This window comes from Duganella sp. Root1480D1, assembly GCF_001427305.1.
GTDB lineage: Bacteria > Pseudomonadota > Gammaproteobacteria > Burkholderiales > Burkholderiaceae_D > Rugamonas.
Window position 1 is genome coordinate 57,672 of record NZ_LMFZ01000045.1, and the last position, 115,343, is coordinate 173,014.

The following is a 115,343-nucleotide window of genomic DNA, read 5'->3' on the forward strand; positions in this document are numbered from 1 at the left end:
CATGCCGAAGGCGCGCCGATCTTGGCGATGTGCCACTCGCTGCCCAGGTACGGATCGTTCAGCGTTGCCGCAACAGGAACGCGCACGTCCAGTTCGGCAAACTTGAAATGGGGGTTGTGCTTGAGCTTGTTGGCGATGGCCTTTTCGGAACCATGCGGCACATCGATCACGTGGATATTACTCTGGCCGAGTTTCTGGGCTTTGCCTGCGCCAAACGATTTCAGGCTTTTCTCGAACTCATCGGCAGTGATGCCAGCCTGCGGTTCGACGATGATGCGGCCCTCGGCGTAATCGGCTTCAAAATCTGCTGGGGCTGCCACAGCCAGGGGAGCGGATGCGGCGAGGAGGAGGGAGAGAATGGTGTTTAGTTTCTTCATCAGGCGAGTCCTGTTTTCGAAGTTTCAGAAAATGGGACTGCCGCTGCCCTTTCGGGCAGTTTGAGAGCACACCGGGGACTTCAGTGTCACCTGTGTATCTGGCAGTCCAGCCGTCGTCGACGCCGGGGGCGTCATTAGACCGTTGACTTTGCGTCCCATGCTTTCGCATGGTTTGCCTTTGTCAGACTTCAGGTTCAATAGTAACTCGAGTTTTACCGTGCGGCAAATGAATTTGCCCTCGATTTACATCCTGAAACAAATCAATCTGATTAATTATGCAAAGTTGGCTTGCAAGATTGTAGCGAATAATATTATTCAGTCAAATCAATGAGTTAACTAATGGCGCGCGGAAATGTTTATTAACTCAATTTCATTTGGCGCGGTATTAACTGATATTTCCGAGCCATAATAAAAAAAAGCCCGGCCTAAGCCGGGCTCAAACAGGGTTCAGTATTAATTAGCGGGTCACTTGCACGCTGGTGGYGGTGGTGTTGCCGGCTGCATCCTTGGCTACTGCCTGGACGGTGTGGGCGCCCGARGCGATCTTGCGGGTGTTCCAGCTATAGGACAGCGAAGARCCGGCGCCCGAGGCTTTCAGTTGACCGTCGATGTACACGCTCATGTTGATGCCGGCGGCGCCGCTGTTGTCCGAAGCGTTGAGGGTGACGTTCACGGTGCCGCTGACGGTGCCGGAGGTCGGGTTGGTGATGGCCAGCACAGGTGCGGTGGTGTCGGCAACCGGCGCAGCGACGGCGTTCGAAACGTTCACCTGCACGGTGCTGGAAGAAGCCACGTTGCCTGCTGCGTCATAAGCGACGGCCACCAGGTTGTTCATGCCGTTGGCGACACCGGTCGAATCCCAGGAGAAGCCGTAAGGGCCGGCCACGTCGGAGGCGACCACGGTGCCGTTGACCTTCAGGTCGACGCGGCTCACGCCCACGTTATCCGCAGCGTTCACGCTGACCGAAACCAGGCCGGACACGGTGCTGCTGCCCAGCGGAGCGGCGATCGACACAGTCGGTGCCATGGTGTCGGCAGCCGGCATGGACTTGGCGGCAGCCACGGCGGCGGCGGCATTGACACGGCCGTAGCCGAAGTAGATGTCGCGGCCGGCGGTGCCCAGGTCGACTGCGGTGCTGAACAGGATGTTCTGTACCTGGTCGGCGGTCAGCGATGGGTTGGCCGACATCACCAGCGCTGCGGCGCCTGCCGCCACTGGCGAGGAGAAGGAAGTGCCGTTCCAGCCGCCGTAGCTGCCACCCTTGTTGGTGGTGTAGATGTTCGAGCCAGGCGCTGCCAGGGACACGAASGCGCCATAGCTGGAGAAGCTGGAGCGGTTGTCGGCGCTGTCGGTAGACGAGACGGCGATCAGGGCGGTGCTGGGGGTGAAGCCTTCGTCGCGGTTGTTGTTGTTCGCGGAGACGAACAGCAGGCCGCCTTTGCTCTTCAGGTAGTTACCGGCGCTCTGCACAGCGGTGCTGCTGGCGGCGTTGGAGAACGATACGTTGACGACTTTCGCGCCGTGGTCGGCAGCGTAGGTCACGCCGCTGGCGATGGTGGAAGCGTAGGCATAGCACAGGCCGTCAGTGGTGTTCTTGTACGCGATACGCAGCGGCATGATTTTCGACTGGCCCGACACGCCGGCGACGCCGGTGGCGTTGTTGCCGGCAGCAGCAGCGGAGCCGGCGACGGCGGTGCCGTGGCCGCACAGGTCGGAAGAGTCGGCAGTGTTGCCGTACATGTCCCAGCCGGCCACCATGCGCGGTGCCAGGTCAGGGTGGGTGCCGTCCACGCCGGTATCCAGGATGGCGATGGTGACGCCAGAGCCCTGGGCGCTATCCCAGGCAGCCGGGGCGCCGATCTTGGCGATGTGCCATTCGCTGCCCAGGTATGGGTCGTTCAGTGCCGCAGCGACTGGCACGCGGGTGTCCAGTTCGGCGAACTTGAAGTGCGGGTTGTTCTTCAGCTTGGCAACCACCGACTTTTCCGAGCCGTGTGCCACGTCGATCAGGTGGATGTTGCTCTGGCCCAGCTTGCGCGCATTGCCGGCGCCGTTTGCTTTCAGGAGCTTGCCGAATTCAGCCACGGTCAGGCCAGCTTTCGGTTCCACGATGATGCGGCCTTGGGCGAAGTCTTCAGATTGAGCGGCGAAGGCTGGTGCAGCCAGGGTAGCGATGGCGGTAGCGATTGCGGCGGAGAAGGTGGTGATGGTTTTCATGGTGCGAGTCCCTGTTTTCAAAAAATAAAAAACGAGGACTGCCCGCCGGTCTAAAAGCCGGTAGAAGACTGCATCACACAACCGGCACAGGCGTATCAACGCCCATGCATGTGGGGATACTTTTGTCTGGCAGTCCTGCCGTCATGGGGCCGAAGCCCTTTAGACCGATGACTTTGCGTCCCGCAGTTTCCCGCGGTTTGCCCTTATCAGATCTTGCTGTACGGAACTATATGCGGCCAATTGCCGCATGGCAAGCAGAATTTTAAAACTTTTTTTGAATGTCGCAATTAAGTCTGGAATTAAAGAAACTTTAGTTAATTCAATGGCTTGNGCGGCCAATTGCCGCATGGCAAGCAGAATTTTAAAACTTTTTTTGAATGTCGCAATTAAGTCTGGAATTAAAGAAACTTTAGTTAATTCAATGGCTTGCAATATTTCTTTATGTTACTTGTCATTTCGTAGTAACAATAATACTTTTAAATAAAAACGGCTGGCAAATCGAATGAAAATTTATTTGGGCGCATTGGCGACATTCACTTGTACGGCGCTGGAAGTAGTCACGTTTCCAGCAGCATCGTAGGCGAGGGCGACCAGGGTGTTGATGCCATTGGCAACGGTGGTGGAATCCCAGCTGAAGCCGAAGGGGACGGAGCTGTCGGAAGCGACCAGGCTGCCGTTTACCTTCAGGTCGACACGCGACACGCCCACGTTATCGGATGCCGTCACGTCAAACACCACGAGGCCCGAAACGCTGCTGCTGCCACCAGGCGTGGCGATGGAGACGCTGGGTGGCGACGTGTCGGGCACCGGCACAGGCTTGGCGGCGGCAACCGCTGCGGCGGCATTGACTCGGCCGTAACCGAAATAGATGTCGCGTCCTGCCGTCCCGAGGTCGACCGCAGTATTGAATAAGATGTTTTGCACCTGGTCAGCAGTCAGGGCCGGATTTACCGACATAACGAGGGCGCCGACGGCAGCCGCGATCGGGCTGGAAAACGAGGTGCCGTTCACGCCGCCGTAGCCGCCGCCTTTGACGGTGGTGTAAATGCCCGACCCGGGAGCCGACAGCGCGACAAAGGCGCCATAACTGGAGAAACTCGAGCGTGCGTCGTTCGGGTCAGTCGAGGACACCGGAATCATACTTGTGGTCGGGATAAAGCCTTCGTCACGGTTGTAGTTGCCGGCTGAAACGAAGAGCAGACCGCCCTTGCTGCGCAGGTAATTGGCAGCGCTCTGCACCGCCTGGCTGGACGGGACGCTGGCGTAGCTGATATTCGCAATCCTGGCGCCGTGGTCGGCTGCCCACGTGAGCCCGCTGGCCATGGTGGAGAAATACGCGTAGCAGGAGCCGGAACTGACAAAGGCAATGCGGACGGGCATGATCTTGGCCCGGCCGGCGACACCCGCAACTCCCAGTGCGTTATTGGTCACGGCAGCGGCGGAACCGGCAACCTTGGTGCCGTGGCCGCACACGTCGGCTGTGTTGGTATTGTTGTCGTAGCTGTTATATCCCGCGACCATATTCGCAGCCAGGTCGGCATGGGCCGAATCGACCCCGGAGTCGAGGATGGCAATGGTAATGCCCGAACCTTGGGCAGAATCCCAGGCGGTATTGGCAGCAATCTTATTGATATGCCACTCACTGCCGAGGTAAGGGTCATTGGCTGTGGCTGCGACTGGCACCATCTGGTCCAATTCGGCGAACTTGAAATGCGGGTTGTTTTTTAGCCTGTTGACCATGGCCCGTTCGGAGCCTTTGGTTAGTTCAATAATATGAATATTACTTTGTCCTAGCTTCCTGAGCTTTCCAAACCCGCCCGGGGCGAGAAACTGTGACATTGCGTCGACGGTAAGGCCCGCTCTCGGCTCCACCAGGATGCGGCCCGGTGCAAACAATTCTGGCTGGGAGGCGAGGGCTGGGGCCGCAAAGGCGGCGAGGGCGACTACGGTGATAGATTTCATGGTGCGAGTCCTTATGCTTGAACACGTATCAGAATCCAGAAGTCGATATTAGGCGCCGATTTGTTGCGTAGCAAGCGCTATCAGCGGTTTCTTTTGTAAAATCAGATACTTACAATATTCAAGTAATGAAGAACTGCGCACGACCGTTCTATTTCTGGGGTATAGTATCTGCTCGGCACCACCATCAAACCAAGAAGGAAGAGACAATCCATGAGCGCAGACTACGCAGTCCACGGTTCCATCGCCGTCATTTCGCTGAATAATCCTCCGGTCAACGGCCTTGGCCTGGCCACGCGTGCCGCGGCGGTCGAAGGAATTCGCAAAGCCGAGGAAGACAGTGCCGTTAAGGCTGTGGTGTTGACTGGCGCAGGCAAGGCATTTTCCGGCGGCGCGGATATCAAGGAATTCAATTCTCCCAAAGCGTTGACCGAGCCGACCCTGCACAGCCTGATCCGCGCGGTCGAGGGTTGCAGCAAGCCGGTGGTGGCCGCCATCCATTCGGTTGCCATGGGTGGTGGGCTGGAACTGGCATTGGGGTGCCATTACCGTGTAGCGTTGCCTGGCGCCCAGATCGCTTTGCCGGAAGTGAAACTTGGCTTGCTGCCGGGTGCCGGCGGCACCCAGCGCCTGCCGCGCGTGCTCGGCCTGGAGATGGCGCTGAACATGGTTGTCTCCGGCACGCCTGTACTGTCCGAGAAACTGGCTGGTACCGCTTTGTTCGACAAGCTGCTGCCAGCCGGGGCCGACCTGCTTGCCGAGGCAAAGGGTTTTGCCGAAAGCATTGCCGATGTTCGCCCATTGCCGAAAGTACGCGACCGGAAAGTCGATTACCCGAATCATGAAGCATTCCTGCAGTTCAGCCGAAACACCGTCAAAGCGGTCGCCGGTCCGTTCCCGGCTCCGCTGGAATGCCTGGAAACCGTGGCGGCCTCGGTTACCATGGAGTTCGAGGCCGGGCTGAAGTTCGAGCGCGAGCGCTTCCTGCACCTGATGCAGACTACCGAATGCAAATCCCTGCGCCATGCATTTATCGCGGAGCGTGCTGCAAGCAAGATTCCCGATGTCACGGCCGATACCCCCGTTCGCGAGATCCGCAAGGCAGCCGTGATCGGCGCCGGCACCATGGGCGGCGGCATTGCGATGAACTTTGCCAATGCGGGTATTCCGGTCATGCTGCTCGAGACCAGGCAGGAAGCGCTGGACAAGGGTTTGGCAACCATCCGCAAGAACTATGAAAACACCCTGAAGAAGGGCAAGCTGACGCAGGATAAATTCGACCAGCGCGTGGCCTTGATCGGCGGCACCCTGGATTACGCGGCGATTGCCGATGCCGATATCGTCATCGAAGCGGTGTTCGAGGAGATGGGCGTCAAGGAGGCCGTATTCCGCAAGCTGGACGAGGTTATGAAGCCGGGGGCGATCCTGGCCTCCAACACCTCGACGCTGGACCTGGACAAGATTGCCGCTTTCACCAGCCGTCCGCAGGATGTGATCGGAACGCACTTCTTCAGTCCTGCTAACGTGATGAAATTGCTCGAGGTGGTACGCGGCAAGGCAAGCGGCAAAGACGTGCTGGCCACCACCATGGCGTTATCGAAGAAGTTGAAAAAGACCGGTGTGGTGTCGGGTGTTTGCGATGGCTTTATCGGCAACCGCATGATCGAACAGTACTTCCGCCAGGCTGGCTTCCTGCTGGAGGAAGGCGCGTTGCCGGAGCAGGTGGATAAGGCGATTGAAAAATTCGGCTTCCCAATGGGGCCTTTCCGCATGAGCGACCTGGCAGGCAATGACATTGGCTGGTACATCCGCAAGCGCCGGTACGTCGAGAAGCCGGACGTGGTGTACTCCAGGACCGCCGACCTGCTGTGCGAGATGGGCCGTTTTGGGCAGAAAACCAGCGGCGGCTGGTATGACTATAAAGAAGGCGACCGTAAGGCATACCCAAGCGCGGTGGTGAACGAGATGATCGTCAAGCACTCGGCCGATATTGGCGTTGAGCGCCGCCAGATCGGCGAGCAGGAAATTGTTGAGCGACTGATTTATGCGCTGGTGAATGAAGGCGCCTTGATCCTGGAAGAGGGCATTGCCTTACGCGCTTCCGACATCGACATGGTCTACCTGACCGGCTACGGCTTCCCCTTGTACCGTGGCGGCCCGATGTTCTATGCCGACACGGTTGGCCTGGTGAATGTGCTGGGCAGCATCGAGAAGTTCGCCAAGGGTCGCCATAGCGAAGCATGGAAACCGGCCCCGCTGCTGGCCAAGCTGGCAGCGGAAGGCAAGGGTTTCAATAGTTGAAACGGAGCCGCCCGCGTCCGCAGCAAGCCCAGTGTCCCGGCACTGGAAGGTAATCAGGCAATGCGTTTGCGCATGCGCGTCAACGGTACCGAGACGTTGCCGGGCAGCGCAATCGCGAAGTCCTCTACCGATTCAAAGCCGCAGGCAGCATAGAGCGGCACGCCAGGCATGGTGGCCGCAAGTTCCATTGCCAGGAAACCGGCTGCGGCGGCCTCGCGTTCGCAGTGTTCCATCAGCATGCGCCCCAGGCCCTGGCGCGGCGCCGCCGGATCGACAAAGAAAGCCCGGATGCGGGCGGGCTGGGTCGCTTGATCGAGCAGTGGATCTGGTCCCGATTTGTGCCGGTCCCCGCCGAACAGGGTGGCGCGCTTGCTCCAGCCGCCACAGGCCCGCAGTTCGCCATCGCGTTCGATGACGAAGTAAGTTCCATCCTCCACCAGTTGCGTATCGACGCCGAAGACATGGCGCGTCACGGCGGCGGCCTGTTCGTCGGTATAGAAACCCTTGCTGAGCTGGATTCCCGAGCGCCGGATCAGGGCCTCCATGGCCGGGATATCGGCTGTTGTGGCGATGCGCAGTGTGGCTGGATTTGTCATTCGGAAATGCTATCATAGGGTGGCACCCAGGGAGAAACCATGCGCAAATTTGCTGCTGCAATCTTCGCCTTGCTTTGCTGCCTTCCGGCGGCCGCCCGCGACCTGCTGGTGATCGGAACCCATTTCGAACGCGTGTACGAGCGCGGCCAGGAAGGCGAGATCGTCGGCCTGGGACCGGAGGTGGTGCGCCTCATCGCCCAACGCCTGGGGCATCGCGCAGTCTTTGAACTTTACCCATGGGCGCGTGCCCAGGCCCTGGTCGCACAGGGCAAGGCCGATATCCTTGTCGGTCCCTACAAGACATTCGAGCGCCAGCAGCTCATGTCGTTTTCGAAGCTGCCGTTCTACCAGGACCAGATGGTGTTTTACGTCCGTAAAGGCGCGATGCAGGACTGGGATGGGGATTATGCTTCCTTGTCCGAACAGCGCATCGCTATCGTCAATGGCTGGTCTTATGGTGCGGGATTCGACAAGGCCCGTCCGCAGCTAAGGCTGGACGTGGTGAATAGCGTCGACAGCGGGCTGAAAATGCTGGCGGCACAACATGCGCAAATGTTTGCCAGTAATCGCCGCAATACGGAGCCGGTGCTGGGCAGGCTGGGCTTGTCCGGCCAGTTGGCCATGCTGCCGCGCGTAATCGAGGTGCAGGAGGGATACTTCGCATTCCCGAAGCGTCCCGCCGGAGACGCGTTGCGCAAGGAATTCGATGCTGAATTCCAGCGCCTGGTCGATAGCGGGGAGCTGAAGCGCCTCGGCCTGCGGCACGAAGTGAATGTGCCTTAGCGGCGCTCCGGCGTGAGCACGGTCGGCAGCGCCTTCGGCAACGTGGCTGGATAGTCCCGGCTGAAATGCAGGCCGCGGCTTTCCCGCCGCTGCAGGGCGCTGTTGACGATCAGCGAGGCGACCTCCACCAGGTTGCGCAGTTCCAGCAAGTCGCTGGTGATGCGGAAATGGCGGTAGTACTCGTCGATTTCCTCCTTCAGCAGGGCGATGCGGTGTTGAGCACGCTCCAGGCGCTTGGTGGTGCGGACAATGCCCACGTAGTTCCACATGAAGCGGCGCAGTTCGTCCCAGTTGTGGGCAATGACCACTTCTTCGTCGGCATCGGTCACGCGGCTTTCATCCCAATCGGGCAGGTATGGCGTGCTTTCCTTATCCTTGGCGAGGATGTCCTGGGCGCAGGCACGGCCGATCACCACGCATTCGAGCAGGGAGTTGCTGGCGAGGCGGTTGGCGCCATGCAGGCCGGTGCAGGCGGTTTCACCCACGGCATACAAGCCTGGAAGATCGGTGCGGCCGAACAGGTCGGTCACCACGCCGCCGCAGGTGTAATGTGCGGCCGGCACGATCGGAATCGGTTGCCTGGTGATGTCGATGCCCAGTTCCAGGCAGCGGGCATAAATGGTCGGGAAGTGCTCGATCAGGAAGTCGGCAGGCTTGTGGCTGATGTCCAGGTGTACGTAATCTAGGCCGCGCTTCTTGATCTCGAAGTCGATGGCGCGCGCCACGACGTCGCGCGGCGCCAGTTCGGCGCGTTCGTCGTGGGCCAGCATGAAGCGCTGGCCGGCGGCGGCACCGGCTTCCGGCGGCAGTTTGAGCAGCCCCCCTTCGCCGCGGATCGCTTCCGTAATCAGGAAGGACTTGGCGTAGGGGTGGTACAGGCAGGTCGGGTGGAACTGGATGAACTCCATGTTCGATACGCGGCAACCGGCGCGCCAGGCCATCGCAATGCCGTCGCCGCTGGCGGTGTCGGGATTGGTGGTGTACAGGTAGACCTTGCCGGCGCCGCCGGTCGCCATCACCGTATGTTCGGCGGTGACAGTGTGCACCCGGCCGGTTGTCACGTCTTGCACATACAGGCCGTGGCAGCGTGGCTGCGAGCTGGCCGGGCGCGGCCCCAGCTTGTCGGTGGTGATCAGGTCAATTGCGCAATGCTGCTCGAACAGGCTGATATTCGGATGCGCACGCACTTTTTCTTCCAACGTGACCTGCACGGCGTGGCCGGTGGCGTCGGCCGCATGGATGATGCGGCGCTGGCTATGGCCGCCTTCGCGGGTAAGGTGGAAGCCCAGTTCGGCGCTTTCGTCGCGGGTGAAAGGAACGCCGAGGCCAATCAGCCATTCGATGGCCTCGCGTCCATGCTCGACGATGAAACGGGTGGCGCCTTCATCGCACAAGCCGCCGCCGGCCACCAGCGTGTCGGCAATATGCTGTTCGTGGCTGTCGCCAGAATCGAGCACGGCGGCAATGCCGCCCTGGGCCCAGTTGCTGGCGCCATCGAGCAGCGCGCGTTTGGAAATGATGGCTACTTTGCGGCTTTCCGCCAGGTGGAGTGCAACAGAGAGGCCGGCCAGGCCGCTGCCGACAATCACAACGTCGAATTTCATGGGGTTTCGGATTGTTTTTTCGCGTAATAAGCAACAATATAAACTATTTGCCGTTGCGCTGCCTCAAAAGCCCCACTGACGGCATGCTGCATCATGGGCTCATGACCAAGAAAAAGCTGCTCGTGGTGGAGGACGACGTCGGCCTGCAAAAGCAGTTGCGCTGGGCCCTGGACGCGTATGAAGTGGTATTTGCGGGCAACCGCGATGCCGCCCTCGGCCAGTTGCGCCGTCATCAGCCTGCGGTGGTTACCATGGACCTGGGCCTGCCTCCGGAGCCCGACAGCGCGTGCGAAGGCTTGCTGTTGCTGCAGCAGATGCTGGCAATTGCGGCCGATACCAAAGTGATCGTCCTGTCGGGCAACCAGGACCGGGAAAATGTGCTGAAAGCGATGGCGCTTGGCGCCTACGACTTCCACCAGAAGCCCCTGGATGGCGACATGCTGCGCCTGATGGCGGAGCGCGCATTCTTCCTGCACGCCGTCCAGCAGGATAACCGCCGCATGCTGCAGACCGAGACTGACTCTCCATTGGCGGGCTTGGTGACGCGCGATCCCGGCATGCTGCGGGTGTGCCGCAGCATCGAAAAGGTCGCTCCCAGTACCGCCACCGTGATGTTGATGGGGGCTTCCGGTTGCGGCAAGGAAGTGCTGGCGCGCGGCCTGCACGAGCTGAGCGCGCGGCATGATCGGCGCATGGTGGCCATCAATTGCGCTGCCATCCCCGAACACCTGCTTGAAAGCGAGCTGTTTGGCTATGAGAAAGGGGCTTTTACCGGCGCCGAACGGCAGACGCTGGGAAAGATCGAACTGGCGGCAGGCGGTACCTTCTTCCTTGACGAAATTGGCGACATGGCGCTGCCGCTGCAGGCAAAGATGCTGCGTTTCCTGCAGGAGCGCGTGATCGAACGGCTCGGTGGGCGCAGCGAGATTGCGGTCGACGTGCGCATCGTTTGTGCCACGCATCGCAACCTGAAGGTCATGGTCGATGAAGGCCGTTTTCGGGAAGACCTGTTTTATCGCCTGAGCGAGATTGTGCTGATTGTGCCACCGCTGCGCGAACGGATCGGCGATGCAGTGCTGCTGGCGCAGCATTTCCGGCACCGCTTCCTGCAAACCGAGGGCCGTCCCGCGCTGCCATTCCATCCGGACGCACTGGCTGCCATTGAAGCGTATGGCTGGCCGGGCAATGTGCGGGAGATCGAGAATTGCATCAAGCGCGCAGTGATCATGAGTGAAGGCCCGCACATCACGCTTGACGACCTGGGCCTGCCGCCTGGCGCCCCCCAGGCCGAGAATATCGACTTGCGCGATGCGCGCAATGCCGCCGAATACCGTGTCATGGTGAAGGCGCTGGCGCGAACCGGCGGCAATATCGCGCGTGCTTCCGAACTGCTTGGGGTGAGCCGCCCCACGTTGTACGACTTAATGAGCCACCACGGGATCAAGTGACTCGGCTTCGCGCCACTCGCGGGCCGCTTTCAATTGCTGCCGCAGGCCGGGGAGGGGGAAGCCGAGCCCATAAGCTTTATGGGCAGCTTCCAATGCGGCCGGCCATTCCTTTTGCCGTACTTTGGCCAATCCAAGGTTATACCAGGCAGCAGCATTGCCCGGCTGCACCTGTAGGGCCGCCTGCAGTTGCTCGATCGCGTCAGCGTCGCGCCGTAGCGACAAGAGATAAGCTCCGAACAGGGCCCGCGCAGCCCCGTCTTTTGGCACGAAATCGATGGCGCGCTGGAAATAGCATTCGACGCTGTGCCGGGCGCCTGGCGCCTGGTCCTTCTTGATCCGCAACCCAAGCCGTGCCATCGCGGAAAGGGCGCGGGGATGATTGGGGAAGTGCTCCAGCGTATAGCCGATATCGCCGCCTATCGATCCGGACATCCCCCGCTGCAGGGCTTCCACCTGCGGGCCGAAATGGAAAGTCTCGACAACGTTTAGTCCTTTCGCGTCTTCCAGGTCGTAATAGTCGCCGCCGGTGGCGCCTTTGCTGTAAGGCGGACAATCGCTTGCCAGGGCAACAAGCAGGATCAGGTAGGCTGGCATTGCTGTTCTCCATGTTCAAGCGGGCGTGTATCGAATACGAGCTGCGGCCGCGAGCCGGGGCCTGTGGACAGGTGGATGAATGGCGCACGGCTCGCGAACATCAGCTGCCAGCGCCCAAGTGCAAAGAATGTGGCGCTGCCCAGGGGGATTGCGCCGAGCCGCCGGTGCGCGCGCAGCGAACCCGGGTTGAAGGCGGAAATCCTGCTGCAGGTCCATTGAATGCCGCGCGCGTGCATGCACCGGTGCGCCTCATCCCAAAGCCGGCAAAAGGCAGTTCCGAGGCGCAGGTGCGGCTGCACAAAAACGTCATAGTCCCAGCAGGAACCGGGCGATGGCAGGTAATAGCGTGCACGGACTTCGTCTTCTTCGTAGGCGCCGAGCTGGTACCACAGTATTGCCGCGAGCTCCTTGCCCTTCCAGGCCGCGATGCTGTTGCCGCCCTGGCGAAAGCGCGCCGCGACAACTTCACGAGGACGGGGATATTCCGACGGTAAATCGGATAGGCTCGAGATGGTGGAAATCACGAGCTTTCCAGGCACGCTTCGCATCGCGCTGGACGCTACGCGCTGCGCGACGAAATGGTAGCGCCACACGTGCAAGCCGAGAAAACGCAAGGCGCGCGCGGCGGCGTACCAGGTCGCATTGGCGGCGCCCAGTTCCGAAACGGTGTGCAGGAAATGCGTGGACATGGAACCATTACAGCAAAGCTTCGCGCGGGCTCTTTGAGCTAACGCAAGCGGTTTGGCCGGCGCCTTGCATAGACTGGGACCTCCAGGGAGGAATCATCATGCTGACTGTGCTGATGGCCACGTTCAATGGTGTGCGTACTTTGCCGCAGGTGCTTGATGCCTACACGCAGTTGCATAGTCCCGAAGAAGGCTGGCGCCTGCTGGTGGTCGACAACGGCAGCGACGACGGCACGCGTGAACTGCTGATGTCCTACACCAGCAGGCTTCCGCTGCACTATGCCTACGAGCCTCGGCGCGGCAAGAACGCTGCGCTGAACCATGGGCTTGCGCTGGCGATGAAAGGGCCCGAGACGCGCCTGTTCGTATTTACCGACGACGACGCCACGCCGGACCGGGACTGGCTTGTGCGCTACGCGGATGCGGCCACGGAGCGACAGGGCTTTGCGATTTTCGGCGGCAGCATCGTGCCGGATTGGAGCGAGACGCCGCCGGAATGGCTGCTGCGCCTCGTTCCCTGCGGCTTGACCTATGGCCTGACCGACCCGAAACTGCCGGAAGGTCCCGTCTATCCGGGGCTGGTCTGGGGCGCCAATATGGCGGTGCGCGGGGAAGTATTCCGCCACGGGTATCGCTTTGATGAATCGATCGGGCCAGCGGCGGGTGAGTATGCGATGGGCGGCGAGGTCAGCTTCACCCGTTTGCTGGAGGGCGCTGGATTCCAGTCCTGGTTTTGTCCCGCCGCCCGTGTTGCCCACCACATCCGTCCAGTGCAGTTGACGCCAGCCTGGGTGATGGCCCGTGCCCGGCGCTATGGTCGCGGCGCTTGCCGCCTGACCAAGCCTGGCCAGTTTCCCGAACTGTTTGGTGCGCCGCGCTGGATGCTGCGCAAATACGTGGAAGAACTGGGCGGTCTGGCTGCCGCCACGCTGCTGCGGCAACCGGAACGCATCTTCCAGCGCCGCTGGGAACTTGCGTACCTTGGCGGTTATATCGCGGAAGCGTCGGCCGCTACCAAACGCCCGGCCAGCCGGCGCATCGTGCTGACCAGTTTCTCGGGCGAACTCGGTGGGATGGAACTGCGCATGCTTGACGAAGCGCGCTTCCTGAAGGGCGTCGGTTACGACTGCGTTCTGGCGCCGCCGCGTTTTGTTGGCGATGAACGCTGGCGGCAGTCGGCACAGGATGAGTGTGTCGAGATCGCCGACTTGAATGTGGCGCCGATGCTGGAAGAATGGACATGGCGCCACCTCAATCGCTTGCGCGTGATGGCGTTCAGTGCCCCGGCATTGCGAAGGCTGCGGCCGGACCTGGTGCATGTGGCGTTTTGCTGGACCACCTATGGCGCCAGCGCTTTGTGGCTTGCACAGCATTGCGGTGTGCCGGCGGTAATCAGTGTCCACAACGCGTTTCCACATACCGAATTCAACGAATGGCAGCGCAGCATGCTGCAGCGCGCGATGGCGGGAGTGAAGGGCGTCTACGCGGTGTCGGATTCTGCGATGAAGTATTTCCTGGCGCTGTACCGGCAATGGCTCCCGGTCGACGTGAGGCTGGCGGTGATTCCGAACTGCGTCGACATGCGGCGCTTCCAGGCTTCGCCCCGGCGCCGGTCGGCAGCGCGGCGCCAATGGGGAATTGCCGACAATGACGAGGTGATAGGCAGTGTTGGCCGTCTGTCGGCGCAAAAACGTCCGGAAGAATTGCTGGCGATCTTCGCCCTTCTGGCTAAATCACGACCCCGTTTAAAGCTCCTGCTGGTCGGGACCGGCCCGCTGGAATCTTCGCTGCGCGACCTGGTTCGTCGCCAGCGATTGACACGGCGCGTTATTTTTACGGGCTTCCAGGCCAAGGTCGAGTCCATTATCCCCGCCATGGACTTGCACCTGCTGGTCAGCCGCCGCGAGGGCTTCGGGATTGCGACCATCGAGGCGATGGCTTGTGGTGTGCCCGCCCTGGCCACGCGGGTGCCGGGCAGCGAGGACATCCTCGAAGGCAGCGCAGGCGGCTTGCTGATCGCTCCTGGCGATATCGACAATGCTGTCGCCACGATTACCGCCCTGCTCGACGATCCTGCGCGCCGGGCTGAAATGGGCCGCCGGGGCAGGGCCGAAGTGGAAGCGCGTTATGCGGCCCCTGTGATCAGCGCGCAAGTGGAAGCGTTCTACGCTGGGTTGACGTGAAATGCGCGGGATAGCGCGCAATTTCGCGTTCGGTTTCGCTGAAAAGTATCTGCAGGCAGTACTGGCGTTCATTTCTTCGATAGCGCTTGCCCGGTTGCTTTCGCCGTCGGAGATCGGGGTCTATTCGATAGCCGCAGTGCTGACCGGACTGGCGCAGGTATTCCGGGACCTGGGTACCGGCCAGTTGCTGGTGGCGCGGCGCGAGCTGTCGACTGTTGAACAGCGCGCCCTGCTGACAATTTCGATTGGGATGGGATGGTGCCTCGCGCTGCTGCTTGCCGGCCTGGCCGATTCCCTGGCTGCATTCTATCGCCAGCCTGAACTGGCGAGAGTGCTGCGCATCCTGTCGTTGAATTTCGTGCTGGTCCCATTCTCATCGCAGGTGACGGCCGTATTGCGGCGCGAGATGCATGCCGCTGCACTATTGCGGGTTTCAGCGAGCTACAGCGTGACGCAATTCGCAGCCACCATCGCTTTGGCCGCAAGCGGTTTCGGGACAAGTGCGCTGGCTTGGGGAAGCTTTGCTGCGACGGCCATTGGCTTCCTGGCCGCGCTCGTCCAGCAGCCGGCCGGCATGGCCTGGCGCCCGGGATTGCAGGGCGTATGCGCAATGATTCGGCCCGGAGGACTGGCCGTCGCGGGAAATGTCATCGACGAAGTGGGCGTCGTGGCGCCCGACCTGATCGCCGGAAAGCTGCTCGGTGCGGAGGAGGTGGCATTGCTTGGCAAAGCGCAGTCGGTGCTGTCCCTTTTTAACCAGGCGGTGACCAGCGCTGTGTCGCCAGTTGTCTTTCCCTTGTTCGCGAAGCACGCGCGGGAAGGCGGCGATCCCCTGCAGGCATACATCTCGGCAGCCGCTTGTATTACAGCGTTGTCCTGGCCGTTCTTCCTGTTCGCGGGCCTGTTTGCGGGGCCGCTGGTCACGCTGTTGTACGGGCAGCAGTGGCAAGCATGCGTACCTTTGATACGGATCATGTGTGGTGCTGCCGCGCTGTATAGCATGTTCAATATGGGGCGCTACCTGTTGGTCGCCACGGGGCATATCGGGGCACAGGCGAGAATCGACGCAATAGCAGTGTTGGGGCGTCTGGCCATGCTGCTGCCAGCCGGCCTTGCGGGCCTCAGTTGGCTGGCGGTAGCCGTTGCCCTTAGCCTGGTTTTCCGCAGTTGGCTGGTATTGCGATGCCTGCGCGAATTGTATGGGCTGGAGCTTGCGATGTTGCTGCGGGCTCTGCGCAAGAGTGCTTGCGCTACCGGCGCGGCTGTTGCCCCAGCTTGCCTGGTGCTCGTCGCAGCCCCCGGCGGGGAAATGGGCATCGTGCATCTGGCAGGCGGAGCCAGCGCCGGAGCGCTGGGTTGGGGTCTGGCGATTTGGTTGCAGGGACACCCGCTTGCCGGCTTCCTGCGGCGCGCTGGTTGGCAGCAATGACGGAGGTCCTATGCGTATCGGAATCCTGTCCTATCCCATGTTGTTCCAGCGTGAAGGCGGCCTGCAGGTGCAGGTGCGGGAGACTGTTGCAGCGCTAAACCATCTGGATGCGTCGATGTCGGCAGAACTGGTCGATCCGGCACGCCAGAAGCTGAGCGACTTTGACGTCATTCACGTGTTTTCTGCATTCAACGGCAACTTCCGCGTCGTCGAATCCGCCGTGGAACTCGGTCTTCCCGTCGTTCTTTCACCGTTGGTGTCACCGACCTGGAATCGCAATGCCGGCTTCCGGGCGCGGGTGGCGGACCGACTGGCAGGACGCATTTGTTCGTACAACCTGCAGACCAGCTATGCGCAGACCAAGCGCGCACTGCAGCTAGCCGACCTGGTGATTGCCCTTGGCGAGGCGGAGCGGGAAGCGATCATCAATGGATTCCTGACCGATCGCGCCAAGATCCGCGTTTTCCCGAATGGCATCAGCCGGCAATTCTTCACCGCGAAAGGCGAATTATTCCGGCACCGGACCGGTATTGTCGGCCCATTCGTGTTGGCGGTCGGCGCGGTCTCGTCATACAAGAACCAGCTCGGGCTGGCCCGGGCCTTGGAGGGCAGCGAGCTGCCGCTGGTGATGATTGGCCCGGTCGCCCGCGAAGAGCATGACTATCTGCAAAGCATCTTGAAATCGCCGTGGGCGCGCTGGCTGGGTGCCCTGGACCATGAAGATCCCTTGCTGGCCAGCGCGTATGCCGCCGCCTCAGTGGTGGCGTTGCCGAGCCAGGGGGAAATCTTCCCCTTGTCGGTGCTTGAAGCTTTGGCGGCCGGCACACCAGTCGTCATGACCCAGGACAGCGCACTGCAACTCGAGGGTTCGGAAACCATGCTGCGCAAAGTCGCCTGGAATGACCAGGCCGGACAGCGCGATGCGATCGTCGGCCTGGCGTCCCGGCCGCCGGAACGAACCAGCGTCCAGTCGATGGTAGAGCAATTTACCTGGCAGCGCGTGGCTTCCCAGGTTGCCGCCTGTTACCGGGAACTGGTGCCGGCCAAAGCTGCCTGATATTCAGATCCGCGGCCGGTAACGCAGCATCGCGGCGCCTTTTTCGCATGGCAGCGAACTGATTTCGAGTTCCGGAAATTCAGCAGCCCAACGCTGCAAGGCCGTGCGTTCACCGGGGCGCATTGCGTCATCGAGGAAGATCGCTGCCCCGGGGGCCATGCGTGGGAAGAGGATGGGGCCGGCCGGATAGCGCGCGGCATCGCTGATCGCTTGTGGCGGGCCGTCAATCACAACCATTTCGATTGGCTGGACGGTGGACAAGCCGCTGCAGTCATACCATGGCTGCTGGCGGTCGCCGAATGTTTGGGTCAGTAGAGGGGCGTCAATCACTGTCGCCCAGTCCGCGAGGCCGTGCAATTCGAGTTGGCGCCGGGTGCGCCGGGCATAGGCGGGATCATGCTCCAGGCTATACACCTTGCCGCCGCCGTTGATCTGCATGCAGCGCGCCAGGACCAGCGTTGAGGTCCCGCTGCTGCATTCAACGACGCATAAGGGCTTTTCGTCGAGTGCGTAAGCCGCCAGTTCCTGCAGGAAGTCGGGCGACGCGGCCCAGCCACGCGTCAGCGGCAATGCGCGCTGCAAGCCCAGGCTGATGTACAGCCCTTGCAAGGCTTCGAGCTGCCTGAAAAGCGATGCGTGCTCTTGCCGCGAGTCGTCTTTCATTGCATGCACCAGCAGGTGCATATTCCGCACCTTGTGCAGGATATAGGCGCACAGAAGCAGCACGCCGATGGCTGCGGCATCGATCATTCGTAGTACCCGTAATATTGGGCGCCGGGGAAGGCGCGGGATTTGTTGTAGACCAGGTTCACGTGCCGGCAATGTTCGATACGCTGCAGGGCTGCCTGTACTGCCGATTGCGTCGTGGTCTCGGCTTCGACCACCATGACCACCTGTCCCATCTGGGAAACCAGTACGCTGGCTTCCGTGGTCAGAAGCAGGGGCGGCGAATCGAAGACGATGATGCGGTCGGGGTAGCGGCTGGCCAGTTCTTCCAGCAGGCGGCTCATGTTGCGGCTGGCGAGGAGCTCGGTGGCGTTGCGGCTAGCTGGCCCCGATGGCAGCAGGCTCAGCGAAGGCACGTTGGTGCGCAGGATGACGTCTGACAACTCGACGCTGCCATCCAGCAGGACATCCATCAGGCCACGGTCGGCCTGGAGCCCCAAGACCTTCAATACCGAAGGGCGGGCAACATCGGCATCGACCAGCAAGGCGCGAGCGTCCTTTTCCATCGAGATACTCATGGCCAGGTTGACGGCGCAATAGGTCTTGCCTTCCCCTGGCAAAGCGCTGGTGACGACAATCAGGTTGCCGTGCGGGATAGCGCTGGCGCCGCTCAAGCGCGCATCATTCAGCAAGTGCCGCTTGACGATGCGAAAGTCCTCCGCAACCGAGGTGCGGCCACTTTCGTGCGTCACCATTCCCCGTTGGCGCATTCGCACCAGGTTGATGTCGGCATAACCTAGCTCGACCGGCGGTACTACTTCCAGCAAACTGGGCGGTAATTGCATGGAACCTCCATCTATTGGTAGAAAAGGGTGAGTACCATGACGCCGCTATAGCCCAGCAAGAGCAGGGCACTGCCGGCACCCAAGCCCAGCCGATCGCGGGCATGCCGGCGCTTTTCGTCGTCCGTCCAGTTCATGCCGATGGTGCCCAGGACCCGCAAACCGGTCGCCGCGCGCAGTTCCGCTGGACCCAGGAAAGTCGGGCGCAATTCAGACAGGCCCAGTGCCGCGGCCGTGCCGCCGAGCAGGCCGGCCACGAGAACGACGCTGTAGTACATGGGCCGGTTCGGGCCGGTTGGGCGCTGGGGCATGGTGGGCGGATCGATGATCTTGAAGCTCATCATCTCGGTAGTCGTTGTCAATTCTCCCGACAGCTTGGCCGCCTCGCGACGCGCAATGAGCTTCTCGTAATTTTCTTTGTTGACCTGGTAGTCGCGGGTCAGTTGCCCAAGCTGGGACTCCAGCTCAGGCACGGCGTTGCGCTGTTCCTGCAATTGCAACTGCCGCTTCTGCATGGCCTCAACGCGCGCCCGCAAGGCGGCAACGCGGGCTTCCGACTCAGCCAGGGCCACTTTCATTTGTTGGAACAAGGGGCTGTATTGGCGTGCCGCATCGCCGGGGTCCGCCTGCTTCTGGCGCTCCTGCTGCCGCTTCTCTTCGAGTTGCGCGACCAGCCGCAGGGCTGCGACCACGTCCGGATGCTGGTCGGTGTACTGCATGCGCAGGACATCGAGGTTCTTGTTCAAGGCGCTGATGCGGGCATCGAGTTCGGAGACTTCGCCCGGCGTGCCGATTGCGGCCAGCAGCGGTTCGTCGCCGCCGAACTGCGCTTCGATTGCCTTGCGTGCCTGCTCGGCTTCGGCCAGCTCGAGCTGGGCAGTGGCCAGCGATTCGCTTGCACTCAGGAGTTTGCCGCCATAGTCCTGGCCCTCGCGCGGCAGGAGGTAGTTGTGCTTCAGGCGAAATTCCTTGACCAAATTTTCCGCCGCGAGCAAGCGCTCTTCGTAGTTCCTGATCTGCTCGTCGATGAATTGCACGGCCTTTTCGGAGTCGCCTTTTTTCCCCTTGAAGCTGCCCTCCACGAAGATTGACAGCAGCGCCTGCACCACATCGCGTACCTGGCGCGGATCGGAATGTGTGTAATTGATCGTGTAAATGTCGTAAGTGCCGGTACCGTTGATGTGGATACGCTTCAGCATGTCGTCGACCATTGCGTCGTGCTCGCGCGCCGACACCGTGCGCACGTCAAGGTCCACCATGCGCAGCACGCGGTCGATGTTCGGGCGACTGAGCAGGGTCCGGCTCATGATTGCCACTTGCTGTTCGACGTTGGGCGTGGTGGTCATGCCGACCATCAGCGGCTTCAGGATGCTTTGCGTGTCGACGAATACCCGTGCCGTGCTCTGGTATTCGTTTGGCAGGGAATAGACCTTGGCCCAGCCTGCCAGCACGATCAGCCAGGTGATGCTGAATCCTGCCCAGCGATGTTTCCAGATGCCTTTCAGGCTGGACAGCAGTTGGCTGAAGAGATGCTCCATGCTGCGCTCCCTGGTGTTACGCCGTGGTCCTCTGGATTATATGGGCGGGTTTCCAGTATGGCTGGCGAACCCGTCCGAACTTTGAGGCCTGTCAAGAACCGATCAGGATTTGCGGCGGCGCAGGGCTGCCGACATGGCCAGCATGCCTGCAGCGAGCACTGCCAGTGAAGCGGGTTCTGGCAGTTCCTGTTGCAGGGCGTTGGCCAGGGTGTTGTGCTGGATCGTGATCTGGTAACTGGTGCCTGCCGTCAGCAAAGGCGACACCATGGACAGCGGCGTCCCGGGAACCGTTGCAAAGTTGTATGTCAGGAGGCCCGGCATGCCGTCGGTGCGGCTGCGCACGCTGAGCGCGTTTAATTGGGGCGGTGCGAAGGCAAAGACCGTACCCTGGGTAGTCAGGTCGATGATGTTGATGGACCACGACAAGCGCGCATTAGCATTGGCGTCCGGCCCCGATCCGTTCGACACAAACGCCTGGGTGTATGCCGCAGCGTCGAACGACACGGTCATGGTGTCCGCAGCGCCGAGGGTGAACCTGAAGGTGGTCGAGGTCCCGACGTCGGAATTACCCGAAGCAATTGCGTTCAAGGCGGTCGAGGCATCGGCGCGCGTGCGGGCATGGGCCCCGGCGGGGTTGCCGTTGATGCTGATCGAGGCACCGGTCAGGTCCTGGTCGGCATAGCCGAAGGTGCCGGGAACGGGCGGCGGATTGGCAAACTTGGTGAAGTCGTTGTCGGCCAGACCGGGACATGGGGCGCCCTGGCATTGATGCAGCACGTTTGGTGTGCCGATCAGGATGGGGATCGACGACGTTCCGTTGGCAAAGACCTGGTTCAGCGACGCCGTTGCGTGCGCGTCGTTGGTGCCCTGGAGGATCGTGAAGTCCGCCGTGCTGTAGGCGGTACCGCTCGAATGAAGCAGCCGGAAGTTGTTGATATCGAGGATGGCCGAGGCGAACGTCGAGGCCTGGGCCGGTGCGCTGGCAATGCCTGCCGCCAACAGGGCTGCAGTTGCCAGTAAAGATTTGCGGAAGGTAATCATAGCGTGGATCTCCCGATTGGATTGCGGCAGGGTTGCCGGCATGGTCGTATCAGCAGCATCCATGCCAGGCACCGGTGCCCCGCCGGCCGAGCGCCGTGAAAAGAAATCCGACGCGAGCGGAACCTTATGCCAGGCCCGGCGTCCAAGCCGTATTCCGATAGGAGGACGCACCGTGGACGACGACACCATTGTTTCCCTGTTGATAGACGAAAACGCGACCAGTGAGCAGCCGCTGCAGGCGATAGACCAGCAACTATTCCATATCCGGCTTGCCAACTCGGCCGGCAAGCGTGAGGCGGCCAGTGTGCTGCTGCAAAAGATGTATGGCTGGCGCGGCTATGAGGTGGACCCCAACGCGCCTCACCAACCGAACCGCATCACACTGGCCGCCGACAGCCTGGGCGAAACTGTCGCCACCATGTCGCTGTGCCTGGACGACCCCGTCATTGGGCTGCCGGCTGATGAAAACTTTAGCGACATCTTGTCTGCCCTGCGTGCCCAAGGGCGTCAGCTGTGCGAGCCGGCGCGCCTGGCGATCGACCGCAATGTCAATATGCGGGTGTTTGCGGCGCTGATTCACATTTCATACGTGTATGCCCACAACCTGCATGGGTGCACTGATTACGTTATCGAAGTCAATCCGCGCCACGTCAGGTTTTACAAGCGCATGCTGGGCTTCCACGATGCGGCTCCCGAACGGCATTGCAGCCGCGTTGGAGCGCCCGCCGTCCTGCTGCGGCTCGACCTGTCGCACATGACAGAGCAGATCCGGCTGTATGGCGGGCGCATGGAAACGGTACCGAACGAACGTTCCTTCTATCCCTTCTTTTTCTCGCCGCAAGACGAGGTCGGCATCACGGTGCGCTTGCGCGAGGGGAGGGACTGAGATGGCCAAGTTCGAAGCTGCATTACAGGCCTGGCGCTTGTTGCTTGGCCCCGCCCGCGTACTGACCGCGCCCGACCAGCTCGCAGCGTACATGGCCAGCACTGCGGCCAGTCCTGTGGCGCCGCTGGCGGTACTGCGCCCGCTCTCGCATGGGGAAGTAGTGGCGGTGGTACGCAGTGCCGGCGAATTTGACATTCCGCTGTATCCGCTAAGTACCGGCCGCAACTGGGGCTATGGCGACGCCAACCCATGCGGCCCGGGCCAGGTCATCGTGGACCTGGGCGGAATGAATCGCATCCTCCATCTCGAGCGGGACCTTGCCTATGCCGTCATCGAGCCTGGCGTCACGCAGGCCCAGCTTGCGGGCCACCTGGCCGAGAAGCAGCTGCCCTTGTGGATGGATTGCACTGGCGCAGGGCCGGACACCAGCCTGGTCGGAAATATCCTGGAGCGCGGTTTCGGGCATACGCCGTATGGCAACCGCATGCTGCACATCGCCGGCATGCGCATTGTGTTGGCCAACGGCGATACGCTGGAGACCGGATTCGCCCATTTCGCCCACGCCAGCGCGGCCCACCTTTACCCCTATGGCGTCGGGCCCTGGCTGGACGGCTTGTTTACGCAATCGAACTTCGGCATCGTTACCAGCCTCGGCTTCTGGTTGATGCCACAAACTGAAGTGGTAAGCCACATGGTTGCGAGCGTCGCCACTTTCGATGGCATCGCAGCGGTGGTGGATGCGCTCAGGCCGCTACGCATGGATGGCACCTTGTCCAGTGTGGTGCATATCGGGAATGACTTGCGGGTCCTGTCGGGCGGGATGGTGTTCCCATCTGCACTGGCGCCGCAGGGACCGCCGTTGCCGCCCCATTTGCGCGCCGAGCTTTGCCGCAATGCTGGGATCGGCGCCTGGACTGTGTCTGCCGCGCTTTACGGCCGTCCGGCCCAGGTCGCCGACGCCCGCCGCGCCATGCGTGCGGCAATCGGACGCCTTGCCACGCTGCGCTTTATCGACGAACGGGGGCTGGCTCTTGGCAGCCTGGCCGCCCGCCTGATGGGGCAAGGCAGGCTTGGAGCAAGGCTGTCCGCGCAAGTTGAGCTCGGCCGCTCCTTGCTGAACATGAATCGGGGCATTCCCGACGGCCGCTTCCTTGCGGGTGCCTACTGGCGCCGGCGCGGTGGTTTGCCACCGGGCTTCCCTCGCGGCGCCAACCCGGCGCGTGATGGCTGTGGAATGATGTGGCTGGCACCGGTGCTGCCGATGCGCGGCGCCGACCTGCTGCAGGTGCACGCGCTGGTGGAGCCGGTGTTTGCCACACATGGCTTCGACCTGTTCGAAACCTTCAGCATGATCAACGAGCGTGCGCTGGGAGGCGTGCTGACCATCTGCTTTGACCAGGAGGATGCAGCAGAAGTCGCCCGCGCCAGGCTCTGTTACGACGCCGCGTTCGCCCGGCTCATGGCCGCAGGCTACATTCCCTACCGCGTGGGCCCGCAATCGATGAAGGCGCTGGACAGCGGCCACGATAGCTACTGGAGTACAGTGGCCCGCATCAAGGCCGCACTCGATCCGCAGCACATCATCGCACCGGGCCGCTATCAGCCCCGTTGACGGCGCCGACGCATCCAGAGCAGCATCGCCGCGCCGATCGGCAGCAGCATGCCGGTGCCAGGCTGGCCCAGCGATACCTGGGCGATGACGGGGTCCGACAGGCGGGCGGCCCAGCCATTTTGCCCGATGGCGGTCAGGGCCAGGATGCTGGTCATCGTATTGGTGCCGTAGAAATCGGCGCCCGCCTGTTGCATCCCGTTGCTGAAATAGCCGCAAGCGGGACCTCCAGCACAACGCGCCAGGTAGCTGCCAAAGCCTGAGGATGGCGAAGTGACGCCGCTCAGTTGCTGGTAGAACGTAGCCGGTGTTCCGCCTGGTGAGGCGGCCGCCAGCCCGGGCACGAATTCCCAGCGCATCAACAGGGCGCCATCGGTAATGCCGCCGAGGCGGTTGAAGCCCTGGCGTTGCGAAGCCTTGAGGCCGCCAATGCCAAAGCCGGGATTGGTTCCGCCGTTTAGCTTATCGAGATAGAAATCGAGGTGGATTTTGCCGTCGCATCCAAAAGCGAGATGCGTGCAGCCCGTACCGACTACCTGGTGCGCCGATGCGCCGGCCACGGGGAGCACTGCGGCGTCGGCTGCGCCGTACATCATGAAGGAAATACTCTGGTTGTCCTGCCCGCTGCGCCACAGCTGGTTGGCGGGGTTGCCCAGTTCGTGGATGCTGGTCATATAGCCAGCGCCGAAACTTGCTTCGCGCAGGCCTGGCGCGCCACTGGTATCGCCGCTGCGGGCCAGGTAGCCACTGAACTTGATTTCAACGGCGCCGCCCGAATGCAGCGCAAATGGTGCGAGCGGGGTTGCCGCGGCCGGTGCGGCGATTGCCATGGCGCAAAGCCAGGCGACGCCCTTGTTAAGTACGCTCTTGAACATGGTGTGCTCCCAATGGTGGATATGGCCCATGTTGCAAGGAGCGCGCCAGCGCCGGCGCAGGGGCCGGCCGGCAGTTGCGTAAAGGGGGCCGACACTCTAGAGCTTGGCCAGCAAGCCTTCGACCTCGGCACGGCGCGCAAAACCTTGCACGGCCAGCAGCTGTTCACATTGGCTGCGTGCAGCCCGCTTGTCGCCGCTGCGGAACAGTGCATGGGCATAATGCAGGCGAATATCGGCTGCCGCAGGGGCGGTTTCCAGCGCCTTCTTCAACAAGGGCAGGGCACGTGCCGGCTTGCCGTTCTCGGCCAGGATCCAGGCCAGCGTATCGGCCACGGCCGGGTTGCCAGGCGCCAGCCGATAGGCGCGCTCGGCCGGCCGCAACGCGTCGCCGTCCCTGCTTTGCAACAGCGCCCACGCCAGGTCGTTCAAGGCCAGCACATTGTCGGGATCCCCCTGCAGGATGGCCTCGTATTCGCGCCGGGCAGCGGCAAATTTAGCTTGCTGCAGCAAGTGGCTCGCGTAGTACAGCCTGGTAGGCTGGTCGGAGGGATGCTCACCCAGCCAGTCGCGCACGCGCTGGTCGGCCGCCTCGGCCTTGCCAGCTGCAAGCAGGGCACGGTGCAGGGCAATCAATACCGGGCCGCTGTGTTGCAGGCCATATGCCCGTTCATACTGCGCCACGGCGTCGGCTGCCTTGCCTTCCTCCAGCAGGGCATCGCCTTCGAGCTTGAAGCCGATGGCGGCAGCAGGCCGGCGCTGCTGCACCGTGCGCGCCAGCTTGCGGGCATCGTCGAAGGCGCGGCCATCCAGCAACAGCGCGCTGGCAAGCACCAGGGCGTCTTCCCGACCGGGGTCGAGCGTGATGGCCTTGCGCGCCGCCTGCAAGGCGGGGACCGTCTGGTTCAGCGTGAGCGCCGTTCGCGCAATGCGCAGCTGGACATCGGGCTCAAGAGGCAGGAGCACCGCCAGCTTCTGCAAGCTGTCGAGGGCCAGGGCATGTTGGCCAACGGCCGATGCGGCCTGCGCCAGCAAGTCCATGGTGGCTGGCTCATTCGGGCGCACCGCTTGCAGGCGCTGCGCTTGCTGAAGTGCCTTGCCGGCCTGGCCATTACGCAAATAGAGCGCCGTAAGCGATTGCACGGGAGCGATCGCATCCGGCGCCGCAACGGCAGCCCGTTCCAGCCAGCCGATCGCAGCCGGGATGTTGCCTTGCCTCCCTTCCAGTTTGGCCAGCGCCATCATCAATGGCAGGCTGCCGCGCTTGCGCTCCAGCGCGCCCTGGTAGCGTTGGCGTGCTTGCGGCACCTTCTTTTCCAGCCAATCCAGTTCGGCCAGGTTGTCGAGCGCAGGCATGTGGCTCGGATCGAGTTCCAGCGCGCGCGAAAAGGCTTGGCGTGCGCCGGCCAGGTCTCCGCTTGCCAGGAGTACGCCGCCCTTGAGGTTTTGCACCGAGGGGTTATCCCCCAGCGCTTCCATTTGCCGCACCTGTTGCATGGCCTTGCTGAAGTTGCGGTTGCGCAGGTAGGTCATCACCAGCAAGGAGCCGGCACGGGACGCTGCCGCACCTTCCTTCTTTGTGGCCCGTTCCAGGGCCTCGACCGCACGTGCATCCTCGCCCTGGCTAAGCAAACCCAGGCCATTGGCGGCCAGCAGGCTGCCCGACTCGGGAGCCAGGCTGCTGGCCTTGCCGAACCATCGGGCGGCCAGTTCATGTTTCCCGGCGCGCATTGCCGCTTCTCCACCCAGTGCCAGCAAGTCGATTTCCTGCGGATTTTCTGCAATGGCGGGTTCCAGCAGCAGCAAGGCATCCTGCGGCTTTCCTTCGCGCAGGTCGCATTGCGCCTGCAGCCGCAGCGCAAAAGGTTCTTTCGGCTGCGACTGGCGATAGCGCAGGATATGGGCGCGGGCCTGCGAAGTGGCACCCGTATCGAGCTCTACGGAGGCGGCCAACAGCAAGCTGGGAAGATGCTCCGGTGCAGCGCGCAACACCATTTGGGCACGTTCGAGGGCTGCTTTCTGTTTGCCTTCGGCCAGGTCCAGCAAGCCTTGGGCATACTGGATGACCAGGCTGGAGGGCTGGATCCTGCGCGCGGCCTCGAGCTGCTGCCTGGCCATTTCCGGTTTGCCTTCCAGCAGGTGAACGGCCGCAATGTCGGCATACGCTTGCACATTGCTTTTCTCCTGCCCGAGGATGGCGCGGTAAGCGGCAAGTGCCCCGTCCAGGTCGCCACGAAGGCGCAGCAGGTCGCCCCTGAAGCGCAGGGTATCGGTATTGTGCGGCTGGGCCGCCAGGGCCTGTTCCACCGACTCGGCGGCGGCGCTGGGATCGTTGCGCAACAAGGCAAGCCGCGCTTGGCCCAGGTGCGCTTCGACCAGCCTGGCGTCCTGCTGCAGCGCCTGCGTGTAAAGCTGGCCGGCGGCCTCCACCTTCCCAAGTCCGAGCATGGCATGGCCGCGCCAGGCGAGAATGGTTGGGTTTAACGGCTCCGCATGCAGTTCGTCCAGGACGCCCTGGTAGGAGGCTTGGGCCAGCATGGCTTTGACCAGCCGCGGCAGCAGTTCCTGCCGCGGCTGGCCGAGGGCCAGTGCACGGCGCAGCTCTTTTTCAGCCGAGACTGCATCGCCCAGTGCCAGGTGCAGCTCGCCGAGCATGCGCCGCGCGGCGGCATGGCCCGGTTCCTGTTGCAACAGATTCTTGAGATGGATGACGGCAGCCCGGTCCTCGCCGCTATTGTGAGCGTTTCGCGCATCGGCCAGCACGTCCGCCACTGGCTTGATGCGCTGGCAGGCGACCAGGGCGGCCAGAGTCATTCCTGCTGCAATGGTAATCAGACGAGACATGACAAACTCCCAGGCTGGTGGAGTTACCAGCGTAGGGAGCTCTCAAATCTGCTTGTTGATCGCGCTCAAGAAAGAGTGCGATCCCGGGTGGGGTTTATTTGGCGCGCGGCTGGTGGGTGAGCTGAACGTAAAGCGGCCAGCTTTGCGTGCCGTCGGCATTGGCCATGGTCGCGCTGGATCGATAACGGGTAGACAGGTAGTCAACCGACACGGCATCGCCGGCGAGGGCGGCCTTTTCCAGCAGGCGCATGGCCTCCTTGTGCTTTGCAGCATCCTGGCTGTACAGCAGGCCCAATTCACGGGCTGCAACAGGGGAACCCTGCTCGGCCCATTCGCGCAGCCGGCGCTCGGCGGCCGCGCCACCATGCTCGGCCAGTTTCTTTGCCACAGCTTCGACAACGGGGGCCGGCGGCTCGACCTCGTCCTTGACTTGGCAGGCAATTAACATGCCGACCATGACAAGGGTGGATGTCACAATAACTCCCGCCTTGTTGAATAGTTCCATATTTCTTGTTTATCCCCGAACGGATGGCATTATATCAATTAATTGCCCTACGTCAAGTTACGGGCAACTTTCAGGATTTTATGAAATGCGAGACGAAACAGGCGCACGCCTCGCAAGAGTGCCAAACTTATAAGTGTTTCCGATCATAACATGCGGGTATTGCGCCGCACAAAAAAGGCTGGGGTAACAGATGTAACTAAATGCTAGCGGACGGCTGCGCGCCCGGAATGCTGGTCGAGCCATGCCCCCGCATGGTCATGCACAAGCTTCAGTTCACCCTCGAGCGCGGTGAAAAGTAGTGGGATTTCAACAATCCGGCCTTCTTGCAAGGCCAGCTCAAGTGCGAGTGAGGCGGCAACAAAGCGTTTTGCCCCCAGATTGCCAATCGAACCACGCAGGTTGTGCAGGATGCGGCGCGCTTCCATGAATTTGGCGTCGCGAATCGCTTCCCCGGCCAGGTTGAGCGGCTCCACCCCGGGTCCAATGCCATCGCGGACGATCTTGACCACCGTTTTCAGGGCTTTTTCATCCTGTCCCATGTATTGCAGCAGTTTGTCGACACAAAAGACTGCCTCATCCGGCGCACTTGCATAAGTCATAAACGAAGTCTCCGTTATACGCGGAACGTCCAATGGCGTCCCATCGCACTTTCGACCGCCTGCAAGCCGAAGCGTTCGGCGGCCCTGGTATGTTTCTGGATCAGGTAGTACATATCGCTCAAAGCCGAGCGCTGCTCGGCAAAATACGTGTGGCCGATGAAGCCGGTATCTACCGTGCTGGCGTCAATTGTTTCGACGCCCTTCGCCACCAGCAGACCGGGCCCGCTTTCGCCGGCACGGGCATAGCCGTGAACGGCTTTGGAAGCATGCAGGGCGCTGTCCTCGGACGAAGCATACAAAGTCAGCGGGTTGGGCACGGCCGCCAAGGCCGGCAACAACTGCTGGCGGAACACATCTGAATCGATATCAGGTGCTGCCAATATTACTTCCCGGATGCGGCTTGCCAGGTCTGGCCGGGCGGCGACGACACTGGCCGTGGCCTGGGCCAGCGCCCGGTTGCCCATGCTGTGGGCGAGCAGGTAGACGTTGTCGGCGTCCGACTGCTGCAGGACGTCGGCCAGGAAAGCAGCAAGGTCGGCCTGGGTCCATTCGACATTGGCTTCATCCAATATATATCCTGAAAGCTTGCCTTGCGAGGGCCAACTATAAAAAATTGGGGCGCCGTGGAAGCCCAGATCGTAAGCCAGCTGGCCGGTGCGGCGGGCCGCATCCTCGAACGTGGTGCGGTAGCCGTGAATGAAAAGCAGGGCGCTGCGTGTGCCGCCGGCAGCGATCGACTGCCGCAGGTCGGCAAAGTAGCTGTCGCGCTCAGTCAAGTCGGCGGAAAGCAACACGACATGCTGTTCAGGATCCTGGCGGAACTCCATGCGCAGCAATGAGGGCGATTCCATTTCGCCCATGCGATGGTCGCGCGGGATGCTGACTTCGCAGCTTCCGTAACGCAACTGTCCGCGCGTGCTGCCAAACAGCCGGGCAGGGTGGCGGTCGCCGCTCATTTCGCGGTCGGTGGCGAAATACACTTTCATGACCGCGTGGTCCGGGGCGCCATCCAGCTTGGCAGTAACCGAGGTATGGGCGCTGCGACGGCGCTCGACCTCATCGATGAGGTTGCGCGCCGCGGCACGCAAATAGCGGTCCCCGGCCAGGCCGGCCGAAGCCAGGGCATCGCTCAATGCAAACTGGCGCGATCGCGAACCGGGATCTTCTTCTACATCGGCAATGGCATCGGCGACCGAAGGGGACTGGGCCGCCAGGCGCGACTTCAGCATCTGATAGGCAGCACTGATGCCGCCTTCGCCGGCACCTGCCGTCACTGCTGTCGTAATGACGTCCATGCACTTCTCCTGGCTGATTAATGCATATCTGACCACACACACAAGGCCAAGTCCAGCGCCGCGTGAAGCTAGCGCTCGGGGGCCAGTTCAAGCCGGTTGATGCGGGCCGCCTTGTTGAAATCGACGGCGATACGCAGTGCTTGCGGCTGGCATTTCGCACGGTACACGTAAAGCCGGTCCTCCCCATTTACGTTTCGCGAAAGCAGTTCAAGCGCGAAGGGGCGGCTGCAGCCTTTCATCAGGGCAGGCAATCCCGGCACGGCAAGGTAACTCGTGCCGCGCTCTGTGAAGCGCTCGGGCGCCGGCTTGCCATCGGCAACGCCTTCCAGCACTTCGATCACCTGGGCCGTGACATCGGGCTCGACGTCGGGAATGGCGGCAGCCGACCCGATACAGCAGAGGCTTGAGAAAAATAACAAAGTGTTCAATTTCACTGACGACTCCTTCTAACGTTGCGTGCGCGGTCTTGACTCAATTCTTTTGCGCTTTTAATCAGAATTCCCTTTAAAACAGCGAACTTTTAGTAGTTATACTCGCCGATCACGCTGTTGAGTGCCAAGCCCGGCGGGGCTCGTTGTTCATCCAAAAAAATACATCTATAACTGCTTCAGGAGAGAATTACAACATGCGCTACACAACCCGTACCACCATTGCTTCCATGGTCATGCTGGCATGCGCCGGCCTGGCCCAAGCCGGCGAAAAAACCGTCGACAACCTGACCGTCTTCACCAATACCAAGGCCGCTTCCGCAGAAGGCGTGCTGAAGGTTAACGCTGCCCGCTTCGGCCTGCCTGCGAACCTGAACAACCTGGTGCTGGTGGACGTCAAGGAATCCCTGACCGGCAAGCACTATTACTATCAGCAAATGCTGCGCGGCCTGCCAGTAGATCGCGCCCTGATCATCGTTTCGATCGGCAAGAACGGTGACCTGCAGAAGATCTTCAACGAAACCCGCCACATCTCGGCCAAAGCCGATGCGGATGCAGTGAACCAACTGTACAACAAAGCCCAGATCAGCGACGACGAAGCGCTGGACAAAGGCTGGAAGAACATGAAGGTCCAGCACAACCTGGTGAACGTGCCTTCTTCCACCCTGGTTTGGGTACCGACCAAGAATGGCGTGCAATTGGCGCGCAAGGTCAATATCGAAGCGGAAATGCCAACCGGCGGTTTCGTGCAATACCTGAATGCCCACGACGGCAGCCTGATCGATTCCTATACCACCTCGCTGCCACGCACCAACAAGGGTGGCGAACGCAGCCTGGCAGCACGCGCTGCAGCGCCTGGCCAGACCCTGGACCGCAAGGCCGCTACCGAAGCCGCCAAAGCCAGCTCCAGCGTAACCTCCCTGAAGGCGAGCACCACGCCGACCGTGATGGCAGCTTCCGGCATCAACGGCAGCGGCTACGCTTTCGATCCTGATCCACGCACCGTGCTGAACACCGATGCGCTGACCGACACCTCGGCCGCTTCCGCCTTCGACGCTGCGTATTCGACCAAAACCCTGCGCGACCTGACCGTGACCGGCGGCGTCTATTCGCTGACCGGCCCTTACGTCAACATCAAGAACATCGAGTCCCCGAATACTGCGCCAAGCACCACCACCAACGGCGTATGGACTGCCAAGCGCGGCAATAACGCCTTCGACGACACCAACGTCTACTTCCACCTCGACCAGAGCCAGCGCTACATGCAGTCGCTGGGCTTCACCGGCACCAAGTCCATCCTGAATCGTTCGATGGACGTGGATACCGACGGCGTCAATGGCGACGACAACTCGCACTTCAGCGGCACCGGCGCCAGCGGCTACCTGGCCTTCGGCCATGGCTGCGTGAACGACAGCGAAGACGCCGACGTGATCCTGCACGAATACGGCCACGGCATCCAGGCCAGCATCAATTCCAGCTGGTCGGGTGGCGACACTGGCGCCATGGGTGAAGGTTTTGGCGACTACTGGGCGGCTTCGTACTCCTACAGCACCCCGAACGGCCAGGTGTACCATCCTGAGTGGGCCTTCAGCTGGGACGGCCACGGTTCGTGCTGGGCTGGCCGCATGCTGAACCGCACCGACGCCAAGTACAACAGCAGCAAGAGCTACGGCGCCCACACCTCGGTCACTGAAAACGGCGTAAGCTTCCAGTCCGACGAACTGTGGTCGGCACCGCTGTACTCTTCGATGGTGTCCCTGATCGCTGCCGGCAAGCCACGCGCCAACATCGACAAGATCATCCTGGAAGCGCACTTCGGCCTCGGCTCGAACATCAAGATGCCAGCCATGGCAACTGCCATCGTGAACGCTGCCAAGACCCTGTTCCCATCGGACCTGACCTACGCCAACACCTTCCAGGCCAAGTTCGAAGCGCAGAACATCCTGAGCGGTGGCGCCTGCACGCCAGTGAACATCTCTGAAACGGAAAGCAATAACACCATTGCTACCGCCAACCCGATCACGGCATCGTGCACCACGGCCAGCGCCAACATGAGCGCCAGCACCGACGCTGACTACTTCGCGATCACCGTTCCAGCAGGCAAGACCCTGACCGCCACCATGACCCCGAATGCCACCTCGGACTACGACCTGAAGCTGTACAGCAGCGCAGGTACCGAACTGGCATCGAGCGTGAAAGGCACCGGCCAGGCCGATGTCGTAACGCGCGCCAACACGGGCTCGACTGCTGTAACGTGGTATGCCAAGGTGTACTACTACTCGGGTGGCACTGGCTCGACCAGCGGCACCTACACCTTGAAAGCCTCCTGGTAATTTAAAGAGCGCTCCCCCGCGCTAACACCGCCTGGCCCGCAAGGGCCGGCGGTTTTTTTTCGTTTGGATCGCTTACAATTGGTTTCGCTGAGTCCGTTAAGAGACCAACCATGCAAACTGATCTGGGCAAGTTCATCCTTGAAGAGGCTCCCGGCGGAATCATTGCCACGGACGGCCACGATACCGTGATCTTCTGGACCAAGGGCGCAACGGAAATCTATGGCTACAGTGCGGAAGAGGCCCGCGGCCACCGCCTGGCGGAACTGATCGGCATGCCGGGCCACCCGGTGCGGCAGGAATTCGGCGCCGACTTCGAGTACCTGCGCCGCCGCAAGGATGGCCAGGCCGTGTATGTCGGGGCTGCCTGCAAGGCGGTTTTCACCGCGCAGGGCGAAGTCGAGTACATCATCCACAGCCAGAACGACATTACCGACGCCAAAGCCTTGCGCGATGCGCGGCAGGTCGAGTCGCGCTACCGCGGCCTGCTCGAATCAATGCCCGACGCCATCGTGATGGCCAACTCCACTGGCCGCATTGTGCTCGTGAATAGCCAGGCCGAACGCCTGTTCGGCTTCGAGCCGCGCGAACTGCTGGGAAAACCGGTCGAAGTATTGCTGCCGGATCGCTTCCGCGGCGGCCATGTTTCCCACCGTGCCCAATATTTCGCGCAACCGCGCACCCGTACCATGGGGGCAGGCCTGGAGTTGTATGGCTTGCGCAAGGACGGGCTGGAATTCCCCGTCGAAATCAGCCTTAGCATGATCCAGATGGAAGAGGGCGCTATCGTGATGAGCGCGATCCGCGATATCGGCGACCGCAAGAAAGCCGAGCAGAAGTTCCGCGGCTTGCTGGAATCGGCACCCGACCCGATGGTAATTGTCAATGCGCGCGGCGAGATCGTGCTGGTCAATACCCAGACCGAGCAACTGTTCGGCTACCAGCGCCAGGAGTTGCTGGGCAAACCGATTGAAATCCTGATCCCGGCCCGCTTTGCCGGGCGCCATCCTGCGGCGCGCAGCAGTTTTTTCGACAAGGCCCAACCGCGCGCCATGGGCGCCGGGACCGATCTCTACGCAATGCGGCGCGATGGCTCGGAATTCCCGGTGGAGATCAGCCTCAGCCCATTGAAAACCGAGGACGAGTTACTGGTTTCGAGCGCCATCCGCGACATCAGCGGGCGGCGCCAGATCGAACGCAAGCTGCTGGAGCAAAAGCTTGAGCTCGAGCAAGCCAGCAAGGCCAAGGACCGTTTCCTCGCCAGCATGTCGCATGAATTGCGCACCCCGCTGAATGCCATCCTCGGCTTTGGCCAGTTGCTGCATAACGAAAAACTGCCGCTGTCGCAACAGCAGCGCTACGCCTTTGCCGGCAATATCGTGCAGGCGGGCCAGCACCTGCTGCACCTGATCAATGAAACGCTGGACCTGGCCAAGATCGAGGTTGGCGCCGTCACGCTCTCGCTTGAGCCGGTGGCGCTGGACGACCTGCTCCATGAGGCCAGAAAGATGATCGAGGCGATGGCCGACGCGCGCCAAGTCACCGTCTACCTGTCCGAACCGCGTGGCCTTTGCGTGAAGGCTGACCGCATCCGCTTGCGGCAAATCGTGCTGAACTTGCTGACCAATGCAGTCAAGTACAACAGCAAAGGCGGGCACGTCTGGGTGGCGTCCGGACAGGCCGATGCAGGGCGCGCCTGGCTGGCGGTGCGCGATGACGGGCCTGGGCTCAGCGGAGAACAGATGGCCGGCCTGTTCCAGCCCTTTAACCGGCTGGGCCAGGAGGGCGGCTCGGAAGAAGGCAGCGGCATCGGCCTCGTGCTCAGCAAGCGTTTGGCCGAGTTGATGAACGCGACTATCAGCGTCACCAGTTCGGTCGGGCAGGGCAGTACCTTTTCGGTCGAGCTGGATGCGACGGAACCGCAACGGTTGCCGCGTCTGGATGGCCAGGAGGGTTTGCCGCCGCCGGCAGGGGCGCGCGACCATCACAACAAGCCCTTGCTGCTGTATGTCGAGGACAATCCCGCCAACTTGAAGCTGGTGGAAGAAATCGTCAAGCTGCACCTCGACCTTGAGCTATTGTCGGCAACCGACGGCAACACCGGAGTCGCCATGGCGCGCGAATACCTGCCAAATGTGATATTGATGGACATGAACCTGCCCGGCATCAGCGGCCGTGAGGCCCAGCGCCGCCTGCGCCAGGATGTGGCAACGCGCGAGATCCCGATCATTGCGCTGTCCGCCAATGCCATGCCACTTGATGTAGAGGCCGCGCTGGAGGCCGGCTTCTTCCGCTACCTGACCAAGCCGTTGGACATCAACGACTTCCTGCAAGTGGTAGGCGAAGCGCTGGAACAGTTGCGTTAGAAACAGGTTTCACGTGTAACGAGGTCTGGAGTGAAAATCAATATTGCAGCCTTGCTAGCAGTCGGCGCGCTGTCAGGGGAACCGAAAATGCTGGAAGTGACATTCACCGTCAAGGAAGCGGCCGGGCATCCCGTGTTGCACATCGTCCTGGCCAACCATACAGCCCACGCCGTGAAGGTGTTGCACGCACTGGCGACTGAGGAGGAGATGTACGGCAAGCTGTTCGAGTTGCGCGATGCAGCCACGGGCGAGCTCCTCGAGTATCAGGGCATCATGGTCAAGCGCGGCCCCCTGACCGAAGAGGATTACCTGGCCATGAAACCGGGCGCGCAGCGCAGCAACAAGATCGACCTGGCGCCCGCTTACGGCTTCAGGCAAGGCCGTCACGCGTATACCATCAGCTACGCCGGGCACTACCTCATGGATGGGAAAGAAATACCGCTCACCGTTGGACCGGTACGCTTCGAGCATACCGGCAGGTGAGCGGCAAGGGGTAGCTTATGGCAGGGCCGGGGTGTTCTCGCCGAAATATTCGTGCGAGTCGGCGTTGTCGATTGCCTTGCTCGGATCGCTGATCGCCAGGCTGGCGGCGCCGGATTGGCCATAGACCCAGTCATCAGTGCCCGCCACCACATTGAAGTGGCTCATTTCGTGCACCAGGGTGCCGCCTTTGGAGTCGGTGCCGGACATTGGGGCGCTCCAGAAAGCCTTGCAGACATAGATCTTGTAAGGCTGGGTTGGATAGACATAGGCGTAGTAGGTCTTCTTGCAGCCGCAGTCCACGGTGATCGGCTTGGTAGCAAAGGCATCTTTCAGCGCCACGAAGTGCGATTTCACGGTGGAGTATCGGCCGGAATTGTAGCTGCCGAACCATTTGGTGTAGCGGGTGCCCGTCTTGTTGGCGCCGAGATAGGCGTCACCGTCGTTCGCCATGCCCTGTGCCGTCGACACGGCAGTGGTGATGTCGGCCTGTTGCGAAGTCGTGCACTTGCTGAAGGACAGGCCAGCCGCGCTAGGGAATGGCTGTTCCGGTGCCTTGGCGACGGTGCCGCGCGGCAAGGTGCCTTCGATCGACACGCTCAGGGCCGGCGACTCCAGGGTATCCGGCTGTTTTTTGTCGACCGCTTTGCCGACCGGATCCACGTTGCTGAACAGCTTAGCCGACTTGGTGCTGTAGCGGATGCTGTAGTCGCCCGAGATGCTCATGTTGTACATCTGGGACAATTCGACGGTGACCTTGTGCGATTTGCCTGGCTGGATCACGTAATAGTCCGCCGCAGTTGGCGCCGGGCGCTTGACGTGCATGCCTTCATACGGCACCTTGGCGCCATCGCGGGTCACGTCAAACAGGGATTCTTCGATTTCGCCGAACGGGGTATGCCACTTCAGGACGTATTGCGACACCGATGAAGTATTGGTCAGGGTGACGTGAACCACCACGTCGTCGCGCGGGCCCAGTGCGCGCTTGTCCATGCTGATGCTGGCTGTCAGGCCATCGGCCGCGTAGGCGCCCAGGCTGAAGGAAGCTGCGAGTGCGAAAGCGCCAAGGTGTTTCAAGTTCATTCGTCTCTCCGTCCGGTTGTGGTTGGGGTGTCCCAATCTTGACGGGGAGAGTGCGGCAATTCAATCGAAATCATTAACGTGTCGCTATTTCAACAACGGTTCCGTTACAGCCTGAACAAGCGACTCGGAAATTGTCCAATCCGGGACAGTTGTAACAGGCTCACACCTGGCTTTGCCGCCGGATGGCCATCAGGATGCCGCACCCGATGCCCAGCGTGACCAGTGCCGTGCCACCATAACTGAAGAAGGGAAGCGGCACCCCGACCACCGGCACCACACCGCTCACCATGCCAATATTGATGAAGGCATAGGTGAACAAGATCATGGTGATGGCGCCACCCAGCAAGCGCGAGAACGGCGTCACCGCGCCAGCGGAAATCTGCAGCCCGCGCCAGATCAGCAAGGTGTACATCACCAGCAGCGCGATGCCGCCGAACAGGCCGAATTCTTCGGCGAACACCGAGAAAATGAAATCGGTGGAGCGCTCGGGAATGAAGCCGAGGTGGCCCTGTGTGCCGTCCATCCAGCCGCGCCCCGCCATGCCCCCGGAACCGATGGCAATCTTGGCCTGGGTGATCTGGAAGCCTTTGCCTGCAGGGTCGGCGTCAGGATTGAGGAAGGTCAGCACACGCTGCCGCTGGAAGTCATGCAGCAGTTGCCACACTAGCGGCACCGCGGCCAATCCGCTTGCCGCCAATGCAGCCAGCGCTTTCCAAGACAAGCCAGCCAGTACGATGACATAAAAGCCCGCTGCCAGCACCAGCATCGCGGTGCCGAAATCGGGCTGCTTGGCAATCAGGCCGACTGGGATCGCCAACAGCACCGCAGCTGCAAGGAAGACCTGCCAGCCCTTGGCGCCATCGAAGCGATGGAAGTACCAGGCCAGCATCATCGGCATCGCAATTTTCATCATCTCCGAAGGCTGGAAGTCGTGCCCGAGATTGAGCCAGCGCGTCGAGCCTTTCTTGGTCACGCCGAACAGGAACACTGCGACCAGCAATGCCACGCCTATCGAATACAGCGTCAATGCATGCCGCATCAGCATGGGCGGCGGAATGTTCGCAACGGTCCACATCAGGCCCAAGGCCATCAGCACGTTGCGCAGTTGCAGCTCGAAGCGGCCAGGGAAGTCGGCCGAAGCGGAGTACAAGGTGACCAAGCCTGTCGCCAGCAACAGGGCGAGGATGGCAGCCAATGGCGCGTCGACAGCCAGCACCGGCCGCAGGCGGCGCCACAGCGGGGTAGCAGAATTCATTGGAAAGCCTGCAGCCAGATCATGCGGCCTGCGAGGACGGCAAAGCCTAAGAGGGAGATCGCGCCAAGCGTCGCAAGCCGGCGGCGGAATTGTTTTTGATTATTGTTCATGGCCGAAATTATAAGGCCAGGGCTAGCGCTCCCGCACGTAATTTCCGGGTGCTTCGCATAACCACGGATAGTCGGGATGCGCTTCCTTGGCCGGGCTGCGCCACTCCCCGCAGCGGCTGTGCAGCCAGGCGGTCCAGTCCTGCCACCAGGAGCCGGGGTGCGGCGTTTGCACCGCCAGCCAGTCCTTGGGATCGCGGCCTGCAATCAGGGGCGCCGACCAGAATTGCTGTTTGGCGTTGGCGCCAGGTGGATTGATGATGCCCAGTATATGGCCGGAGGCCGTCAGCACATAGTGCACGGGCGCGCCCACCAGCGCTGCGCTGCGATAGGTGCTGCGCCATGGCGTGATATGGTCAGCCACCGCGCCGACAGCATACAAGGGTTGGCGGATGCGGCCCAGGTCAAGCTTCTGGCCGCGGATCTCGAGCGCATCGGCCTGTGCCAGCTTGTTAGCCTGGTAAAGTTCCCGCAAGCAGAAGCTGTGGGTGGCGCGCGGCTGGCGCGTGCCGTCCGCGTTCCAGGCCAGGGGCGCCAGGGCAGGTGCCGGTTCTCCGAGCAGGTACTTGTGCACCACGTAGCGCCAGATCTGCGTATTCGGGCGCAGCATGCGGAAACTCCAGCCGATTTGCTGCGAATCGAGAAAGCCCTGGCGCGCCATCAGGTTGTCCAGTAATGCCACGCTTTCGTCATTGATGAAGCTGGCAATGTCGCCGGGCTTGGAAAAATCCGTGAGCGTCGCCAGCAAGGTCCAGTGTGCGACCGGGATATCGCGCGCCGCGCGGTGGCGGCGGTTCAACCATGCCATCAGCGCCGACAGGGCGGTGCCGCCGATGCAGTATCCGACCGCATGCACTTGCGGCGCCCCGGCGATGGTACGCGCAGCTTCAATTGCCGCCAGGATGCCTTCGAACAGGTGATCCTCGAAGCTGACGTCCTGCATATTCGCGCGCGGGTTCTTCCAGCTGATGACAAAGACGTCAAAACCCTGCTCCACCAGGTGCCGTACCATGCTTTGTTGGGCGGTGAGGTCGAGGATATAGTATTTGTTGATCCAGGGCGGCACCAGGACCAGGGGCATCGCGCGTATTTCGACCCGCACCGGGGTGTACTGGATCAGCTCCATCAACTGGTTGCGCATCACCACGCGGCCGGGAGTCGCCGCCAGGTCGCGACCTAGCTGGAACTGGGCCGGATCCACCATGCGCAGGTCGCCGGCCAGCAGGTCGCGCAGCCATTCCTCGAAGCCATGCTTCAGGCTTGCGCCGCCGCTGTCGAAGGCGCGGCGCAAGACTTGCGGATTGGTCAGGGCGAAGTTGCTGGGCGCAATGGCGTTGCACCAGTGGCGCAACCAGAAAGCGGCGCTATGGGCCTGGCTTTCTTCCACACCTGGCGTGTCGTAGACCTGGCGCTCGAGCGTGCGCGTGAAGCCCAGGTATTGCTGCATCAAGCCGTGAAAGAAAGGGTTGTCGCGCCAGGCCTCGTCGCTGAAGCGGTCATCGCCTTCGGCGGCTTCCGCCAGGGGCGCAGGCATGCCGGTGGCCCAGGCGACCGTGGCAAGTTCCTGCCACGCCCGGGCCATCTCCAAGGGATGTGCCAGCCATGCGGCGGCGACATTGGAAAACGGATTTGGCATGCCGGCCAGTATAGACCTAATGGGCCATCAGGACAGGAAGCGTCATGCTTTGCAATACGGTGCGCGAGGTCCCGCCCAGCATGATTTCGCGGAAGCGGCTATGACCGTAGCAGCCCATGACCAGCAAATCGGCATCGGTATCGGCAGCGAAAGAGAGCAGGGCGGAGCCAACGTCGATCGAAGTCACTTGCGAGGAAACTTCAACCTTGATGCCATGGCGCGCAAGGTACAGCGCCATATCGGCGCCTGGTTCGCTGCCGTGCCTGTCCGGTTCGCGCCCGGCATTGAACACCGCCAGTGTCACCCTGGCAGCGTGCTCCATCAGCGGAATGGCAGCCGTCACGGCGCGGGTGGCCTCCATGCTGCCGTCCCAGGCCACCAGCACGCGCTGGAAGGGCGCCTCATAGTGGCCGGCATAGGGCACCACCAGGACCGGCCGCGCGCTGTTCATCGCGACATATTCCGGTGTTTCTTCTTCCAACGGCGAAACCGGACCGTCAGGATTCACTTGTCCCAGCACGACCAGGTCGCCGTAGCGCGATTGCAGTACCAGGCCATCTGCCGCCTGGTCATCGAGCAGGCGCGATTCGAAAGAGGGCAGGTCAAGCATCTGGCATTGGGTTTCAAACCGCCGCAAGTTGGCGCGGGCGTTCTCGCGTGCTTCGTCGATGCATTGGGCAGCCATGCTGACGCCCATTGTCGTGGCGTGGTCGGCATACAGGAGGCGGGAAATGCCGCTCATTGCAGCCCCCACCAGGCGGCCCTTCGACATGCGCACGATCTGCGCCGCGAGCCGCACCCGGCGCTCGGTTTCGGCAGAACTATTGACGTGCACTACGACAGTCTTGAACCCCATGGCAGCCTCCAAGGTGGATAGATGGGAAAAAGTCTAGGCTTTGGCGCAATCCAGCGGCATGATCTGGGTCAATTTCAATCTAATCCAGTAACTTGCATTAGCAAGTGTTGACAATTAGATGAGAATGGTTATCATTTGCGTTTTCATGTAAAAGCCAGCTCGTCGCCAGCTAATAATCGTTTATTTAGCTGAGGTAGCGATGGATAAGAAGAAGTTGGTGGTTCTGCTCGGGTTGGCATTTCCCTTGGCGGCGTTAGCGGAAGAAGCTGCGCTGATGCCGCAAATTCAGGTCACCGCGCAAAAACTGGATTCCTATACGACAGACCGCAGCCGCACCGCGACGCCGCTGAACATGTCGCTGCGCGACACGCCGCAATCGGTGTCCGTGGTGACCCAGCAGCGGATTGAAGACCAGGCGCTCCAGACCGTGACTGACGTCGTCAACAATGTGACCGGAATCTCGGTCAACCAGTACGAGACCCATCGCGCCGGCTTTACCGCCCGCGGCTTCGATATCGACAACCTGCAGATCGACGGCGTGCCGACCACCTGGGACCAGCCCTGGAGTTCCGGTGAAGTAGTTGGCAGCCTGGCTATTTACGACCGTGTGGAAGTGGTACGCGGCGCCACCGGCCTGATGACTGGCGCCGGCAATCCATCGGCCGCCATCAACCTGGTGCGCAAGCGCGCGGCCAGCAAGCAATGGACCGGCAGCGCGGAGATCGGCATCGGCCGCTGGAATGAGCGCCGCGGCATGGTGGATGTTTCGACCGGCGTGAATGCCAGCGGTAGCGTGCGTGCCCGCGTGGTCGGAGAGGTCCAGCGCTCCGATAGCTGGGTCGACCTCCTGAAAAGCAAGAGCCAGACTTTCTACGGCACCGTGGAAGCGGACCTGGCGCCAGGCACCGTGCTATCGGCAGGCTACAGCCGCCAGAAAAACGATCCGGAAGGGCCTATGTGGGGGGGCTTGCCATACTGGTACACGGACGGCAGCAAAACCAACTGGGATGTATCGAAGACCTCCGCTGCCGGCTGGACCCGCTGGGAGACTGAATACGAAAACGCCTTCGCCAACCTTGAACATGGCTTCGACAACGGATGGAAATTGCGCGCCAGCTTGAGCCAGGGCGACCGCAAGGCCGATTCCGCGCTGCTTTACCTGTCCGGCGTGCCTGACCGCGCGACTGGCCTGGGCGTCGGCGCTTTCGCCGGCTCTTACATCACCCACACCAGGCAGGACGACTTCAGCCTGCACGCCAGCGGCCCATTCGAATTCGCGGGCCGCAAGCACGAAGCGGCAATCGGCTATATGCACTCGAAGCAGAAGTTCAATGCTGACAGCCGCGCCGCCGATTACGCTGGTGGCTATCCGCTCGTGGGCGACTTCAACCACTGGAACGGTGCCACCTATCCCGAGCCGGCATGGGGCGCTCCGACGTTTTACGAAAGCAGCGTGACCAAACAGGAGGCGCTGTACGGCGCTGCGCGCTTCTCGCTGAGCGGCCCTTTGAAAGCAATTATCGGCGCACGCCTCACCAACTACGACAAGACCGGCGTCGGCGCCTGGAGCCCGGCCTACCAGTTGAAGCACGATCACGAACTGACGCCATATGCCGGCGTGGTGTATGACATCAGCGAAAACCTGTCGGCCTACGCCAGCTACACCGATATCTTCCAGCCTCAAAACCGCAAGGACCTGGCGGGGAATATCCTCGACCCGGTAGTCGGCAAGAGCTACGAAACTGGCGTCAAAGGGGAATTCCTGGACGGCCGCGTGAATGCCTCGCTTGCCGTCTTCAAGCTCAAGCAGGACAAGCTCGCGCAGGAAGCAGGGCTGGTTGACCGTGACGGCACCGGTCCACTGGCACCGGAAGCCTACTATCGCGCAGCAAATGGGGCCAAGAGCGATGGCTTTGAGTTCGAGCTCTCGGGCGAACTGGCACGCGGGTGGAACGCCACCGCCGGTTATTCGCAATTCAAGGCGAGGGACGCTTCCGGCGCCGACATCAATAGCGTCTACCCACGCAAGCTGTTCCGCGTCTTCACCACGTATCGCCTGGATGCGCTGACCGTTGGCGGCGGTGTGAACTGGGAAAGCCGCACTTACACGCTGGACCCGGCCGCGCCGGCCGGCACCACTGGCCTGATCGAACAGGACTCCTTCGCCTTGGCCAGCCTGATGGCGCGCTACGAGATCACCAGGCAGCTGTCGGCACAGGTCAACGTGAACAACCTGTTCGACAAGAAGCACTTTGGCATGTTCGCGGCCTATGGCGCTATTACCTATGCGGCACCGCGCAGCATATCGGCAAACTTGAAGTACCGTTTCTGATTCGAGGCCGACATGCGCGCAACCTGGACTCTGGTCCACCGCTACCTTGGCCTGCTCACGGCGGGCTTCCTGTTCATCAGTGGCCTGACTGGCGCTGTGATCTCATGGGATCATGAACTGGATGACCTGCTTAACCCGCACCTGATGGAAGCGCATACGCCTGGCCAGCCGCAGGCGCCGCTGGAGCTGGCGCGCCAGATCGGGCAACGTCATCCTGAAGCAACAGTTTCCTACATCCCACTGCATGCCGGGACGGGGAAAGCGCTCGGTTTCGGCGTGGATGCAACGGGCTTCAACCAGGTATTTGTCGATCCGGTCAGCGGCGCTGAACTGGGCAAGCGTGAGTGGGGCGCCGTCTGGCCGATCAGCAAGGAGACCCTGGTGTCCTTCCTCTATCGGTTGCATTACTCGCTGCATATCCCCGAAATGTGGGGCATAGACCGCTGGGGCATCTGGCTGATGGGCGTGATCGCCGTGATATGGATGGTGGACAGCTTCGTCGGCTTCTACCTGACGTTACCGGTGCGTGCTCGCGCGCCCGCAGCACGTAGTTGGTGGCAGCGTTGGAAGCCAGCCTGGAAAGTGCGCTGGGGTGGCGGCAGCGCCAAGCTCAATTTCGACTTGCATCGGGCCTTCAGCCTGTGGACGTGGGGACTCCTGTTCATCCTGGCATTCACCGCGTTTTCGCTCAACTTGTACCGCGAAGTCTTTTATCCGGTCATGACGGCGGTCTCGAAAGTGACGCCTACGCCTTTCGATACCCGCGTGCCAAGGGACTTGGGAAATCCTATTCTGGCGCAGGTAGGTTTTGAAAAAGTGCTTCAGCAGGCCGCTCGGGAAGCTCAGCGCCGTGATTGGAAGGAGCCGGCTGGAAGTGTCTTCTATTCGCAGGCCTACGGCATTTATGGCGTGAGCTTCTTCAAGCCGGGCGATGATCATGGCGCCGGCGGCGTCGGGCCGGCGGTATTGTATTTTGACGGCATCGACGGCCGCCTGCTGGGCGACCGCCAGCCCTGGAAAGGTACAGCAGCCGATATTTTCGTGCAGGCGCAATTCCCGCTGCATTCCGGCCGCATCCTGGGGCTGCCAGGCCGCATCCTGATTTCAGTGATGGGAATCGTGGTCGCGATGCTGAGCGTCACCGGCGTGGTGATCTGGTGGCGAAAACGCTCTTCGAGGGAAAGGGCGGCGGCAACGCAAAGGACTGCGGTGCAGCCGGCCCTGTGAGCAGGTCAGTGCCGCCGGGTTCGGCGGCGCATGGTGGCCAGCGCCAACAAGCCTAGCCCGAATACAGCAATGCTTGCCGGCTCCGGCACGACCTGTATCGCACCGCCGGTGGCCGCGAACAGGTAATCCAGGTAGCTGTGCAGGACGATGCCGCCGAAGTAGGTGCCAAAAGCCCCGCCAACCAGGCCGTCCGGTGTGCCGCCAAAGGTGTTGGTCGCGATCAGCATCAACTCGCCATATTGTTCGATGAAGGACGGACCGCCCGAATCGCCTCCGCCAATGCCCGATTCGCGGTTGTTCGGCAATTGTGCCGAGCATGCGAGACCCCATTCGCAGAACGTATCATGTCCGTTGCCGTCGAAATCGGCATACCAGACTTCTTTGTCGCCGGTGAAGCCTTTTTCGTCATCGGCATCGAGCAGGTCGACGATGTTTTCGCCAGTGCGCTTGACGCGGAAATCGGGGCTGATTGTATAACCGTTGATGCCGTCGCCGGAAGTGCCGTAGCCTGCCATGATGATGCGGGTGTTCGATTGCAACTGCTGGCCAGCCAGTTTGTAAATCTTGGCGGAGGCCGGTGCGTCTTGCCCCAGGGTGATCACGGCCAGGTCATCATTCACGCAGAAGCCCGCAACGCCAGCCGGGCAATTGCCGAAGCCAGCATAATTCGGGTTCATCTGTACATTGCTTGCCGTGACGACGGCGCGGCCCGGATCGCCCGGGGTGGACGAGGCATTGAATACGACGCGCACGTCGTTGCCCGGTTTGTTGAGGTCGATCAGGCTGCCTTTCCCGTTGGTGTCCACGCAATGGCCAGCCGATACCACCTGGCGTTTGCCGACCAGTGCACCGGAACAGATGTAACTCAGCCCGTCATAGCGGATATTGATGCTGACCACCCCAGAGAAGGGAGATGCGGCATTATTCGGATCCACATGGGCCGCAGGCGTATCGGGCAGGGCGCCCGAGGTTATCAATGGTGTGATGGTGCCATTCGGTACCGCCTGCGCCGTCCCGCTGATGGCAGCGATTGCCAGCACCATGCCGAGCAGTCGTTTCGCAATGTGTTGTTGCACGTCATTTCCTCCCGAGATTATTGCTCAGTGAATCAATACGTCGGGAAAACGTTTAGCAATAAACGGGCCCGTAAAGCAAGCTGCTTTACTTTCAGTCACTTGCCGTGCAGGCTCATCATCGCATTTGAGGAAATGTAAAGCTTTCCGACATTGCATTGCAAATTGATACACAGGGGGGGGGGAATCACTGGCGTGCAGCCAGCCGGCGCCTGGCTGCCACCAGTGCATCGGTGATGGAGCCGATGCTGAACGGCTTGACGATGAAACCCATGGCTCCGCGCGTGACGGCCGACTGGACCACGCTTTGGTCATTATGTCCCGATACCACAATGATGAAAGCATCCGGAGAGTGGGCCTTGATTTGGGAAAGGAGTTCCAGGCCGTCGCCATCCGGCAGGCCGAGGTCCAGCAGCACGATGTCGGGCGACAGCTGCATGCAGCGTGCCAGCCCCGCCTGTGCGGTAGCGGCCTCGCCCAGTACCGCCAATTCAGCTTCGCTCGCCCCCAGTCGCATCATCGACCGCATCATTGCGTTGTCGTCGATGATGAAGACACTCTTCGGCTGTTGCTTGTGAAACGGAGCGATGGTAGCGGAATGCATGGTGCGCCCTCTGTGCCTTAACTGTTGGCACGGGCAGGCTAACACCATACTGCGCCGGGCGGCGCGCGTATCCGGTATTCAGAAGCGGTAGCCCAGGTTAAGCCATACCATCGGCTGACTGTTGTGCGGTTCGGAACGAGGATCGCCACCGTGGGTGCGCCATGCCGCAAGCAACGAGGCGTTGAATGCCCGATTGTCATAGCGCAGGCCTAAACCGGCACCGGAAAGCGTGCGGTGGTTGCTGTCGCTGGTCCAGGGATCCTGGTTCGCCGTAATGCGGCCGGTGTCGTAGAACAGGTAGGGCATGAATGCGCCGGCAGCGTAGCGCAGTTCGAGCTGCAACAGGGCGCCGGCATCGCCATAACCTTCACCACCGGGATAGGCGCGCACGCCGTTGCGGCCGCCCAGCCCGAACTTCTGGGACGAGTCAAGATTCTTGCTGGCCCATTGCGCCGACACCCTTCCATAGACATCGACGTGTTCGGCCACCGACTGGATGCGAGCCAGGTCGAGGTTCAGCTTCGAGAAGTGGCCGGCGCTGCGGGCTGTCGTTGCGTCTGACACCAGCAAGGCCCCATCGAGATTGAGGCGGCCCGGCGTCCAGGAGACCGCCCCGTATGTCACACCGCCACGCAGCAGGTTGTCCCGCACGTCGAAGTTCAAGGCGATCGGCACACTGTTGCTGGATTTATCGCTGCTGCTTTCGGTGGCGCCTTGCTGGTCGCGCAGGCGTTTGTGTTCGAACGTTGCCGACAGGGTGATGTTGCGGCGCTGCGAGCGCACCAGCGGGTAACTCAAACCAGCACTGCTGACGTTTGCGGTGCCGGTTGCATTGAGGGCGGCGAAGCTGTCTGCCAGCGCATAGTAGGAACGGCTGTAACCGATGCGGCCGCGCAAGCCGGTCGCGCCGAGCGGCAAGGCGTATCCGGCCGAGCCAAACCACATTTGCTCGTTGGTGTACATGCCCTGGAGCGAGATCTGGTCGCCGAGCGTAAACGGGCTGTCGATATCCAGGCTGGCATGGGCGCGCGTGCGGCCGGTGTAGCGGGTACCGTTGTTATCAAGCCCGATCTCGCCCGCATAACGATGATCGCGCTGGACTTCGATCGCCAGGTCGCCGGTGCCTACCTCTTTGCCTGGCCGGACCACGGGGATACTGCGCACGCCCGGCTGGTCGTCAAGGATCAGGGTGACGCGCTCGAGCTCGTGGCTTTCGATGACGCTTCCGGGTTTCAATGGCGACAGGAAGCGCTGGGCTGCAGGGCTCAGGGACTTGTCGCCGTTCGTTGTGATTGAGCCATAGCGGCCCTCCAGGACTTCGATGCGCAGGACGCCCTGCTGCATGTCTTGCTGGGGCAGGTAGGCACGGGCAAACGGATAACCCGCTGCGCGATAGTAAGCAGAAAGCTTGTCTGCCAAGGCGCTCAAGCCTGCAAAGTCGAAAGTCTTGCCGATTACCGGACCGAGTTGGCGCAGGAGTTCATCCTGTGGAATCAGGGAATTGCCCGTGACAGTTAGCTGTTTCAGGGACACTGTCAGACCGCCTGGCGGAATGGTAGCGGGTGGAGGAGGCGGCGGTAGCGGGAGCGGCGGCGCCGGAGTTGGTTCCCGCAGCGCCCGCTGCCCGTTTTCCTGTAGCGATTGCGCGCCTTGCTGTGCAAGGGCTGCTTCGGCGAAGGCGTAAAAGATGGCGATAGTCAGAATGGTGTTAGCTGGTCTCATGTCGGCTTTCAACGCTGTCTGATTGGCAACACCATTCTATCGTTACTTTTGGTCGTTTGTCGCCGCTCCCTGGTTGCTTGCAGTAGTGGATGGCATCTGGATGCCGCCAGATACCACAAACACGCTCAGGAATTTCACGTCGCGGCCCGCGGTGAGGCTTTGCGTGGCTGGCATGTTGTCGCGGTTTCCGGAGCCGGACTGCACGGTGTTCGAGTCACTTACATCCGTGTAGTTCAGGCCGCCCACGCCCAGCGACGGCATGGTTGGAGTTGCGCCGCCGATGATCACCGGGCTCGCGGCTTGCGCGGCGATGGCGATTGGGGTTGGGGTTGGGGTTGGGGTCGGCGCAGGCACCGGCGTAACGGCAGGCACAGTTTCAGGCGGCACGACTGCGGCAGGTGCTGGCGTCGGGACGATCGTTGCGACTGGGACCGCGGCCGGGGTGGCTACGGGCGCCGGTTCAGGCAGCGCGACTGGAGCAGGTGCTGCTACCACTACTGGTGCCGGTGCCGGTGCGGGCGTCGCGACTGGGGCAGGGGTCGGCACGACAATTGGCTCAGGCGCCGCTGTCGCTATTGGAGTCGGAACTGGTGCGGGCGCCGCAGCAGGAGTCGGCACGGGAGTCGGCTCAGGCGCCGGGACCGGCGTCGGCATCGGTTCCGGCGTTGGGACGGGCATTGGCGTCGGGGTCGGCTCGGGCACTGGTACCGAAGTCGGGATCGATACTGGCGTTTGCACCGCAGCCGTGATGCTCGCAGTCGTTGCGCCGCTGCCGGTGAAGGCGTAGTTGGCAGCATCGTTGCCTGTGAGCGTGAGTCCCGCGACGCTGACGTTCAGTGCGGAACCAGGGGTCGCCTGCGCGAAGTGCGCAGTCGCTGCGCTGCTGTCAATGTGGACGTCATCACCGCTTTCGACACCGGCCAGCGCACCGCTGGAAGTCAAGGCAGCCACTGTGTTGCCGTCTTCGACTTTATCTGCCGCGCCCAAAGCACCTACAGTCAACACTTTCGGCAAGATCGAAGCCGTCATGCCGCTAGGCAGCGTCAACTGATAGTTCGAAGCCAGGCCGGTGCCATCAGCCAGCACGATGCCGGTGACGGAAACAGCTTTGCTATTGCCCGCGTTGCGATCGGCAAAGGTACCGGTTTGTCCGGAGAAGCCGAGGGTCTCCGAACCGACCAGCCCACTCAACGAGCCGCCGACCAGGGTGGCGCCAGTCGTCGCATCATAAGTCTTGTCCGCAGCCGACATGCCAACGATCGTCAAGGCCTTGCGTGCAATTGACGCACTTGTGCTGGCCTGGTTCGTGATGACATAGTTCCCAGCATAGTCGCCGCCATAGCTGCTGCTGATGTTCACCACCTTTCCGCTGCCTGCATTCGCATCAGCGAAAGTGCCGGTCGCCGTCAGGCTGATCGCCTCGCCCGAAACCAGGTTGGAGAAGATGGCGTTGCTGGTATCAAGCTGTGCAGCAGTCCTGCCGTCATACGTCTTGCCGGCAGCGGTAATACCCGATACCGTCGTTGCGCGTGGAGTGATGGAAGCCGTTAATCCGGCGGGATTGGTAATGGTGTAGTTCGAAGCCAGGCCAGTACCGTCACCCAGCGTAATGCCGCTCACTGAAACCGACTTGGCGCTGCCGGCATTGCGGTCTGCGAACACGCCGTTCTGCCCGGAGAAACTCAAGGTCTCAGCGCCAACCAGGCCGCTCAGGGAGCCGCCTACCAGCGTCGCGCCAGTACTTGCGTCATAGGTCTTGTCCGCAGCCGACATGCCAACAACCGTGAGAGCCTTGCGTGCGATAGAGGCGGCGGTGCTCGCCTGGTCGGTGATGACGTAGTTGCTTGCGTAGGAACCGCCATAGCTGCTGGTGATGTTCACCGCTTTGCCATTGCCGGCATTTGCATCGACAAACGCGCCGGAGCTTGACAGGCTGATTGCTTCGCCGCCTACCAGGTTGGAGAATGCTGCATTGCTGGTATCGAGTTGTGCTGCAGTGGTGCCGTCATAAGTCTTACCTGCAGCGGTAACGCCCGACACGGTGGTAGCGCGCGGGGTGATGGCGGCCGTTACGCCAACGGGATTGGCAACGGTGTAGTTCGAAGCCAGGCCAGTGCCATCGGACAGTGTCAGGCCGCCAACCGCCACCGATTTGGCAGCGCCGGCATTCTTGTCGGCGAAAACGCCAGTCAGGCCACTGATATTCAAGGTCTCGGCACCAACCAGGCCGCTCAGTATGCCGCCGTTAAGCGTTGCCGACGTGTTGCCATCGTAGACTTTGTCGGCGGCAGCAAGCCCGGTGAGGCTCAAAGCCTTCGCCGCGACCGATGCGCTGTTTGCAACGCCGGCTGACGCCAGGCCAGGCAAGGTGTAGTTGGAAGCCAGGCCATTGCTGCCGTCCGTCAGCGTGATCGCATTCAGGAAGCTTGCGCCATTTACATTGGCGCTATTTGCCGTCGCACCTGTGTAGTTCAGGTTTTCCCCGGACACCAGGTTACCCAGCGTGACATAACCGTTCATGCTGCTGCTGCCGTCATAAGTCTTGGCGGCCATCACCGTTACGGCGCGCGGCGTGATGCTGGCGGAGGCACTGGCCGAAGTATTGGCCAGCGAATAGTTGCCGGCGTCCGCGCCGCTGAGGGTGATGTTGCTGATGTCGACGGTATAGCTGCCGACGTTTTTGCTGCCAAAGGCGCCGGTGCCGTTCAAGGTCACGGCATCACCAGCAACGACGCCCGTCGCGGAGACCGCCGCCGCCGTGGTCCCGTCATACACCTTGCTGGAAGCAGTCGGCGTCAAAGCCTTAGGCGTAATCGTATAGCTGCCGGTGTTGAAATAGCCCACGGCATAGGTGGTTCCGCCACTGGTGTAGCTGGTCGGATTGCCCGCGTCTGCGTTCAGGTTGACGTAAGAACCGGCGTTCTTGCTGCTGGTGGTGTACGCCACCGCTGGCGTGAGGGAGGATACGGAGAACCCGTTCGGACCGCCCATCGTCGTGAAGGAGAGGCCCGTGGCAATGTTGTTGCCGTCGTAGGTCTTGGTGCCCGCGGCGTTCTGGATCACATAGATAGGCTGGGTCGACATGCTGACTGCCTGGTAGGTCGCGTACAGGTAGCTGTTATTAGAGCCCGGAATCACCAGCGTGCCGCAGTTTGGATAAGGCGAAGCGCAGCTTGAGAGCTGTGGCGACTGGGTGTAGGCGGACAGTTGCGGGGCGCCGTTGACGAACACCAGCCAACTGGCAACCGAGTTGCCCTGGAATGCCACGCGAGCGCGATTGCCGTAAGAAACCAGCCCGATGGCGCCCTGGTCCAGAACTGCCTGGGTATTGCCAGCGGTGGTGTTGACGGCGTTCAGCAACATGCCGCCGCCAGCCGAATTGCCGATCGTGGTGACAGTGTTCGAATTACCTTCGAAAGCAACGCCGAAAGTCTTGTTGCCGGCGGTGCTGACGCCGGTGATGAACAGGTTGCCGGCGCCGGAGTTGATGGTGGCGCTCGACATGATGTACACGCCCCCGGTGACGCCCGAATAGCTGCCGTTGTTCGAGCCAACCAGGGACTTGCCGTTGATGACGATATTGCCGCCCTCCGACAAGATCGACCTGGAACGTTCCACCACGACTGCAGCAGTGGCGGAGCTCGAATTCAGCGCATAGCCAAAACCATTGACCTGGGTGCCGGCATTGCTGCCGACCATGATATTGCCACCGTTGGTCTTGATGTTCGCATTGATGTCGACGCCGCCCAGCGTGGCACTCGCGGCATTGGCGGCACTCAAGGTCACGCCAAGTTTGCCTGCGGTGGAGCTGATGTCGCTGTTCACGGCGATATTGCGGTCGGCACGCAGCGTGAGGGTCGCATCGCCGCCGCTGGTCTTGCCGATGGCGCTGGCGACGGTAATGTCGCCGCTGCCCAAGCCGGTACTGCCATAGTTCGAGAGATTGGACTGGGTGGTGACGGTCACGCTGGTGCCCAGGTTCAGGGCGCCGACGATATTGCTGGCCGCGCTGGCGTCAATCGTATAGTTGTACGGGTCGATCAGCCAGTGGCCGCCCTGGCCATGAGCAGCGCTGGCATCGATTTGGACCGCACGCGCGGTAGCCACGTCCGCTGCCGAGGTTTCGATGAAGCCGCCATTGCCGCCCTCTGGTGCGCTGGCATCCAGCTTGCCGGCGATATCGATGCGGCCGTTCTGCATGTCGCCCAGCAGCAGGATCTGGCCTTGTTCGCCAGTCGCCAGCGTGCGTGCCTGTACCAGGCCGCTATTGTTGATGACAGTGCTCACCAGGTCACCGGCGGCCTTTGCCGTCATCAGCACGTTGCCGCCATCGGCCCGGATGGCGCCGCCGTTTTCAACCAATGCGTCAATCGCGCCTTGCTGGATTTGCAGCTTGATTGGGCCGCCCAGGTCCAGCAGTACTTGGCTGCCGGCACCGAGCAGCACGTTCCCGCGTTCCGCGGAAATCTCGCCGATATTGCCGACGCGTGCGGCAACCAGGGCTACGGTACCGCCGTTGAAAGCCTTGATGTTACCTTGGTTGATGACGGCATTCGCACTGGCGCCTTGCAGTTTGTAGTGGCCGGACATGAAATCCTGGTTGCTCATGTTCAGGGTCGATGCCAGCAGGCCGCCGACGTTCACCTGGGCGGTCGGCGAGAAGAGTACTCCGTTTGGATTCAACAGGAACACCTGGCCATTCGCCTTCAGTGCGCCCTGGATCTGCGATACATCGGTACCGGTGACGCGGTTGAGGGCGACAGCAGAAGAGGAGGGCTGTACGAAGTTGACGGTATTCCCTTTGCCGATGGAGAACGAATTCCAGTCGATCGCCATTTTGGCGCCGCCCTGGTTGATCGTCATCGCGCTTCCTTGCTGGCTGATCTGGCCCTGGCCCGCGACGACCACGCCGCCAGTCGGCAAGTCGGCTGCCAATGCGGCACCGCCAACCAGCGACAGGCTCGCTGCAGCCAAGGCGCGGCGCGCGGCACGGGAGCGCCTTGCTTTGCCATGGGCGCCACCCAGTTCGGAGCGCACTTGCCACATGCCCATGCCAGCGTTCCACACAACTCGGAAAATCCTGTTCATAACGCTACCTCAAACGTTGAAATGAGACGGATCGGGCCATCGCGTTTGTTTAAACGGAGCCAGACTCGGACAGCAGGATTCAGGGCTGTGGGATTGGTCCGCCTGGGACGGCGGTTTGGTGCGCGGAGGTAGGGCGTCACCAGGAAGATGCGAATTTCTGTACGGCAATGACGATCTTACACAGCTTTAACTAATTTTCACACGGCAACATCGAAAAATAGTTTTGCCGTTGGTGTTTCGCGTCACCTTTCAAATGGGTAGTGATTGCGCGTCGAGGGAGCGCTCAAGCAGCCAGGCCATGCGAACGCGCCATTGGAGGCGGAGGTGCCGGGTAGTCTCCAGGCAGCGTCACTTTCTTCTCGCGAGCTTTTTCGAAATTTGGGGGGCGCCTGCGTTCAAATCTGGGTGCCAGCACCAATTCGGAGTGCGCTCCATCCCCCTAAAGTGCTCGACATGCAGCAGCGCCACACTGCGTCGCCAGCATGCTCCCAGCACTTTCATGTATCCGCAATCCAAACAAGGAGTTTCGCAAATGGATGCCCAAAACAATGCTTCCGCCATGCAATCGAACCAGTCGTTTCCTGCACTGCCCGATGCGATCGAAATGCCGTCGCCACAATCCGCTGCCGACATTCACCCCCACATCACTGGCCCCGGCGAGATAGTGAACCCAGAGCTCTTCCGGATCAAAAGTGTGCGTCCAGGCTGCTACTTGCTGAATTACACCCCGAGCGGAATCCACATGGTGACCTATGACGGAACGATGCGCGTCGAAAAGCATGCCGACGGCCGCACTGCGAGCGGCGACCTGTATCAGCGACCGGTTCTGTTTCTGCCCCTGAAAAGCGCGCTTCCTGCCGATCTGACGCGGCCATTGTTCTTCCCTGGCCCCAATCCTGCCAGCGGCATTCCGGTCCTGGCACGCAACCGCTATCGCTATTACCTGCGAGTGACCAAGATCCTTGAGAACTTCACCTTCGGCAATAGCTTCACGCTGGGATTCGAAATGTGGCGCTTTACCAAGAACCCCGGTGCATGGAATACCGGCGGCACCTGGAGCAAGGAAGAGATGACGGCGCAGATGACCTGGCAGCCTGCGCCATCCGGCTTCCCTGCACCAAGCCATTACCTGGCCGGCGATGCGAAAAACGCCTCGAATGTCATCGTCGGCCGGCTGACGATGGGCTGGGTCTCCGACTTCCTGCGCAAGGCCACCATTGAGGTGGACCGCGTCAGCCAGTCCGAAGCTGTGGTCAATAACGGTGCCGGTACCGACTGGATGGCCGTAGGCAAGAGCGTTGACTGGGACATCACTCCCATCCAAAGCAATTCGAATGTTGCGGAACCGAGCGGCTTCTCCTGGTCCAACGGCGAAGCCCACGCTGCCATGTTGGCCAAGCGCGATTCTTCCAACCTCGATGCGGAATGGCGCTACCACGTGCTGGCAATCCGTCGCCTGGACGAAACCGAGCGCGGCATTATGTATGACAACGGCGGCACGGACTCCAACAACGTGCCGCGGGAAGGCTGCGCCATTTCCTCGCACTGGACCATGCCGAACACGGCGGAATGGGGCACTGTTGCGGGCCAACGTTTCGGAACCGCCGCCGCGCCATACTTCCGCACCGCCGTGCATGAAATTGGCCACGCCATGGGTCTCTACCACAACACTGCGGACAACGGCTACCTGTGCACAACGGACGTGATCGCATCGCGTTCGCTCAATCCGGGCAGCCTGCAATTCCCGGCCAATATCCAGTGGTCCTACAACCCGGACGACGCCAAGCGCTTGCGCCATATGCCCGATATCTATGTGCGTCCAGGCGGCCTGCCATTCGGTACCTCTTACGGCTCCACGCCAATCAGTCCGACCGACATGGAACTGGAAATTGAAGGTCTCAGCATGTTCGTGACACCTGTCGCCAGCGCGGTTCCAATAGGTGCCCCTGTCCGGGTCAACATCACGATGCAGAACCAGACCAGCGCGCCGATCGCCGCGCCAAACACATTGAGCATGAAGAGCGGCATCGTGCGCGGCAAAGTTATCGATCCTTGCGGCACCGTCCGCACGTTCGCACCGATTGTCATCTGCGTGGAAGATGACCAGGTTGAACCGCTGCCCGCGCAGGAGACCGTCGAGCATTCGCTGACCCTGCTGCGCGGCGGCCAGGGCGCGTTGTTCCCGATGCCTGGCGCTTACCGGATCATGGTGGAAGCACGCTGGGATAATGGCGGCCTGGAATGCACCTGCACCGGCGAAAATACGGTGATGGTCACTTCCGCAGTCGACCAGGCACACGCCGAGGCGGCACTCAAAGTACTGTCAACGCCGGACACCCTGTTGTCACTGGCGATCGGCGGCGACCACCTGCACGAAGGCATGGCGGCCATCGACGCTGCAATTGGCAACCCTGTGCTACGCCCTCACTTCGCATACATCGAAGCCAAACGCATGGCCACGCGCTTCCGTCAACGCAAGGCCGACTTCGGTGCGGCTGCCAAGCTGATCGACAGCAGCACCATCATGAGCCCGGCTGAACTGAAACGCGCCGCGGCGTGGGTCAAGGATGCTGGGCCGAGCACGGCGCCGGGCAAGCAGTTGGCCAAGGAGCTCGCTAACAAAGCCAAGGGGCTGAAAATCAAGGATGGACTGAAAGATCTTGTCGAACCGGCTTAATGCAGGGAAGGGGGCTTTGCCCCCTTTTCCAGCGCAAAACAAAGCCCGAACCATGTCATGTCAGAAATCGAGGGAGCAATCGTGAGCAAATTTACTTCGGGAAGCCTGAGCGCGCTTTTGGTCGCGCTGTTTGCTTACCTTGTTCTGGATTTTGCCTTCTATGAAATCGATACGAAGGATGTCTCCAGCCTTGTCGGAATGGCGGCGGTCATTGGAGCCATTGCAGGTGCATGGTTCAGCGATGAAGACCAGCCGGAAACCTGACCGTGCAAGAAATCGCCGGAAGAAAATCCAATCATACGCCGAACTTCCCGTGATCAAGTGATAATGCGGCCTCAATTAATTATGCCGCATGGCAATAAAAAAGATAATGAGTAAAATGACAACTGCGTCCCCGGTGGCGCGAGTTCTGGTCGCTGCTTTAACTTTGATGGTGGCGGGTTGCGGCGGAGGCGGTTCCGAGTCGTCCAAAACGCCTGTGCAATCGCCTACGACACCAACAACACCGACAACACCAACCACGCCAACAACGCCAACAACTCCGACTACACCGACTACACCGCCAGTTGCAGGTGGAATCGCAGCAATCAACGTCAATAGCAGGGCGGAAGTACTCGCTTTCTACAACTCCACCATGCTGCCGGCTTTTTCGGTCCCGATGCAGTGGACGGGCTCAACCCAGAGCTGCGTGGCTGGCAGCACTTCTGCCGAATATAAGGCGGCTGTCCTTAATACTGTGAACAGCTTCCGGGTCCTGGCAGGATTGCCTGGAAATGTCACACTGAATCTCACGCATTCGGCAATGGCGCAGCAAGCAGCCTTGATGATGGACGCAAATTCCCAGCTAAGCCATTCGCCACCAGCCTCGTGGAATTGCTACACGACGGATGGTGCGACAGCAGCAAGCAGCTCCAATCTGGCACTGGGCAACGCAGGACCAAATGCTGTGCGCGCGTACATTGCCGACAGCGGCACCTCCAGTCTTGGTCATCGCCGCTGGGTTCTCTATTCTCGCCTGGGCGAGGTCGGCACTGGCGACACAACGCGGGCCAACTCTTTGTGGGTATTTGGCGGCACCGTAACTGCACCCGCTGGACTCACGGAGACGGGGATTGCCTGGCCAGCACGCGGCTATGTGCCATGGACTTCCAAAGTAGCCGACCCGAGCCACCCATGGAGTTTCTCTTTGCCTGGCGCCGACTTCAGTGGCGCGAGCGTAGCGATGAGTAATGACCAGGGCAAAGTGCTCTCCGTCGGCAATGTCGGCCCATTACCCGACGGTTATGGTGATAACACCATGAGCTGGAATCTGACTTCGGCTACGAGCGAGTGGTCGCGTTCACCGGCTGACACAAAGCTCAATGTGCTGATCAGCAATGTAAAGGTTGGCGGGCAAGCCAAGTCGTTCCAGTACAGCGTTACGTTCTTTGTGCCTTAAACCTGAGGTTTGCTAGCAAAGTAGGGGATGATTTGTGTTGGCCCGCGCCACTAGGTTCGCGTTCGGGCAAAAGACACCGAAACTAAACTCCACTTAGCAATTCCTGGCCGCCTAGAGCGGCCTTTTTATTGGCAAGTCGCAATGCTTATCACGCGGGCGCACTAAAGGATGTAGCGGTGGCCCGTTGTAAGCGGTGATAATGCAAACGTCATTTGACATAATATAGATTATGCGAACTCTGTGTACTTTACTACGTGTTGCATTATTCTTTAAATGATACGCAACAGTCCTGTAAGTTTTATGTAGTACCATGTTGCGTATCATGCTGATCAAAGTCCCGCACTTTGGCTATGTGCTTACAGATGGCCAGAATCTTCCCCGGTTCTGGGCGGCGGCCTGGGCATTGCTCATTGGCGGGACACTAGCACCATCTACCCTTAAGGTGCGTTTGCAACACATCGAGGGGTTCTACAGGCACACTGAAGATGGTCATCCCCAAGGCATGCTTGATGATGCCATTGCCGATCAGGATTTGCCGCTGCTGGAAGAACTTCTCGAATCCTACTTTATTACACTGAGAAACGTTCCCGACGTCAGTTCTGGGACTGAACAACGATGGCGCGATGCAGTCGAATTCGTTCGCACGATCTCCGAGCGGCTTCTGAGGACACCCGATATGAGCGCCAGACTCGCGGATATCACTCTGCGGCTCGAGCGACTGGATCGACTGTATGGTCAGCTGAGGGTTGGCAAGAAAAGCGCTCCTCATTTCGTTCGTGCGCTGCCCGCAGCGGTGTTGTCCGAGTTGTTCGATTTGGTTGTGCCTGGTGCCGAGACTAATCCGTTTAAGTCGCCGGCCACACAGTGGCGGGCATACTGCACGTTCCTGCTTTTACTTAATGCAGGTCTACGGCGTGGCGAAGCGTTGACATTACGGGCAGACTTCGTGAAATCAGAGAATTGTTCCTCTGGCCGACAATTTTGGCTTAACGTCCAAACCAACGATGATGAACATGAAGATCCACGACATTCGAGCCCGAGCATCAAAACGGTGTCTTCAATTCGCCAGATTCCCGTGAGCCCAATTGTGGCGGAGGCCTTTTACACCTACTCTGAAAACTATCGCGGGCGCCAAAAACATCCGTACTTCTTGAGCAGTATGCGCGGGCAACCGCTGTCCGCCGAGGGAGTGAATCATTTCTTCAAGATCCTGACAGCATCCCTTTCATCAAGCGCACTAAAGATTTTGCAGGACCGAACAGGGATGTCGTCGATATCACCCCACGACTTGCGCCATACTGCGGCGGTGATAAGGATGAAGCAGCTGCTGACTCGCGGCGATTCGATGCCCGAAGTAATGCAGAAGATGCGCAGCTATTTTGGCTGGTCGGCAGTCTCGTCAATGCCGCTACTTTATGCAAAGGCGGCTTTTGAAGAGCGATTGAGCGCTGTCTGGAGCGATCAGTTCGATGATCGCGTTGCTATGCTTCTGGAGTTACCACAATGACCCAGCATCTTTCTAGAGCGGCAGTCAACCCAGATGTACACACCCTTTGGGTTAGCATCCCTGCTCTCCCTTCCGTGGTCCGCTACATTGATGACTACACTGACGAGGATCACAGTATTACGGATTTGACGGCCGAGCGATGGCTCGTTTCAATCAGCGGTCGAAAGCAGCGGCTGCGGTTCGATCGGTACTCGTCAGTCCCGCCATTGCAGCGCCTACTTCAAGCGTATGCCGCTGACCGCCTAACGCGTGGCGCAGCAGCTACCGCTCGACTCAATTTCAGCAGCCTCGTTCATGTCGAGCTTAACGACATGGTTGATCTTATCCAATGCAATCCGGCAGCTGCCAGGCCACTCTGGGATAATTTACGGGCCAAGATTCCCTATGCCGAGGTGTTCTCGGGCCTTAAATCTTTATTGGTATTTCTGGCCGAACGAAGGGTCGGCGAATGGACCCCGAATTATCTGACCTTCATTTCCTCGGCACTCCCCCTTCCGCCAGCTGACAAATTTGCTGGTGTCCGCAGGAGGGACGTTTTCATATCGATAGAGGACGAGGCGCGTCTGGTTCGGTGGGTCGAAGAACGTGCGGTTGCAGCGAAAGATATGTCCCTAGCATCCCTGATCGACACCGCGCTCATAATTTGCAGCTACCAATTTGCGATGCGCCCGAAACAAATTGGGGTACTTCGACGCCGCGATTGTCGAATTATTTCGCCACCAAGTGGGAATTCCTCTGTTCATTTGACCTTTCGGATGATTAAGCAGCGTGATGATTCGATGAAGCGGATGCCACTGGTACGGCGGATCAAGCGAGAATGGGCGATTATTTTTAGCGAGATCTTTGCTAGAACTATGCACCGCCCGGGAAGTGCCCATTTTCTAGACTACACAGACGCGGCCTCCATTTCTGTTCGTATTCGAGAGTTGCTGCTGGACGTGACCGGCGCCGCGTGGTCCGCAAGAGATCTACGACACTCTGGTGCCATGCGAATGGTCGATGCCGGTGCCAGCGCAGAAGAACTCGCCGAATACATGGGGCACTCCAGCTTAGAGTCAGGTCAGGTGTACTACGCCACATCGGCCACGCAGGCTGAGCGAGTTAATCAAGCGCTGGGCATCTCAGATACATATCGCCAAGTGGCAAGCATGGGTACTACGGGCTTTATTCACCCTGAGGAATTGAAAAAGCTGAAGGGAGATCAGCAAGTCGCGGGCGTTCCGCACGGCATACCAATCGCAGGCATCGGCGCGTGCACTACGGGGCAGCCTTCCTGCCCATTCAATCCGGTGACCGCATGCTACGGTTGTCCGAAATTTCTTCCGGTCTCCGATGAGTCAATACATCAAGAAGTACTGCGTGGCTTCCGAGAGGTCGTGAACTTCTTCTACTCGACCTCTCGCGCCGAAACGGAATCTCCGGCCTTTCTTCAGTTGAAGCGAACAATATCTGAAGTCCAAGCTGTTATCAGCGGCTTAGGAGAAGGCCATGCAGACTGAAAACCAATTTGTTAGCGTGCCCCCTGCCTCATTCTCCCGCTTCATTGATGATGGAAAAAAGATAGCCGCACGAGAGTTGATCGAATGGGAAATTCGTCTTGACCATAGTGGTGTGGCCATTGATGGCTCGGCCTGGGATCTTAGGAAGCTCTCGAAAGACGGAAATCCTACGAGTTCAAAACTGCGCCAGTTCGGCACCCTGCCTCAAGTGGCCATTGAAATGCGCGAACGAGGGCTGCCCTGCCAGGTGGCTGCTGACCAGGAGCCTTTGCCGGTTTCAGTGCATTGGCAGGAACTGATCAAATCCTACGTGCTGCATCAGGTCATCGAGGCTGGTCGAAGCCTATCGCATGTTACAGCAACCTGCAATGCGATGCGCCTAATCGCTACCGCCATAAACGACAAGGCGCCGTGGCAATTAGTTGCGGACGACATTGATCTTTGCCTTTCCATTGCGCTTGCGGTGCAACCTTCCGGACAGTCAGCGATTGTCATCCGATCCTTTGTCAAGACTGTCCTCGATGCACATCACCTTGTCGATGCCGCGCCACTGATGCCGCTTATTGGGACGGAGCGCCTCCGAATTCCAGGGAAGGTACACCAGGCAAAGTATGTCAAGAAATCTTCAGAACTAAAGGCGGCACTGCAAGTGCGAAAGTCGGAAGAGAAGCTGCCAGAAATGCGCGCCTTCTGGGAATTCATGCGGATAGTTTTCACCGAAAGGCCAAAGACTTTTTCGGACGCGATCCGATTTGCACAGGGAAAGCTAGTTACGATAACTGGACTACGGATTGGTGAGATCGCCCTGCTCCCGTTGGATTGGAAAAGAACGCATGAGTACCAAGATCAATTCGGCGCCTCCGCTGCAAAGCATGGCGGGGTTTCCCGGGCCTTGCTTCTAAGGCACTACTCGGAAAAGCAAGGTAGCAGTCGAAAGCAAGGCGGAACTCTTTGGGAAGAGTCGCAGTACATTCCGGCGATGTTTGAACAGATCGCGTGCGACACCTTGGAGGAAGTGGACCGCCTGACTGCTCCGCTACGTCGAACTCTTAAGGCGCAATGCGAAACGGGCCGCCTGCTGCCAATGTACGAACCGGATGCCCTACTCCCGATTGTCGATCTCTATGTACACCTGACCGGGATGGTCTTGACGACGGAGATGGAAGAAGCCGCTGCGCAACCGTTCTTCGATAGCTATCGCGCCAGTTATGACCCGATCGAGTTGGACCGATTGATCGATTTGCAGCGCCGTGGGTCGCTTAAGCCGCGAATGGCACTTTATCAGTTTGCCATCCGGTTAAGGAAAAGCGGAATGGTACTTCGTGACCAGAAAGGAAACCCGCACGACGGCCGAGGCGCTTTAAATGCCTTCGTGCGAGTCAGCGAGGCAGAAGAATATATTCGCGAACAGACGCCGACCAAGCTTTCCGATCTTACCCCTTTCCAATTGGACGGCGGTAGGCTTGTGCAGCCATGGGAAATGCTCTTCTTGCAGCCAAAACGCGCCCTTGCAGAGGCGCGAGACAATATTCCTTGCCACGTTGGCCGAGTAGTTGGCGTTGGCATCGCCACCCAAGAAGTTCTCAGACTCGGCCTTTCTTCAGACGAGAGCAACTCCCCTACTCTCTTTGAGATTTACGGGGAGACCGAAGAAGACCGGCGCTTGTCGCTGTTGCCTCACTCGCTAAGGCACCTACAGAACACTGAGCTCTTTCGGCTGGGTGTTGCAGACACGATTATTACCAAGCGCTTTAACAGGCGTTCAGTTGTCCAGAGCTATGAGTACGACCACCGTAGCCTCCAGGAGGAACTGGATCAAATATCGCTCCCGGACGAATGGGACGCATATCTTGGCGGCAAAGCAGGAAGCGTCGCCAAGATGATCAGGGTGGGCCGCGCAAATGGTCCTATCGTCAAGGAATTCAAGCGTATTCAGGCCGACGAGGGGGATGAGGCTGCCTACACATTTTTGAAAGCCGAGGCGGACGGTTTTCATGCGACACCTTACGGTCACTGCCTGAATTCCTTCACCGTTGATCCGTGCCCTGCGCACTTGGAGTGTTTTAATGGTTGCATGCACCTTTCTGCCACGGATCTCCCTGAAAATCGGAGAAATCTAATAGTCTTACAGGGTAAGCTGAAAGATGCGCTGGATCTCGCTCGGGCAAAAGAAACAACCGCTATCGGGCGTGAGAACCAAATTCGGCACGCCGAAGTTCGCCTGGCCAACATTGCTCGTCTAATTCAGACCGCGCCTGGCGAGCAGGTCTTTCCCGATGGAGAGGATCTTTCTCGGAAAGCGAAAGGAAGGAGCGTTCTCGATGCCTCGTAAGTTACAAGACCAAGACAACAGGGAGCTCGAGCAAGTTCTGCAGATGTTACTTGATGCAGATATAGATATTTCGGCCAGAGAGGTGGCCAGGCGCCATAGCACGCTTTCGAGCGCCTCGACAATTACGAGGCACCCTGGCCGGCGCCAACTTGTCGAAGACTTTCAAACAAAGCAGCAAGACATGCGTGAATGGCAAAAGCGGCTCCGCAAACGCTCGAAAGGCCAGACTGCAGAACTGGTTTCCACTCAGGAGGCAAGGATCGACCAACTCGACCAATCCGTTCGAGTGCTAATCGCAGGTCATCTTTCATTGATAGCTGCAGTGGCACAGGTCGGCGGCATGGGTAAGCTGGTTAAATTCTATGAACGATTCCGGGAAGTTCGAGATCAATTGGCAAATCTGAAGGCGATACCGGACGGCTTAGAAAATGACGAAGCCACGCCAATCCGCGACCGTAAGTAGACTGGAAGATCTAAAACTAAGGAACAATTTACTTAATGTTTTGCCATCATTATTTGGCTCACCAGTCTTTTTGATGATACAGTACGCCCTTTGCGATTCTTTCCGACTTTATGCCACTGATCCTTGAGATGTTTGGAATTATTCTATGAGTGAATCGTGGATTTCTGTCGAACAGATCGCCGAGCACTTGGGCGTCACAAGAGACTCGATCTATCGCTGGATCGACCGTAAAGGCTTGCCGGCGCACCGCGTCGGGCGTTTGTGGAAATTTCAACGCGCCGAAGTCGATGAATGGGTGCGTACTGGCGGAGCCGATGAAAACATCGAACGCAGGCACGAGGAAAAGTGAATGCAAACAAAAAAGCGCATGTGCTTGACCTGCGCGAGCCTTTTTGTGCCTTGGGGAGCAATAACCGATGACCAAATCTGAGGCACAAACCAGGTCTGAATTAATCGACAAACAGCTGTACCAGGCGGGGTGGAATGTCAAAGATCCTACTCAAGTTGTCGAAGAATTTGACATCCTCACGTCTCTAGGAGACGGCGTGGCCGAACCGCGCACGCCCTACGAGGGCCGCCAGTTCAGTGACTACGTCCTACTCGGCAAAGACCGCAGGCCGCTGGCGGTGATCGAGGCCAAAAAGACCAGCCGCGATGCCGCCATTGGCCGTGAGCAAGCGAAGCAGTACTGCTACAACATCCAGAAGCAATTGGGCGGCGAACTGCCGTTCTGCTTCTATACCAACGGCCATGAGCTCTATTTCTGGGACTTGGAGAACGTGCCGCCACGCAAGGTTATCGGTTTTCCCACGCGCGACGATCTGGAACGCTTTGCCTACATCCGCCGCAATCGCAAGCCGCTAACGCAGGAGTTCATCAACACCTCGATCGCCGGCCGTGATTATCAAATCCGCGCGATTCGCTCGGTGCTCGAAGGCATAGAGAAAAAGCAGCGTGATTTCCTGCTGGTGATGGCCACCGGCACGGGCAAAACCCGCACCTGCATTGCAATGGTCGATGCGCTGATGCGTGCTGGCCGCGCCGAGAAGGTGCTGTTCTTGGTTGACCGGATTGCGTTGCGCGAGCAAGCGCTGGCCGCCTTCAAGGAGCACATGCCCAATGAGCCGCGTTGGCCCAATGTCGGCGAAAAGCTGATTGCCACGGATCGCCGTGTGTACGTCGCCACCTACCCAACGATGCTGAACATCATCCGGGACGAGGCTCAGCACCTGTCACCGCACTTTTTCGACTTTATCGTCGTCGATGAGAGCCATCGCTCCATCTACAACACCTTCGGCGAGGTGCTCAACTACTTCAAGGCCATCACGCTGGGCCTAACGGCCACGCCGACCGACATCATCGACCACAACACTTTCCAGCTTTTCCATTGCGAAGACGGCATTCCCACGTTTGCCTACACCTATGAAGAAGCCGTGAACAACGTGCCACCTTACCTCTGCAACTTCCAGGTCATGAAGATTCAGACCAAGTTCCAGATGGAAGGTATCAGCAAGCGCACCATTTCGCTGGAAGACCAGAAGAAGCTGATCTTGCAGGGCAAGGAGGTTGAAGACATCAACTTCGAGGGCACCCAACTTGAAAAGCAGGTGATCAACAAGGGCACCAACACATTGATCGTCCGCGAATTCATGGAGGAAGCCATCAAGGACGCCAACGGCGTGCTGCCGGGCAAGTCCATCTTCTTTTGCGCCACCAAGGCCCACGCCCGGCGTATGGAAGAGATCTTCGACAAGCTCTATCCGCAGTACCACGGTGAACTCGCCAAGGTACTGGTTTCGGACGACCCGCGCGTCTACGGCAAAGGCGGCCTGCTCGATCAGTTCACCAACAACGACATGCCACGCATTGCCATCAGCGTGGACATGCTCGACACCGGCATCGACGTGCGTGAGATCGTGAATCTCGTCTTCGCGAAGCCGGTCTATTCCTATACCAAGTTTTGGCAGATGGTCGGGCGCGGCACCCGTCTGCTGGAAACCAGCAAGCCCAAGCCCTGGTGCGTGGAAAAAGAGGTGTTCCTGGTACTCGACTGTTGGGACAACTTCGAATACTTCAAGCTCAACCCCAAGGGCAAGGAACTGAAAGCCCAGTTGCCGCTGCCGGTGCGGTTGGTGGGCCTGCGCATCGACAAGATCGAAACGGCCAACGACAGCGGCCATGCTGATATTGCCACGCGCGAAATCGCCAAGCTCCGCGCGCAGATTGCAGCCCTACCCAAAGAATCGGTGGTGATCAAGGAAGCCACAGCCGTGCTGGTTCGGCTGGCTGATGACAACTTCTGGATCAGCCTCAGCCACGAACGGCTGGAATTCCTGCGCTTGGAAATCAAGCCGCTCTTCCGCACTGTGTCCGAGGCCGACTTCAGGGCTATGCGCTTCGAGCGCGACGTGCTTGAATATTCGCTAGCCGTTCTGAATAAAGACAAGGAACAGGCCGAAACAATTAAGGAAGGCATCGTCGAACAAATCAGCGAGCTACCGCTTTCGGTCAGCTTCGTGAAGCAGGAAGAGCCCCTGATTCGCTCCGCGCAAACCAGCCACCACTGGGCCAAAGCGGATGAAGACGCTTTCGACGAACTGATCGCTAAACTCGGCCCGCTGATGAAATTCCGCGAGCAACCCACCGGCCAGGAGCAAACCCACCTCGATCTGGCCGATGAACTGCACAAGAAGGAATGGGTGGAGTTCGGCCCGCAATACGAAGCCGTCAGCATCTCCCGCTACCGCGAGATGGTGGAAAGCCTGATAGCCGAACTCACCGAGCACAACCCAGTCCTGCAGAAGATCAAAAGCGGCCAAGCGGTAAGCAGCGAAGAGGCCAACGAACTGGCCGAGCTACTGCACGAAGAACACCCGCACATCACTGAAGGCCTGCTGCGTCAGGTCTACAAAAACCGCAAGGCACGCTTCATCCAGTTCATCCGTCACATCTTGGGTATTGAAGTGCTCAGGAGCTTTCCCGATGAGGTCGGCGCCGCCTTCGATCAGTTCATCCGCGCCCACACGGCACTCAGCAGTCGGCAGATGGAATTCCTCAACCTATTGAAGGGCTTCATTATCGAGCGCGAAAAGGTCGAGAAGAAAGACCTGATCAACGCCCCCTTCACGGTCATCCACCCGCAAGGCATCCGTGGCGTCTTCAGCCCGGCCGAAATCAACGAAATCCTGCAGCTGACCGAACGGTTGGCTGCCTAAAAATCAAGGCATTCCATGCTACAGAACAACCCCGAACTTAAAAGCAAGATCGATCAACTCTGGAACAAATTCTGGAGCGGCGGCATCAGCAACCCGCTCACCGCCATCGAGCAGATCACCTATCTGCTGTTCATGAAGCGGCTTGATGAGCTTGATCAGAAGCGCCAAGCCGACGCTGAATGGACGGGTGACAACTACACCTCCAAATTCGAAGGCAGCTGGATTCCTCCCGAATACCGCAGCCAGCCGGAACCCGAAAAATTCGCCATCGACAAGCGCGGCCTGCGCTGGAGCGAATTCAAGCGCATGCAGGCCCAAGAGATGCTGCAACACGTGCAGGGCAAGGTGTTTCCCTTCCTTAAAGACCTGAACGGTTCGGAGAGCAACTTCACCCACCACATGCGCAATGCCGTGTTCATCATCCCCAAGCCGGCCCTGCTGGTGGAGGCGGTGAAGACCATCGACGACATCTTCGAGGTGATGGAGCGCGATTCCCGAGAAAAGGGCCAGGCCTTTCAGGATATTCAAGGCGATGTCTATGAAATGCTGCTGTCAGAGATCGCCACCGCCGGCAAGAACGGCCAGTTCCGCACCCCCCGCCACATCATCAAGCTGATGGCCGATTTGGTGCAGCCGCAACTGGGCCACAAGATTGCCGACCCGGCCTGTGGCTCCGGCGGCTTTTTGCTCGGCGCCTATCAGTACATCGTCACGCAACTGGCTATCAAGGCGGAGAGCAAAAACCTCACACCCGATGAGGACGGCTTCGTGCGCACCTCGGTCGCCGCTGCGCTCACCGAAAAAGCGCAAGCCATTCTGGCCAGCTCGCTCTGGGGTTACGACATCGACCAGACCATGGTGCGACTGGGCCTGATGAACCTGATGATGCACGGTATCGACGAACCGCACATCGACTACAAGGACACCCTCAGCAAGAGCTACACCGAGGAAGCCGGATACGACATCGTCATGGCCAACCCACCTTTCACCGGCAGCATCGACAAGGGCGACATCAACGAGCACCTACAACTGGCCACCACCAAGACCGAGCTGCTGTTTGTCGAAAACATCTACCGCCTGCTGAAGAAGGGCGGCACCGCCTGCGTGATCGTGCCGCAGGGCGTGCTGTTCGGCTCCGGCGGCGCGTTTAGGACGCTGCGCCAGTTGCTGGTGGAGCGTTGCGATCTCAAGGCTGTAATCACCCTGCCCAGCGGCGTATTCAAACCCTATGCCGGTGTCAGCACCGCAATCCTGCTGTTCACCAAGGTTTGGGGGCCGAAAGACAAGGTGACAAAACCTGCCACCGAACACGTCTGGTTTTATGAAATGGCCGCTGACGGCTATTCACTGGACGACAAGCGCAGCAAGCAGGAAGGCTTTGGCGACCTGCAAGATATCATCGCCAGGTACCACGCTCGCGATGCGGCGACTAGCACCGACCGCACGGCCAAATTTTTCATGGTGCCGCGCGCCGAGATTGCGGATGAGAAAAACAACTTCGACCTTTCACTCTCCCGCTACAAGGAAGATGTATTCGAAGAAGTGCACTACGACGCGCCGGGCGTGATTCTGGATCGGCTGATTCAGGCTGAAGTCGGCGATGTGGATGAAGCGGAACTGGCCAAAGTGCAAAGCGGCATTGTACGTGAGTTGCTGGAATTAAAGGTGATGGTGGGATGAGCGCATTCAAACCTCTTCGGGAGCTCGTTAGCTTCAAGGGCGGCGGCACCCCGTCGAAACAAGTTCCAGCGTATTGGAATGGCGACATTCCCTGGGCAAGCGTCAAGGACTTCGCCTCTACGTCCTTGTCTGAAACTCAAGACTTCATCACTCAGGAAGGATTGACGAACAGCTCTGCGAATCTGATTCCCAAAGGGCATGTCATTATCCCCACGAGAATGTCGTTAGGGAAAGCGGCGATTAACACCGTAGATTTGGCAATAAACCAAGACCTGCGGGCGCTTGTTCCAAAAGTTGCTTTGGATACGAAATTTCTGCTGCACGCAGTTTTGTCATTGAAAGAAGAGATCGTCAAAAAGGGATCCGGTGCGACGGTCAAGGGCATTACTCAAGAAGAACTGTACAAACTCGAAATCGCCGTTCCCGAGGAATTGGACGATCAAATCCGCATTGGACATCTGCTCGGCAAAGTGGAAGGGCTGATCGTCCAGCGCAAACAACACCTGCAACAACTGGACGACCTGTTCAAGAGCGTGTTTCTGGAAATGTTTGGAGACCCGGTGCGGAATGAGAAGGGCTGGAGCAAACCCGAGCTAAAAGCCTTTGGCAAGATTTCGACTGGCAATACACCACCCAGAAATGAAGCTGAAAATTACGATGGCGATTTCATCGAGTGGATAAAGACGGACAACATCGCAGGTAATGCTGTTTTCGTCACGCCTGCCGCTGAGCATCTGTCTGAGGTTGGGGCGAGAAAGGCGAGAACAATAACGGCTGGGGCTTTGCTCGTGGCCTGTATCGCCGGTAGCATCGAATCGATTGGGCGTGCAGCACTGACAAACAGGACGGTGTCCTTCAATCAGCAGATCAATGCCATTCAGCCCGGAGACGATGTCAGTCCCTTGTATTTGTATGGCCTGTTTAAGTTGTCTCGGGCCTACATACAGAGCCATGCAACGAAGGGAATGAAGAAGATTCTAACGAAAGGTGATTTCGAGAAGATCGCGATGATCAAGCCACCCTTTGTGCTCCAGAATCAATTTGCTGTGATCGCAGGCAAAATTGAAGTCATTAAAGCCCGCTATCAGCAAAGTCTCACTGTTCTAGAGGCCCTTTACGGCGCACTAAGCCAGCGGGCTTTCAAGGGGGAGCTGGATTTGACGCGGATACCCTTGCCGGGCATACAATCAGAGGAAGAGAAAACCGTGGCAGCAGAACCTTCGCAAGCGCCTGCCGAACAGGAATTGACCATCCATTTGCCGGACACCGACAACCTGCTCGCGGCACTGGAGAGCGCTGAGGCGCGCAAGCATCTGCTGGCACAGTGGTTAGAGGCCTATCGCGGCCAACTGGGCAGCGCGCCATTTTTTCTACAGCGCTTCATGGCGGCAGCGCAAACGCGGCTTGCGGAACTGCATCCGGTCAATGATTTCGAACTGGGCGCAAGTGACTACGAACATATAAAGGGTTGGATGTTCGAGGCGCTGACCGCTGGCCGTCTTGTCCAGTCAAGAAATGTCACTGACTACGACGAGAAGAGTGGCGAGCCCATCTTCGGAAACTCGATTGAGCTAAAGGCCTGTCAGACATGAAGCTGCTGCGCCTGAAGATCACTGACCCTGCAGGCTTTCGCAGCCTGCCCTGTGGTTTTGAGCATCACTTCCGCACCGAATGGGGCTTGCAGGAAGAGTTGGCGCAACCCAACGAATTTGCCCCCTTCGTCTGCGCTGGGCCCAACGGCAGCGGCAAATCCAACCTGCTCGAAGCGCTGGCGGCGATCTTCTACCAGTTGGAAGTGCTGCGCGTGCGCCGCAGCTTTCTGCCCGAAGCACTGCAAGACGGGGCGCTGGATGTATCGCCCGTCGCCTTTGAGCTGGATTACCTGATCCGCGTTCCCGCCGAGTACCGCAGCTCCGGCAGCCCGCTGTGGGCGAAAGTCGTCGTGTGGAAGAACGCTGGCGAATCGGTCCGCTTTCAGTGGGAAAACCAGAGCGATTTCAGCACCGATGTGTACGAGGTGTTCAAGGGCGGCCATGCCGATACCCTGCTGCCGCAGTACGTGCTGGGCTATTCGTCGGGCGAAAACGAAATCCTCAGCCTGCCTTTCTTCAAGATGCGTTTCGTGCAATTCGACGAGTACTGGAACGCACTGACCCGGCAGGTGAGCTACCCCGGCCACCCGGAAACGCGGCTGGCCTATCTGGACAGCGGATTCAGTCAGGCCATCCTGCTGTGCAACCTGCTGTTTCAGGACGAGGCCACACTCCAGCCCTTCCGCGAGGATGTGGGCATTGAGGCCCTGCGCGAGTTCCGCATCATCCTGCGCCGCCAAATTCCAATCGAAGCAGCACAACTTGAAGTCTTTGACCTCGCTGACGAAGATCAGAAGCGCGAGCGACGAAACCGAATACAGGCGGAAGCTAGAGAGCGCGGGCTCTCAGAGTCTGAGATCAGCCAATCAATTGATGATTTGGTTCGTCGCGAGATCATCAAAAGCAATCCCTCGCTCTCGGAAACTGATGAGCCAGGAAACACCCGCTATCGCCTAAATTTGCTGCAGCTGTTGGAGGGAGACGAGAAATCCTCGCTGGTGGTGAGCGCCCTCAAGCGTTGTGCCACCTTGCATTACGTTGATGACGCCACGGACACGCTGGTGCTCGACTACTGGGTGAATGATGCGACCAGGCAGGCATTCTGTGAGAACTTCGATGGTTCGGCGCTGGTGCTGTTTCAGGCGTTTCAGGTGCTGTTGACGCTTAACCTGTATGCCGTCAGCGACATACTGAAGTCCGATCTCTATACCTCCATCAGCCACTACGTGGGCGAGACGGTGCCGACGCTGGCCTCCGACCAGCGCATTATGCGTTTCAAGTTCGTGCGCTTCACCAAGCAGGGCGTGGCGCAGCCGATGATGCTCAAAGAGTTGTCGGACGGCGAGCATCAGTTGCTGCACAGCCTCGGCCTGTGCCTGCTGTTTCGGGCCACCAATAGCCTGTTCCTGCTCGACGAACCTGAGACGCACTTCAACCCAGACTGGCGCGCCAAGTTCATCAGTCGTTTGCGCCAATGTCTGCCGGGCCATGGTGAATTCGCACAAGAAATGCTGGTCACCACTCATACGCCTTTCCTGATCTCCGACAGCAAGCCGGACAAGGTGCTGGTGTTTGCCAAGGACAAATCCAGCGGCGCAGTCAGCATCAACCGCCCGGACTACAACACGATGGGCGCGTCAATCAACAAGATCACCATGAACACCTTCGGCAAACGCGAAACCATCGGCGGCCATGCGCAGGCCTTGCTGGGTGCGTTGCGAGTCCGCTTTGAGCAGGGCAACGAAGACAAGGAAGTCCTGATCACGGAGATTCACCAGCAGCTTGGTGACTCGGTAGAAAAAGTGCTGCTGATCAAGGCCATCCTGAACGATGATCAGCCAGGCAATGGGGAGGTTCTGGGCTGATGCTGTTTCCGTACACCTATGTGCCGCACCAGATGGAAAGGCTGCAGACCTTCATCGACTTCATCTTCTACGCGGTATGGTGCCAGGCACCACTAAAGCGCCCCTACCGTCTAGAGCTTTTTGCCTCGAATCCTGAGCTGTTTGAGGTGATGACAGCATTTCACTACGACGACAGCAAAGCGGCTGAGTTTTTCGCAGGACATGTAGAACGTATCTACGCGCTCTTCGCGCCTTTGAGTCCTTGCCAGGTCGAGCAGCTTCGTCTCTGGTACAGGGCGAACAACGATGTGGAGGGGGTATGTGCCAACGATCACGCCATGTCGCTGCAGCGATATGCTGACTTTCCTGCGGAGCTCAAAGATCTGCGTGATCAGTTGGCGTCGTTCTTCAAAGGTCTGTATTCGCATGTGGACATTGCCGCGCTGAAAAAGAAGTGCGGCGACATCGATGATCACTACCGGACCTTTGTGCAGACCAACAAGGCAGGGAAGTGCCCGTTTTGCGGCATCAACGATTTGCTGGGCGAATATCACAGCAAGCGCGAAGCTTATGACCACTACCTGCCCAAGGCACTATACCCATTCAATTCCATCAACTTTCGTAATCTTGTCCCAGCCTGTCACCACTGCAACAGTAGCTACAAGACCAGCAAGGACCCTGCCTACACGCCCAAAGATCCCGCCAGATCTGTTCATCGCCGTGCGGTTTTCTACCCGTACACAAAAGCGCCGCGTGCCATTGAGTTACAAGTCACCTTGCATCAAGTAGATATCGCAAAGCTCACGCCGGCAGAAATCACCTTGCAGTTTGGCCCAGCCACCGTTACCGAGGAGATCGATACGTGGAAGGATGTATATGGCATTGAAGAGCGCTACAAAGCAAAACTATGCGGAGAGAATGACGGAAAGTACTGGATCACTCAAGTGCTTGATGAATGGAAAGAAGATGGCCGAGACCCTGCCGAGTTCCTAACAACATTGGCACGGCAGGCCCAGAGCCGTCCTTATGCTGAGTGCAACTTTCTCAAGAAATCCTTTCTCGACGCCTGCAAAAAGATCGGTGCTTTATAGAGGCTTCGATACATGAACTTACGGCGGCCACTAATGGTAACAATTCACGGATCAAAACCTTATGAATCAATTTGAAGCGAAAATCAGGGATCATCTCGCATTGAATTTAGATTTGATCGAGAAAGGTTTGACTATCATTAATAGCGAGTACCATTTAAGAAATTCCTTTGGTACAAACGGACGTATAGATATTTTGGCGCGTGATTTTTTTGGAAATTATGTAATCATTGAAATAAAACGAAGTGAACAGGCCGCTCGACAGGCGCTGCACGAGCTATTTAAGTATGTGTCTATTTTACACAGGCAATTAGGTGTGGCGCAGACCAGCATCCGTGCGATGCTTGTATCTACGGTTTGGGATGAATTAGCCGTACCGTTTTCTGAATTCTTGGAAATTGCACCATGTCATACCGAAGGGATAAGAATTACAGCCAATACAGAAGGTCAGATTATTTCGGCTGTAAAATTTACTCCGATAGCATTAAATGCTGCTTTGAGTATTTCTCAAAGTCAAAATATTCATCTGTATGAACGAGTCGAGCAGCGTGATGAAAATGTTCGCGTTGTTTCCGATTCGCTACTAAAAGTCGGCATCAATGACCATGTATTATTTTCCGTTGATCATGTGGGGGAGGACGAGAGGGTTATTTATCCACACGGAATTTATGTGACATTTTCGTCCCCTTTTTTCTTGGTCAGCGAAGAACAGCAGGACGCACTCAAGCAACAGCTAAATTGGGACGATGAGCTGGATCAGCCAGACGAGAATTTTCTCATGGCTTATTGCCGGGACTTTTTCAATCATGACACGATGGAAATTGGGTATCCAGATAAGCTTCGTGTGATGACTGATGCATGGGAAGTGAATGTTATCCTGCGGTCTGGCCGGTTCAAGTCTAATGAGCAGTTGATATCCAATGAACAGGTAATACAGCTGGCAATGCAGACAGAAGGTGGCTCACCACACTATCTAAATTGTATAACATCACCAAAATTTGTGGATCGTTGGAATCAATTGAAGAATGATAGCTTGCTAGTTGCCAAGGGTAATTCAGGCTGGGAGCTGGCTATCCCAATGATACTAGAAGAAATCGCCGTTCGAGACCCAAATGCCAAAGTAGCAGTTTCCATATACAACATCGCAAATACACATTTTGCATTATGTAAGTTGTGCATCGGAGATATTCGATATTTCCCTACCGTCGAAATTTTTTCACAGGAATCAAGTGGGGTAATAATCTATTCATCCTTGGTTCGTTGGAACAAGAAGATAATTAATATTTCTCCGGATGATTTTTTTAGAATAACCTGTACCGACCCAATGTATTGGTTGACCGCACAGCATTTTGGCTCTCAGTTTGAATTCGATGATCTTGTTCGGGAGCGTATTGGCCTGGAAACACCTTTCTTCCAGATCGATTGCCCAGATTCCACTGAATCGAACACAAATGAGCTTACATTTACGGAAAAAATTTCGCGTAAGGCCATACCAGGTGAACTAGGTCTTGGGTTCAAAGGATTCTTTAGCAAAAATAGGGCATTCTTCACGCAATACCGCGAGTTGGTCAGTAATTTTGCAGGAGCGCTGTTTGAGTAGTACACATGATGTTTAATTGTACTAGCTTAGGACCTGTGACCAGTCTGTCCTATCGTTACGACTGTTCATTCGATCGGTTTTTTTCGCGTTTGGCGGCGATGATGGTGCGCATTCTGGCCATCACGTGATCGTGCGGGATGCTTACCCGTGGGTCGTCGATGGCTTCCTGCACCAGGGCATGGAACCAGCGATCATATGCAGCCGCGTCCTCGGTGGTACCGAACTCGGATTCAATCGGGGAGAGGGGCGCGTTCATGCTTCCTAGGTTACACTAAGTCGAGCCGATTTGATTTCAGCTCAGCTTTGCAATACGCAGCAGTCTACTTTGCTTATCTGGATGCCAGGCTTGTGCCAGCCCCTTCCTGCGCTGACCAGGCAGAGCATACATAATGAGGACTGTCAGAGTCGGCAAGTGGTAAAAGTACTGTGCATATGCGCAACGGCCATCCGGCAACACCCTCGCCTCGATTTCGCTCCAGCCTGCGATCTTCTTGCCTATCTTGGGATGCAGACTGGGGCCGATAGCAAGAAACACTTCGGGATGCGCAGTTCGTCCAAGCAGCGCTTTGGAAAAGCCTACAATATCGATCGACAAACCGAACTCTGCAATTCTGCAACCGAAGTGCTTCACAAAATACAAATGAACGTCCAGCATTCTGGCGCTTGGCGATTTGAAGACCTTGTTCAGCTTTAGCAGCTGCCCAACGCGCAAAGGCGCCCTGCTTCTTAAGGCGGCTGACAACTGCTCCCAAGCACGGTCGTAAGGCTGTGTCAGGGTGCTGTTGCAATGTCCGCATAGCCGGGCTTTGGACTTAAACCCATCGTCCTTGATAGTCCGCTTACGGATATTTCGCGCCAAATCCGAGTGCAGATACAGCTGACGGTTCTGAGATACATTGCCGAACGTTGCTCGAAGGTCCGACGCCTTCAGCATGTGTTCGCCAGAATCCGCAGGCTTACCACAAATCCAGCAATCCATAATTTACTCACTACCCATTGGTCCCGTTGCTTTAGGCGCTCGCGGCTTATTAAGTCGTGTTGCGTTTGAAACCTCATGGCACGCAACACTTCCGATCTATTACAAAACGCAACAGAATTTAAGCAATGATAGTACATCATATAGGAGGAAATAGCGCAACACTAGCCCGATTCTACACAGTTTGCGAAGTTATGCCTTAATCCCAGAGATCCTTCAATCCGCTGACCAAGGCGTCGAAAACCGTTCTGCACCGTGCATTATTCCGCAAATCCGAATGCATGGTGACCCACGTCGTCATCGTCATATGCATTTCCTTTTGAAGGATTCGAACGAGGTTCTTGTCCCGCGAAGCCAATCCTACCTGGTATCCGCCAATCCCTGCGCCGGCGCGTACCAAGGCCATTTGCGCGAGATTGCTGTCGCAGCGGTATGCGAATATTTCGCGCTTCCATCCGCCAAATTTTTCGCCTGCCGCCCTAAGAAACGGCGTCTCCATATCGAAGCCCACGAGGCTGTGGCTCGCGAGCTCCGCGAGCTTCTTCGGCTCGCCTTGCACCGCCAGGTACTCCTTGTGCGCATAGAATCCCAGCGCAACTTCGCCGACGCGCTGTGCCAATAAAAGATCCTGCTGCGGCCGCGTCATACGCACGGCAATGTCGACCTCTCGTCCGAGCAAATCCTGAACGGAGTCACTAAGGACGAGTTCAATCGCCAATTCAGGATATTTGGTGCGAAGCGGCGCCAGGATCGATGGCAGGATTTCTACGCCCACGACTTCACTCGCCGAGATCCGCACGGCTCCCCGAACCGCGCTGTGGCCATGGGCGCTGCGTTCTATCGATGCGGCGGCGTGCTGCATTTCTTCGAGCTGCGAGCGCAATTGCAGCGCTGCGTCGGTCGGCTGCAGCCCCGATTGGGAGCGCGTGAATAGCGCCAGTCCGAGGCCGGATTCCAGCTCAGATATATGGCGCCCGACAGTCGGCTGCGTCAATCCCAGCGATCTGGCGGCGCCTGACAGTGACTGGGCGTTCAAAACGTGCAAAAAGGTCCGGTACAAGTCCCAGGGAATCGAGGTTGTCATACAAATTTGTATAGCGGATGCAAAGCTTTAGGGAATTTTCGTTGATCCCGAGTTTGGCGATAATTCGCTCCATAGTCAACTTTACGGAGCAAATCATGCAAGCAAAAATGGTATTGGTACTCGGTCCAAGTGGCGGAATCGGTGGCGAAATGCTGCGGCAACTCGTGGCCAATGGCTGGAAAGTCCGCGCACTGAAACGCGGCCTAGGTGTCGCAAGCCGTATCTCCGGTGGCGTTGAATGGATCGAGGGCGACGCGATGAATGCGCAGGACGTCGGCAGGGCGTCTGAAGGCTGTTCCGTGATCGTTCACGCCGTCAATCCGCCGGGCTATCGGGGCTGGGGCCAGCAGGTTTTGCCGATGATCGACAACACAATCGCCGCAGCTGCTGCGCAAGGCGCAACCATCGTCTTGCCGGGAACGGTCTATAACTACGGACCGGATGCCTTCCCGGTCCTTCACGAAAATTCGTTGCAGCGCCCTCTTACGCGTAAAGGCAAAATCCGCGTCGAAATGGAGAAGCGCCTGCAGGAGGCAAGCCAGCACGGTAAAGTGCGCGTGATCGTGGTCCGGGCCGGCGACTTCTTTGGCCCGGGCGCCCGCAATAACTGGCTTTCGCAAGGCATGATCCAACCGGGCCAGGTGCCGGCTGAGGTCAAGCTTCCTGGCGCGCCGGGCGTTGGCCATCAATATGCTTACTTGCCCGACGTGGCGGCAACCATGATTGCGCTGCTGGATATGCGCGAAAAATTGCCTGCATTCGCCAGCTACCACATGGCCGGATATTGGGACCATGATGGCACCGAGTTTGGACAGGCAATACAGCGCGTAGTTGAATCCCACGGGGCAAAGCGCCCAAAGCTGAAGGCGTTCCCGTGGTGGCTGATACGTCTCGCTGCGCCATTCAACGAGACTCTGCGCGAAATGATGGAAATGCGCTATTTATGGCAGCGCGCGGTTCGGATGGAAAACCGGCAGCTTCGGAAGGTACTTGGCACCGAGCCCCATACGCCGCTTGAAACCGCCCTCGCCTGCACGCTTGGCAGCCTTGGCTGCCTTCCTGCCGACGCTTAGCGGGATTTGGCTGCCGCTTTGGCGCGAGCCGCGTGCAATTTGCGGTAGCTGTCGATCTTGCGTTGATGCCTGTCGAGTCCTTCCAGCTTCATGCTGGCTGGGGTCAAGCCATAGAATCGCACGCTGCCGTCGACGGAGCCGATTACCGCGTCCATCTTCTCGTCACCGAACATGCGGCGGAAGTTGACGACGTAATCGTCCAGTTCCATGTCTTCGTCGAGCAGTACTTCCAGTACAGCGCTCAAGGCCTGGTAGAACAGGCCGCGATCCAGGCTGTTGTCGTTGTACTGCAGGAAGGCATCGACCAGTTCGCGGGCGGCTTCGTATTCATTGAGGGCCAGGTTAATCAGCAGCCTCAATTCCAGTACGGTCAGTTGACCCCACACCGTGTTTTCGTCGAACTCGATGCCGATCAGGGTGGCAATGTCGCCGTATTCATCAAGCTCGCTGTTTTCCAGGCGTTCGAGGAGTTCATCCAGGCTGTCGTCATCCAGGCGATGCAGGTTCAGGATATCGTCGCGGAACAGGAGCGCTTTGTTAGTGTTATCCCAGATTAGGTCTTCCACCGGATAGATTTCGGAGTAGCCAGGCACCAGGATGCGGCATGCAGTCGCACCCAATTCATCGTAGACCGCCATGTAGGCTTCTTTGCCCAGGTCTTTCAGGATGCCAAACAAGGTCGCCGCTTCTTCGGCATTCGAGTTTTCGCCTTGACCTGAGAAATCCCACTCCACGAAATCGAAGTCTGACTTGGCGCTGAAGAAGCGCCAGGACACGATCCCGCTGGAGTCGATGAAGTGTTCCACAAAGTTGTTTGGCTCGGTCACCGCGTTGCTGACGAAGGTCGGGCGAGGCAAATCGTTCAGGCCTTCAAAGCTGCGGCCCTGGAGCAGTTCGGTCAGGCTGCGTTCCAGCGCCACTTCAAAGCTCGGATGCGCGCCGAACGAGGCGAACACGCCGCCCGTGCGCGGGTTCATCAGCGTCACGCACATCACCGGATAGGTTCCGCCAAGCGAGGCGTCCTTCACCAGCACCGGGAAGCCCTGGTCTTCCAGGCCTTTGATGCCTGCAACAATCCCTGGATACTTGGCCAGCACTTCGTGTGGCACGTCGGGCAGCGCCAGTTCGCCTTCCAGGATTTCGCGCTTGACCGCCCTTTCGAAAATCTCCGACAGGCATTGCACTTGTGCTTCTACCAACGTGTTCCCGGCACTCATGCCGTTACTGACGAAGAGGTTTTCGACCAGGTTGGTCGGGAAGTACACGGTTTCGCCGTCGGACTGCCTGACGAACGGCAATGAGCAGATGCCGCGTTCAACGTTGCCGGAGTTGGTGTCGTACAGGTGCGAGCCACGCAGCTCGCCATCGGCATCGTAAATCCCGCGGGTGTACTCATCCAGGATCTCGGCCGGCAGCGCATCTTTTCGGCCAGGCTTGAACCAGCGCTCGTTCGGATAATGCACGAAGTCGGCGTTGGCAATGTCCTCGCCCCAGAATTCACCGGCGTAGAAGTGGTTGCAGCTAATGCGTTCGATGTATTCGCCCAGTGCAGACGCCAGCGCACTTTCCTTGGTTGAGCCTTTGCCGTTGGTGAAGCACATTGGCGAGTGCGCGTCGCGGATATGCAGCGACCAGACATTGGGGACGATATTGCGCCAGGAAGCGATTTCAATCTTGATGCCGAGGTTGGCCAGGAGGCCCGACATATTGGCGATGGTCTGCTCCAGCGGCAGGTCCTTGCCAGGGATGTAAGTGGTGGTGCCGGCAGCAGGATCAAGGGTCAGCAAAGCCTGGGCATCGGCGTCCAGGTTTTCGACTTCCTCAATGATGAATTCAGGGCCGGCCTGTACTACTTTTTTCACGGTGCAGCGGTCGATGGAACGCAGGATGCCTTCGCGGTCTTTGGCCGAGATATCGGGCGGCAGCTCAACCTGGATCTTGAAAATCTGCTGGTAGCGGTTTTCGGGATCGACAATATTATTTTGCGACAGGCGGATGTTTTCAGTTGGAATATTGCGAGTCGAGCAATACAGCTTTACAAAATACGCGGCGCACAAGGCCGACGAAGCCAGGAAGTAGTCAAATGGGCCCGGCGCCGAGCCGTCTCCCTTATAGCGGATTGGCTGGTCTGCAATGACCGTGAAATCGTCGAATTTGGCTTCGAGACGAAGCTTATCGAGAAAGTTGACCTTAATTTCCATGGCAATGTTCCAAATTAGTGCTCAAAATAGCGTGGCCGCTATTATCGGCTCTTTTTCAATGCACCGCAAAGCCTGTTCGGCGGACCTCAAAAAGCCTTTTTTGCCGGCACGTTGACGGTAATTGTCGTGCCCTCGCCCGGTTTGCTGTCGATGACCAGGCCGGCACCGATGCAGCCTGCGCGTTCGCGCATGCCGACCAGCCCCCAATGTCCAGGGCGCTGGCCTGAGGCGATGATGCTTTGATCGATGCCGCGGCCGTTATCGGAAATGCGTACATTGACCGCATCGCTGCCGTAATCGATGGCCAGTTCGATTCGGCTGGCACCCGCGTAGCGCGAGGCATTGAACAGCGCTTCGCGCGCGATCGCGTACAGCTCGTCGTTTACGTGCTGGTGCAGTTGGCGCGGCGTGCCTTGGACATTTACTTCAAATGCATGCGCGCCGTGCGCCGCCAGCCCTTTCCCGAATTGTCCCAGTGTCTGTTCAAGATGCTCCTGCGATGCCGCGGCGCGCAGATCCAGGATCTGTTCGCGCCCTTCCACCAGCAGTTTTTCGGCGAAATCGAGCGTATTGTTCAGGCAGACTCTCTCCTGCGAGCCCTCCTTCAGGTAGCGGCTATGGGCATCGAAGGAAATCAGCAGGGACTGTACACTTTGCAGCAAGGTGTCGTGCAATGCCCGGGCAATCCGCGAGCGTTCTGCCAGGCGTTCAAGCATGCGCTCCTGCATTTGCTTCGTCAGGTAGTGGACTCGCATTGCATACGCAGCGTACAGCATGAGCACGATGAGCAGCACCATCAGGATCTTGAACCAGATACTCTCAACGAAAGTGGGCGGGATCTGGATCTCCAGATCAGCGCCCTTGCTATTCCAGCGGCCATCCTCGTTTGATCCTGTGACTTCGAATCGATATCGGCCCGGCATCAGGTTCGTGTAATACGCTTGCCGACGCCCTACTGCTTCCTGCCATGCGTGATCCACGCCGGCCAGGCGGTATCGCAGGCGCACCCGTTCGGGGAGCGCCAGGCTCAATGCCGTGAAATCGACCTGCAGGCTGCGTGTCCCCTCCGGTAGCTGTACTTCACCATGCCGGGGAATGGCGTAGCGCTCACCATTGGCCAGCACACTGACCACTTCCACCGGTGGCGCGAGCGGATTGCGATGGATGTGCGCCGGGTCGATGCTGCCGACCGAGCCTGTGGTCGCGTACCAGAGAATCCCGTCGCGCGTGACTTTGAGCGACGGGACGGGGCGCAGTTGCGGTGCATGGCCTTTCATGCCATCGTGCGCGTCGAAGCGTTCGAAGACAACCTGCGTGCCGCTATCCTTTAACCAGGCGGCCAAGCCGGCAGCGGGAATGCGATACAAGCCATCTGCTCCGTGCACCCACAGTTCGCCGTCCGGCAGCCGGACGATGCCGGACACGCCACGAAAGTCTTCGCCTCGCTCGCCGTGCAAAGCCGTGAAGCGGCCGTACCTGTACAGCGCGACGCCTTTTTCGCCACCGGCCCACATATTGCTGCCGTCGGCGTACAGGGTCATCACCGTACCGAGTTGAAGCCCATCGCCGGCACCAACTGTATGCGCTTCGCCGTTGCGGACGATGGTAACGAGACTGCGCAAATGCGCCATCCACAGGTTTCCGTCGTGATCCCGCGCCATCGACGTCGTCAGCAAATCAGGTATGCCTTTTACACCGCCCGATTTGATCCATTTGCCGTCAACGATTTTATAGACACCCTTTCCCGCGGAAATTGAGACCCACAGGGCATCATCGCCGTCCTGCTGGATGGCGTGAATGCGCAAGGTTTTCAATTCTTCCGGCAATGCAAACAGGTTTAGCGTGCCATCAGTTGCCCGGTGCACGACGCCATCCATTCCGCCCAGCCAAAGCGTGCCATCGGGGCCTGTATAGCTGGCGGTGATCTTGCCCGGAACCTCGAGCTTCACGCGCCCTTCCCTGTTAAAGCTCCACAAATCACTGGCATAGTCGCCAACCCATATGTCGCCGACAGGGCCATTCACGAGCGCAGGAAATTCCAGTGGCTTTTCAACCGCCGCAGTGCGCAGGCGATTCGGGCGAAGCCGGTCGATGCCTTGCGAAGTGCCAATCCAGAGACTGCCCTCGCGGTCCTCCAGGAGCGCACCGATCATCGGACCGCTGATATTGTTCTGGCTTGACAGTCGCTGGTTCGCATCGCCAGGTGTGGTTGGGTCCAGCCGCCGTTCCAGGCCATCGGGCTGCGCGATCCACATCGTGCCGCGACGGTCGAAACGCATCATTACGCCTTCGACTTCGGCGGGAATAGGCTGTTTCATCGGCGGTGGCGCAGTACGAACCTTGTAGTACCGTCGTTCGAAATCGTTGCCCCAGATGGTCCCATCCGGGGCTTCGCACAGCGAGACCAGTGTCTTGCGCGGCCAGGCCTGGCTGAAGCGGGTTTCACCGGGCCGGCGGAAGAAAGCGCCAGTATTGGTGCCGACCCAGGTCGTGCCATCGCGCGCAAACAGGATCTGGAACACGCCGAGCGTGGGCAGGCCCGATTCCTGTCCAAGATGCTGGAAGCGCTTGCCGCCCGCCGGGAGAACCGCTACACCGTCACGCATCGCGGCCCAAATAGCGCCATCAGGGGCCGCCTCGATATGCAAGGCTCCGACAGGCTGCAATCCATCGCCCTCGGCATAATGGTGCACCCCGTCCTTTCGGAAGACCGAAACACCGCCGGCGCGGTACCCCACCCAAAGCGCCCCGTCGGGTGCGGAGGCAAGCGCCATCAGGTTGCTGGATTCAAGGCCATGGCCGAAGACCTTTTCGGTACGTTCGAAACTCACGCCGTCAAAGCGATACAGGCCGGTTGGCGAAGCAATCCACAGCCAGCCGTCCGCACCTTGCGCGAACTTGGTGGCGCTGGCCGGCGCACCATCCAGTTCGGTCCAGGCGGTATGGGTGTAATCGATAAGTAATGGCCTTGCCGCCCCGGCCAGTACCGGCGGGATTCCGCACGTCAGGCAAAGGAAAACCAGGAATTGAAATGCGCGCAGAATCATTTGGCGCGCATTCTAGCCGATCTTGCTTGGAGTGACGAACGCAAGTGCCTCCTCAAACGATTGCAGTACCAGGTCGACGTGCGAAGCCACAGATGCGTGCTCGTTTCCTACTTCGTCGCGGGGGCGGATCGTTACCAGTTGAACGTCCGGCAAAGCGGCACGCAGCTCTGTTACAGCTGTAATCCACGCTGCCGGCGCGCTCTCGATCGGATACGCGACAAAGACTGTCGAAACAATGTTGTCGGCGCCCGGGTCGTCCGCAGGTTCGGCTTGACTTAGTACGAAACTGCGGGCATCCAGCTTCGCATCGCGGAACACCAGTACCAGCAACTCGCTCAGGAATTCTTCGCGCACGCCGGGCATGGAGGTGCAGACGATGACAGAACGCGCAGGCACATCGAGCGAGCCTTGCCAGCGCCCCAGGCGTTCCTCGCGCTGGTGCCGCAAATGGGCGCCTATGTTTTCGTCCAGCATGGAGATGTTGCGGCGGCGCGCACGGTTTGGCGCATGCCCTGCGTCCAACGTATCGGCCACCATCGCAACGGTCGCACGCAAGCGGCTTTCCTGGCCGTTTTGCAGGCCCGCTCCCGCCATTGCAAGGCCCGGCAACAGTACCTTGTCGCAATAACGGGCCAGGGTCGACTTGCGCAGGAAAGTACGCGCGTCCTCGATAATGGCGTTCGCATCGCCGCCCAGCACCCGGTGATAGAAGCGCTGCGCCTCGTTGGTATTGGGCGATTCCGCGAACATGATGCTGATCGGCTCCAGGCTCTTGATATAGCGTCCCCCGACCACGATGCACAGTGTGAGCGGCGTCGAGAGCAACAGGCCCAAAGGCCCCCAGATCGCGCCCCAGAACAGCGCCGATACAATCACCGCCAGCGGCGACATGCCAACACTATGGCCATACACGCGCGGCTCAATGACGTTGGCGACGAACACTTCGAGCACGATGAACAGCACAATTGCGTACACGGCGAGCGACCATCCAGGTTCGACCGCAGCGGCGAACAACGCAATCGCCGCACCGGCGATCAGCGCGCCAATGTAGTGCACAAACCGAAGTGCGGCGCACAGGGCACCCCACAGCGCGGCATGGGGAATGCTGATCAGCCAGAGCGCAATCGAAATCACCACGCCAAAGGTCAGGTTCAGCAGCAACTGGGTGAAGAAGAAGCGCGAAACGCCTTCCGCTGCATCTTCCAGGCCCTTGATGGTGCGGCTCACTTCACGCTGGCCGACCAGGCGCAGCACCCGGTCGCGCAGGTTTTCGCGGTCCAGCAGGATGAAAATCATCAGCACCAGCACAAGGAAAGCCTCGCCCAGCGGGCCGGACACCACGCCGATCGCCTTGGCGATGGAATCGCTGGTACTGGCGTGCTCACGGATTTCCACCGGTACCGGCCGCGGGCCCGTTTCCAGCGCTGTCGCCGATGGCGATTCTTCCAGCAACTGCGGCGCCAGGCGCGCCAATGGGTGCTGGGCCAACTCCTCCAGCGACTTTGACTTGGCGCGGATTTCGGCGGTGTATTGCGGCAGGTCCGACGTCAGCGCCATCACGTTCGCGCCCAATATCGCAAAGGTCCCGGCGAACACGACGATCACCAGCGCCAATGCGCCGAAAGTCGCATTGACGCGCAATAGCCCCAGGCTGCCCATGGCGCGGATCAATGGCGCCAGCGCGAGGCTCAGGACCAGCGCAGTGACGACGGGTTGCAACACTTCCCGGCCAAAATAAAGAAGGCTGAGCACACAAGCCGCCGTAACGGCGAAGTTTACTTTCATACGGATTCCGCTAGGAGCGCCATCATGTTCAAGGCAAATCTGGACAGTCAGGCTGTCCCGGCCAGCAGCGATCATACTTGATCTTCCTCACTTGCACGGTGATATCAAAAGCAGCGCACGCTTGACTTTCGTGTTCAGTTGGACAATATTGCTCATCAGCAATTGGAAAGGATTCCAACTCACGGAGGTTTCATGTTGACCAGACACAGGATCACTCAGGGCTTGCCCCTTGCCCTCGCAGCGCTGCTGGCGGCTTGCGGCGGCGGTAATGGAAGCGACAGCAGTGCCGCCGGCACGGTGCTGAAAGCCGAAGGCGCAACGCAAACGACCGAGACGTCTTTGACGCCCACGGCCGCCATCGCTTCGGCATTCGAACGCGGCGACCTGTCGGCCGCTGCCGCGATCGACCACAATGACGGCACACGCTGGAGCAGCGGTTTCACCGACGACCAGTACCTGACGCTCGATTTCGGCAAAACGGTAGCGATCAATCGCGTCAGGATCGCCTGGGAGAACGCCCACGCCACCGAATACCTGCTTCAGGTTTCGGACGACAATGCCGGCTGGACCACCATCAAGTCGGTTCAAAACAGCCAGGGCGGAACTGAGGACTGGTCCGGCCTCGCCGGCCAGGGACGATACCTGCGCATGAAAGGCATCAAGCGCTCCTCGCAATACGGCTATTCGATCTTTGAGATCCAGGCATTCTCCGGCACGCCGGCCTCCCCCACTCCGACGCCGCAACCGGATCCGCAGCCGGGCGATCCTTCTGCGCCAGGCAAGGTGGTGAAGCCGGTGACCGCAACTTCGTCGGGGGTGGAGAACGCAGGCTTGTCGGCTTCGGCTGCCATCGACGGCCAGGCCAATACCCGCTGGGCCAGTTCCAAGGAAGACGGTGCCTGGATACAGTTCGACTTTGGGGCGCGGACAGCAATCGGCTATATGAAGCTGACCTGGGAAAACGCCTATGCCAAGCAATATTCCCTGCTGGTTTCAGACGATGGCAACAACTGGTCGCAACTGCGCCTGGTGACGAACGGCCAGGGCGGCACGGAAGAATTCTTCAACCTCGGCGCGAACGCCAGGTATATCCGCATGCAGGGCATCGCGCGTGCAACGCAGTATGGCTACTCGCTGTTCGAGGTCGAATTCAAGTCGCCGGGCAGCGACAACACCTTGCAGCCTGGCGCCACGTCGGCGCTGCGCTTCCCGTCTGGCGGCGACGCCATAGTGCCGCTTCCGGGCGCCGCCACGCCGCTCGAGACGCTGCAGTTCACGCTAGCTGACGGCACCCTTGTTACCCGCTTCGGCGCACGCGGCTTCGCGCGCCATGGCCGGGAACGGGGGGAAGATTGGAACGAAATCGGCTACGGCCCGAATGAAACCGTTGATCCCGCAACCGGGCTGCCAGTCGATAAAGGTCCCGGCAACTACCTGACCTTCGTACCGCAATACTTCAAGAACCGCACCTGGGGCGTGGAGATCGTCGACAACAGCCGTGTTCCCGGCGTGACCAAGCCTACCCTGGCGGTCAACCAGTACACGACGGTCGATTTCCTGTCCGGCGGGATTGCTTTCTTCCGCGCCATCGACCGCCCCGGCGTAACCGGCTATGGCTGGATGGCGCCGGGAGAACTGGTTGATAACAACGTCAAGGTCTGCAAGCCATCGGCCTACCCCGCCGCTGGCCAGCTTGCCGCGCCGGGCGGCATCAACGGTGCATGCACGCTGCTGGTCAAGCAGTATCCCGGCATGAACGGGCTGGATGCGAACGGCTTCCCGAACGGCACCAGCATTCCTGCGCGGCCGCTGGTTGTCGGCGACGTGATCGAAGTCTCGCCATCCATGTTCTCCACCACTGAATCCATGCTTGGCAAGGGCGATAGCGGTGGCATTCGCTACTACTCGGCCGAATGGACTTATGTGGTCGGTACCGGCCTGCGGCCATGGTACGGCGTTCAGCCGCGCCTCAATTCCGTGCCGTTGCCGGCGGAGACCTTGTCGGGCGGGCTTGGTTCGGTGTCCTACAACTATTCGGACAATGGCTTGTTCATGTTCCAGCAGCCGCAAAACAATGCGGGCATGCAGAATATGCAGCGCTTTGTCGAAGGTCGCCGCCTGATCCATACCAACTTCACCACCGGCGACCATAATGAAGCCGGCAACGACCGCTACACGCCGGCCGTGGGCCTGCAAGGCCAGCGCTTCAACCAGTCGGCCTGCATAGGGTGCCACGTGAATAACGGCCGCAGCCCGGCCCCGATCGCCGTCAACCAGAAGCTCGATACGATGTCGGTGCGGGTCGCAGTGGCAGGCGCCGACGGCCAGCAGATGCCGCATCCGCTGTATGGAACCGCGGTACAGATGAATGCCGTCTCGTCAAGCGGTGCACCGCAGAACTGGGGAACCGGAGTGCGCGTTGCCGGCTTCGAAACCCGCTCTGTCAATCTGGCAGATGGAACGGCCGTCGAACTGCGCAAGCCCACCATTGCCTATGAGGGGCCGGCACCAGAAATCGCCTCGCTGCGTGCAGCACAACCTATGATCGGCACCGGCCTGCTTGAAGCAGTTCCGGAAGCCGATATCCTGGCGCGCGTGCGCAACGTACCCGATGCCGACGGCGTCAAAGGCACCGCCAACTACGTCTACGACCCCGATACCGGCGCCGTTCGCCTGGGCCGTTTCGGCTGGAAGGCTTCCAAGGCAACGTTGCGCCACCAGGCTGCTGCGGCCCTGTTGCAGGACATGGCCGTCACCTCGCCGGTCTATCCGAATCGCAGCTGCGGCAGCGATCCTGCAGGCTGCAAATCCGCCGCCGCGCAGCGCGGCGTGAGCGAACCGGAACTACAATTGATCGCGCAATATCTTGCCCTGATTGCGGTTCCAGCCCAGCGAAGCCTGCCGAGCGGTTTCCCGAAAGGCGTGGCGCCGCTGGACGAGCACCGTGTCGACGCGCAGCAGGTGAGTGCCGGTTCGCGCCTGTTCCAGGCGATGCGTTGCTCGGCATGCCATACGGTTGAAATGCGTACCGGCCCGGGGCACCTGCTGGCAGAACTGCGCAATCAGGTGATCCGCCCATATACGGACTTGCTGCTGCACGATATGGGCACTGGACTGGCGGACAGTCTTGTCGAAGGCCAGGCCAAAGGGGGCATGTGGCGCACCGCTCCGCTGTGGGGGATCGGCTATACGGACAAAGTGATGGGCAATGGCGGCAAGGCAGGCTACCTGCACGATGGCCGGGCGCGCACCCTCACGGAGGCGATCATGTGGCATGGCGGCGAAGGCGAAGTTTCACGCCAGCGTTTCGCCGCCTTGCAGCGATCCGACCGCGAAGCGCTGCTGGCTTTCCTGAAATCGCTCTAACCCCACTGCCGGACCGGCCAGGAACCTTGTCCTGCCGGTTCGGCGTGCTACAGGTCCCAGGCCGGAGCCAGGCCTTCCGGGTCTACCATGCGCCCATTGCGCTCCAAGGCTGCAATTTCCGACATATCCCGCTCCGTCAATTGCAGTCCGGTGGCGAGCAGATTGCTGGCCAGGTTTTCGCGCCTGGTCGATGAAGGAATGACCGAATACCCAAGCTGCATCGCCCACGCCAGCGTCACCTGCGCCGGAGTCGCGTTGTGCCGCGCGGCGATGGCTGCAATCACAGGGTCGCCCAGCACCTTGCCATAACCCAGCGTCATATAAGAAGTCACGTGAATGCCCTGCCCTCGCAGGAAATCCACCAACTTCCGGTTTTGCAGGTAAGGACTCAGTTCGATCTGGTTGGTCGCAATCTGTTTCGCGCCGATGGCTGCGATTGCGCGCTGCGTGTAATCGATATTGAAGTTCGAGATGCCGATCTGGCGCGCCAGCCCGCGCTCCCGCGCCGTGGCCAGGGCCACCATGTATTCCTCCACCGGCACACTGCTCAGGGGCCAGTGGATCAGCGCCAGGTCGACGTAATCGGTGCGCAGTTTCGCCAGGCTTTCTTCCAGGCTGGCGAGCAGGCGGCCTGGGGCAAAGTTATCGTTCCAGACCTTGGTTGTCAGGAAAAGGTCTTCGCGCGCCACGCCCGATTCGGCAACAGCCCGGCCCACTTCAGCTTCGTTATTGTAGATCTGCGCGGTGTCGACAGCAGGGTAGCCCAATTCAATCGCATTGCGAACGGAGTCGAAGGCAGCTTGTCCTTGCAGGCGGAATGTGCCGGCGCCGAATGATGGAATAGTCATTTATAAAGTCCTCAATATCAACGTGGCTGCCACTCTACCTGCGGGACTCTTGCGGAAAAAGCCTGTTTTCCGCGAAAGATATTTGAGCAATAATCAAGAATATGAAGACCACTCTTGACGAAATGCAGGCATTTATTGCCATTGTGACCACGGGTTCGATCAGCGCGGCCGCGGAGCGCCTGGGCCTCACCGTATCCGCCACCAGCCGCACTTTGACCCGCCTCGAAGAAAAACTCGAAACCACACTGGTACGGCGCACGACGCGGCGCCTTGAGCTGACCGAGGAAGGCAAGGCATTCCTCGATTGCGCGCGAACCATCGTCGCCAAGGTCGAAGAGACTGAAGAAAAGATGTCGCTGCGCCGCCAGGGGCCAGCCGGCCGCCTGCGCATCGATGCATCCACGCCCTTCATGCTGCATGTGATCGTACCGCTGGTGAACGGCTACCGCGACCGCTTCCCGCGCGTGGAACTGGAGTTGAACAGCAACGAAGGAATCACCGACCTGATGGAAAAGCGCACCGACGTCGCTTTCCGCATTGGCCGCCTGCGCGATTCGACCCTGCACGCCACGCCAATCGGCACCGGACGGCTACGCATCCTCGCCAGCCCTTCCTATATCGAACGGCACGGCGTGCCCGCCACCGTGGCCGACCTGGCAAACCACACCATCCTCGGCTTCAACCAGCCGGAGACATTGAACGACTGGCCATTGGAAGACTCGGACGGCCAACCGGTGCACGTCACCCCCAACATCTACACATCCAGCGGCGAAACACTGCTGCACCTGGCGTTGCACGGGGCAGGCATCGTCTGCCTGTCGGACTTCCTGAGCAATGCCGATCGCAAGGCGGGCCGCCTGCAACAGCTCCTGGTCGAGGAAACATTGGAGGTTCGGCAACCGATCAATGCCGTCTACTATCGTAATACTGCCCTGTCGGCGCGCATTGCGTCGTTCGTCGACTACATGAAGGAAAAACTGGGCGAACGCGGCTTCGACGAGCCGGTATAATATCCACCCTTGCAACCGTAGGGTTATCTCAGAATGTCTTTGCTTGATCACGAGCTCGAACTGCTGGCGCCAGCCAAAACCGCGGAAATTGGCCGCGAAGCCATCCTGCACGGCGCGGACGCTGTCTATATTGGTGGTCCCGCCTTCGGCGCACGCCATAACGCCAGCAATCCGATCGAGGATATTTCCTCGCTGGTGGAGTTCGCCCACCGCTACCGCTCGCGCATCTTCGTGACCATGAACACCATCATGCACGATTCGGAGCTCGACCTGGCCCGCAAGCAGATCTGGCAACTGTACGAAGCGGGTGTCGATGCCCTGATCATCCAGGACATGGGCTTGCTCGAACTGGACCTGCCGCCCATCCAGCTGCACGCCTCGACCCAGTGCGATATCCGCACGGTTGAAAAGGCCAAGTTCCTCGGCGACGTCGGCTTCTCGCAACTGGTGCTGGCGCGCGAACTGACGCTCGACAAGATCAGGCAGATCCGCGCGGAAGTCGATACGCCGCTCGAATACTTCGTGCACGGCGCCCTGTGCGTCGCGTTCTCCGGCCAGTGCTACATTTCGCACGCCGACACCGGCCGCAGCGCCAATCGCGGCGACTGTTCGCAGGCCTGCCGCCTGCCATACACCTTGTCCGACAACCAGGGCCGCGTGGTGGCCTTTGAAAAGCACCTGTTGTCGATGAAGGACAACGACCAGAGCGCCAACCTAGAAGCGCTGGTCGATGCCGGCATCCGTTCCTTCAAGATCGAAGGCCGCTACAAGGACATGTGCTATGTGAAGAACATCACCGCCCACTACCGCCTGCTGCTGGACGAATTGCTCGAGCGCCGTCCGGAATTCGCGCGCGCCGCCAGCGGACGCACCCGCGTTCTGTTCACGCCGGACGTGGACAAGACCTTCCACCGCGGCCACACCGATTACTTCGCCAATGGCCGCCAGGACGATATCGGCGCCTTCGATTCGCCGAAATACGTGGGCGTGGAACTGGGCACCGTGGTCCGCATGGGCGGCGACCACATCGACGTGATCACCAATGCGCCGATGGCGAACGGCGACGGCCTGAATTACATGAACAAGCGCACCACCGTCGGCATCCAGGCCAACAAGGCCGAAAAGCTGGGCGATACCGAAGATGGCCAGCGCTGGCGCATATTCCCGAATGAACAAATGGCGGCGCTGCCGGGCCTGAAGGTTGGTACGGTCATCCATCGCAATCGCGACCACCAGTGGGAAGCGGCCCTGCACAAGAAGTCTTCCGACCGCCACGTTGGCCTGCAATTGACCCTGGCTGAAAACGAAACCGGCCTGCGTCTGTCGATCATCGATGAAGATGGCATTGTCAGCACCACTGAAACGGCAATCGCGCTACAGCCGGCACAGAATGCCGAACAGGCCGACAGCGGGCTGCGCGCCAGCCTGGCCAAGCTGGGCAACACCATGTTCGTTGCAGACCATGTGGAACTGAAGTTGTCGCAGCCTTGGTTCCTGCCTTCATCGGCCATCAATGCCCTGCGCCGCGATGCCGTGGCTGCCCATGAAGCGGCACGGCTGGCGGCCTGGCAGCGTCCCGAGCGCAAGGCCCCGGCCGAACCGCGCGCCATCTATCCGGACACGCAACTGAGCTACCTCGCCAACGTCTACAACGAAAAGGCCCGCGAGTTCTATCACAAGCACGGAGTACAGCTTATCGCTGCGGCTTACGAGTCGCATGAGGAAGCCGGCGAAGTACCGCTGATGATCACCAAGCACTGCTTGCGCTTCTCGTTCAACCTGTGCCCGAAGCAGGCGAAAGGTGTGCAGGGCGTGCAGGGCCAGGTGAAAGCCGAACCGATGACGCTGGTCAGCGGCGACCACACCTATACGCTGCGCTTCGATTGCAAGCCGTGCGAGATGCACGTGGTTGGCGCGATGAAGCCAGGCATCCTGAACTCCCCTCCTCCATCGGCGGTGCCATACAGCCCGCTGGTATTCCACCGCAAGCGGCCGAACTAAGCCAGCAAGGCGCGCGCTTCCGCCAGCAAGCCCTCGGCGCAGGGCTTGCCGGTTTTCGATTCCCTTAATGAGACATGCCACAGGCCGACGACTCCGGCCAGTTGGTTTTCGTCTTTCGCGTGTTCGATACGGCGCACCAGGTCGGCCGCCATCAGGCCGAGGTGCTTGCGCGCTGCCGCCACCATGAACTCGCGTGCGGCCGCCAGCGCAGCGGCGCCCACCGCGGGGCGGGCAGGCGCAGGAGCCGCCGGCGCGGCGGGCGCACTTGCCGGAGCTGGCATAGGCACAGGCGCCGCTACAGGTGCCGGCGCCGAGCTGATTCCCACCAAGCCCTTGCGCAGCAAGGCTTCCACCGCCTCCAGCATTTCATCTTCGCCCAGCCAGGTCTCGATTTCGCCCAGGGCTTTTTGCCCGTCGATCAGGATCAGCACCGCACGCTGGCGCGCCGTCAGTCCAGCGCTGCGCTGGACAAATTCCACCCGGCCGGCCTCGGTCTTGCCAAATACCGTAGCGCGCAAGCGAATTCGATTTTCTGGAGTCAATTGCATGTTGCCATGCTACGGGGCAATTATGACAACTTCATTTCAGCCTTATACATCTTCCGTGATATAAAGACATCACTGCCGACCTGCCCGCCACGTCATGCCACAACGCCTGCGCACGCTAACAGCCTTGTTACTCGCTACCGGAGCGTACTACTTGCTGGCGCGGCTCGGCCTGATGCTCGCGCTGGCGCAAAGCAATGCCAGTCCGATCTGGCCTCCTTCCGGCTTTGCCCTGGTACTGCTGCTGCGCTTTGGCCGGCACTTGTGGCCCGCCATTTTCGTCGGCGCCTTCCTTGCCAACCTGGTGGTTTTCCAAAACAACAATGTCGCTTCATTGCCGGTCCTGCTGACCGTTTCGCTGACGATTGCCATCGGCAATACCGCAGAGTCGCTGCTAGCCCGCTGGCTGTTGCAGCGCCTGGACATCGCCAGCATTGGCCTGCAGACCCAGCGCGAAGTGTATAAATATGGCGGCGTGGCTGCGGCGGCGGCCCTCGCTTCGACCATTGCCGGCGTGCTCTCGCTCGAACTGTCCGGCATCATTCCATCTTCGCTGACCTGGCAGGTCGCTGCCACCTGGTGGACCGGCGACTTCCTGGGCCTGTTGCTGCTGGCACCGCTGGCGATGGCGATTCCAGCGCGGCTGCAATGGCCGCGCTGGTCGCCGGGGCAACTGGTGTTCCTTGCGACACTGGTGATCTGCACGCTGGCCGTTTTCCTGGGCGATGCGCATTTCGCCGCGGCCCAGTTCCTGCCTTACTGCCTGCTGTTTTTCCTGGGCCTGGCGGCGGTGAATCGTTGGCGCTCCATGGTGCGCATTGCGCTGGCCATTATTTCCGGCATCGCGATCCCCGCCACGGTCATGGACCACGGCCCTTTCGTCTCCGGCGTGTTGCATCACTCCTTGCTTTCCTTGTCCACTTACCTCGCCATCAGCAGTGTCCTGGCCTGGGTCCTGGCCATTGAAGAAGATCCGGCCCTGGCGGAAAGTTATGTCTGGACACCTATCCTGATCCTGCTGGCATGCATGACCCTCACGGTCAGCGCCTGGGGCTGGATTACCTTTGACACCGAATCGCGCACCAGCGAGCGCTTCCAGCGCGCCGCCGAAACCGTGCGCGAAACCATCCGCCTGCGCATGGAGGGTTACGAATCGCTTCTGCGTGCCGGCACCGCCTTGTTCGATGCCTCCAACAGTGTCGAGCGCGATGAGTGGCAGCATTTCGTCGCCGGAATGGAGCTGCAGAACCAGTATCCCGGCGTGCTTGGAATGGGTTATGCACGGTTTGCGCCGGCCGGTGCCGTGGCAGCGCTGAACAAGGAGCTGAAGGTCTGGCCCGAAGGCGATCGCGATCTGCATGCCGCAATCGTCTACCTTGAACCCCGCTCTGAGCGCAACAACACCGCCCTCGGCTACGACATGATGTCCGAACCAACGCGCCGTGACGCCATGGTAGCGGCCATGCAACGCGGCAAAATGACCGCCAGCGGCCCGATCACGCTGGTGCAGGAAATCAAAGGGCCCAAGCAGACAGGCTTCCTGATGTTCAATCCCGTGTACTCGAAAAATGCTACCGGACACCGCGAATTGCAGGGCTTTGTCTACAGCCCTTTCCGCATGGGCGACCTGATGCACGGCATCTTCGGTGACAGCCTGCACGAAGTACGGCTCGACGTCTATTTCCAGGACAGCAAAGGGCAACTCATGTACACCAGCGCCCGCAGCGGCACGGAACAGAGTTTCACGCGCTTGTCCAGCCTGCAGTATGTACCGGTGGGCGATAATGGCGAGTCCTGGGCCTTGAGCGTGCGGCCGACCGCGCTGTTTGATGCCGCGGTCGACCAGGGCAAGTCCTTCATGGTACTGTTGATGGGCACGCTGATCAGCCTGCTGTTCTTCGGCGCCAGCCGCAACCTCGTCCACGAGCGGATCGCGGCTTTGCGGGCCAAGGAGCAATCGGCCAAGCAGCTCGAACAGCAGACCGCCAGCCTGGAAGAATCCGAAGCCCGCTTCAAGCTGCTCACTTCCCACATCCGCAATCACGCAATCGTGCTGCTGGACCCGACTGGCGCCATCACCACCTGGAACGAAGGCGCTGAAAAGCTGTTTGGCTACCAGGACGGGGAGATTGTTGGCCAGCCCCTGCAAGTCCTGTCCACCGAAAGCCACGCCATCACCAGCATGACACTGGCGCTTGAGCATGGCCAGTACGAATCGACCTCGCTGCGGCGGCGGCGCGACGGCAGCACCTTCCTTGGCTTGAAGCAGCTCTTTCCGGTGCACGACGATCATGGCCACTGCATTGGCTTTGCCATGATCATGCGCGACGTCACGGCCGAACGAGCGGCCGAGAAGGAATTGAACGACGCCAAGACCCAGGCCGAATCGGCCAGCGCCGCCAAGAGCGCCTTCGTCGCCAATATCAGCCATGAGCTGCGCACCCCGATGAATGCCGTGCTTGGCGTCAGCCAGATCCTGGCGCGCACCCCGCTCAATGCCGAGCAGCGCCAGTACCTCGACATGGTGTCCGGCGCCGGCCGCTCCCTGCTTGCCTTGCTGAATGACGTGCTGGACTTTTCCAAGATCGAGGCCAACAAACTGGAACTGGCCGACGACGATTTCCTGGTCGAAGACGTGCTCTGTGCCCTGGCAGCGGTGATGGCCATGACCAGCACCGACAAGAGCCTGGCCCTGTCGCTGTGCGTGGAAGCGGATGTGCCGGTGTCGCTGCATGGCGATGTGCAGCGCATCCAGCAAGTGTTGCTCAACCTGGTCAGCAATGCACTCAAATTCACCGACAGCGGCACCGTCAGCGTGCACGCCGGCCGCGATCCCTCCGAGCCCGGCATGCTGCGCTGGGAAGTCAGCGACACCGGCATCGGCATCAGCGCCGAACAGATACGACGCTTGTTCACGCCTTTCAGCCAGGCGGACGCCTCCATGGCACGCCGCTACGGCGGCACCGGGCTGGGCCTGGCGATCTCCCAGCGGCTGGCGCAAATGATGGGGGGCACGATCGACGTTTCGAGCACGCCGGGCCGCGGCACCACCTTCACGTTCCTGGTGCCCTTGCGTGAAGGCGACCTGCCCGACCCATATGCCTTGGCCGGTAGCCACCGCAACTGGCGCGTGCTATACGCCGATCCCAGGCAGAACCTGCATGATGACGTGGTCCAGTTGGCGGCGCGCTGGGGCTGGCGCTGCGACACGGTCGACTCTGCGGCTGGCATCGGCGCCGCCCTGGCGCGCGGCAATTATGATTTGCTGATCTATGACAGCAGCTTGGGCAGCACTGCGCGTGCGACCAATGTGCCGCAGCGAATTTGCTTGCGCAGCGGTGCCCAGTCGACGGCTGGCGGGGCCGGAGCTGATCCCGAACTGTTGCGCCCTTTGACCCGCTCGGCCCTGTTCCACGCCTTGACGGTCCAGCCTGAAAAATCGGCCGCACCGGGCGCCCCGCCGCCTGCGGCCCGCGGCGCCTTCAGCAGTGGCAGCAAGGCGCTGCAAGGACAGTCCATCCTCCTGGCCGAGGACAATGCGCTCAACCAGCTCGTCGCTCGCAGCATGCTGGAAGCGGTCGGCGCCCGTGTCCATATCGCCGAAAATGGTGCGCAGGCGGTGGACTTCCTGCGCAGCAGGCGGCAGCCAGTCGATTTGGTCCTGATGGATGTGCAGATGCCGGTGATGGACGGCTTCAGTGCCACACAGGCCATCCGCAACGAGCTGCGCCTGGATTTACCTGTGCTGGCCATGAGCGCCGGCGTCACCCTTGGCGAGCGCGCCGAATGCGATGCGGCCGGCATGAATGGTTTTGTTGCCAAGCCGGTCGATGGAGATGACTTAATAACAACGATTTTGCAATTTATTCATGCCAAGGTGCGCAATTGAAATCTATCAAAATGACACAAACGCTATAATTAACGAGCAGTCATTATACTTTTGGAAATAAATGAAAAAGCTTTTAATCGGGGCTAGTTTTGCTGCCCTGTCGATGCCGGCGCTTGCCGACACCTTTTCAGTCATCGAAAACCAGCCCTTATCCGAACTTTGGGTAAATCCCGGTTTCTATTCCTATCACTTCCAGCGTGACAAAGGATTCGACGACACCAACCCAGGGTTCGGTGCCGAATACCGCTTTTCGACCGTGGCATCGGTGACTGCGGGCCGCTTCCACAACAGCGACCGCCAGATGTCGAATTACGCCGGGGTGTATTACCAGCCCTGGGCGATCGGCCCGGTTCGCTTGGGCGCGGTGGTCGGCGGCTTTAATGGCTACCCGAAAATGCGCGATGGTGGATGGTTCCTAGCGGCAATTCCTGTCGTCAGCGTGGAATATCAACGCGTTGGCGTTAACTTTGCTATCGTACCTACATACAAGGAACGTTTGCATGGTGCTTTATCCGTGCAGCTGAAGTTCAAACTGATGTGATTTCAATGAACAAGCGCACATCCATTGAACACTTGCAGTCCAGTTCGCTCGAAGAATTGCAGCGGCTGGCTGGCTTTGTGTGCGGACAACCGGTGCCGGCCGAGGCACTGGCGGATGAGCAAGTCTTGTTCACCTATCTGCCTGAGCATTATTCCGCCGACCAGCATGCCGCGCTGGCCGACCTCGCAAGCTGCGTGCGCACCCAGCAAAGCCTGCGCCAGGGCTTGGCCCGTGCCAAAGGCTTCCTGGCCGGCTTTGCCGAGCACGCGCCCGCCCCGCTGTGGATCAAGGATGCCACTGGCGACTATGTGATGGGCAGCGGGCTGGAACAGCAAGACGGTGCTGCGCTGGAAAACCCGGACGTCACCAAGACCATGGAGACCACGGACGAAGGCAAGCGCCATTGGCTGGTGCACAAGTTCCCGATTCATGTGAATGGCGAATCGTTCACCGGCGGCTCCGCGATCGATGTCACCACCGAGGTGGAAAAAGAACGCGCCCTGATCCGCCACGACAATTTTTACGTCCTGCTGTCGCGCCTGAGCGCCCTGATTCCCCGCTCGCGCACGCTGGAACAGCTGTGCCTTGATGCTTGCCGCCTCGCGGCGCACCAACCCAGCCTCGATTGCGCAGCCATCAGCCGCCGCGCCGAAGACGGCACGCTGCACCTGTTTGCCTCCGCCAGCCGCGAAGGCCAGGAGCGCCACTGGGGCGTGGGCGAAACGCCGCCGGACTGGCTGGCTGCCGAGTTGGCGGCGCATGTCCTGTCCACCGGCCGCGTGCAATCGGGATCGCGCAAGGGCCATGAAATCGCCTCCTGCATGGCAGTGCCGCTGTTCGTCAACAACGAGCCCTGGGGCGTCGTCACCTTCTACTCGCGCCGTGAGCAGCATTTTGACGCCTTCTACCGCGAACGCGCCGGGGAATTGAGCAATGAGCTGAGCTACGGCATCGAACGCCTGGTCAATGCACAGGAGATGCACCGCCTGGCGCGCACCAATGTGCTGTCCGGGCTGCCGAGCCGCCTGCAGTTTGAAGAAGAAATCGCCGCCCTCGCCGCTTCCGATGCGCGCGGCACCGTCCTGCTGATCAACATCAACCGTTTCGACGAAATCAGCTCCGCTTACGGCAATGCCGCTGCGGTCGGCCTGATGCGCCATATCGCCCAGCGCCTGCGCTCCGTGGTGGCGGAAAGCATGCTGCTGGCCCACGTTGGCGTCGGCCGTTTTGCCGTATTCCTGCCGGCGCACGGCACCCAGACTGCGGCGGAATTCATCCATGAGAAGGCAGTGCCGATGCTGCAAGGGGCCTACCAGATCAAGGAACACAAGATCTGGTGCACCATCAATGCCGGCGCTGCAGCGCTGCCGGACGATGGCACTACCGCCGATGAACTGCTGGTGAAATCCTGGGATGCACTGGCCGCAGCACGTGACCTTGACCTGCGGTTCGGCCAATACGACCGGGCCGCCGACCGCGTGGTGGCGCGCCAGATCAGCCTGGAAGTGGAATTGCGCGAAGCGCTGGAACGGCAGGAGTTCGTCAACTTCTACCAGCCGAAGATCGACCTGCGCACCGGCAAGCTGACAGGCGCCGAAGCGCTGGTGCGCTGGCGCCATCCGCTGCGCGGACTGGTGCCGCCATCGGAATTTGTGCCGGAACTGGAACGCACCGGCCTGGTGATTGCAGTGGGCCGCCAGGTCATGCAGCGCGCCATGCAGGACTGGCGCTCCTGGCACGACGCCGGTTTGCAGCCGCCGCAGATTGCCGTCAACGTGGCGCCGGCCCAGTTCCGCTGCGATTCGCTGTTCAACGATATCGAACACGCCCTGCATACGGCAGGCGCCGACAAGCAGCCGCTGTCGATCGAGATCACGGAAAGCTCGCTGGTTTCCGACCATGACCGTGTGGTCGAAATCCTGAGCAAGGTGCGCGCACTGGACGTGCCGGTGGCAATCGACGATTTCGGCACAGGCTATTCTTCGCTGTCCTACCTGGTCAGCCTGCCGGTGGATGTCATGAAGATCGACCGCTCCTTTGTCAACCGCATGTCGCAGGATGCTGGCTATATGGGCCTGGTCAGCACGGTGGTATCGCTGGCGCACAACCTTGACCTCAAGGTCGTGGCCGAGGGGATCGAGACGGAAGAAGAAGCCAAGCTGCTCAAGCTGCTGCGCTGCGAACAGGGACAGGGCTTCTTGTATGGCCACCCTGTCCCGGCCGACGAATTCGCGGCCTTGCTCGAACCCGCCTGATGCCTGGCTCAGTGCCTCGCTGAAGTGCGCGCCGTCGCCACCTGCTCCAGGATATGCTTCGGCACTGCTGCGTAGTGCTGGAATTCCATGGTGTAAGTCGCCCGCCCCTGCGTCAGGGAACGCAGCGACGTGGAGTAGCCGAACATCTCCGCCAGTGGCACCAGCGCGCGAATCTGCTTGCCGCCGCCACCAGGGATTTCGTCCATGCCTTGCACCATGCCTCGCCGCGTGGTCAGGTCGCCCATCACATTACCCATGAACTCCTCGGGTGTTTCCACCTCGACGTGCATCATCGGCTCCAGCAACTGCGCATCCGCCTTGCGCATGCCTTCCTTGAAGGCCATCGAACCGGCCATTCGGAAAGCGTTCTCGTTCGAGTCCACGTCGTGGTACGAACCGAAAGTCAGCGTGGCACGCACGTCGACCACCGGGTAACCCGCCAGCACGCCGGTATTCAGCGTCTCGCGGATGCCTTTCTCCACCGCCGGAATGAACTCGCGCGGCACCACGCCGCCCTTGATCGCGTCGACGAACTCGAAGCCCTTGCCCGCTTCCATCGGTTCCAGCTTCAGCACCACATGGCCATACTGGCCCTTGCCGCCTGACTGCTTGATGAACTTGCCTTCGATATCGCTGACCGCCTTGGTGACGGTTTCGCGATAGGCCACCTGCGGCTTGCCCACCGTCGTTTCGACGCTGAATTCACGCCGCATGCGGTCCACCAGGATTTCCAGGTGCAGTTCGCCCATGCCGGACATGATGGTCTGGCCCGACTCCTCGTCGGTATGCACGCGGAAAGACGGATCCTCCTGCGCCAGGCGGTTCAGGGCAATCGCCATCTTTTCCTGGTCGGCCTTGGTCTTTGGTTCCACCGCCTGCGAAATCACTGGCTCCGGGAAGACCATCTTCTCCAGGATGATGACTTTGTCCGGATTACTCAGCGTGTCGCCGGTGGTCACGTTCTTCAAGCCCACCGCAGCCGCGATGTCGCCCGCGAACACTTCCTTGATTTCCTTGCGTTCATTGGCGTGCATCTGCAGGATGCGGCCCAGGCGTTCTTTCTGGCCCTTGGTCGGGTTGTAGACCGTGTCGCCGGAATTCACAATGCCCGAATACACGCGGAAGAAGGTCAACTGGCCCACAAACGGGTCAGTCATGATCTTGAAGGCGAGCGCTGAGAACGGCTCGTCATCGGATGGATGGCGCTCGATCTCATTGTCGTCCTCATCATGCCCTGCGATAGCCGGCACGTCGACCGGCGACGGCAGGTACTCGATTACCGCATCGAGCATGGCCTGCACGCCACGGTTCTTGAACGCGCTGCCCGCCAGCATCGGCACGATCTCATTACGGATGGTGCGCTCGCGCAGCGCAGCCTTGATCTCGTCTTCGGTCAGCGTTTCGCCGTTCAGGTATTTTTCCGTCAGCTCTGGCGTCGCTTCGGCGGCGGCTTCGATCATATGGTCGTGCCACGTCTGCGCCAACTCTTTCAGGTTGGCGGGAATGTCCTCATAGGTGAACTTGACGCCCAGCGTCTCATCGTCCCACATGATGGCGCGCATCTTGACCAGGTCGACCACGCCGTGGAAATTCTCCTCGGCGCCGATCGGGATCTGGATCGGCACGGCAGTGCCCTTCAAGCGGTCCTTGATCTGCTGCTGCACGCGGAAGAAGTCCGCGCCAACGCGGTCCATCTTGTTGACGAAGGCAAGGCGCGGCACCTTGTATTTATTGGCCTGGCGCCAGACGGTTTCCGATTGCGGCTGCACACCGCCCACCGAGTCGTACACCATGACGGCACCATCGAGCACGCGCATCGAGCGTTCAACCTCGATCGTGAAGTCGACGTGGCCCGGTGTGTCGATGATGTTGATCCGGTGCTCGGGAAAATTGCCGCCCATGCCTTTCCAGAAGGCGGTGGTGGCTGCCGAGGTAATGGTGATGCCGCGTTCCTGCTCCTGCTCCATCCAGTCCATGGTCGCGGCGCCGTTGTGCACCTCACCCAGCTTGTGGTTGACCCCCGTGTAGAACAGGATGCGCTCCGTCGTCGTGGTCTTGCCAGCGTCGATGTGGGCGCTAATGCCGATGTTGCGGTAACGCTCGATAGGTGTCTTGCGGCTCATCACAATCTCCTTGAACGATGCCTTGCGGGCATCTTCGATTCTATCAGTAACAGGAGTGCGAAGATTGGGCGGCTCAACAAGAAATCAAGGGAGCGCTTTCGCCTTTATCATCGCACTCGCGCGCGCAAAATGTCCGGCACCAAGATGGTGCAAGGTATGCAGGTCGGCATTATCCTCACGGAACGACCAATGCCCATCGGAAAATACCCGTTCGTCTGCGGCTGCAGCGAGCACTTCGGCAAAGCAGGTGTCGTAAGCGTCTTCGACATGGCGTTCGGGGATCAGGCGGCACTCCAGCCAGGCGACGCAAGCTGACGACAGCAAGGGCGCTCCGGTGAGGCCGCCAGGCCGGGCAGCGATGCCGAACCGCTCGAATTTGTCCCCTTCGCGGCCACTTGACGTGCCGACTGCATAGGCCAGGTCGGCCGCGGCTGCGCCAGGAATACATACCGCGAATACGCCACTGGCGGCAATCAGCTCGCGGCTGAAAGTGTTCTTGTCGATCACGACCGCCACGCGGGGCGGAGTGAATTCCACCGGCATGGACCAGGCGGCAGCCATGATGTTGCGGCGGCCTGCGTGGGCGCTGGTCACAAGGACGGTCGGGCCGTGGTTGAGCAGCCGGCTGGCATGGTTCAGGGCCACCGGCTTGAAGTGTTCAAATTGCTGAGTCATCCCCCATTTTAGCGCCGAAGCGGATTTCCGGCAGGCCGACCGCATCTGTCACCGGCATGCCGAACACGCCGCCCGCATAGCGTTCGCTTTCCAGCAGGTCGACCAGGGCGCTGGTGACAAAGAGCTGGTCCAGGCCGGGGCCGCCGAATGCCGGGCAGGTAGGCTGGCTGACCGGGACCGCCACGGCACGTTCGATGCTGCCATCCGGGCGGTAGCGCACGATCCGGTTGGCACCCCATTCGGCGTTCCACAGGTGGCCGTCGGCGTCGATTGCGGAGCCGTCAGGCTCGCCGCAGCCAGGCGGCAGGTGGGCGAAAATGCGCTCGCCGGACACTTCGTCCCCGTAGTCGCAGCAGCGGATCATGCCGGACAGGGAATCGCAGAAATACATGGTGCCACCGTCCGGACTGAAGCAGATGCTGTTGGCGATCGCGACCGGCGACAGCGGCAGCGCTTCAAGCTGGAGGTTGTGGGCCAGCCGGTAAAAGCGGCCGATCGGCGCCCTGCCGACTGCCTCGTTCATGGTGCCGAACACGAAACGGCCCTGGCGATCACAGCGGCCATCATTGAGCCGGGTGCCGGCAACATCCGCCTCGACTTCGACGATGGTCATCACTTCACCCGTGGCAAAATCAAACCAGGCCAGCCTGCCTTCAAGACCCAGCAGCAAGCGGCTTTCCGAAGCCGTCAGTGCGAAGGATGCCAGGCGCTCTGGCATATCCCATTGCTTGGTCTCCCCGCTGGAAGGCCGGTGGCGCCACAGCTTGCGGCCCAGGATGTCTGTCCACAGCAGGGACTGTGTGCGGTCGCACCACAATATGCATTCGCCCAGTGCATTCTGGGCATCGACTATCAGCTCCACTTTCACCTCCACCGGTCGATGACATAGCGCGTGCTGGCGCTGTAGGGGGCGCCTGGGCGGCAGATCGCATCGGGGAAACCGGGATGGTTCGGCGCATCGGGGAAATGCTGCGGTTCCAGGCACAGGCCGGCATGGCGAACGAATTGACGGTCCTTCCCGCCCAGCGTTCCATCAAGGTAATTCCCGCTGTAGAACTGCAAACCGGGGCAATCGGTATAAATCTCCATTTGCCGCCCCGAGGCAGGATCCGCGAGGCAGGCCTGGGGACCAGGGCCGCGCGCCAGTACGAAATTGTGATCATAGCCTCGCGCCAGCACGAGCTGAGGATTGGCCTCCGCCAGCGCGCTGCCGATTCGCTGCCTGAGGCGGAAATCAAATGGCCCGGCTGCCACCTCCTGCACCTGCCCGGTCGGCAACAGGTCTTCACGCACGGGCAGGAAATGCGCCGCATCGACCTGCAGTTCATGCCCCAGGATGTCGCCACTGCCAGCCAGGTTGAAATAACTGTGCTGGCTGATGCTGACCGGTGTCGGCTGGTCGCTAACCGCCTGGTAACAGCAGCGCAGTTCGCCGCCAGCAGTCAATTCGTAGGTCACCATGACCAGCAAATTGCCGGGATACCCCTCCTCGCCGTCACGGCTCAGCCGGCATAGGCTGACGCGCGCCGCCTCATTGTCGCTGCTCGCGTGCGCCTGCCAGCATTGCTTGTGAAAGCCGCGCCGGCCGCCATGCAAGTGGTTTTCGCCTTCGTTCTGCGTCAACTGGACCATGCGGCCGTTGCGTTCGTAGCGGCCACCGGCAATGCGGTTGGCAAAACGCCCGACCACCGCCCCGAAATAGGCCGTATCACGTTCGTAATCCAGCAATGTGTCGAATCCCAATACGAAATCGACCGGCGCAGCTTGCGGCGCCAGCACGCGCCAGCTGCGGATAATGCAGCCGTAATCGAGTACCGACAGCAGCATGCCCTGCCCGTTATCGAGCGTGAACTCCATCACCGGCTCGCCATTCGCCAGCTCCCCGAACAAGCGGCTATCGACGCAAGGCTTCATCGCGCGCGCCAGGCGGCGACCAGTTCGCGCGCCCGCGATTCCAGTTCCGGCAAGGCGATGCCTGGTTCGTACAAGCGGCCGCCAATGCCGAAGCCATCAGCGCCTGCGCGCACCCACTCATGCAAGTTGCCTGCGCTGACACCGCCCACCGGCCACAGGCGTGCCGATGGCGGCAGGATGGTCTTGACGCTGCGCAGCCCGCTGGGTCCGAGCGTCTCGGCGGGGAACCATTTGATGGCGTCGGCGCCGGCAGCCAGGGCTGCCAACGCTTCGGTCGGCGTGGCGACACCGGGCAGCGTGAACATGCCGAGGTCGCGCGCGCGGCGCATGACCGCCGGATCGAAATTCGGTGCCACCATGATCCGTCCGCCGGCGGCATGGACTGCATCGACGTCTGCGATCGTGGTCATGGTCCCGCCCCCAACCAGGGCATCGCTCGGCTTGATGCGATCGAGCAGCCGGATGCATTCCAGGGCTCCTGGCCGGTTCAGCGGCACTTCCAGGATGCGGAAGCCGCAGTAAAACAGTGCCGCCGCGACCGCCGGCGCTTCCGCTTCGGTCAAACCCCGCAGGATTGCGACCAACGGCGGCTGGTATTCGTCGATTGCGCTCATCAGATAGCCTCCATGAAGCGAGCCAGGGCCGCGCAATACGCTTGGTCCGGGTCAATCAACTCGGTCGCATAACCCAGCATCTGCGCGACTTCGCGGTACGGCGCAGTCAGCTCATGCGACGCGATCAGGTGCAGTGCCGGCATACTGCCGGCAGCAGCCGATGCTTCCTCCCTACGGGCGGCAAACTCGGTACCGATCAGCAGGCCGCTGACATAGGAACGGGTCTCGCCCGCGCTCGACTCGCCGGCCACCACACGGGCGCGGGCTTCAAACAGAGTATGGCTCAGGGCGCCGGCGCTTTGCGCACGGTTGGCACCGGCCCGCAGTGCGTTCGCATCCGCATGTCCCTCCGCCATCAGTGCAGCCAGGGTTCCCGATGCACGCAAGGATGCATACAACTCGCCAGTGATGAAGGTGGTCAGGCGCGCTATTGTGCCATCGGCCACTTCCACCCATTTGCTGTGCGTTCCAGGCAGTACGTAACAGCCATCGCCATGCTTGAGCAAATGCGCACCGAGAAGCTGGGTTTCTTCGCCGCGCATGACGTCAATATTGCCATGTTCGCGGTAGCAGTAGCCAGGAACGATGAAGCAGCCGGCTGCACCACTGACCGGCACCAGGGTTTCGGGCAGGCGCCCAAGCGGAACGCTGCTATCAAGATAAGCGACTTCCTGCCAGCCTTGTGCGCTGCCCACCATGCCCGACATGACCACCGGTACCAGCGCATCGAGATCGAGCTGCTGGCGCAGGGCTTGCAAGGTTTCGGCAAAGTGTCCCTGTGCCGCCAGGGCGCCCAGCGCATCTTCATGCTTGCGCAGGCATGCGCCATCCGCGCCGATCACATAGGCGCGCCGGTTGCTTGTTCCCCAATCGATGCCCAGCATGCATGCCGGCGCTACCATTCCGCCACACTGCCATCGGCGTGCCGCCACAGCGGATTGCGCCAGTCGGACGCAGAGCGGCTGGCTTCGATGACCCGTTCTTCGTTGATGTCCACGCCAAGGCCCGGCAGTGGCAAGGGTTCGATGTAACCGCCCTCCATGCGGAAGTCGCCGGCATTGTGCACGTAATCCAGCAGCTCCGCCCCCTTGTTGTAGTGGATGCCCATGCTTTGCTCCTGCAGCACGGCGTTGTAGGACACAAAGTCCACCTGCAGGCAAGCTGCCAGGGCCACCGGGCCCAGCGGGCAATGCGGCGCCAGCGTCACGTCATAAGCTTCGGCCATCGCCGCGATGCGCAGGCATTCGCTGATCCCGCCTGCATGCGACAGGTCGGGCTGGAGGATCGCCAGCCCGCCCTGCTCCAGCACGCGCTTGAATTCAAAGCGCGAAAACATGCGTTCGCCGGCCGCCAGGGGGATGCTGGTCATGTCGGAAAGCCGGCGATAGTATTCCGACTGCTCGGCCAGCACCGGTTCCTCGACAAACAGCGGCCGGTAAGGCTCCAATGCACGCAACAATGGTTTGGCCATCGGCCAGGCGACGCGGCCATGGAAGTCGATGCCGAATTCGATGTCGTAACCAAATGCGGAGCGGATGCCGGCAATCCGTTCCACGGCCGCGTCGACGGCCGTTGCGCAGTCGAGCATGGCCATTTCCTCGGTGCCGTTCATCTTGAAGGTGTTCAGCCCGATCTCGCGCAAGGTCTGGATGCCCGCCACCACGTCGGCCGGCCGGTCGCCACCCACCCAGCTATAGATTTTCATGCGGTCGCGCACCTTGCCGCCCAGTAGCTGGTAGACCGGCACGCCAAGCGCCTTGCCCTTGATATCCCACAGCGCCTGGTCGATGCCGGCAATGGCGCTCATGAACACGGCACCGCCGCGATAGAAGCCGCCGCGGTACATGGCTTGCCACAGGTCGCTGATCTGCGCCGGGTCGCGCCCAACCAGCAGTTCGCCCAGTTCGTGCACTGCCGCTTCCACAGTGCGCGCCCGGCCCTCGATCACCGGCTCGCCCCAGCCGCAGATACCCTCGTCCGTCTCCAGCTTGAGGAACATCCAGCGGGGCGGCACGCGATACGTGCTCAGTCGTGTGATCTTCATGGTCAGGATGCCTTCGGCGCAACGCGGCTGCGGTGGCGCGCCACCTGCTCGGCGGCCCGCTTGCCGGCGAGGAAAGCGTGGTCGGAATTGTAGTACTCCCACTCGCTGTAGCGGCCCGCCAGCAGGATATCGTGCTGCGACAGCCATTCGCGCACAATGGCGACGTTGCGCGCCCGCTGGTGGTCGTAGACGACGTAGGCGACCGGCATGTCAACCTGGTTTGCCACCAGCACCTTATCGTCTTCGCGCATGAAGCCAACCCGGATGGCGTCTGCAATGCAGCGCTCGATCAGGGCGTCGCCCTCAAGCGGCAGCGGTTTCCACGGCGAGTAGGAAATCTCGCAGGTAAAGCCAAAGCCCCCTGGCGCATTACACTCGGGGCTGGCGTTACCCTGCACGAAAATGCGGTGGAAAATGCTGTCTTCCGGGTAGTAGATCCAGTGCTTGTCCGTGACATCGGCCCGTGCCAGGCCAATGTTGACGCAGCGGATCGAGATGTGGCGCAGGCCGCGCGCGGCTTCACGCACTTCGGGCGGCGCCGCCTCACCGATCAATTTGACGAGTTCCGGCAAGGGCATGGTGCTGACCAGGTTGCCATACTCGAAGCGCCGCCCATCTGCCAGTGTGACGACATGCTCCTCCGGCAATACCTGCGCCACTTCGGCATTCAATTCAACCTTGCCGCGGATCAGTGGCAGGAAGCCGTTCATCAGGGCCTGGAAACCGCCCCGGCGCGGGTAGCCGAAACGCGCGTTGGGCCCCATCGGGCGCGGCACCGGCCGCAGGGCGCCTTCGATGATCTCCGACAGGTCCGGCAATGGTACCCGGCCGCCAAGCCATGAAGTCTCCATTTCGCCCAATGGCACGGTCCATAGCTTGCGGTTGTAGGGAATCGCAAAATGCCTGGCAATCCCCTTGCCCCAGACCTTGTAAATAAAGTCCTCGAAGCTCTCGGTCTGCGCGGCGCGCGCTGACGCGCTGGCCCTGGCCGCATCCGCACTGCCGTCGGCGCAACAATCTTCCACTTCGGCGCTGGAACAAGATGGCGCCTCGTCGCCGTCTCCGTAGCGCGCCTCGATTGCGCCCACGATGCATTCCTTGATCACGTCCGGCGGCAAGCCATACAGCGCGCCCTGGAAGGGGTAACGTGTATATACCCCTTTGCTGTGGACCCAGGCCTCGCGCATCTGCCAATGCTGGTTATCGCCCAGGAGCTTGTCGTAAAGCTCCAGCACATAAGGATCGTTGGAGAACATGATGTGGCCGGCGTGGTCGAAAGTGAAGCCGCCCTCCTCGATCGAGCGGCACCAGCCGCCAACCGTTTCGTTCCGTTCCAGCAGCAAATTGTCCGCGCCCACATGATAGGCCGCCGACAAGCCGGTCGGTCCGCCGCCAATCACGATGCTGTTGAAGGACTGCCCGCTGGCCGAACCGCGCAGTGGATTGACCTTGCTCGCAGCGCCGGTAACAGCGGCTTTCGGCGCAGCACCCTTCCCGGCCAGGCGCGCCGACTTGCCGCCTGGCGGTGTCTGGTCGATCAGCCGGTGCATGCGGTCTGCCGTGGCATCCCACGAGGTACGGGCCACCACTTCCCGCATGGCCGCCGCCATCGCCGCGGTTTCTTCAGGCGTTTGCGCCAATGCCGCCTCGCAGTGGCAGATAAACTCGTTGTGTTCATGGCCGATTGCGACGATATTTCCATACGGCTGTTCCACGTCGCGGATTGCCGTGCTGACGATAGGAAGTTCAGCCGCCATGTATTCGAGCACCTTGGTCGGGCTGATGAAGCGCGTCGCCTCGTTCAGAGCAAACGGCAGCAGGCAAACGTCCCAGCCGGCCAGGAATTGCGGCAAGGCCTTGTACGATTGCTGCCCGAGATAGTGAACATTCTGGCGCTGCGGCAGCGCAGCCGGATCAATCTTGACCACTGGCCCCACCAGCACGACCTGCCATTCGGGATGGGCGTCCGCAATATCGGCAATCAGGTCGGCATCGAAACGCTCGTCAATCACGCCGAAGAAGCCCAGGCGCGGGCGCGGAATGGCCGTGTGCAGCGGGTGGCCGTTGCTGCGGTCAAGCGCCTGTTCGAAATGCACGGCATCTACGCTGCTGGGGAAACAATGAGCGTTATCGTGGCGGCCCCGCTTGGCTTCGTACAGGCTGGGGCCGCCGGTAAACACCAGGTCGGCGATATTGAGCAAGGCGGTCTCGCGTTGCAGCAATTGTTTGGGTGGATTCTTGAACGCACTCAGCTCGTCCATGCAGTCGTAGATCACCAGCGATGGCCGCAGCGCTTGCAGCAAAGGCAGCGCCATCGGCGTATAGAACCAGACCAGCACTTCCTCGCCTTCCGGCGCCAGTGCCGCGACCAGCGGTTGCAGCAGCGGAATCTGGTCGTCGTGGAAGCCGTGCGCCTGGATTGGCGTGTGCGGCTGGCATACCGTCAAATTCGGGGCGGGATGGGACATGACCATGCGCGCCTCCCCTTCCTCATACACCGGCTCCTCGACAAAGACCACCTTGTAATACTTGGCCAGGCGGGTGAGCAGGTGCTGGGGCCGCTGGAACACGAAATCCCAGCGCAGGTGGCAGAAAACAATCAAAGTTTGCATGGCATTCTCCTCGGTTTTACACAGGCTGTCGGTCAGCCGGATAGATTGCTGCAGGGCGGTGGCATAAGGCGCGACGAGAACGCGGGCCAGCGGGTCGGGCCCATCGCGGTCCAGGTCCCACAGGCCGCTGTGGTGCCAGTGTCCGGCGTTATCCCAATCCGGGCGGTCGACGGCCGGATACAGGCAGATGCCGCAGACCTCGGCGCCGCGTTCGCGCGCCATCATGCTTTGCTCCGCCATTTCACGGATCCAGGTGCCGCGGCCGCTGCCCACGTGGCTGGTTTCCGCCAGCAGGACCGGGCGGCCATAACGCTGGTGCAGTTCGACCAGGATGTCGGACAGCGGCCGGCGCCGCGGATCGTCCAGGTGCCACCACAGGCGCATATTGGTGCCGCTCTCCCACTGGTTGCTGTGATAGTAGTTGCCGCCCACCAGGTCCAGGTAGCGTGGATGCCCGCCCAGTTCCGGCGCGACCCGGCCGCACAGCATGTCCAATGCCTCATATTGCGAGGCGGTCCAACCGGCCGCTTGTGCTGCCCAGTCGGGCCGGTCTTTTGGCGCAATGACGTGGATCAGGGGGTCGCACTGGAAGAAGCGCGCGCCAGGCGATATCTCGCGAATCGCATCGATGGCGGCGATGGAAGCGCGCACCAACTGGCGCTTGCCGAGTTCACCAGCCTGCTCGTGGTACATGTTCAGGCAGCGGAACATATGCACAGACAGGCCCCAGGCCGTGAAAGACAGCTCGTTCATCGGCGAATAGACGGGCTGCTCGCCCAGCCAGGGCGCCAGGAAGCGCGCGCTGGCCTGGCAAAAGCGCACGAAGCGCGGTACGAAGTCGTCGCTGTAGATGTCGACATCTTGCGGCCAGCCGTAGTGGCAGAAAGTCCAGCAGCTTTGCAGCCCCAGCGCGCGCGCGGCTTCCAGGCGCGGCAGCAAGGGCGAAAAATCGAACTGGCCATTGCGCTCGACCAGTCGCCAGCCGATCGACTCGCGCACTGTCCGCATGCCAAACTGGGCCAGCAATTCATAGTCCGCCCGGGCACGCTGCAAATGGCCGGTAACCAGGTTCATGTCTTGCGGCTGGCCGGCATGATTGACGTGGTCGGCGCCCTCATAGCCGGCCTGCCAGAACGTGGCGAACGGTTGGCAGGCGGGAGTCGTCACGGCGCACCTATTGCACGTTGCGCGTCGCGGCGCTGATTAACTCGAGTGGCACCTTGGGCGTGCGGTCGGCATTCAGCAAGCCATTCGTTTCCTGGAAAGTGTCGGCGAACTGGGTATAGCAGAACCCGCTGAACATCATGGTTTCGTTGACCACCTTGAGCAGGGAACGGTAATGCTCAAGGAACGCTTCCGGCGTGTTCTGACGCGAATAGCCCCAGGAATGGTGGGACGGCGCGTTCGGGTCAAAGGCAATGCCACCGAACTCGGTCAGCACGATAGGCTGGCCACGGTGCGGGAATCCGTCCAGCGTGAGGATGCGGCCGCCCGGCCGGCGCTGGTCGAACAGTGTGCGTACCGGATCGGAGACTTCATAGCGCTGGCGCACGCGCTCCGGGTCGGGATCGTAATCATGGATGCCTAAAATGTCGGTGGCCGACGCCTCCCAGCCGTCATTACCGATCACGGGCCGGGTCTGGTCGAGCATGCGCGTCAGGTGATACAGCGCCTCCACTGCGTTGCGGTGCGACTGCACGGCGGTCAAATTCGGCACACCCCAGGATTCATTAAAGGGCACCCAGACAATCAGGCTGGGATGGCTGTAGTCGCGCTCGATCGCCTCGGTCCATTCATGCAGCAGGCGCGTCATGGCGCGCGCCGAGAAGGCATAGGCGGATGGCATTTCTTCCCAGACCAGCAGGCCAAGGCGGTCGGCCCAGTAGAGGTAGCGCGGGTCTTCGATTTTCTGGTGCTTGCGCACGCCATTGAAGCCCATCGCCTTGGCCAGCTCCACATCGCGCCGCAAGTCGTCGTCGGAGGGTGCGGTCATCAGGCTTGGCAGCCAATAGCCCTGGTCGAGCACCAGGCGCAGGTGGTAGGGCCGCCCGTTCAGCATGAAACGGTCGCGGTTGATCGAGACCGAGCGCATGGCGGTATAGGAGCGCACGCGGTCCAGCACCTGGCCGTCGCGGTACAGGGTCAGCTCGGCGTCCAGCAGGGTCGGGCGCTCGGGGCTCCACAGGATTTCGTTGCGCGAATCGTCGATGCCGGGGTCGGATAGTGCAATTTTGCGGTTGGCTTCCTGTCCCACCATCAGGTAGCGATCGGCGGCCAGCAGCTTTTCCCCAAGCCAAACCTTGACTTCCACTGCCAGGCCGGGAGAAGCGTCGCCGCCGGCCAGTACTTCACAGCCCAGTTCATAGCCATCAAAGATCGGCGTCCAGCGCAGCCTGCGGATATACGTCGACCCGACGTTTTCCAGCCAGACTGTCTGCCAGATGCCGGTGGTGCGCGGATACCAGATCGAGTGTGGCTCAAGCTGCCAGTCCTGCTTGCCACGCGGCTTGTTCAGGTCGGCCGGATCATCCTCCACGAACAGCACCAGGGTCTGCTCGCCGTCGACCAGTTCATCCGTGATGTCGGCAGTGAAGGAAGTGTGGCCGCCTTCGTGTTCGGCAACCATGTGGTTGTTGATCCACACCCGTGCCTGGTAATCGACGGCACCGAAGTGCAGTAGCGTGCGCGCGCCGCGCTGTTCGACCTTGAAACGGCAGCGGTACCAGCAAGCGTTATGGAAACCGGTGTCGCCGATGCCGCTCATTTCCGATTCCGGCGCAAACGGCACGTTGATGCGGCGCGACCATGGAATGGCGTCCGATGGCAGGCTGTATCTGTGCTCGTCGTCGAACTCGAACTCCCACTCACCATTCAGCGACTGCCATTGATCGCGCACCAGTTGCGGCCGCGGATATTCAAATTGCGCCATCGTCTGCCCCGCCCATCGTCATTATTCGATGGGCCATCGTAGCAGCGCGATTGCCACAGTGCGCTTACGATACGGGCCGGAAAATTTTCGGTAGCTTGCCGGAACGCCTTTAAATACTGGAGGTATTCAAAATGCCGCGCCAGCCGGTTAGCATGCAAGCTTCACCTCGCAAGCGGAGCAAGGCCGACCGCGCCAAGCTGGCGCCGCGATTGCGGGCTGGACATGACGCGCTTGATGATAACCAGTGGAATACGGCGTTCAACCAGGTAGAGGTAGGCGGCGGAAGGGCCCGCGATGCCCTGCACCGCAAGGCCGTGGTCGATCAATGCCGCTGTCAGGACGTCAGTGCGAAGGTTGGAGCGGTGCCAGGTATTCATGGTGCCTCCTGTTCACCCGAATGCTACATCGCAGGTTGAAGGCACGCCAACACATTGCCGGAATTTATCTGCGCGCCCCTCCCAGTACGCGCGCTGGCAGCATGACGATCGCGCGCAGGAGTTCGAACACAGCTTCGACACCAATCCCCAGCAAGCGGAACGGCAACAGCAATAGCCAGACGAGGGGATACAGGACCAGGGCCAGCAAGGCTAACGGCCAGCACAGGAACAGCAGGAACAGCCATAAGATGAAGCCGAACATCCCATTACCTCCGATTCAAGTCGAGGTAACTTTATAGCGGACGTCCGGCCCGGACAACGGACATGCGACCAACTGCAGATTAGGACGACAGGTGGCGAAAAACCGGGGTCAAGCTGCGAAAGCCGGCAGTGCCGCCGATTCGCGCACAGGCACGGCGCGCATATTGGCCTGCAGCGACTGGATCTGGCCGCCCGCACGGTAAGCAAAGCTGATCTGCACTGTCTCGCCGGCCCTCAAGTGAACAGGCTCGGCCAGGGGCAGAGTCATGTAATGGTTCAACCAGTCGATCGTGCTGTTGCGCTCGGGGACCACGGCCAGGATATTCTTGGTGATGAAGCGCAGCGCGTTCAGTTGGCCGTCGCGCTCGGCGGTGAACTGCCCTTCCCAGCGGTACAGCATCTCGTTAGGCTGGGTGAAGTCGATCAGCGCGTAAACCTGGGGCTGGGCCAGCTCCAGCGTGCCGTTCTGGATCTGGCCTGGCTGCTGGAATTGCACGATTGGCGCGATGAAGCCGTCGAAATCGTATTCCTGCTGTACGGGCTGCACTGCCATCAGGACCGCTTCCGGCATGAACACCGGCAGCGGGCCGCCAAATCGTTCCAGATAGCGCTGCTTGAAATGTTCAATGACCTCGACCTGCTTCTCGCGCAGCATGGCGACGTGGATCATCTCGCAGATCACGAGGTCGACCGGTTCCGGCGGCAAGTATTCGAAGGCATCGGCGTGAACCACTTCCACCCGCTCGCCATTCTTGTTCATTGCCAGGAATTTGCGCGCTTCCTGCACCATGTCGGGGTTGAATTCGACGCAATACACCTTGCTGGCCTTTTGCGCTGCGAAGAAGGACAGCACGCCGGTGCCGCCGCCCAGTTCCAGCACCTTCATGCCAGGCTTGACCACGTAATCGATGGCGGCCTTGAAGTTGTGCATGCGGTTGGCATCCATCAGCATATTGTGGTGGTAATGCACAGGGATGAACTGGCCGAGGTAGCAGCTTTCGATTTCGCGTTCGTTCAGCATGGCAGTGGCGCGGGGGGCGCGGTGGGTTTTCGACAAGAGGATTGTCGCCCCAAGCGCGCCAGGCCATTTGCACGATATGAAAGGGAAATACCGTTCTATTTGCGGCTGAGGTGCTTGCGGATTTGCTCGGCGATCCACGGTTTTTGGGCGCGAATCGCGAATTCGGCGGCATTTTCGCGCCAGGCATGGTCTTTCAGCGTGGCGTCGGCGCCTTCTTCCAGCAACAGCTTGACCGCGTCTTCCTGCCCTTCGCGCGCGGCCAGCATCAGGGGCGTGGTGCCGGTCGGCGAGGCCGCGTCGATGAAGGCGCGACGCCCGATCAGCAGTTTCATGATGTTGAGGTCGCCGGCAGCCGCGGCGTAATGCAGCGCGGTCCAGCCCGGACGGTTGATTTGAGCACCCTTTTCCAGCAACGCCAGCACGGCGGGCTTGTTTTTTTGGAAAGCAGCCATCAACAGGGCCGTATTGCCATTGGGCGATTGCTCATCGACTTTCAGCCCGGGATGGCTGATCAGCAATTTGGCAACCCGCATCGCATCGTAACGCATCGCGATGATCAGGCCGGTTTCACCGCGTTCCGGGTCGTGCAGGTTGGGATCGAGGCCGCGGCCGAGAACCGCTTTCACTGTCCGGTCGTCATCGATCTGGACGGCGCGGAAAAAGGCCACCTTGTCGGCCTCGACTTCAGTTTCACCGGCTGCCGCGTTGGCGAACCCCGACCCGGCACAGATTGTAAGTGCGGCGCTTACCAGGAAGGCGCTTGCCGCGCGGCGCATAGCCATCAGGCGGCCGCCTTGAAAAGTTCAAAGAAGTTGGCCGAGGTCTGTTCAGCCACTTGCTCCAACGGCACCCCTTTCAGCTTGGCGATGAATTCCGCTACGTGGGCTACATAGCCCGGCTCGTTCATTTTGCCACGGTACGGGACTGGCGCCAGGTAAGGCGAATCGGTCTCGATCAGCATGCGTTCGAGCGGCACTTCCAGCGCCACCGCCTGCAGTTCCTTGGCGCTCTTGAAGGTGACGATGCCGGAGAAGGAAATATAGAAGCCTTGTTCCATCGAGGCGCGGGCAACTTCCAGCGATTCGGTAAAGCAGTGCATCACGCCAGCCACACCGCCTTGATCAGTACCTGCGCGCTCTTCGCGCATGATGCGGATGGTGTCTTCCGAGGCGGAGCGGGTGTGGATGATCAGCGGCTTGCGCGATTCGCGCGAGGCGCGGATATGGGTGCGGAAGCGTTCGCGCTGCCATTCCAGGTCGCCTTCCAGGCGATAGTAGTCGAGGCCAGTCTCGCCGATGGCGACAATTTTCGGGTGCCTGGCCAGTTCAACCAGTTGTTCAACGCTGGGTTCGGGCGTGTCCTCATAATCCGGATGCACACCAACCGAAGCGTAGATATGGGGATACTGTTCGGCCAGCGCCAGCACGCGCGGAAAGTCCGGCAGGTCGACCGATACGCATAAGGCGTGGCTGACTTTATTTTCCGCCATCTTGGCGAGGATTTCAGGCATCCGGGCGGACAGCTCCGGGAAGTCGATATGGCAGTGGGAATCGATAAACATCCCGGCATTTTATCGAAAATTGCGGAACTTATCCTGACCTCGGCTGTCCAATATCAAAACCAAGCAATCTTGGCCGCGCGAAAGTAGCCCAAACAGCTCAGCGGAGGCAACATGGACATCGAGGAACGTATGTCGAAAGCGGAAGCCGAAATTGCTGGATTGAAAGAATGCCAGAGATCGCTACTCCAAGGGCAGGCTGAGTTGCGGGCGACGATGGAGCGCGGCTTTATCGAACAGCGAACGGCGATGGCCGAATTACGTGGCCACATGGACGCCGGATTTGCAGAACATCGGCACACGATGGACGCCGGCTTCGCCGAGCAGCGGAGTGCTATGGAAACCGGCTTTGCTGAGCAGCGGAGCGCTATGGAAACCGGTTTTGCTGAGCAGCGGAGTGCGATAGAGGAGCATCGGAGGGCCATGGAGACGGGCTTCGCGGAGCACCGAGAAAACATGAAAGCGGGCTTCGCGGAGCACCGAAAAAACATGGAGGCCGGCTTCACCGAGCAGCGAACTGCCTCGGAACGCAGCTCTAGCGAAGAACGGGCCGCACGGGCAGATTCAATCAGGGAGCTACGCCAGGAGATGCAGCGTGGTTTTCGTTGGACATTCAGCGCCCTGCTCTCTATCCTGGCGCTGGTACTCGGCATAATCGCCCGGCTCGCTGGAGCCTTTTAGGGCGCGTGAAACGAATCCCACTCAGGCCGGCCGGCGCTGCGCACAACAATGTCATGCGACGCGCTTGCCCAGGATGATCAGGTCGCGCTCGACACCGTCGAGGTTGGCAACGCGCGGCAGCTTGGCCCATGTCTCGAAGCCGAATTTCTCAAACAGCGCAAGGGAAGGCCTGTTGTGGCCGAAGATGAAGCCGAGCACCGTATGCACGTTCACCTGCGGCGCAAAATCGATCGCTTCCTGCAGGGCGTAGCGGCCGACGCCTTTGCCGCGCCAGGCTTCGTCGATGTAGATGGAAACTTCCGCGGTACCCGAATAAGCCGGGCGGCCGTAGAAATTGGAATACGAAATCCAGCCGATGATGCCGTCGCGATCCTCCTCCTCCACCACCCACAGCGGCCGGCGCTGCGGCTGGTGCTCGTGGAACCACGGCAGGCGCGATTCGACCGACACCGGCTCGGT

At 60.2% G+C, this 115,343-nt stretch carries 83 protein-coding genes and 2 riboswitches (2 of these 85 cut by a window edge); of the genes, 35 read left to right on the forward strand and 48 right to left on the reverse strand.

Features of this window, described 5'->3' with window-relative positions; translation table 11 throughout:
• The 3 genes from ASD58_RS23235 to ASD58_RS23245 all read right to left on the reverse strand — a co-directional run.
• Positions 1-377, reverse strand: the beginning of a protein-coding gene (locus ASD58_RS23235; protein WP_057263594.1) for a S8 family serine peptidase. It extends 1,390 nt beyond the left edge of the window; the window shows 377 of its 1,767 coding nt (coding positions 1-377); it begins with the start codon at positions 375-377; its stop codon lies beyond the left edge, outside the window.
• Positions 378-474: 97 nt separating this feature from the next.
• Positions 475-564, reverse strand: a riboswitch (cyclic di-GMP riboswitch).
• 270 nt (positions 565-834) lie between these two features.
• Positions 835-2,595 carry a S8 family serine peptidase gene (locus tag ASD58_RS23240; protein ID WP_057263596.1) on the reverse strand — a complete coding sequence of 587 codons (1,761 nt, stop codon included), beginning with the start codon at positions 2,593-2,595 and terminating at the stop codon, positions 835-837.
• 125 nt (positions 2,596-2,720) lie between these two features.
• A riboswitch (cyclic di-GMP riboswitch) is annotated at positions 2,721-2,807 on the reverse strand.
• Positions 2,808-3,105: 298 nt separating this feature from the next.
• Positions 3,106-4,335, reverse strand: a complete 1,230-nt coding sequence (locus tag ASD58_RS23245) for a S8 family serine peptidase (protein ID WP_057263599.1) — start codon at positions 4,333-4,335, stop codon at positions 3,106-3,108.
• A gap of 432 nt (positions 4,336-4,767) precedes the next feature.
• Between ASD58_RS23245 and ASD58_RS23250 the strand changes: the two genes are divergently transcribed.
• Positions 4,768-6,855: a 3-hydroxyacyl-CoA dehydrogenase NAD-binding domain-containing protein gene (locus ASD58_RS23250; protein WP_057263600.1), complete on the forward strand. Its 2,088-nt coding sequence runs from the start codon at positions 4,768-4,770 to the stop codon at positions 6,853-6,855.
• A gap of 53 nt (positions 6,856-6,908) precedes the next feature.
• Here the strand turns inward: ASD58_RS23250 and ASD58_RS23255 are convergent, their stop codons facing one another.
• Positions 6,909-7,451, reverse strand: a complete 543-nt coding sequence (locus ASD58_RS23255) for a GNAT family N-acetyltransferase (RefSeq protein WP_057263602.1) — start codon at positions 7,449-7,451, stop codon at positions 6,909-6,911.
• A 39-nt stretch (positions 7,452-7,490) separates the two neighbouring features.
• On the opposite strand from ASD58_RS23255, the gene ASD58_RS23260 reads away from it, so the two are divergent.
• On the forward strand, positions 7,491-8,234 hold the full coding sequence (locus ASD58_RS23260) for an ABC transporter substrate-binding protein (RefSeq protein WP_057263604.1): 744 nt from the start codon (positions 7,491-7,493) through the stop codon (positions 8,232-8,234).
• Here the strand turns inward: ASD58_RS23260 and nadB are convergent.
• A complete protein-coding gene (gene nadB, locus ASD58_RS23265; RefSeq protein WP_057263606.1) occupies positions 8,231-9,838 on the reverse strand; it encodes an L-aspartate oxidase in 1,608 nt (535 codons plus the stop codon). The genes ASD58_RS23260 and nadB overlap by 4 nt on opposite strands.
• A 101-nt stretch (positions 9,839-9,939) precedes the next feature.
• On the opposite strand from nadB, the gene prsR reads away from it, so the two are divergent.
• Entirely contained in the window at positions 9,940-11,286 is a 1,347-nt protein-coding gene (gene prsR, locus ASD58_RS23270; RefSeq protein WP_057263608.1) for a PEP-CTERM-box response regulator transcription factor, read from the forward strand.
• On the opposite strand, the gene ASD58_RS23275 is transcribed toward prsR, so the two are convergent.
• Together ASD58_RS23275 and ASD58_RS23280 are read right to left on the reverse strand one after the other, a co-directional pair.
• A complete protein-coding gene (locus tag ASD58_RS23275; protein ID WP_057263610.1) occupies positions 11,260-11,880 on the reverse strand; it encodes a tetratricopeptide repeat protein in 621 nt (206 codons plus the stop codon). The two genes, prsR and ASD58_RS23275, sit on opposite strands and share 27 nt — an antisense overlap.
• A complete protein-coding gene (locus ASD58_RS23280) occupies positions 11,865-12,569 on the reverse strand; it encodes a hypothetical protein (RefSeq protein ID WP_057263612.1) in 705 nt (234 codons plus the stop codon). Before ASD58_RS23280 ends, ASD58_RS23275 begins: the two co-directional genes overlap by 16 nt.
• Before the next feature lie 98 nt (positions 12,570-12,667).
• On the opposite strand from ASD58_RS23280, the gene ASD58_RS23285 reads away from it, so the two are divergent.
• From ASD58_RS23285 to ASD58_RS23295, 3 genes are read left to right on the forward strand one after another with little or no spacing between them, the layout of a single operon-like run.
• The gene (locus tag ASD58_RS23285) at positions 12,668-14,749 is read left to right on the forward strand and encodes a glycosyltransferase (protein ID WP_229210080.1); all 2,082 of its coding nucleotides are present in this window, start codon (positions 12,668-12,670) and stop codon (positions 14,747-14,749) included.
• 1 nt (position 14,750) lies between these two features.
• Positions 14,751-16,178 carry an oligosaccharide flippase family protein gene (locus ASD58_RS23290; RefSeq protein WP_057263614.1) on the forward strand — a complete coding sequence of 476 codons (1,428 nt, stop codon included), beginning with the start codon at positions 14,751-14,753 and terminating at the stop codon, positions 16,176-16,178.
• A gap of 10 nt (positions 16,179-16,188) precedes the next feature.
• A complete protein-coding gene (locus ASD58_RS23295) occupies positions 16,189-17,235 on the forward strand; it encodes a glycosyltransferase family 4 protein (RefSeq protein ID WP_057264112.1) in 1,047 nt (348 codons plus the stop codon).
• Between the two features lie 3 nt (positions 17,236-17,238).
• Here ASD58_RS23295 and ASD58_RS23300 read toward each other — a convergent pair whose 3' ends face one another.
• From ASD58_RS23300 to ASD58_RS23315, 4 genes are all read right to left on the reverse strand, one after another.
• The gene (locus tag ASD58_RS23300; RefSeq protein ID WP_057263616.1) at positions 17,239-17,985 is read right to left on the reverse strand and encodes a class I SAM-dependent methyltransferase; all 747 of its coding nucleotides are present in this window, start codon (positions 17,983-17,985) and stop codon (positions 17,239-17,241) included.
• Positions 17,982-18,746, reverse strand: a complete 765-nt coding sequence (locus tag ASD58_RS23305) for an XrtA-associated tyrosine autokinase (protein WP_057263618.1) — start codon at positions 18,744-18,746, stop codon at positions 17,982-17,984. Before ASD58_RS23305 ends, ASD58_RS23300 begins: the two co-directional genes overlap by 4 nt.
• A gap of 11 nt (positions 18,747-18,757) precedes the next feature.
• A complete protein-coding gene (locus ASD58_RS23310) occupies positions 18,758-20,281 on the reverse strand; it encodes an XrtA system polysaccharide chain length determinant (RefSeq protein ID WP_057263620.1) in 1,524 nt (507 codons plus the stop codon).
• 102 nt (positions 20,282-20,383) lie between these two features.
• Entirely contained in the window at positions 20,384-21,385 is a 1,002-nt protein-coding gene (locus ASD58_RS23315; protein ID WP_057263622.1) for an EDSAP-1 family PEP-CTERM protein, read from the reverse strand.
• Between ASD58_RS23315 and ASD58_RS23320 the strand changes: the two genes are divergently transcribed.
• Together ASD58_RS23320 and ASD58_RS23325 are read left to right on the forward strand one after the other, a co-directional pair.
• Positions 21,384-22,208: a long-chain N-acyl amino acid synthase gene (locus ASD58_RS23320; protein ID WP_162253051.1), complete on the forward strand. Its 825-nt coding sequence runs from the start codon at positions 21,384-21,386 to the stop codon at positions 22,206-22,208. The genes ASD58_RS23315 and ASD58_RS23320 overlap by 2 nt on opposite strands.
• Before the next feature lies 1 nt (position 22,209).
• Complete coding sequence (locus ASD58_RS23325) at positions 22,210-23,820, forward strand: FAD-binding oxidoreductase (RefSeq protein WP_057263626.1); 1,611 nt, start codon at positions 22,210-22,212, stop codon at positions 23,818-23,820.
• Here the strand turns inward: ASD58_RS23325 and ASD58_RS23330 are convergent.
• The 6 genes from ASD58_RS23330 to ASD58_RS23355 all read right to left on the reverse strand — a co-directional run bounded on the left by ASD58_RS23330 (position 23,808) and on the right by ASD58_RS23355 (position 30,366).
• On the reverse strand, positions 23,808-24,692 hold the full coding sequence (locus tag ASD58_RS23330; RefSeq protein WP_156401448.1) for a hypothetical protein: 885 nt from the start codon (positions 24,690-24,692) through the stop codon (positions 23,808-23,810). The two genes, ASD58_RS23325 and ASD58_RS23330, sit on opposite strands and share 13 nt — an antisense overlap.
• Before the next feature lie 96 nt (positions 24,693-24,788).
• The gene (gene prsT / locus ASD58_RS23335; protein ID WP_082565628.1) at positions 24,789-27,533 is read right to left on the reverse strand and encodes an XrtA/PEP-CTERM system TPR-repeat protein PrsT; all 2,745 of its coding nucleotides are present in this window, start codon (positions 27,531-27,533) and stop codon (positions 24,789-24,791) included.
• A 94-nt stretch (positions 27,534-27,627) separates the two neighbouring features.
• A complete protein-coding gene (locus ASD58_RS23340) occupies positions 27,628-28,008 on the reverse strand; it encodes a hypothetical protein (protein WP_200951671.1) in 381 nt (126 codons plus the stop codon).
• Between the two features lie 233 nt (positions 28,009-28,241).
• Positions 28,242-28,637 carry an Hpt domain-containing protein gene (locus ASD58_RS23345; RefSeq protein WP_057263632.1) on the reverse strand — a complete coding sequence of 132 codons (396 nt, stop codon included), beginning with the start codon at positions 28,635-28,637 and terminating at the stop codon, positions 28,242-28,244.
• Positions 28,638-28,651: 14 nt separating this feature from the next.
• Positions 28,652-29,932, reverse strand: coding sequence for an alpha/beta hydrolase (locus ASD58_RS30790; RefSeq protein WP_082565629.1), 1,281 nt, complete (start codon positions 29,930-29,932; stop codon positions 28,652-28,654).
• Between the two features lie 68 nt (positions 29,933-30,000).
• Positions 30,001-30,366 (reverse strand): hypothetical protein, encoded by a 366-nt coding sequence (locus tag ASD58_RS23355; protein WP_057263634.1) that lies wholly within the window; start codon positions 30,364-30,366, stop codon positions 30,001-30,003.
• A 191-nt stretch (positions 30,367-30,557) separates the two neighbouring features.
• On the opposite strand from ASD58_RS23355, the gene ASD58_RS23360 reads away from it, so the two are divergent.
• The 3 genes from ASD58_RS23360 to ASD58_RS23370 all read left to right on the forward strand — a co-directional run bounded on the left by ASD58_RS23360 (position 30,558) and on the right by ASD58_RS23370 (position 35,539).
• Complete coding sequence (locus tag ASD58_RS23360) at positions 30,558-32,693, forward strand: hypothetical protein (protein WP_057263636.1); 2,136 nt, start codon at positions 30,558-30,560, stop codon at positions 32,691-32,693.
• Between the two features lie 110 nt (positions 32,694-32,803).
• A complete protein-coding gene (locus ASD58_RS23365) occupies positions 32,804-35,056 on the forward strand; it encodes a PAS domain S-box protein (RefSeq protein ID WP_162253052.1) in 2,253 nt (750 codons plus the stop codon).
• A gap of 30 nt (positions 35,057-35,086) precedes the next feature.
• Complete coding sequence (locus tag ASD58_RS23370; RefSeq protein ID WP_057263638.1) at positions 35,087-35,539, forward strand: hypothetical protein; 453 nt, start codon at positions 35,087-35,089, stop codon at positions 35,537-35,539.
• Positions 35,540-35,554: 15 nt separating this feature from the next.
• On the opposite strand, the gene ASD58_RS23375 is transcribed toward ASD58_RS23370, so the two are convergent.
• The 4 genes from ASD58_RS23375 to ASD58_RS23390 all read right to left on the reverse strand — a co-directional run bounded on the left by ASD58_RS23375 (position 35,555) and on the right by ASD58_RS23390 (position 40,473).
• Positions 35,555-36,619: a M35 family metallo-endopeptidase gene (locus ASD58_RS23375; protein WP_057263640.1), complete on the reverse strand. Its 1,065-nt coding sequence runs from the start codon at positions 36,617-36,619 to the stop codon at positions 35,555-35,557.
• Between the two features lie 160 nt (positions 36,620-36,779).
• A complete protein-coding gene (gene rodA / locus ASD58_RS23380) occupies positions 36,780-37,874 on the reverse strand; it encodes a rod shape-determining protein RodA (RefSeq protein ID WP_057263642.1) in 1,095 nt (364 codons plus the stop codon).
• Between the two features lie 132 nt (positions 37,875-38,006).
• Positions 38,007-39,617, reverse strand: coding sequence for an alpha/beta hydrolase (locus tag ASD58_RS23385; protein ID WP_057263644.1), 1,611 nt, complete (start codon positions 39,615-39,617; stop codon positions 38,007-38,009).
• 16 nt (positions 39,618-39,633) lie between these two features.
• Entirely contained in the window at positions 39,634-40,473 is an 840-nt protein-coding gene (locus tag ASD58_RS23390; RefSeq protein WP_057263645.1) for a universal stress protein, read from the reverse strand.
• Positions 40,474-40,672: 199 nt separating this feature from the next.
• Between ASD58_RS23390 and ASD58_RS23395 the strand changes: the two genes are divergently transcribed.
• Both ASD58_RS23395 and ASD58_RS23400 read left to right on the forward strand, forming a co-directional pair.
• Positions 40,673-42,805, forward strand: coding sequence for a TonB-dependent siderophore receptor (locus ASD58_RS23395; protein WP_057263647.1), 2,133 nt, complete (start codon positions 40,673-40,675; stop codon positions 42,803-42,805).
• 12 nt (positions 42,806-42,817) lie between these two features.
• Positions 42,818-44,032, forward strand: a complete 1,215-nt coding sequence (locus ASD58_RS23400; protein ID WP_057263650.1) for a PepSY domain-containing protein — start codon at positions 42,818-42,820, stop codon at positions 44,030-44,032.
• 5 nt (positions 44,033-44,037) lie between these two features.
• On the opposite strand, the gene ASD58_RS23405 is transcribed toward ASD58_RS23400, so the two are convergent.
• The 4 genes from ASD58_RS23405 to ASD58_RS23420 form a co-directional block, all read right to left on the reverse strand.
• A complete protein-coding gene (locus ASD58_RS23405) occupies positions 44,038-45,108 on the reverse strand; it encodes a trypsin-like serine protease (protein WP_156401449.1) in 1,071 nt (356 codons plus the stop codon).
• Positions 45,109-45,292: 184 nt separating this feature from the next.
• The gene (locus tag ASD58_RS23410; RefSeq protein WP_057263653.1) at positions 45,293-45,709 is read right to left on the reverse strand and encodes a response regulator transcription factor; all 417 of its coding nucleotides are present in this window, start codon (positions 45,707-45,709) and stop codon (positions 45,293-45,295) included.
• A gap of 78 nt (positions 45,710-45,787) precedes the next feature.
• Positions 45,788-47,431, reverse strand: coding sequence for a ShlB/FhaC/HecB family hemolysin secretion/activation protein (locus ASD58_RS23415; protein ID WP_057263654.1), 1,644 nt, complete (start codon positions 47,429-47,431; stop codon positions 45,788-45,790).
• A gap of 42 nt (positions 47,432-47,473) precedes the next feature.
• Entirely contained in the window at positions 47,474-52,519 is a 5,046-nt protein-coding gene (locus tag ASD58_RS23420; protein ID WP_082565631.1) for a YDG domain-containing protein, read from the reverse strand.
• A gap of 532 nt (positions 52,520-53,051) precedes the next feature.
• On the opposite strand from ASD58_RS23420, the gene ASD58_RS23425 reads away from it, so the two are divergent.
• From ASD58_RS23425 to ASD58_RS23490, 14 genes are all read left to right on the forward strand, one after another.
• Positions 53,052-55,196, forward strand: coding sequence for a hypothetical protein (locus ASD58_RS23425; RefSeq protein ID WP_082565632.1), 2,145 nt, complete (start codon positions 53,052-53,054; stop codon positions 55,194-55,196).
• A gap of 81 nt (positions 55,197-55,277) precedes the next feature.
• A complete protein-coding gene (locus ASD58_RS23430) occupies positions 55,278-55,460 on the forward strand; it encodes a hypothetical protein (RefSeq protein WP_156401450.1) in 183 nt (60 codons plus the stop codon).
• A 106-nt stretch (positions 55,461-55,566) separates the two neighbouring features.
• Complete coding sequence (locus ASD58_RS30795; protein WP_156401451.1) at positions 55,567-56,634, forward strand: CAP domain-containing protein; 1,068 nt, start codon at positions 55,567-55,569, stop codon at positions 56,632-56,634.
• Positions 56,635-56,956: 322 nt separating this feature from the next.
• Positions 56,957-58,141 (forward strand): site-specific integrase, encoded by a 1,185-nt coding sequence (locus ASD58_RS23440; protein WP_057264119.1) that lies wholly within the window; start codon positions 56,957-56,959, stop codon positions 58,139-58,141.
• Positions 58,138-59,640, forward strand: a complete 1,503-nt coding sequence (locus ASD58_RS23445; protein ID WP_057263662.1) for a tyrosine-type recombinase/integrase — start codon at positions 58,138-58,140, stop codon at positions 59,638-59,640. Before ASD58_RS23440 ends, ASD58_RS23445 begins: the two co-directional genes overlap by 4 nt.
• Entirely contained in the window at positions 59,630-61,972 is a 2,343-nt protein-coding gene (locus tag ASD58_RS23450; protein ID WP_057263664.1) for a hypothetical protein, read from the forward strand. Before ASD58_RS23445 ends, ASD58_RS23450 begins: the two co-directional genes overlap by 11 nt.
• A complete protein-coding gene (locus ASD58_RS23455) occupies positions 61,962-62,435 on the forward strand; it encodes a hypothetical protein (RefSeq protein WP_057263666.1) in 474 nt (157 codons plus the stop codon). Before ASD58_RS23450 ends, ASD58_RS23455 begins: the two co-directional genes overlap by 11 nt.
• 145 nt (positions 62,436-62,580) lie before the next feature.
• Positions 62,581-62,784 carry a helix-turn-helix domain-containing protein gene (locus ASD58_RS23460; RefSeq protein WP_057263668.1) on the forward strand — a complete coding sequence of 68 codons (204 nt, stop codon included), beginning with the start codon at positions 62,581-62,583 and terminating at the stop codon, positions 62,782-62,784.
• 67 nt (positions 62,785-62,851) lie between these two features.
• On the forward strand, positions 62,852-65,650 hold the full coding sequence (locus ASD58_RS23465) for a DEAD/DEAH box helicase family protein (RefSeq protein WP_057263670.1): 2,799 nt from the start codon (positions 62,852-62,854) through the stop codon (positions 65,648-65,650).
• A 15-nt stretch (positions 65,651-65,665) separates the two neighbouring features.
• Entirely contained in the window at positions 65,666-67,330 is a 1,665-nt protein-coding gene (locus ASD58_RS23470) for a class I SAM-dependent DNA methyltransferase (RefSeq protein WP_057263672.1), read from the forward strand.
• Positions 67,327-68,922 (forward strand): restriction endonuclease subunit S, encoded by a 1,596-nt coding sequence (locus tag ASD58_RS23475; protein ID WP_082565635.1) that lies wholly within the window; start codon positions 67,327-67,329, stop codon positions 68,920-68,922. Before ASD58_RS23470 ends, ASD58_RS23475 begins: the two co-directional genes overlap by 4 nt.
• Entirely contained in the window at positions 68,919-70,787 is a 1,869-nt protein-coding gene (locus tag ASD58_RS23480) for a restriction system-associated AAA family ATPase (RefSeq protein ID WP_057263674.1), read from the forward strand. Before ASD58_RS23475 ends, ASD58_RS23480 begins: the two co-directional genes overlap by 4 nt.
• Positions 70,787-71,857, forward strand: coding sequence for an HNH endonuclease (locus tag ASD58_RS23485; protein WP_057263676.1), 1,071 nt, complete (start codon positions 70,787-70,789; stop codon positions 71,855-71,857). The genes ASD58_RS23480 and ASD58_RS23485 overlap by 1 nt, the downstream gene beginning before the upstream one ends.
• Positions 71,858-71,918: 61 nt before the next feature.
• Positions 71,919-73,454, forward strand: a complete 1,536-nt coding sequence (locus tag ASD58_RS23490; RefSeq protein WP_057263678.1) for an endonuclease NucS domain-containing protein — start codon at positions 71,919-71,921, stop codon at positions 73,452-73,454.
• 55 nt (positions 73,455-73,509) lie between these two features.
• Here ASD58_RS23490 and ASD58_RS23495 read toward each other — a convergent pair whose 3' ends face one another.
• The 3 genes from ASD58_RS23495 to ASD58_RS23505 form a co-directional block, all read right to left on the reverse strand.
• Positions 73,510-73,710 carry a hypothetical protein gene (locus tag ASD58_RS23495; protein WP_057263680.1) on the reverse strand — a complete coding sequence of 67 codons (201 nt, stop codon included), beginning with the start codon at positions 73,708-73,710 and terminating at the stop codon, positions 73,510-73,512.
• Between the two features lie 36 nt (positions 73,711-73,746).
• The gene (locus ASD58_RS23500) at positions 73,747-74,388 is read right to left on the reverse strand and encodes a hypothetical protein (RefSeq protein WP_057263682.1); all 642 of its coding nucleotides are present in this window, start codon (positions 74,386-74,388) and stop codon (positions 73,747-73,749) included.
• Positions 74,389-74,629: 241 nt separating this feature from the next.
• Positions 74,630-75,514 carry a LysR family transcriptional regulator gene (locus ASD58_RS23505; protein ID WP_057263684.1) on the reverse strand — a complete coding sequence of 295 codons (885 nt, stop codon included), beginning with the start codon at positions 75,512-75,514 and terminating at the stop codon, positions 74,630-74,632.
• Positions 75,515-75,609: 95 nt separating this feature from the next.
• Here ASD58_RS23505 and ASD58_RS23510 point away from each other — a divergent pair, with 95 nt between their 5' ends.
• Positions 75,610-76,587: an NAD-dependent epimerase/dehydratase family protein gene (locus tag ASD58_RS23510; protein ID WP_057263686.1), complete on the forward strand. Its 978-nt coding sequence runs from the start codon at positions 75,610-75,612 to the stop codon at positions 76,585-76,587.
• Here the strand turns inward: ASD58_RS23510 and ASD58_RS23515 are convergent.
• The 3 genes from ASD58_RS23515 to ASD58_RS23525 form a co-directional block, all read right to left on the reverse strand.
• On the reverse strand, positions 76,584-78,788 hold the full coding sequence (locus ASD58_RS23515) for an OsmC domain/YcaO domain-containing protein (protein ID WP_057263687.1): 2,205 nt from the start codon (positions 78,786-78,788) through the stop codon (positions 76,584-76,586). The genes ASD58_RS23510 and ASD58_RS23515 overlap by 4 nt on opposite strands.
• Positions 78,789-78,874: 86 nt before the next feature.
• Positions 78,875-81,835: a sensor histidine kinase gene (locus tag ASD58_RS23520; protein WP_082565636.1), complete on the reverse strand. Its 2,961-nt coding sequence runs from the start codon at positions 81,833-81,835 to the stop codon at positions 78,875-78,877.
• A 12-nt stretch (positions 81,836-81,847) separates the two neighbouring features.
• Positions 81,848-83,620 (reverse strand): AI-2E family transporter, encoded by a 1,773-nt coding sequence (locus ASD58_RS23525; protein ID WP_057263689.1) that lies wholly within the window; start codon positions 83,618-83,620, stop codon positions 81,848-81,850.
• Positions 83,621-83,812: 192 nt separating this feature from the next.
• On the opposite strand from ASD58_RS23525, the gene ASD58_RS23530 reads away from it, so the two are divergent.
• On the forward strand, positions 83,813-86,986 hold the full coding sequence (locus ASD58_RS23530) for a di-heme oxidoredictase family protein (protein ID WP_057263691.1): 3,174 nt from the start codon (positions 83,813-83,815) through the stop codon (positions 86,984-86,986).
• Between the two features lie 47 nt (positions 86,987-87,033).
• On the opposite strand, the gene dkgB is transcribed toward ASD58_RS23530, so the two are convergent.
• The gene (gene dkgB, locus ASD58_RS23535; protein ID WP_057263693.1) at positions 87,034-87,834 is read right to left on the reverse strand and encodes a 2,5-didehydrogluconate reductase DkgB; all 801 of its coding nucleotides are present in this window, start codon (positions 87,832-87,834) and stop codon (positions 87,034-87,036) included.
• A 101-nt stretch (positions 87,835-87,935) separates the two neighbouring features.
• On the opposite strand from dkgB, the gene ASD58_RS23540 reads away from it, so the two are divergent.
• Both ASD58_RS23540 and ASD58_RS23545 read left to right on the forward strand, forming a co-directional pair.
• Positions 87,936-88,844, forward strand: coding sequence for a LysR family transcriptional regulator (locus ASD58_RS23540; protein WP_057263695.1), 909 nt, complete (start codon positions 87,936-87,938; stop codon positions 88,842-88,844).
• A gap of 33 nt (positions 88,845-88,877) precedes the next feature.
• Positions 88,878-90,845, forward strand: a complete 1,968-nt coding sequence (locus tag ASD58_RS23545) for a U32 family peptidase (protein ID WP_057263697.1) — start codon at positions 88,878-88,880, stop codon at positions 90,843-90,845.
• Here ASD58_RS23545 and ASD58_RS23550 read toward each other — a convergent pair.
• Positions 90,842-91,393: a hypothetical protein gene (locus ASD58_RS23550; protein ID WP_156401452.1), complete on the reverse strand. Its 552-nt coding sequence runs from the start codon at positions 91,391-91,393 to the stop codon at positions 90,842-90,844. The two genes, ASD58_RS23545 and ASD58_RS23550, sit on opposite strands and share 4 nt — an antisense overlap.
• A gap of 124 nt (positions 91,394-91,517) precedes the next feature.
• Here ASD58_RS23550 and ASD58_RS23555 point away from each other — a divergent pair, with 124 nt between their 5' ends.
• The 3 genes from ASD58_RS23555 (at position 91,518) to ASD58_RS23565 (ending at position 98,075) form a co-directional block, all read left to right on the forward strand.
• The gene (locus ASD58_RS23555) at positions 91,518-95,279 is read left to right on the forward strand and encodes a CHASE domain-containing protein (protein ID WP_162253053.1); all 3,762 of its coding nucleotides are present in this window, start codon (positions 91,518-91,520) and stop codon (positions 95,277-95,279) included.
• 61 nt (positions 95,280-95,340) lie between these two features.
• Positions 95,341-95,820: a hypothetical protein gene (locus ASD58_RS23560; RefSeq protein WP_057263703.1), complete on the forward strand. Its 480-nt coding sequence runs from the start codon at positions 95,341-95,343 to the stop codon at positions 95,818-95,820.
• A 5-nt stretch (positions 95,821-95,825) separates the two neighbouring features.
• On the forward strand, positions 95,826-98,075 hold the full coding sequence (locus ASD58_RS23565) for a bifunctional diguanylate cyclase/phosphodiesterase (protein ID WP_057263705.1): 2,250 nt from the start codon (positions 95,826-95,828) through the stop codon (positions 98,073-98,075).
• A gap of 8 nt (positions 98,076-98,083) precedes the next feature.
• Here ASD58_RS23565 and fusA read toward each other — a convergent pair whose 3' ends face one another.
• The 14 genes from fusA to ASD58_RS23635 form a co-directional block, all read right to left on the reverse strand.
• On the reverse strand, positions 98,084-100,198 hold the full coding sequence (fusA, locus tag ASD58_RS23570) for an elongation factor G (RefSeq protein WP_057263707.1): 2,115 nt from the start codon (positions 100,196-100,198) through the stop codon (positions 98,084-98,086).
• An 84-nt stretch (positions 100,199-100,282) separates the two neighbouring features.
• Entirely contained in the window at positions 100,283-100,873 is a 591-nt protein-coding gene (locus ASD58_RS23575; RefSeq protein ID WP_057263709.1) for a flavin reductase family protein, read from the reverse strand.
• The gene (locus tag ASD58_RS23580; protein ID WP_307178137.1) at positions 100,857-101,735 is read right to left on the reverse strand and encodes an SMP-30/gluconolactonase/LRE family protein; all 879 of its coding nucleotides are present in this window, start codon (positions 101,733-101,735) and stop codon (positions 100,857-100,859) included. Before ASD58_RS23580 ends, ASD58_RS23575 begins: the two co-directional genes overlap by 17 nt.
• A gap of 2 nt (positions 101,736-101,737) precedes the next feature.
• A complete protein-coding gene (locus ASD58_RS23585; RefSeq protein ID WP_057263710.1) occupies positions 101,738-102,787 on the reverse strand; it encodes an aldose epimerase family protein in 1,050 nt (349 codons plus the stop codon).
• The gene (locus ASD58_RS23590; RefSeq protein WP_057263713.1) at positions 102,784-103,401 is read right to left on the reverse strand and encodes a 2-dehydro-3-deoxy-6-phosphogalactonate aldolase; all 618 of its coding nucleotides are present in this window, start codon (positions 103,399-103,401) and stop codon (positions 102,784-102,786) included. Before ASD58_RS23590 ends, ASD58_RS23585 begins: the two co-directional genes overlap by 4 nt.
• Positions 103,401-104,285 (reverse strand): 2-dehydro-3-deoxygalactonokinase, encoded by an 885-nt coding sequence (locus ASD58_RS23595; RefSeq protein WP_229210081.1) that lies wholly within the window; start codon positions 104,283-104,285, stop codon positions 103,401-103,403. Before ASD58_RS23595 ends, ASD58_RS23590 begins: the two co-directional genes overlap by 1 nt.
• A gap of 11 nt (positions 104,286-104,296) precedes the next feature.
• Positions 104,297-105,445: a galactonate dehydratase gene (gene dgoD, locus ASD58_RS23600; protein ID WP_057263717.1), complete on the reverse strand. Its 1,149-nt coding sequence runs from the start codon at positions 105,443-105,445 to the stop codon at positions 104,297-104,299.
• A gap of 2 nt (positions 105,446-105,447) precedes the next feature.
• A complete protein-coding gene (locus ASD58_RS23605; RefSeq protein WP_057263719.1) occupies positions 105,448-109,224 on the reverse strand; it encodes an NAD(P)-binding protein in 3,777 nt (1,258 codons plus the stop codon).
• A 7-nt stretch (positions 109,225-109,231) separates the two neighbouring features.
• Positions 109,232-110,986, reverse strand: a complete 1,755-nt coding sequence (locus tag ASD58_RS23610) for a glycoside hydrolase family 2 protein (RefSeq protein WP_057263721.1) — start codon at positions 110,984-110,986, stop codon at positions 109,232-109,234.
• A 161-nt stretch (positions 110,987-111,147) separates the two neighbouring features.
• Positions 111,148-111,363 (reverse strand): hypothetical protein, encoded by a 216-nt coding sequence (locus ASD58_RS23615; RefSeq protein WP_057263723.1) that lies wholly within the window; start codon positions 111,361-111,363, stop codon positions 111,148-111,150.
• Positions 111,364-111,427: 64 nt separating this feature from the next.
• Positions 111,428-111,625, reverse strand: coding sequence for a hypothetical protein (locus ASD58_RS23620; protein ID WP_057263725.1), 198 nt, complete (start codon positions 111,623-111,625; stop codon positions 111,428-111,430).
• Positions 111,626-111,733: 108 nt separating this feature from the next.
• Entirely contained in the window at positions 111,734-112,645 is a 912-nt protein-coding gene (locus ASD58_RS23625; protein ID WP_057264126.1) for a methyltransferase domain-containing protein, read from the reverse strand.
• 95 nt (positions 112,646-112,740) lie between these two features.
• Complete coding sequence (locus ASD58_RS23630; RefSeq protein ID WP_156401453.1) at positions 112,741-113,427, reverse strand: ankyrin repeat domain-containing protein; 687 nt, start codon at positions 113,425-113,427, stop codon at positions 112,741-112,743.
• Entirely contained in the window at positions 113,427-114,206 is a 780-nt protein-coding gene (locus tag ASD58_RS23635) for a TatD family hydrolase (RefSeq protein WP_057263728.1), read from the reverse strand. Before ASD58_RS23635 ends, ASD58_RS23630 begins: the two co-directional genes overlap by 1 nt.
• Before the next feature lie 111 nt (positions 114,207-114,317).
• On the opposite strand from ASD58_RS23635, the gene ASD58_RS23640 reads away from it, so the two are divergent.
• Positions 114,318-114,884 carry a hypothetical protein gene (locus ASD58_RS23640; RefSeq protein ID WP_057263730.1) on the forward strand — a complete coding sequence of 189 codons (567 nt, stop codon included), beginning with the start codon at positions 114,318-114,320 and terminating at the stop codon, positions 114,882-114,884.
• Positions 114,885-114,935: 51 nt separating this feature from the next.
• Here the strand turns inward: ASD58_RS23640 and ASD58_RS23645 are convergent, their stop codons facing one another.
• A protein-coding gene (locus ASD58_RS23645; protein WP_057263732.1) for a GNAT family N-acetyltransferase crosses the window boundary here: on the reverse strand, positions 114,936-115,343 show its 3' portion. Its footprint extends 99 nt past the window's final position; 408 of the gene's 507 nt are visible here — the last part of the coding sequence; its start codon lies beyond the right edge, outside the window; its stop codon occupies positions 114,936-114,938.

Excerpts from the sequence above, each read along its gene's own strand:
- ASD58_RS23245 (WP_057263599.1), bottom strand. The coding sequence starts at position 4,335 with ATGGTCAACAGGCTAAAAAACAACCCGCATTTCAAGTTCGCCGAATTG.
- ASD58_RS23250 (WP_057263600.1), top strand. The coding sequence starts at position 4,768 with ATGAGCGCAGACTACGCAGTCCACGGTTCCATCGCCGTCATTTCGCTG.
- ASD58_RS23255 (WP_057263602.1), bottom strand. The coding sequence starts at position 7,451 with ATGACAAATCCAGCCACACTGCGCATCGCCACAACAGCCGATATCCCG.
- ASD58_RS23260 (WP_057263604.1), top strand. The coding sequence starts at position 7,491 with ATGCGCAAATTTGCTGCTGCAATCTTCGCCTTGCTTTGCTGCCTTCCG.
- nadB (WP_057263606.1), bottom strand. The coding sequence starts at position 9,838 with ATGAAATTCGACGTTGTGATTGTCGGCAGCGGCCTGGCCGGCCTCTCT.
- prsR (WP_057263608.1), top strand. The coding sequence starts at position 9,940 with ATGACCAAGAAAAAGCTGCTCGTGGTGGAGGACGACGTCGGCCTGCAA.
- ASD58_RS23275 (WP_057263610.1), bottom strand. The coding sequence starts at position 11,880 with ATGCCAGCCTACCTGATCCTGCTTGTTGCCCTGGCAAGCGATTGTCCG.
- ASD58_RS23280 (WP_057263612.1), bottom strand. The coding sequence starts at position 12,569 with ATGTCCACGCATTTCCTGCACACCGTTTCGGAACTGGGCGCCGCCAAT.
- ASD58_RS23285 (WP_229210080.1), top strand. The coding sequence starts at position 12,668 with ATGCTGACTGTGCTGATGGCCACGTTCAATGGTGTGCGTACTTTGCCG.
- ASD58_RS23290 (WP_057263614.1), top strand. The coding sequence starts at position 14,751 with ATGCGCGGGATAGCGCGCAATTTCGCGTTCGGTTTCGCTGAAAAGTAT.
- ASD58_RS23295 (WP_057264112.1), top strand. The coding sequence starts at position 16,189 with ATGCGTATCGGAATCCTGTCCTATCCCATGTTGTTCCAGCGTGAAGGC.
- ASD58_RS23300 (WP_057263616.1), bottom strand. The coding sequence starts at position 17,985 with ATGATCGATGCCGCAGCCATCGGCGTGCTGCTTCTGTGCGCCTATATC.
- ASD58_RS23305 (WP_057263618.1), bottom strand. The coding sequence starts at position 18,746 with ATGCAATTACCGCCCAGTTTGCTGGAAGTAGTACCGCCGGTCGAGCTA.
- ASD58_RS23310 (WP_057263620.1), bottom strand. The coding sequence starts at position 20,281 with ATGGAGCATCTCTTCAGCCAACTGCTGTCCAGCCTGAAAGGCATCTGG.
- ASD58_RS23320 (WP_162253051.1), top strand. The coding sequence starts at position 21,384 with ATGCCAGGCACCGGTGCCCCGCCGGCCGAGCGCCGTGAAAAGAAATCC.
- ASD58_RS23315 (WP_057263622.1), bottom strand. The coding sequence starts at position 21,385 with ATGGATGCTGCTGATACGACCATGCCGGCAACCCTGCCGCAATCCAAT.
- ASD58_RS23325 (WP_057263626.1), top strand. The coding sequence starts at position 22,210 with ATGGCCAAGTTCGAAGCTGCATTACAGGCCTGGCGCTTGTTGCTTGGC.
- ASD58_RS23330 (WP_156401448.1), bottom strand. The coding sequence starts at position 24,692 with ATGTTCAAGAGCGTACTTAACAAGGGCGTCGCCTGGCTTTGCGCCATG.
- prsT (WP_082565628.1), bottom strand. The coding sequence starts at position 27,533 with ATGTCTCGTCTGATTACCATTGCAGCAGGAATGACTCTGGCCGCCCTG.
- ASD58_RS23345 (WP_057263632.1), bottom strand. The coding sequence starts at position 28,637 with ATGACTTATGCAAGTGCGCCGGATGAGGCAGTCTTTTGTGTCGACAAA.
- ASD58_RS30790 (WP_082565629.1), bottom strand. The coding sequence starts at position 29,932 with ATGGACGTCATTACGACAGCAGTGACGGCAGGTGCCGGCGAAGGCGGC.
- ASD58_RS23360 (WP_057263636.1), top strand. The coding sequence starts at position 30,558 with ATGCGCTACACAACCCGTACCACCATTGCTTCCATGGTCATGCTGGCA.
- ASD58_RS23365 (WP_162253052.1), top strand. The coding sequence starts at position 32,804 with ATGCAAACTGATCTGGGCAAGTTCATCCTTGAAGAGGCTCCCGGCGGA.
- ASD58_RS23375 (WP_057263640.1), bottom strand. The coding sequence starts at position 36,619 with ATGAACTTGAAACACCTTGGCGCTTTCGCACTCGCAGCTTCCTTCAGC.
- rodA (WP_057263642.1), bottom strand. The coding sequence starts at position 37,874 with ATGAATTCTGCTACCCCGCTGTGGCGCCGCCTGCGGCCGGTGCTGGCT.
- ASD58_RS23385 (WP_057263644.1), bottom strand. The coding sequence starts at position 39,617 with ATGCCAAATCCGTTTTCCAATGTCGCCGCCGCATGGCTGGCACATCCC.
- ASD58_RS23390 (WP_057263645.1), bottom strand. The coding sequence starts at position 40,473 with ATGGGGTTCAAGACTGTCGTAGTGCACGTCAATAGTTCTGCCGAAACC.
- ASD58_RS23395 (WP_057263647.1), top strand. The coding sequence starts at position 40,673 with ATGGATAAGAAGAAGTTGGTGGTTCTGCTCGGGTTGGCATTTCCCTTG.
- ASD58_RS23400 (WP_057263650.1), top strand. The coding sequence starts at position 42,818 with ATGCGCGCAACCTGGACTCTGGTCCACCGCTACCTTGGCCTGCTCACG.
- ASD58_RS23410 (WP_057263653.1), bottom strand. The coding sequence starts at position 45,709 with ATGCATTCCGCTACCATCGCTCCGTTTCACAAGCAACAGCCGAAGAGT.
- ASD58_RS23415 (WP_057263654.1), bottom strand. The coding sequence starts at position 47,431 with ATGAGACCAGCTAACACCATTCTGACTATCGCCATCTTTTACGCCTTC.
- ASD58_RS23420 (WP_082565631.1), bottom strand. The coding sequence starts at position 52,519 with ATGAACAGGATTTTCCGAGTTGTGTGGAACGCTGGCATGGGCATGTGG.
- ASD58_RS23425 (WP_082565632.1), top strand. The coding sequence starts at position 53,052 with ATGGATGCCCAAAACAATGCTTCCGCCATGCAATCGAACCAGTCGTTT.
- ASD58_RS30795 (WP_156401451.1), top strand. The coding sequence starts at position 55,567 with ATGAGTAAAATGACAACTGCGTCCCCGGTGGCGCGAGTTCTGGTCGCT.
- ASD58_RS23440 (WP_057264119.1), top strand. The coding sequence starts at position 56,957 with ATGCTGATCAAAGTCCCGCACTTTGGCTATGTGCTTACAGATGGCCAG.
- ASD58_RS23445 (WP_057263662.1), top strand. The coding sequence starts at position 58,138 with ATGACCCAGCATCTTTCTAGAGCGGCAGTCAACCCAGATGTACACACC.
- ASD58_RS23450 (WP_057263664.1), top strand. The coding sequence starts at position 59,630 with ATGCAGACTGAAAACCAATTTGTTAGCGTGCCCCCTGCCTCATTCTCC.
- ASD58_RS23455 (WP_057263666.1), top strand. The coding sequence starts at position 61,962 with ATGCCTCGTAAGTTACAAGACCAAGACAACAGGGAGCTCGAGCAAGTT.
- ASD58_RS23460 (WP_057263668.1), top strand. The coding sequence starts at position 62,581 with ATGAGTGAATCGTGGATTTCTGTCGAACAGATCGCCGAGCACTTGGGC.
- ASD58_RS23465 (WP_057263670.1), top strand. The coding sequence starts at position 62,852 with ATGACCAAATCTGAGGCACAAACCAGGTCTGAATTAATCGACAAACAG.
- ASD58_RS23470 (WP_057263672.1), top strand. The coding sequence starts at position 65,666 with ATGCTACAGAACAACCCCGAACTTAAAAGCAAGATCGATCAACTCTGG.
- ASD58_RS23475 (WP_082565635.1), top strand. The coding sequence starts at position 67,327 with ATGAGCGCATTCAAACCTCTTCGGGAGCTCGTTAGCTTCAAGGGCGGC.
- ASD58_RS23480 (WP_057263674.1), top strand. The coding sequence starts at position 68,919 with ATGAAGCTGCTGCGCCTGAAGATCACTGACCCTGCAGGCTTTCGCAGC.
- ASD58_RS23485 (WP_057263676.1), top strand. The coding sequence starts at position 70,787 with ATGCTGTTTCCGTACACCTATGTGCCGCACCAGATGGAAAGGCTGCAG.
- ASD58_RS23490 (WP_057263678.1), top strand. The coding sequence starts at position 71,919 with ATGAATCAATTTGAAGCGAAAATCAGGGATCATCTCGCATTGAATTTA.
- ASD58_RS23495 (WP_057263680.1), bottom strand. The coding sequence starts at position 73,710 with ATGAACGCGCCCCTCTCCCCGATTGAATCCGAGTTCGGTACCACCGAG.
- ASD58_RS23500 (WP_057263682.1), bottom strand. The coding sequence starts at position 74,388 with ATGCTGAAGGCGTCGGACCTTCGAGCAACGTTCGGCAATGTATCTCAG.
- ASD58_RS23505 (WP_057263684.1), bottom strand. The coding sequence starts at position 75,514 with ATGACAACCTCGATTCCCTGGGACTTGTACCGGACCTTTTTGCACGTT.
- ASD58_RS23510 (WP_057263686.1), top strand. The coding sequence starts at position 75,610 with ATGCAAGCAAAAATGGTATTGGTACTCGGTCCAAGTGGCGGAATCGGT.
- ASD58_RS23515 (WP_057263687.1), bottom strand. The coding sequence starts at position 78,788 with ATGGAAATTAAGGTCAACTTTCTCGATAAGCTTCGTCTCGAAGCCAAA.
- ASD58_RS23520 (WP_082565636.1), bottom strand. The coding sequence starts at position 81,835 with ATGATTCTGCGCGCATTTCAATTCCTGGTTTTCCTTTGCCTGACGTGC.
- ASD58_RS23525 (WP_057263689.1), bottom strand. The coding sequence starts at position 83,620 with ATGAAAGTAAACTTCGCCGTTACGGCGGCTTGTGTGCTCAGCCTTCTT.
- ASD58_RS23530 (WP_057263691.1), top strand. The coding sequence starts at position 83,813 with ATGTTGACCAGACACAGGATCACTCAGGGCTTGCCCCTTGCCCTCGCA.
- dkgB (WP_057263693.1), bottom strand. The coding sequence starts at position 87,834 with ATGACTATTCCATCATTCGGCGCCGGCACATTCCGCCTGCAAGGACAA.
- ASD58_RS23540 (WP_057263695.1), top strand. The coding sequence starts at position 87,936 with ATGAAGACCACTCTTGACGAAATGCAGGCATTTATTGCCATTGTGACC.
- ASD58_RS23545 (WP_057263697.1), top strand. The coding sequence starts at position 88,878 with ATGTCTTTGCTTGATCACGAGCTCGAACTGCTGGCGCCAGCCAAAACC.
- ASD58_RS23550 (WP_156401452.1), bottom strand. The coding sequence starts at position 91,393 with ATGCAATTGACTCCAGAAAATCGAATTCGCTTGCGCGCTACGGTATTT.
- ASD58_RS23560 (WP_057263703.1), top strand. The coding sequence starts at position 95,341 with ATGAAAAAGCTTTTAATCGGGGCTAGTTTTGCTGCCCTGTCGATGCCG.
- ASD58_RS23565 (WP_057263705.1), top strand. The coding sequence starts at position 95,826 with ATGAACAAGCGCACATCCATTGAACACTTGCAGTCCAGTTCGCTCGAA.
- fusA (WP_057263707.1), bottom strand. The coding sequence starts at position 100,198 with ATGAGCCGCAAGACACCTATCGAGCGTTACCGCAACATCGGCATTAGC.
- ASD58_RS23575 (WP_057263709.1), bottom strand. The coding sequence starts at position 100,873 with ATGACTCAGCAATTTGAACACTTCAAGCCGGTGGCCCTGAACCATGCC.
- ASD58_RS23585 (WP_057263710.1), bottom strand. The coding sequence starts at position 102,787 with ATGAAGCCTTGCGTCGATAGCCGCTTGTTCGGGGAGCTGGCGAATGGC.
- ASD58_RS23590 (WP_057263713.1), bottom strand. The coding sequence starts at position 103,401 with ATGAGCGCAATCGACGAATACCAGCCGCCGTTGGTCGCAATCCTGCGG.
- ASD58_RS23595 (WP_229210081.1), bottom strand. The coding sequence starts at position 104,285 with ATGCTGGGCATCGATTGGGGAACAAGCAACCGGCGCGCCTATGTGATC.
- dgoD (WP_057263717.1), bottom strand. The coding sequence starts at position 105,445 with ATGAAGATCACACGACTGAGCACGTATCGCGTGCCGCCCCGCTGGATG.
- ASD58_RS23610 (WP_057263721.1), bottom strand. The coding sequence starts at position 110,986 with ATGGCGCAATTTGAATATCCGCGGCCGCAACTGGTGCGCGATCAATGG.
- ASD58_RS23615 (WP_057263723.1), bottom strand. The coding sequence starts at position 111,363 with ATGAATACCTGGCACCGCTCCAACCTTCGCACTGACGTCCTGACAGCG.
- ASD58_RS23620 (WP_057263725.1), bottom strand. The coding sequence starts at position 111,625 with ATGTTCGGCTTCATCTTATGGCTGTTCCTGCTGTTCCTGTGCTGGCCG.
- ASD58_RS23625 (WP_057264126.1), bottom strand. The coding sequence starts at position 112,645 with ATGCTGAACGAACGCGAAATCGAAAGCTGCTACCTCGGCCAGTTCATC.
- ASD58_RS23630 (WP_156401453.1), bottom strand. The coding sequence starts at position 113,427 with ATGGCTATGCGCCGCGCGGCAAGCGCCTTCCTGGTAAGCGCCGCACTT.
- ASD58_RS23635 (WP_057263728.1), bottom strand. The coding sequence starts at position 114,206 with ATGTTTATCGATTCCCACTGCCATATCGACTTCCCGGAGCTGTCCGCC.
- ASD58_RS23640 (WP_057263730.1), top strand. The coding sequence starts at position 114,318 with ATGGACATCGAGGAACGTATGTCGAAAGCGGAAGCCGAAATTGCTGGA.